At 38.1% G+C, this 115,343-nt stretch carries 97 protein-coding genes and 3 tRNA genes (2 of these 100 running past the window's edge); 24 read left to right on the top strand and 76 right to left on the bottom strand.

All coding sequences use genetic code 11. The features are described 5' to 3' along the window. The 4 genes in view from J1905_RS11710 to J1905_RS11695 are tightly spaced (at most 38 nt apart) and all read right to left on the bottom strand, a layout consistent with a single transcriptional unit that may run on beyond the window. Positions 1–1,310, bottom strand: the 5' end (the start) of a protein-coding gene (locus tag J1905_RS11710; protein ID WP_350027979.1) for a sensor histidine kinase. Its footprint begins 2,410 nt before the window's first position; the window shows 1,310 of its 3,720 coding nt (coding positions 1–1,310); its start codon is at positions 1,308–1,310; its stop codon lies beyond the left edge, outside the window. A gap of 38 nt (positions 1,311–1,348) precedes the next feature. Then, the gene (fabD, locus tag J1905_RS11705) at positions 1,349–2,230 is read right to left on the bottom strand and encodes an ACP S-malonyltransferase (RefSeq protein WP_214227416.1); all 882 of its coding nucleotides are present in this window, start codon (positions 2,228–2,230) and stop codon (positions 1,349–1,351) included. 17 nt (positions 2,231–2,247) lie between these two features. After that, positions 2,248–2,877, bottom strand: coding sequence for a GTP cyclohydrolase I FolE (gene folE / locus J1905_RS11700; RefSeq protein ID WP_214227415.1), 630 nt, complete (start codon positions 2,875–2,877; stop codon positions 2,248–2,250). A gap of 11 nt (positions 2,878–2,888) precedes the next feature. Beyond that, positions 2,889–3,299 (bottom strand): 6-pyruvoyl trahydropterin synthase family protein, encoded by a 411-nt coding sequence (locus J1905_RS11695; protein WP_214227414.1) that lies wholly within the window; start codon positions 3,297–3,299, stop codon positions 2,889–2,891. A gap of 84 nt (positions 3,300–3,383) precedes the next feature. Here J1905_RS11695 and mqnB point away from each other — a divergent pair, with 84 nt between their 5' ends. Together mqnB and J1905_RS11685 are read left to right on the top strand one after the other, a co-directional pair. After that, complete coding sequence (gene mqnB / locus J1905_RS11690) at positions 3,384–4,016, top strand: futalosine hydrolase (protein ID WP_214227413.1); 633 nt, start codon at positions 3,384–3,386, stop codon at positions 4,014–4,016. A 34-nt stretch (positions 4,017–4,050) separates the two neighbouring features. Beyond that, on the top strand, positions 4,051–4,908 hold the full coding sequence (locus J1905_RS11685; RefSeq protein WP_214227412.1) for a menaquinone biosynthesis family protein: 858 nt from the start codon (positions 4,051–4,053) through the stop codon (positions 4,906–4,908). On the opposite strand, the gene J1905_RS11680 is transcribed toward J1905_RS11685, so the two are convergent. The 7 genes from J1905_RS11680 to J1905_RS11650 all read right to left on the bottom strand — a co-directional run bounded on the left by J1905_RS11680 (position 4,905) and on the right by J1905_RS11650 (position 10,805). Continuing rightward, positions 4,905–5,282 carry a hypothetical protein gene (locus J1905_RS11680; RefSeq protein WP_214227411.1) on the bottom strand — a complete coding sequence of 126 codons (378 nt, stop codon included), beginning with the start codon at positions 5,280–5,282 and terminating at the stop codon, positions 4,905–4,907. The two genes, J1905_RS11685 and J1905_RS11680, sit on opposite strands and share 4 nt — an antisense overlap. A gap of 4 nt (positions 5,283–5,286) precedes the next feature. Continuing rightward, positions 5,287–6,519, bottom strand: coding sequence for an ABC transporter permease (locus J1905_RS11675; protein WP_214227410.1), 1,233 nt, complete (start codon positions 6,517–6,519; stop codon positions 5,287–5,289). A gap of 17 nt (positions 6,520–6,536) precedes the next feature. Then, a complete protein-coding gene (locus tag J1905_RS11670; protein ID WP_214227409.1) occupies positions 6,537–7,175 on the bottom strand; it encodes an MBL fold metallo-hydrolase in 639 nt (212 codons plus the stop codon). Positions 7,176–7,196: 21 nt separating this feature from the next. Continuing rightward, positions 7,197–7,781, bottom strand: a complete 585-nt coding sequence (gene gldD, locus J1905_RS11665) for a gliding motility lipoprotein GldD (RefSeq protein WP_214227408.1) — start codon at positions 7,779–7,781, stop codon at positions 7,197–7,199. Further along, positions 7,782–8,525: a shikimate dehydrogenase family protein gene (locus J1905_RS11660; protein ID WP_214227407.1), complete on the bottom strand. Its 744-nt coding sequence runs from the start codon at positions 8,523–8,525 to the stop codon at positions 7,782–7,784. Positions 8,526–8,562: 37 nt separating this feature from the next. Beyond that, the gene (locus J1905_RS11655) at positions 8,563–9,333 is read right to left on the bottom strand and encodes a phosphosulfolactate synthase (protein WP_173093861.1); all 771 of its coding nucleotides are present in this window, start codon (positions 9,331–9,333) and stop codon (positions 8,563–8,565) included. A gap of 68 nt (positions 9,334–9,401) precedes the next feature. Further along, complete coding sequence (locus tag J1905_RS11650) at positions 9,402–10,805, bottom strand: tetratricopeptide repeat protein (protein WP_068889953.1); 1,404 nt, start codon at positions 10,803–10,805, stop codon at positions 9,402–9,404. Positions 10,806–11,105: 300 nt separating this feature from the next. On the opposite strand from J1905_RS11650, the gene amaB reads away from it, so the two are divergent. After that, on the top strand, positions 11,106–12,647 hold the full coding sequence (gene amaB, locus J1905_RS11645) for an L-piperidine-6-carboxylate dehydrogenase (protein ID WP_214227406.1): 1,542 nt from the start codon (positions 11,106–11,108) through the stop codon (positions 12,645–12,647). 65 nt (positions 12,648–12,712) lie between these two features. On the opposite strand, the gene J1905_RS11640 is transcribed toward amaB, so the two are convergent. Beyond that, positions 12,713–13,318: a GIN domain-containing protein gene (locus tag J1905_RS11640; RefSeq protein ID WP_214227405.1), complete on the bottom strand. Its 606-nt coding sequence runs from the start codon at positions 13,316–13,318 to the stop codon at positions 12,713–12,715. A 247-nt stretch (positions 13,319–13,565) separates the two neighbouring features. Between J1905_RS11640 and J1905_RS11635 the strand changes: the two genes are divergently transcribed. Beyond that, positions 13,566–16,460 (top strand): DEAD/DEAH box helicase, encoded by a 2,895-nt coding sequence (locus J1905_RS11635; RefSeq protein WP_214227404.1) that lies wholly within the window; start codon positions 13,566–13,568, stop codon positions 16,458–16,460. Here J1905_RS11635 and aat read toward each other — a convergent pair. Further along, complete coding sequence (gene aat / locus J1905_RS11630; protein WP_214227403.1) at positions 16,457–17,089, bottom strand: leucyl/phenylalanyl-tRNA--protein transferase; 633 nt, start codon at positions 17,087–17,089, stop codon at positions 16,457–16,459. The genes J1905_RS11635 and aat overlap by 4 nt on opposite strands. A 70-nt stretch (positions 17,090–17,159) precedes the next feature. On the opposite strand from aat, the gene J1905_RS11625 reads away from it, so the two are divergent. Continuing rightward, positions 17,160–17,528, top strand: a complete 369-nt coding sequence (locus tag J1905_RS11625; RefSeq protein ID WP_173093849.1) for a YccF domain-containing protein — start codon at positions 17,160–17,162, stop codon at positions 17,526–17,528. On the opposite strand, the gene J1905_RS11620 is transcribed toward J1905_RS11625, so the two are convergent. Continuing rightward, complete coding sequence (locus J1905_RS11620; RefSeq protein WP_214227402.1) at positions 17,525–18,502, bottom strand: App1 family protein phosphatidate phosphatase; 978 nt, start codon at positions 18,500–18,502, stop codon at positions 17,525–17,527. The genes J1905_RS11625 and J1905_RS11620 overlap by 4 nt on opposite strands. Before the next feature lie 54 nt (positions 18,503–18,556). Here J1905_RS11620 and J1905_RS11615 point away from each other — a divergent pair, with 54 nt between their 5' ends. Beyond that, complete coding sequence (locus J1905_RS11615; protein ID WP_214227401.1) at positions 18,557–19,432, top strand: diacylglycerol/lipid kinase family protein; 876 nt, start codon at positions 18,557–18,559, stop codon at positions 19,430–19,432. Here J1905_RS11615 and J1905_RS11610 read toward each other — a convergent pair. The 10 genes from J1905_RS11610 to J1905_RS11565 form a co-directional block, all read right to left on the bottom strand. Then, a complete protein-coding gene (locus J1905_RS11610; RefSeq protein ID WP_214227400.1) occupies positions 19,429–20,079 on the bottom strand; it encodes a TonB family protein in 651 nt (216 codons plus the stop codon). The two genes, J1905_RS11615 and J1905_RS11610, sit on opposite strands and share 4 nt — an antisense overlap. Positions 20,080–20,096: 17 nt before the next feature. Next, positions 20,097–20,804 (bottom strand): peptidoglycan DD-metalloendopeptidase family protein, encoded by a 708-nt coding sequence (locus tag J1905_RS11605; RefSeq protein WP_214227399.1) that lies wholly within the window; start codon positions 20,802–20,804, stop codon positions 20,097–20,099. Further along, a complete protein-coding gene (rbfA, locus tag J1905_RS11600; RefSeq protein WP_173093839.1) occupies positions 20,788–21,165 on the bottom strand; it encodes a 30S ribosome-binding factor RbfA in 378 nt (125 codons plus the stop codon). The genes J1905_RS11605 and rbfA overlap by 17 nt, the downstream gene beginning before the upstream one ends. A 31-nt stretch (positions 21,166–21,196) precedes the next feature. Further along, a complete protein-coding gene (gene hflX, locus J1905_RS11595; RefSeq protein ID WP_214227398.1) occupies positions 21,197–22,387 on the bottom strand; it encodes a GTPase HflX in 1,191 nt (396 codons plus the stop codon). A 22-nt stretch (positions 22,388–22,409) separates the two neighbouring features. Beyond that, a complete protein-coding gene (gene trpC, locus J1905_RS11590; protein WP_214227397.1) occupies positions 22,410–23,201 on the bottom strand; it encodes an indole-3-glycerol phosphate synthase TrpC in 792 nt (263 codons plus the stop codon). A gap of 2 nt (positions 23,202–23,203) precedes the next feature. After that, positions 23,204–23,776, bottom strand: a complete 573-nt coding sequence (locus tag J1905_RS11585; RefSeq protein ID WP_214227442.1) for an anthranilate synthase component II — start codon at positions 23,774–23,776, stop codon at positions 23,204–23,206. A 19-nt stretch (positions 23,777–23,795) separates the two neighbouring features. Further along, on the bottom strand, positions 23,796–25,199 hold the full coding sequence (locus tag J1905_RS11580) for an anthranilate synthase component I family protein (RefSeq protein WP_214227396.1): 1,404 nt from the start codon (positions 25,197–25,199) through the stop codon (positions 23,796–23,798). A gap of 233 nt (positions 25,200–25,432) precedes the next feature. Next, positions 25,433–25,867: a cytochrome B gene (locus J1905_RS11575; protein ID WP_173093831.1), complete on the bottom strand. Its 435-nt coding sequence runs from the start codon at positions 25,865–25,867 to the stop codon at positions 25,433–25,435. Positions 25,868–25,951: 84 nt separating this feature from the next. Continuing rightward, entirely contained in the window at positions 25,952–26,359 is a 408-nt protein-coding gene (locus J1905_RS11570) for a Dabb family protein (RefSeq protein ID WP_214227395.1), read from the bottom strand. Positions 26,360–26,401: 42 nt separating this feature from the next. Next, positions 26,402–27,394, bottom strand: a complete 993-nt coding sequence (locus J1905_RS11565) for a toxin-antitoxin system YwqK family antitoxin (RefSeq protein ID WP_214227394.1) — start codon at positions 27,392–27,394, stop codon at positions 26,402–26,404. Positions 27,395–27,574: 180 nt separating this feature from the next. Between J1905_RS11565 and J1905_RS11560 the strand changes: the two genes are divergently transcribed. Then, the gene (locus tag J1905_RS11560) at positions 27,575–28,639 is read left to right on the top strand and encodes a carboxypeptidase-like regulatory domain-containing protein (RefSeq protein WP_214227393.1); all 1,065 of its coding nucleotides are present in this window, start codon (positions 27,575–27,577) and stop codon (positions 28,637–28,639) included. A gap of 75 nt (positions 28,640–28,714) precedes the next feature. On the opposite strand, the gene J1905_RS11555 is transcribed toward J1905_RS11560, so the two are convergent. The 7 genes from J1905_RS11555 to ppnP form a co-directional block, all read right to left on the bottom strand. Then, on the bottom strand, positions 28,715–30,475 hold the full coding sequence (locus J1905_RS11555; protein WP_214227392.1) for a RagB/SusD family nutrient uptake outer membrane protein: 1,761 nt from the start codon (positions 30,473–30,475) through the stop codon (positions 28,715–28,717). Between the two features lie 2 nt (positions 30,476–30,477). Beyond that, positions 30,478–33,690 (bottom strand): SusC/RagA family TonB-linked outer membrane protein, encoded by a 3,213-nt coding sequence (locus J1905_RS11550; protein WP_250318079.1) that lies wholly within the window; start codon positions 33,688–33,690, stop codon positions 30,478–30,480. A 134-nt stretch (positions 33,691–33,824) separates the two neighbouring features. Beyond that, positions 33,825–34,748, bottom strand: a complete 924-nt coding sequence (locus J1905_RS11545; RefSeq protein WP_214227390.1) for a FecR family protein — start codon at positions 34,746–34,748, stop codon at positions 33,825–33,827. Positions 34,749–34,806: 58 nt separating this feature from the next. Next, on the bottom strand, positions 34,807–35,358 hold the full coding sequence (locus J1905_RS11540) for an RNA polymerase sigma factor (RefSeq protein ID WP_214227389.1): 552 nt from the start codon (positions 35,356–35,358) through the stop codon (positions 34,807–34,809). A 387-nt stretch (positions 35,359–35,745) separates the two neighbouring features. Continuing rightward, entirely contained in the window at positions 35,746–36,495 is a 750-nt protein-coding gene (locus J1905_RS11535) for a DeoR/GlpR family DNA-binding transcription regulator (RefSeq protein WP_214227388.1), read from the bottom strand. A 4-nt stretch (positions 36,496–36,499) separates the two neighbouring features. Then, positions 36,500–37,675, bottom strand: coding sequence for an MFS transporter (locus tag J1905_RS11530; protein WP_214227387.1), 1,176 nt, complete (start codon positions 37,673–37,675; stop codon positions 36,500–36,502). Positions 37,676–37,745: 70 nt separating this feature from the next. After that, positions 37,746–38,060 (bottom strand): pyrimidine/purine nucleoside phosphorylase, encoded by a 315-nt coding sequence (gene ppnP, locus J1905_RS11525; RefSeq protein ID WP_214227386.1) that lies wholly within the window; start codon positions 38,058–38,060, stop codon positions 37,746–37,748. 257 nt (positions 38,061–38,317) lie between these two features. Here ppnP and J1905_RS11520 point away from each other — a divergent pair, with 257 nt between their 5' ends. Continuing rightward, positions 38,318–39,220: a hypothetical protein gene (locus J1905_RS11520; protein ID WP_214227385.1), complete on the top strand. Its 903-nt coding sequence runs from the start codon at positions 38,318–38,320 to the stop codon at positions 39,218–39,220. A gap of 121 nt (positions 39,221–39,341) precedes the next feature. Here the strand turns inward: J1905_RS11520 and J1905_RS11515 are convergent, their stop codons facing one another. From J1905_RS11515 to J1905_RS11505, 3 genes are all read right to left on the bottom strand, one after another. Next, on the bottom strand, positions 39,342–39,953 hold the full coding sequence (locus tag J1905_RS11515; protein ID WP_214227384.1) for a GIN domain-containing protein: 612 nt from the start codon (positions 39,951–39,953) through the stop codon (positions 39,342–39,344). A gap of 162 nt (positions 39,954–40,115) precedes the next feature. After that, positions 40,116–40,739, bottom strand: a complete 624-nt coding sequence (locus tag J1905_RS11510) for an HAD family hydrolase (protein ID WP_214227383.1) — start codon at positions 40,737–40,739, stop codon at positions 40,116–40,118. Positions 40,740–40,750: 11 nt separating this feature from the next. Beyond that, positions 40,751–41,416, bottom strand: a complete 666-nt coding sequence (locus J1905_RS11505) for an O-methyltransferase (protein WP_214227382.1) — start codon at positions 41,414–41,416, stop codon at positions 40,751–40,753. Positions 41,417–41,516: 100 nt separating this feature from the next. Here J1905_RS11505 and J1905_RS11500 point away from each other — a divergent pair, with 100 nt between their 5' ends. The 3 genes from J1905_RS11500 to J1905_RS11490 all read left to right on the top strand — a co-directional run bounded on the left by J1905_RS11500 (position 41,517) and on the right by J1905_RS11490 (position 47,820). Further along, positions 41,517–43,691, top strand: a complete 2,175-nt coding sequence (locus tag J1905_RS11500; protein ID WP_214227381.1) for a GH92 family glycosyl hydrolase — start codon at positions 41,517–41,519, stop codon at positions 43,689–43,691. 96 nt (positions 43,692–43,787) lie between these two features. After that, positions 43,788–46,520: an amidohydrolase family protein gene (locus J1905_RS11495; protein ID WP_214227380.1), complete on the top strand. Its 2,733-nt coding sequence runs from the start codon at positions 43,788–43,790 to the stop codon at positions 46,518–46,520. Next, positions 46,489–47,820, top strand: coding sequence for an amidohydrolase family protein (locus J1905_RS11490; protein ID WP_250318078.1), 1,332 nt, complete (start codon positions 46,489–46,491; stop codon positions 47,818–47,820). Before J1905_RS11495 ends, J1905_RS11490 begins: the two co-directional genes overlap by 32 nt. 148 nt (positions 47,821–47,968) lie before the next feature. Here J1905_RS11490 and J1905_RS11485 read toward each other — a convergent pair. Further along, positions 47,969–48,113: transfer RNA gene (locus tag J1905_RS11485), tRNA-Asp, on the bottom strand. Between the two features lie 56 nt (positions 48,114–48,169). Next, a tRNA-Asp gene (locus J1905_RS11480) sits at positions 48,170–48,277 on the bottom strand. Between the two features lie 152 nt (positions 48,278–48,429). On the opposite strand from J1905_RS11480, the gene J1905_RS11475 reads away from it, so the two are divergent. After that, complete coding sequence (locus J1905_RS11475; protein ID WP_048908245.1) at positions 48,430–48,903, top strand: Lrp/AsnC ligand binding domain-containing protein; 474 nt, start codon at positions 48,430–48,432, stop codon at positions 48,901–48,903. Positions 48,904–48,942: 39 nt separating this feature from the next. On the opposite strand, the gene J1905_RS11470 is transcribed toward J1905_RS11475, so the two are convergent. The 4 genes from J1905_RS11470 to J1905_RS11455 all read right to left on the bottom strand — a co-directional run bounded on the left by J1905_RS11470 (position 48,943) and on the right by J1905_RS11455 (position 58,655). Then, positions 48,943–51,267, bottom strand: a complete 2,325-nt coding sequence (locus J1905_RS11470; protein ID WP_214227379.1) for a Tex family protein — start codon at positions 51,265–51,267, stop codon at positions 48,943–48,945. Between the two features lie 103 nt (positions 51,268–51,370). Then, entirely contained in the window at positions 51,371–52,357 is a 987-nt protein-coding gene (locus J1905_RS11465) for a pyruvate dehydrogenase complex E1 component subunit beta (RefSeq protein WP_214227378.1), read from the bottom strand. Positions 52,358–52,488: 131 nt separating this feature from the next. Further along, on the bottom strand, positions 52,489–55,350 hold the full coding sequence (locus J1905_RS11460; RefSeq protein ID WP_214227377.1) for a PD-(D/E)XK nuclease family protein: 2,862 nt from the start codon (positions 55,348–55,350) through the stop codon (positions 52,489–52,491). Continuing rightward, positions 55,350–58,655: a UvrD-helicase domain-containing protein gene (locus J1905_RS11455; protein ID WP_214227376.1), complete on the bottom strand. Its 3,306-nt coding sequence runs from the start codon at positions 58,653–58,655 to the stop codon at positions 55,350–55,352. Before J1905_RS11455 ends, J1905_RS11460 begins: the two co-directional genes overlap by 1 nt. Positions 58,656–58,784: 129 nt before the next feature. Here J1905_RS11455 and J1905_RS11450 point away from each other — a divergent pair, with 129 nt between their 5' ends. Then, on the top strand, positions 58,785–59,312 hold the full coding sequence (locus tag J1905_RS11450) for a thioredoxin family protein (RefSeq protein WP_214227375.1): 528 nt from the start codon (positions 58,785–58,787) through the stop codon (positions 59,310–59,312). Here J1905_RS11450 and J1905_RS11445 read toward each other — a convergent pair whose 3' ends face one another. The 3 genes from J1905_RS11445 to J1905_RS11435 all read right to left on the bottom strand — a co-directional run bounded on the left by J1905_RS11445 (position 59,313) and on the right by J1905_RS11435 (position 62,871). Beyond that, the gene (locus J1905_RS11445) at positions 59,313–61,019 is read right to left on the bottom strand and encodes a glycoside hydrolase family 3 protein (protein WP_214227374.1); all 1,707 of its coding nucleotides are present in this window, start codon (positions 61,017–61,019) and stop codon (positions 59,313–59,315) included. A gap of 283 nt (positions 61,020–61,302) precedes the next feature. Next, positions 61,303–61,947: a porin family protein gene (locus J1905_RS11440; protein WP_214227373.1), complete on the bottom strand. Its 645-nt coding sequence runs from the start codon at positions 61,945–61,947 to the stop codon at positions 61,303–61,305. 309 nt (positions 61,948–62,256) lie between these two features. After that, positions 62,257–62,871 carry a porin family protein gene (locus J1905_RS11435; protein WP_173093913.1) on the bottom strand — a complete coding sequence of 205 codons (615 nt, stop codon included), beginning with the start codon at positions 62,869–62,871 and terminating at the stop codon, positions 62,257–62,259. Between the two features lie 297 nt (positions 62,872–63,168). Between J1905_RS11435 and glpK the strand changes: the two genes are divergently transcribed. From glpK to J1905_RS11420, 3 genes are all read left to right on the top strand, one after another. Continuing rightward, complete coding sequence (gene glpK / locus J1905_RS11430; RefSeq protein ID WP_214227372.1) at positions 63,169–64,659, top strand: glycerol kinase GlpK; 1,491 nt, start codon at positions 63,169–63,171, stop codon at positions 64,657–64,659. Positions 64,660–64,685: 26 nt separating this feature from the next. Next, on the top strand, positions 64,686–65,417 hold the full coding sequence (locus J1905_RS11425) for an MIP/aquaporin family protein (RefSeq protein ID WP_214227371.1): 732 nt from the start codon (positions 64,686–64,688) through the stop codon (positions 65,415–65,417). Between the two features lie 237 nt (positions 65,418–65,654). Then, positions 65,655–67,463 (top strand): alpha-L-fucosidase, encoded by a 1,809-nt coding sequence (locus tag J1905_RS11420; RefSeq protein ID WP_214227370.1) that lies wholly within the window; start codon positions 65,655–65,657, stop codon positions 67,461–67,463. 94 nt (positions 67,464–67,557) lie between these two features. Here the strand turns inward: J1905_RS11420 and J1905_RS11415 are convergent, their stop codons facing one another. The 14 genes from J1905_RS11415 to J1905_RS11350 all read right to left on the bottom strand — a co-directional run bounded on the left by J1905_RS11415 (position 67,558) and on the right by J1905_RS11350 (position 88,633). Beyond that, the gene (locus J1905_RS11415) at positions 67,558–68,568 is read right to left on the bottom strand and encodes a PKD domain-containing protein (protein ID WP_214227369.1); all 1,011 of its coding nucleotides are present in this window, start codon (positions 68,566–68,568) and stop codon (positions 67,558–67,560) included. 43 nt (positions 68,569–68,611) lie between these two features. Next, positions 68,612–70,003: a hypothetical protein gene (locus J1905_RS11410; protein ID WP_214227368.1), complete on the bottom strand. Its 1,392-nt coding sequence runs from the start codon at positions 70,001–70,003 to the stop codon at positions 68,612–68,614. A gap of 25 nt (positions 70,004–70,028) precedes the next feature. Beyond that, positions 70,029–71,741: an alkaline phosphatase family protein gene (locus J1905_RS11405; protein ID WP_214227367.1), complete on the bottom strand. Its 1,713-nt coding sequence runs from the start codon at positions 71,739–71,741 to the stop codon at positions 70,029–70,031. Between the two features lie 41 nt (positions 71,742–71,782). Next, positions 71,783–73,396 carry a DUF5008 domain-containing protein gene (locus J1905_RS11400; RefSeq protein WP_214227366.1) on the bottom strand — a complete coding sequence of 538 codons (1,614 nt, stop codon included), beginning with the start codon at positions 73,394–73,396 and terminating at the stop codon, positions 71,783–71,785. 63 nt (positions 73,397–73,459) lie between these two features. Further along, entirely contained in the window at positions 73,460–74,173 is a 714-nt protein-coding gene (locus J1905_RS11395) for a hypothetical protein (RefSeq protein ID WP_214227365.1), read from the bottom strand. A gap of 23 nt (positions 74,174–74,196) precedes the next feature. Further along, a complete protein-coding gene (locus J1905_RS11390) occupies positions 74,197–75,717 on the bottom strand; it encodes a RagB/SusD family nutrient uptake outer membrane protein (protein ID WP_214227364.1) in 1,521 nt (506 codons plus the stop codon). Between the two features lie 22 nt (positions 75,718–75,739). Beyond that, positions 75,740–78,883: a SusC/RagA family TonB-linked outer membrane protein gene (locus J1905_RS11385; RefSeq protein ID WP_214227363.1), complete on the bottom strand. Its 3,144-nt coding sequence runs from the start codon at positions 78,881–78,883 to the stop codon at positions 75,740–75,742. Positions 78,884–78,904: 21 nt separating this feature from the next. Further along, positions 78,905–79,990 (bottom strand): DUF5007 domain-containing protein, encoded by a 1,086-nt coding sequence (locus J1905_RS11380; RefSeq protein ID WP_214227362.1) that lies wholly within the window; start codon positions 79,988–79,990, stop codon positions 78,905–78,907. Between the two features lie 39 nt (positions 79,991–80,029). Continuing rightward, a complete protein-coding gene (locus tag J1905_RS11375) occupies positions 80,030–81,178 on the bottom strand; it encodes a carbohydrate-binding protein (protein ID WP_214227361.1) in 1,149 nt (382 codons plus the stop codon). Positions 81,179–81,192: 14 nt separating this feature from the next. Next, positions 81,193–82,704, bottom strand: coding sequence for a RagB/SusD family nutrient uptake outer membrane protein (locus tag J1905_RS11370; protein WP_250318077.1), 1,512 nt, complete (start codon positions 82,702–82,704; stop codon positions 81,193–81,195). Between the two features lie 41 nt (positions 82,705–82,745). Next, the gene (locus J1905_RS11365) at positions 82,746–85,775 is read right to left on the bottom strand and encodes a SusC/RagA family TonB-linked outer membrane protein (RefSeq protein ID WP_214227360.1); all 3,030 of its coding nucleotides are present in this window, start codon (positions 85,773–85,775) and stop codon (positions 82,746–82,748) included. A 729-nt stretch (positions 85,776–86,504) separates the two neighbouring features. Then, positions 86,505–86,595 (bottom strand) — tRNA-Ser (locus tag J1905_RS11360). Positions 86,596–86,643: 48 nt separating this feature from the next. Next, positions 86,644–88,074, bottom strand: coding sequence for a pyruvate kinase (pyk, locus tag J1905_RS11355; protein ID WP_214227359.1), 1,431 nt, complete (start codon positions 88,072–88,074; stop codon positions 86,644–86,646). Between the two features lie 139 nt (positions 88,075–88,213). Next, positions 88,214–88,633: an IPExxxVDY family protein gene (locus J1905_RS11350; protein WP_214227358.1), complete on the bottom strand. Its 420-nt coding sequence runs from the start codon at positions 88,631–88,633 to the stop codon at positions 88,214–88,216. Positions 88,634–88,791: 158 nt separating this feature from the next. On the opposite strand from J1905_RS11350, the gene J1905_RS11345 reads away from it, so the two are divergent. From J1905_RS11345 to rnc, 3 genes are read left to right on the top strand one after another with little or no spacing between them, the layout of a single operon-like run. Beyond that, positions 88,792–89,028: an acyl carrier protein gene (locus J1905_RS11345; RefSeq protein WP_008508386.1), complete on the top strand. Its 237-nt coding sequence runs from the start codon at positions 88,792–88,794 to the stop codon at positions 89,026–89,028. Between the two features lie 27 nt (positions 89,029–89,055). Continuing rightward, on the top strand, positions 89,056–90,309 hold the full coding sequence (gene fabF, locus J1905_RS11340) for a beta-ketoacyl-ACP synthase II (RefSeq protein WP_214227357.1): 1,254 nt from the start codon (positions 89,056–89,058) through the stop codon (positions 90,307–90,309). A 51-nt stretch (positions 90,310–90,360) separates the two neighbouring features. Next, a complete protein-coding gene (rnc, locus tag J1905_RS11335) occupies positions 90,361–91,089 on the top strand; it encodes a ribonuclease III (protein WP_173093945.1) in 729 nt (242 codons plus the stop codon). 3 nt (positions 91,090–91,092) lie between these two features. On the opposite strand, the gene J1905_RS11330 is transcribed toward rnc, so the two are convergent. Next, complete coding sequence (locus J1905_RS11330) at positions 91,093–91,806, bottom strand: hypothetical protein (RefSeq protein ID WP_214227356.1); 714 nt, start codon at positions 91,804–91,806, stop codon at positions 91,093–91,095. A 111-nt stretch (positions 91,807–91,917) separates the two neighbouring features. On the opposite strand from J1905_RS11330, the gene J1905_RS11325 reads away from it, so the two are divergent. Genes J1905_RS11325 through nadD form a run of 3 tightly spaced genes read left to right on the top strand, consistent with a single transcriptional unit; the run spans position 91,918 to position 93,957 of the window. Beyond that, positions 91,918–92,781, top strand: coding sequence for a YicC/YloC family endoribonuclease (locus J1905_RS11325; protein WP_214227439.1), 864 nt, complete (start codon positions 91,918–91,920; stop codon positions 92,779–92,781). A 30-nt stretch (positions 92,782–92,811) separates the two neighbouring features. Then, complete coding sequence (gene gmk / locus J1905_RS11320; RefSeq protein WP_214227355.1) at positions 92,812–93,381, top strand: guanylate kinase; 570 nt, start codon at positions 92,812–92,814, stop codon at positions 93,379–93,381. Between the two features lie 3 nt (positions 93,382–93,384). Next, complete coding sequence (gene nadD, locus J1905_RS11315; protein ID WP_214227354.1) at positions 93,385–93,957, top strand: nicotinate (nicotinamide) nucleotide adenylyltransferase; 573 nt, start codon at positions 93,385–93,387, stop codon at positions 93,955–93,957. Here nadD and J1905_RS11310 read toward each other — a convergent pair. Beyond that, a complete protein-coding gene (locus tag J1905_RS11310; protein WP_214227353.1) occupies positions 93,954–94,667 on the bottom strand; it encodes an SAM-dependent methyltransferase in 714 nt (237 codons plus the stop codon). The genes nadD and J1905_RS11310 overlap by 4 nt on opposite strands. 300 nt (positions 94,668–94,967) lie before the next feature. Here J1905_RS11310 and J1905_RS11305 point away from each other — a divergent pair, with 300 nt between their 5' ends. Beyond that, complete coding sequence (locus J1905_RS11305) at positions 94,968–96,287, top strand: DUF6600 domain-containing protein (protein ID WP_214227352.1); 1,320 nt, start codon at positions 94,968–94,970, stop codon at positions 96,285–96,287. A gap of 117 nt (positions 96,288–96,404) precedes the next feature. After that, entirely contained in the window at positions 96,405–97,985 is a 1,581-nt protein-coding gene (locus J1905_RS11300; protein WP_214227351.1) for a peptide chain release factor 3, read from the top strand. A gap of 3 nt (positions 97,986–97,988) precedes the next feature. On the opposite strand, the gene J1905_RS11295 is transcribed toward J1905_RS11300, so the two are convergent. The 17 genes from J1905_RS11295 to J1905_RS11215 all read right to left on the bottom strand — a co-directional run. After that, positions 97,989–99,242 carry a pyridoxal phosphate-dependent aminotransferase gene (locus J1905_RS11295; protein ID WP_214227350.1) on the bottom strand — a complete coding sequence of 418 codons (1,254 nt, stop codon included), beginning with the start codon at positions 99,240–99,242 and terminating at the stop codon, positions 97,989–97,991. 24 nt (positions 99,243–99,266) lie between these two features. Next, the gene (gene argH, locus J1905_RS11290) at positions 99,267–100,598 is read right to left on the bottom strand and encodes an argininosuccinate lyase (protein WP_214227349.1); all 1,332 of its coding nucleotides are present in this window, start codon (positions 100,596–100,598) and stop codon (positions 99,267–99,269) included. Positions 100,599–100,755: 157 nt separating this feature from the next. After that, positions 100,756–102,084, bottom strand: a complete 1,329-nt coding sequence (locus J1905_RS11285) for an OmpA family protein (RefSeq protein ID WP_214227348.1) — start codon at positions 102,082–102,084, stop codon at positions 100,756–100,758. 56 nt (positions 102,085–102,140) lie between these two features. Next, entirely contained in the window at positions 102,141–102,959 is an 819-nt protein-coding gene (locus J1905_RS11280) for a hypothetical protein (protein WP_214227347.1), read from the bottom strand. Continuing rightward, on the bottom strand, positions 102,953–103,834 hold the full coding sequence (locus J1905_RS11275; RefSeq protein WP_214227346.1) for a helix-turn-helix domain-containing protein: 882 nt from the start codon (positions 103,832–103,834) through the stop codon (positions 102,953–102,955). The genes J1905_RS11280 and J1905_RS11275 overlap by 7 nt, the downstream gene beginning before the upstream one ends. Beyond that, positions 103,821–104,051 (bottom strand): hypothetical protein, encoded by a 231-nt coding sequence (locus J1905_RS11270; protein ID WP_214227345.1) that lies wholly within the window; start codon positions 104,049–104,051, stop codon positions 103,821–103,823. The genes J1905_RS11275 and J1905_RS11270 overlap by 14 nt, the downstream gene beginning before the upstream one ends. Before the next feature lie 94 nt (positions 104,052–104,145). Then, a complete protein-coding gene (locus tag J1905_RS11265) occupies positions 104,146–104,784 on the bottom strand; it encodes a response regulator (protein WP_214227344.1) in 639 nt (212 codons plus the stop codon). After that, positions 104,781–106,775: a tetratricopeptide repeat-containing sensor histidine kinase gene (locus J1905_RS11260; RefSeq protein WP_214227343.1), complete on the bottom strand. Its 1,995-nt coding sequence runs from the start codon at positions 106,773–106,775 to the stop codon at positions 104,781–104,783. Before J1905_RS11260 ends, J1905_RS11265 begins: the two co-directional genes overlap by 4 nt. 355 nt (positions 106,776–107,130) lie before the next feature. Further along, positions 107,131–108,198: a M20 family metallo-hydrolase gene (locus J1905_RS11255; RefSeq protein WP_214227342.1), complete on the bottom strand. Its 1,068-nt coding sequence runs from the start codon at positions 108,196–108,198 to the stop codon at positions 107,131–107,133. Between the two features lie 6 nt (positions 108,199–108,204). Next, positions 108,205–109,023: a pyrroline-5-carboxylate reductase gene (proC, locus tag J1905_RS11250; protein ID WP_214227341.1), complete on the bottom strand. Its 819-nt coding sequence runs from the start codon at positions 109,021–109,023 to the stop codon at positions 108,205–108,207. A 2-nt stretch (positions 109,024–109,025) separates the two neighbouring features. Then, complete coding sequence (argB, locus tag J1905_RS11245) at positions 109,026–109,814, bottom strand: acetylglutamate kinase (protein WP_214227340.1); 789 nt, start codon at positions 109,812–109,814, stop codon at positions 109,026–109,028. Positions 109,815–109,829: 15 nt separating this feature from the next. Then, positions 109,830–110,792, bottom strand: coding sequence for a Rossmann-fold NAD(P)-binding domain-containing protein (locus J1905_RS11240; RefSeq protein ID WP_214227339.1), 963 nt, complete (start codon positions 110,790–110,792; stop codon positions 109,830–109,832). Continuing rightward, complete coding sequence (locus J1905_RS11235; protein ID WP_214227338.1) at positions 110,789–111,922, bottom strand: aspartate aminotransferase family protein; 1,134 nt, start codon at positions 111,920–111,922, stop codon at positions 110,789–110,791. The genes J1905_RS11240 and J1905_RS11235 overlap by 4 nt, the downstream gene beginning before the upstream one ends. A gap of 88 nt (positions 111,923–112,010) precedes the next feature. Then, entirely contained in the window at positions 112,011–112,982 is a 972-nt protein-coding gene (gene argC, locus J1905_RS11230) for an N-acetyl-gamma-glutamyl-phosphate reductase (protein ID WP_214227337.1), read from the bottom strand. Continuing rightward, positions 112,972–114,165: an argininosuccinate synthase gene (gene argG, locus J1905_RS11225; protein ID WP_214227336.1), complete on the bottom strand. Its 1,194-nt coding sequence runs from the start codon at positions 114,163–114,165 to the stop codon at positions 112,972–112,974. The genes argC and argG overlap by 11 nt, the downstream gene beginning before the upstream one ends. A gap of 11 nt (positions 114,166–114,176) precedes the next feature. After that, positions 114,177–114,887 carry an N-acetyltransferase gene (locus J1905_RS11220; protein WP_108204577.1) on the bottom strand — a complete coding sequence of 237 codons (711 nt, stop codon included), beginning with the start codon at positions 114,885–114,887 and terminating at the stop codon, positions 114,177–114,179. A gap of 347 nt (positions 114,888–115,234) precedes the next feature. Beyond that, a protein-coding gene (locus J1905_RS11215) for an NAD(P)/FAD-dependent oxidoreductase (protein ID WP_214227335.1) crosses the window boundary here: on the bottom strand, positions 115,235–115,343 show its end. 1,094 nt of this gene lie beyond the right edge of the window; 109 of the gene's 1,203 nt are visible here — the last part of the coding sequence; the start codon falls outside the window, past its right edge; the stop codon is at positions 115,235–115,237.

Genomic DNA, 115,343 nt, shown 5'->3' with positions numbered 1-115,343 from the left:
GCCATAATAAAAATAAATAGCGCATACGCTATGAAAAAGATACTAAAGCCCGTCCCCAATTTATAAATAAGACAAGCAAAAAAAGCGGCTAAAAACAATATGGCTCTTTCCCGATTGGTAACATTTAACTGCAGTGTTTGCTGCATAAATATATTTGCAACCAGATAAATATTAAACCAGACAAGGCATAATATAATAATACTAACCCAACTTATCCCGTCAAGATTTATGATGTTGGTGATATCAAAATTTATCTTTGAGTTGAGGATAAGACCAAGGAATACCTCATCGAATAAAAACGCTAACGCTCCAAAAATAACAAGTAATATAAAATGGAAAGATAATCCACCTAGTTTACTACGTGTTAGCCATTCAGGAAGTTTATACTTGTCATTATAGGTAAAAACAAATAGTACAACCCATGTTATAGCTATTACGTTAAGCAAAAAATCTCCAAGGGAAGGAAGAAAAAAGCTTTCTGCGTATATTTTAGGGCTAAAAATAGGCAGATTAAACTGTTTGTTAAACCACCCGTACTCTAAGTCAGTAACTCTAATAGTGATAAAGAAAAGCAGGATGAGAACCGTTGCTGGCACTAAATTGCCTCTTTTGGCCAGCCAACCGCAAAACGAATTAAAAAACAAACAGAAGCTAAAAAGTCCTATCAGCCATAGCCAAAGTTCTATTGTGCCATAAACACTTCTTGAATAGGTGGGTTTAAGTTTTACTTCAAAAATAATTGTCCCATCAAGATTTCTTATTCCCTGTACCTCAGGGTCGATAAAAGTGGCCAGAGCAAGGGAATTGTTATTGGACAGGTAGCTTGAAAAATCGTTCTCAAGATATTGATTCTGAATATTGAATTGATTTTTAACCTCTATAAGAAATATAAGGGTATAATTACCAGTGGTTTTCTTTACAACCTCAAACCACCCATTAGCAAATTGAGTAAAAGAAGAACCTTCCCTAACCGTCTCAGGGTCAGCAAGGGTTAACCTGTTGTAACTCCAAAACTTGAGCTTATTATCTTGATAGGTAAGGATGTTGATACCCTTATCACGATATTTATTGATGAAATTTAAGCCATATTGATCATTTAGGTGATACTGCTTGGCCTTTTCAACCTGAGCAGCATCATCTAAAAAATCATTAACAATGCGTTCGTTTACAGTGAGGCTCTTTTGAAGTTTACCTGCCTCGTAGGTTAATAATTCCTTTTTTGTTATTGAATGCTTTAGCGATAGTGCCGTAACAATACAGCAAACGCCCAATATCAATAAAAGAAATCTGATTTTACCTCCGATACTCACACTTAAAAGTTATTTTAATAAAGGTATTATTACCAGGCTTAGACTGTAGTTGCTGAACTTGTTGGTATTGCTCTGTTGACCTTCTTTACCAGTCCTTGTAATACATTTCCCGGGCCAACTTCAACAAATTCAGTTGCTCCATCAGCAATCATACGCTCTATGGTCTGTGTCCACTTCACCGCACCCGTTAATTGGATAATTAAATTTGTTTTAATTTTTTGAGGGTCAGTATTTGGAGAAGGGTCTACATTCTGATAAATAGGACACACCGGAGGTAATATCGTCACATTTTCAATAGCTTCCTGTAGCTCTATTCTTGCTGGCTCCATTAATGGAGAGTGAAATGCACCACCTACATTAAGTTTTAATGCACGTTTTGCACCCGCTTCTGTTAGTTTCTGGCATGCAATATCAACCCCTTCTATACTTCCTGATATAACAATCTGACCAGGGCAGTTATAGTTTGCAGCTACTACTACCTCATCAATACCATTACAAATATTTTCAACTACTTCATCAGCTAAACCAAGTATTGCGGCCATAGTTGATGGCTGAAGTTCACATGCCTTTTGCATTGCATTTGCACGGGCAATAACTAATTTCAAACCATCCTCAAAAGACAATGCTGATGCTGCAACAAGCGCTGAAAACTCTCCCAATGAGTGTCCTGCAACCATATCAGGTCTAAATGCTTCTCCCAAGGTTTTTGCTAGAATAACAGAATGCAAAAATATTGCGGGCTGGGTTACCTTAGTTTCCTTAAGTTCTTCATCTGAACCGGAGAACATGATATCACTGATACGGAATCCTATAATTTCATTTGCTCTTTCGAACAAGGCTTTGGCCTGCTCATTTTCGTATAGTTCTTTTCCCATACCCGAAAATTGGGCACCTTGACCCGGAAATACATATGCTTTCATAAATGTTTTAGTCTTTTTTAATGTAAATTGGCTGTTATTAATCTCAAAAATTCAGCCCTTGTTTTATCTTTTGCGAATTCTCCTGTAAATGCGGATGTTGTAGTAACTGAATTTTGTTTTTGTATCCCTCTCATTGCCATACATAAATGTTTACACTCTATTACAACGGCAACTCCTGCCGGCTGAAGGGTTTCCTGTATGCAATCTCTGATTTCGTTCGTTAAACGTTCCTGAACCTGTAGTCTCCTTGCAAAAGCATCAACAATACGAGGTATTTTACTTAAGCCAACAATATGTCCATTAGGAATGTACGCAACGTGTGCTTTCCCGAAAAACGGAAGCATATGATGCTCGCACATAGAAAAGACCTCTATATCTTTAACCACAACCATTTGGCTATAGTCTTCTTTAAACATAGCTCCTTTTAATATCTCTGCAGGATTAAGGTCGTAGCCATGTGTTAAATATTGTAAAGCTTTAGCCACACGTTCTGGAGTTTTAATCAACCCTTCACGCTCGGGGTTCTCTCCCAATTGACCTAATATATCTCTATAGTGATTAGCTACTGAGGCAATTTTCCCTTCGTTATAACGGTCAATTTTTATGTACCCGTCCTCTGTCTCATCTAAATGATCTGTATGATTCATATCTGTGATTATTAGCCGAAATATTCGACAAAGTTGTTCTCAGTTTCGTAAATTTTTATGCAATGTAGTTGAGCTCCTGATTCAGCTATAAGCGTATATAGTTCATTCCATATTGCTATAGCCAAATTTTCTGTTGAGGCAAGCTTACCTTTCATGAAATCAACATCCAGATTCAAGTTCTTATGGTCAATCTTATCAACTACGTGGATATTTGTAATATCCTTTAACCATTTTAAGTCTACCAAAAATCCAGTTTCAGGATTAATCTCTCCCTTAACAGTTACATACAGCTGATAATTATGTCCATGCCAGTTTGGATTAGCACATTTTCCATAAACTTCCGTATTTTTATCTTCAGTCCAGTCTGGCCTTGAAAGTTTATGAGCTGCGTTAAATGATGCTTTTCTTGTGATATATATCATTATAGAAGGTTATTGTTTGTAATTAACAAACAAATATACGCAGAAAGCTTAAAGTAGAAAGGTTTAACACTAACTTAGATGTTTATGAAGATTCTGCTAGTGGCCGCTACAAGGCCTGAAATCCATTTATTAAGCGAGCATTTTAAGCTCCCTGAAAAAGATTTTATTCAAACTCCTGAATTTGACATTCTAATTACGGGTGTAGGTATGACAGCAACGGCATTTGCTTTAGGTCAACATCTATCAACAAAATATAATCTCGTTTTAAATTTGGGAATCGCCGGCTGCTTTGACCGTTCAATCCCCTTGGGTTCTGTTTTAAATATAACTGAAGATGAGTTTGCAGAGCTTGGCGCTGAAAATAAAGAAGATTTCATCACTATTGATGAACTGGGTTTTGGTAAAAGTAACTACTCTGCCTACAACAACCTACTTAGCGAGTCCGTAACAAAACTAAAAAAGGTTAAGGGAATAACTGTTAATTGTGTACACGGGAATGAAACAAGTATTTCAGCCATTACAGCTCGCCTAAATCCCATTACTGAAAGTATGGAGGGGGCAGCAGTATTATATAGTTGCGAAAAAGCAAGTATCCCATGCCTCCAAATCCGCAGCATCTCCAATTATGTTGAACCTAGAAATAGAGCTGCCTGGGATATAGGTCTCGCCATAAAAAACCTAAATGAATGGACAATTGGATTTTTGACAAACACATAACTATTCAGCTTTTCATACTACTTATCTTTATGCCATGAAACTTAGTCTTGGCTTTTCTCCCTGCCCAAATGATACCTTTATCTTTGACGCACTTATCCACCATAAAATTGATACTGAAGGTTTAGATTTTGAAGTTTTTTTTGATGACGTTGAGACGTTAAATCAAAAGGCATTGAGAAGAGAATTAGACATTACTAAGCTTAGTTTTCACGCCTTTGCTCATGTGCATAAACAATATGCATTATTAGATGCAGGAAGCGCCCTCGGTTTTGGCGTAGGCCCCCTGCTCATCTGCAAAAATGAGCGTCTCATTCATAACCCCAAAGAATTAACTGCAGATCTTAAAGTTGGCATCCCGGGCAAGTACACTACAGCAAATTTTCTATTGGGTATTGCCTTTCCCCAATTAGTAGATAAACAGGAAATGATTTTCTCTGAAATCGAGTCTGCTTTACTAAATGACAAAATCGATGTCGGCCTCATTATTCATGAGAATCGTTTCACTTATTCAGAAAAAGGACTCTATAAAATTGTTGATCTTGGAAGCTACTGGGAACAACTAACAGGTTGTGCTATCCCTTTAGGAGGGATTGTAATCAATAGGAATCTTGATAGAGAAGTTCAGGAAAAAGTGAACAGATTAATTCGAAAATCGGTTGAATTTGCTTTTGCAAACCCAAAATCAGGTATCGACTTCATTAAACAACATGCTCAGGAAATGAGTGAGGAAGTGATGTACAAGCACATTGAGTTATATGTAAATAAGTATTCTATTGACCTAGGTTCTGATGGAAGAAAAGCTATAGATGTATTATTTAAACTCGCTATTGAAAAAAGATTAATTCAGCCAATTGAGCATGATTTGTATTTAATCCCGCATAAAGTCTCCTAATTACAAGGCCCATCAGGAATATCTTTAGTTATTTTAAGGACTTTTGTAACCACCATAGTTGAGTCAAAATCTGCAGAGACAATTAGGCTGTCAGATTTAATTAAATGGCATTCTACTTCGATATAAACCGGTTCATAAGGCTTTTCAAAATTGAAGTTGCTGTAAGCAAGCTCCAATGTTTTTGCACTATCTGCAACCCAATACTCTCTACCCTCATCACAATCGGTAAAAGATTTTATTTCTGGCCCATAGCTATACAATCCCTTTACTACTCTTGTAGTTCCAGCTGTCTCTTCTACATCTTTCCTATTACAGGCCAAAATTACCCCTGTAAACAACACTAATAAAACTACTGAATTCTTGAATAGATTCATATGATTAGAGATCTTGATTTAAATGGTTTATCTTCTTAACACTTAAGTTAGATGACAAAGCTGATGCCACAAAAGAAAACACACTTACAGTTAAAAATACCAACACAAAATCTTTCCATTTAAAGGCTACAGGATAAGCATTGGTAATCACCAAATTATCCTGTGACATTTTAACAAGTCCGACTTTTTGTTGTAATAAACAGAAGAGAAATCCGACAACCAGACCAACAATGCAGCCCGTCATGGTGATCATCATTCCTTCAAATAGAAATATTCGCTTAATTAATTTTTTACCCGCACCTAAGCTACTCAATACTGCTATATCTTTTAACTTATCAATTACCAACATGGTTAAAGAGCCAATTATATTAAAGATAGCGATAATTAAAATAAAAGTAAGAATAATATAAACGGCCCATTTTTCACTACCAAGGATATTATAAAGCACTTTATTTTGCTGTATCCTATCTTTTACTTCAAAGTCTTTTCCAAGACTTTTTTCTACGTCTAGCTTAAATGCATCTGCGTCAATTCCCGGCTTTAAGTTTATCTCAATAGAGGTGATTTTTTTTGGCTCACCTAATAGTTCTCTTGCAAATTTTAAGGGAACGATGGCAACATTATCAAAATCCTGTTGCACCTCAAAAACCCCTGATACAGGAATTGATAATACCGTAAAATCATCAGCCGGATTAATGGAACTAGTTTTATTTCCTTTTTTCGGGGAGAATATTTGAAGTGGATTAAATGGATCTGTGGTATTCACCATCAGGTAAGTTTGAATTGCTGATCCGATTACTGCATAATTACCCCCACTATTTTCAAGTAAAAACTTGCCCTCGATGGTGATACTATCCAAGCTTTTATTTTTCAGGTAGTCTGCACTAACACCCTTTATTAAACCTACAGATTGCTTATCATTATATCTTAGCAAAGCATTTTCTGAAAGCACCTCACTATAAGAATAAATGTTCTTATTCTTCTTTAATTCGTTGAAATAGGCTGTATTTGGTTCAAATGTTTTACCATGGACAGGCGAAATAACCACTTGCGGAGTTATTGTATTAAACATTTTTAATACAACCTCCTCAAAACCATTAAATACCGACAATATGATAATTAACGCAGCACTTCCTACAAAAACGCCAACCACTGAAATTGTGGAAATGATGTTTATAGCATTGGTAGACTTTTTCGCAAAAAGATACCTACGAGCTATGTAGAAGGGTGTATTCAATTATTTATTAATCAGAATTATTGTAAAAAAGGATTGTGTTTTTTCTCGAAACCAATTGTTGTCGGTTGTCCGTGCCCAGGAAAAACTTCGCAATCATCAGGCAATATAAACAAGTTATTTTTGATACTATTAATCAATTGCATATGATTTCCTCCGGGAAGGTCAGTACGGCCTATACTAGAGTAAAACAATACGTCACCTCCAATAAGAAAATTATCAGCTGCAGCATAAAAACATAAATGCGCTGGTGAATGTCCTGGAGCAAAAATCAAATCAAGTTCACTATTACCAAACTTAACCTTACCTGTTTCCGATAAAAAAACCTCTGGCTCAGGAGAAAGTTCATAATGTAATCCCATTTGAGGTACATACCCAGGTATCGCCTGCAATACATATAATTCTCCCTTATGGAATTGCGGTTTTAGGCCCCAGTTGTCATAAACAAACTTATTCCCGAAAACATGGTCATAATGGCAATGTGTATTTAATAAGAGTACTGGCTTAAGGTTCTCTTCTTTAATAAATTTAGCAAGAACATTTTGCTCTTCCCCATCATACATTCCAGGATCTATTATGACACATTCACCTGTTTCATCATATAAAACATAGGTATTTTCCCTTACCGGATTAAAAGTAAATCTTTGTATACTGATCATTTTAAAATTCCTTATGTGGTCTTAATTTATCCACTTAAATGTACTAATCATTCTATCAATATCCTTTTTAATAAAGGAAACGACAGGCTGTATAGAATCGTACTGCGGTCGCTCATTAAAATATAAAGCTCCCCTAAAATAGTGTTTAGTACTATCTGTTAAGAAGAACTGAACGGAAGATGCCGTATTCCCCTCTATTGCATAATAGACACCATAAACCTTCTTGCCAGGGTAATTAATAAGCTTCTGATCTATTGAGTTAGCCTTTACAGTATGCTTAAATGCAAAAGTTCTTGCATCCTCAACCAAGCCCTCATATTCTTTCTTTGAAGATACATCGTAATACGTGAGATGCAACCTGCCATTAAACTGAGTGAAAGCAAGATTGTACCAGCAAGGCCTTGTATCCTTACTATTGTCCTTTACCATCTCTGCATAAACCGGATAATCAAATGAAAAGGCGCATCCGTTATTAAATGTTTTGTACACTTTTTTCGGCATTTCTATATTAAAGAACCCTCTTGGCTTAGGAGAATAATTATTCCCGGTACATGCAGAAAGCAAGATTATTAACATAAAAAGAAAAAAAAAGTTGTGCTTTTTCATCTATGTATTCCAAATATACCAGGATCGCTCTGCTTGAAGGTAAAGCATTTCAAGCCCATTTTTTATACTGGCTCCTTGAGCCTTTGATTTCCCTAGAAATGTTGTCTCTTCAGGATTGTAAACTAAATCATAAGCTAAATGCCCTTCAGTCAGTACTTCGTAAGGAATATCTGGACAAGATTCAATATTAGGAGACATCCCCAACGGTGTAGTATTGATCAAAACTGTATATTCCTGAAGCAGTTCAGGAGTTACAGCCTCATAAAGAATACTATTAGAAGTTGGTGTTCTTGTAACGACAATAAAAGGCATGTTTAGTTTATCTAAAACATACTTCACAGCTTTAGCTGCTCCCCCATCTCCAAAAATAAGCGCCTTTTTATGTTGTTCATTAAGCATCGGCTTTAAAGACTCTTCAAAGCCATAAGCATCAGTATTGTATCCTTTCAGCAATTTCTTTCCATTTTCACTTTGGATAGCAATACAATTCACTGCTCCTATTTGATCTGCTGCTTCATCCACCTCATTTAAAAAAGGAAGTACAGCCAGTTTATAGGGGATAGTTACATTTAGTCCTTCTAACCCTACATTTTGAGAAATAAGCTCGGGTAAAAGATCAATGCTTTCTATTGGAAAAAGATCATACTCGCAATCAGGAATATGTTCATTTAAAAATTTCTCGGTGAAGAATTTTTTTGAAAAGGAATGTGATAACGGAAACCCGATTAACCCAAATTTTCTCATTCTAGCAAGTTATAATTATAGAGTGATACTTATTAAATTACAACTTCGCTAAATCCAAAAAATGATCAAAAGTATCACCCCTTAATCCTAAACGGATAGTTTCCAACGGTATAACTTCCGCTGGCGCTATGTTACCAAGATTTACATTTGAGCCTAGAAGTTTAATAAACCATACCTGCTGTTCCTTTTGAGGAGCTTCCCAAATTATAGTTTCTTCAGGAATCTGCGTAAGGATTTCATCAACTAATCCCTCTCTAACTTCTCCAGACCCTCTGTAAATACCCACATTACCACCCTCTCTGGCTTCAGCTATTACCTTCCATGATCCAGCCTCAATTTCTGCCTGCATTAGCTTGATCCATTTATAAGGCGCAAATATTTTGGCCGCATCTTTAGATCCTACTTCAGAGATTACAGTAACCTGCTTAGATAACTTTTGGATAAACTCACACTTTAAATCATGCTCAATAGTAATTGAACCGTCAGAAACTTCTACATACTCCATATCGAACTTTTCCAAGACACGACAGTAATCATCGAACTGATTTCTAATAATGAATGCTTCGAAAAGAGTACCGCCAAAATAGGTAGGAATACCTGCCGATTTATAAATAGCCAATTTCTCTTTCAGATTTGGAGTTACAAAAGATGTAGCCCAGCCTAACTTTACAATATCAGAATGTATTCCGGCAACGTCTATAAAATCTTCTGTTTGTCTTAAGCTTAGCCCTTTATCCATAACCATCGTAATTCCTTTGTTCCTAGGTTTTACAGGTCGTTCGGGTATATTATTCAATGGGTAATTCATATTGGTCACAAAGGTGAAAAAAAATCGGACAGTTTTCATCAGCATAACTAATAAAAACTGTCCGACCTTTATTTTAAATAACGGTTGATCACTTCAAGTATTGAACCGTTCTCCTGTAATTGGGGTAAATATTCAAATAAAATGTAATGTTTATCTGGGTCTGTGGCCAATGCAGTTTCTAAATATAACAATGCATCGTTCTTTTCTCCAAGGGCAAACAGGTAAGCTACCATCCTGTAATAGAGCTCTGCAGCATCAGGGTTGTTTTTTATAGCATCAGCGATAGTTTCGGATGCTTCAAGCAATTTACCCTGCTCATATAGCACCGTCGAGAAATCTAACCAGGCTTCAACATCCACCGGATTATATTCCAAAACTTTATAATAAGCTTCAACAGATTGTTCAATCTGACCTAGTTTATAATAAGCGTCGGCCATGGCAAACCAGAAGTCAGGATTTTCATCGTCAAGCTCAATTGCTTTTTTGTAAAAATGAAGTGACTCAAAGAAACGCTCTTCAAAATTAAGCGTTACCCCTATTCCAAACCAGGCATCTGCCATCTTTGGATCCATTTTAACAGACTTTTTATAATAAGAACGAGCTTCGTCCATACGCTCCAATTTCTCATAGCATTCACCAATTGCACAATAGGTATCGGCATTAGGTTTTTCGTATTCAAAAGTGTGCTTATAAACTTCTATAGCTTCAGCAAAACGATCAAGCTGAACTAAGGCGTTTCCTTTATTATAATATGCAGAAGCAAAATTATCCTTGATCAAGATGGCATAGTCATATGCATCTATCGCTTTTTCAAAAAGATCCAGCTTGTGATAGGAGTTTGCAAGATTATACCAGGCAGCATACGAATAAGGATCATTATCTATATATTCCTGATAAAACTGGATACTTTCTTCTTGCTTATCTAAAATATCATAACAGAAAGCTAGTTCATACAAACCGTCCTTGTTTTCCATATTCTGTTCCAGACTCTGCTTAATATAAACAATCGCACTCTCATAATCGAGCATGTTTTGATACACATAAGCAATTTGCAATAAGATTTCGTCAGTCGTTTCAGCAAATTCAAGCGCCTTTTGAAAATTATCCAGAGCCTCCGAATAGCGTTCAAGGCTATTATAGATATTTCCTCTCAGAATATAAATCTCAGCCTCAGATGCCTCAAGCATTTCTGCCTTTTGCAATGCCAAAAATGCACGTTCGGTCTGATCCGTAACAAATAACAGCTGAGCTTGCTTAACTAAGAACACAGCAGCATAAGGATGCTGGTTCAAGGCATATTCTATTACCTGCAATGCCTTTACCGGATCGTTCTTTTCAATGTAGTAATCAATAATATTTTCAAAGGCCTGGGCATCAAAAAAGTACTGATCCTGATTACGTATCATCTCTTCGTAACGTTCTACTGAACGTTGCGCATCATCGCTAAAATCAAAATAAAATTCCTCTTCCATGTATCAAATAATTAAAGAACAGATCCCTGTGTTAAAAATACATTATAAGTTTACAACAATTATTAGTAGTACTAACCAATTAATTTTCAACATACACACACCCTTGCCCCTAAACAACTGAAATAATAATAGTTAGCTTAAACACCATGCCCTAAGAATGTTTAGCAAGATAGAAAATGAAACAAGGGTTCTGGTCCTAATTCATTACAAAATAACGTAACTTTATTTTAAGACGAGTAATATTCTCGTCACGAAAACATCAACCCTTTATGCAACAGTTCATAAAAATGGAAAAGAGTTATGCAGAATAATATCAGTCAGGTTTTAAAAAACTTAAACATTCTGGATTTAAATCCGGCCTACAGTACAGGAAATCAATGGGGAGCATCCACAGACGCAAGGATCCTCGATAGTGATTCTCCCGTTGACGCTAAGAAAATAGCAGGTGTAAAAGTTGCTACAACTGAAAATTATGAAATAGTAATAAAAAAAGCAGAGGAAGCTTATTTATTCTGGCGTAGTTTGCCTGCTCCGAAGCGAGGGGAAATTGTTCGACAGTTTGGTGATGCACTACGCAAAAACAAGGAAGACCTGGGCACCTTAGTTTCTTATGAGATGGGAAAAAGCCTTCAGGAGGGCTTTGGTGAAGTACAGGAAATGATAGACATCTGCGATTTTGCTGTTGGCTTATCTCGTCAGCTGTACGGCTTAACCATGCATTCGGAACGTCCCAATCATCGCATGTACGAACAATGGCATCCATTAGGAATCGTCGGAATTATCTCCGCATTCAACTTTCCGGTAGCAGTTTGGAGCTGGAATGCAACCTTAGCCCTAATCTGTGGAAATGTTTGCATCTGGAAACCTTCTGAAAAAACCCCTATTACCGCAATTGCTTGTCAACGTATTATTGCCGCCGTTTTTAAAGCAAACGATATTCCTGAAGGTGTTTGCAACCTAATCATTGGTGATAAGGAAATGGGTGAACTCATGACAAATGATCATCACATTCCATTAATATCTGCAACCGGCTCTACCCGAATGGGAAAAGCAGTTGCTGTAGCTGTTGGTGCGCGATTAGGCAAAAGCCTACTGGAGTTAGGTGGCAACAACGCCATTATAATTTCTGAACATGCAGATTTGGATATGAGTTTAATTGGGGCTGTTTTTGGGGCTGTGGGAACTGCCGGGCAACGATGCACCTCAACCCGCAGACTAATCATCCACGAAAGTGTCTACGAAACATTTAAAGCAAAATTAGTTAAAGCCTATGGCCAATTGCGCATTGGCGACCCTCTTGATCAGCATAACCATGTGGGTCCCTTAATTGATACCGACGCAGTTGCCAGCTACCTTAACTCTATTGAAAAATGTAAAACTGAGGGAGGAAACTTTATTGTGGAGGGCGGTGTGCTGGATGGACCAGCTTACATTAGCGGTTGTTATGTAAAACCATGCATTGCTGAAGTAAAGAATGATTACAAAATTGTACAACACGAAACCTTTGCTCCGATACTTTACCTGATAAAATACAAAACTTTAGATGAAGCCATCGCTTTTCAAAACGGCGTCCCTCAAGGCTTATCATCTGCAATAATGACACTTAATCTAAGAGAAGCAGAGCAGTTTTTAGCTGCTCAAGGATCCGACTGTGGGATTGCCAATGTCAATATAGGCACTTCCGGGGCTGAAATAGGAGGAGCCTTTGGCGGAGAGAAAGAAACTGGGGGAGGAAGAGAAAGCGGATCTGACGCTTGGAAAGCTTACATGCGTAGACAAACAAATACAATAAACTACTCAAACACACTTCCACTTGCGCAAGGAATCAAGTTCGACTTATAAATTATATCTGCATAAAAAAAGCAGCAGATTCCATATCAGCTGCTTTATTAGACAAGTAGAAATACTTATTTAATCTTTTTGTTGGCAGCAACCATTATTTCATTAAATGGTGTTGTAGTTGTTTTCAAAGCTACAAGTTGATCTGTGTCAAGCTTCGAAATATCATCTTTCACCAAAGTGTGGTCTGCAGTTGTTCCACTCAGTTTGAGATCAGCATTATCTTTTATATAAGTATACATGCTTTCAGTATTTGCTTTAACAATGGCTTTTGCATCATCTTTTAAAAAAACCTGAAGATATTTAACATTGAACTTACTATCAGTTTTTACAACTGCACTACCTGATACATCTATTCGCTGTAAATCATTTACCGAAACCAAAACTGTTATCTGGCTGGCTTCAGTAGAACTAATAATCAAGGTATATCCAAATCTCTTAATAGAGGTTTTATCCTGATTATAGTCACCGTTTATTACTTCAATGTTCTCTCTTTTACTTTGAACCAGAAGAACCTTCACATTCCCACTCACTTTCACCTTATTAAAAGTCATAGGGGCTACAGATTCAACTACTTTTTTATCAATATCAGAAGCAAACGTTGTGATAGCTGTTGAAGCTAAAAAGAGAACTGTTAATGCCGAGGCGAAGATTGTTTTTGCTAGAGTTTTCATTTTTTTAAGGTTTAAGGTTTTGTAGGGCTTTTTTGTAATTAAGACCCTCATTTCAAGTAAACGTTTCAGCCAATTTCTCTCTTTTATACCAGCATAAGGTAACACACGACCAACTGTCGGATTCCCTCGACGAACTCATTATAAAATTTTAGACATATTATGCGATTCCATTTGAAAAGAACTGCAATTTGATGTATGTTTAAAGATTTTTAAATGCTTACCCTCCGATTGTTTTAATCTTTAATCAATGTTACGCGTAGATAGTACTAAACCCTGCAAAATTGTATATTCATTATGTAAACACGCGTATTTCGGATATTTAATAGAACCCCATATGGTTCAATTAAATCCTCAGGGTGATTTTTCTCTTACTTATCAACGATTATTCTCTCATACAGCGAAAGAATTTGCAAAGCATTTAACAGATAATGACTTTAAGCTCATCAAAATCCTTGATGAAACTGAGCAAGACTTCTTAATAAAGAAATATTACAAGAAAGCGATAAGACCCGGAGAGTTCTTCAGCAAATTTTTTAATGAAAAATTTTATGAAACTGTCCGTCCAAAGATTGAAAAGAAACTATCTGAGGTTCTGGAAGCACTCAAAGCAGATGGTTCACTGTATTTAATGGACAATGACGGATGGCCGGCAGAACGTAAAATAGATATTGCAACAGAGCCATCAACTGTACTATTTCACTTTAGACGTAGTAATATTGAAACCCGATATTTCCCAACAATAAAATACCAGGGATTACGAATCGATTTTATGTTTAAGGATGCGCAAATTATAAGTAATCAGCCCGCATGGTTATTACTTAATGATATGATTTATTTCTTTGAACAAGATATAGAAGGGAAAAAGCTTCTCCCCTTCTTAAATAAACGATACATTACCATACCAAAGGCAACTGAAGAGACCTATTTTGAAAAATTTGTTTGCCCACTAATAGAAAAATATCACGTTTACGCAGAGGGATTTGATATAAAAACTGAGAAGCATGACCCTATACCAACATTAAAAGTCATCTATGTTGAATCTGGGGTTTCTCAACTTCAGCTATATTTTAAATATGGGGAGTATGCATTTGCAATGGGCAATGAAAAGAAAGTAACGGTTCGTCTTTCCAAAGACGAGGACAATTATATTTTTACCCGTATAAAGAGAGATACTACTTTCGAGAAACAGAAATTTGACACCTTATTGGGCCTTGGCTTAAAAAAGACAAGTACTCTTTTTTACAACCTCGAAGTTTCTGGTAATCATGATGAAGATCAGTCTTATGCAATTATCAACTGGGTAAATGAGCATATAGAGAGTTTAAAAACCGTTGGTTTTGAAATAGAACAGTATAATGGAGCAAAGAAATTTCTTTTTGCTGCGAATAAAATCGACTTTGAGATTAAAGAAGACAATGATTGGTTTGATATAAATGCCATAGTATACTTTGGTATATACCCAGTCCCTTTTCTTTCCCTTAAACAACACATTCTTCATAAAAAGAGGGAATTCATACTTCCTGATGGTACAATAGCCATTATTCCTGAAAAATGGTTTACACAGTACGGCAGTCTTTTTAGTTTATCAGAAGGAGGCAAATCCCTACACCTAAAGAAACATCACATTGGGCTAATTAATGAGCTGGCAGAAGATAGCATTGCTAATGTAACCTTAAGCCGTAAACTTGAAAGGTTAAACGATTTCGAAAACATAGCAGATACCCGAATGCCTGTCCACTTTAAGGGCGATTTACGCAGCTACCAAAAGGCCGGGTACAATTGGTTTAGTTTCTTACGGGAATATAATTTTGGTGGATGTTTGGCGGATGACATGGGTTTAGGTAAAACTATTCAAACCCTGGCGATGTTGCAAAAACTCAAAGAAGAGAATGAACAAAACTCAACTCATGGCACTTCTTTGATTGTTATGCCAACATCTTTAATTTACAACTGGTTAAATGAGGCTAAAAAGTTCACTCCTAAACTTAAAATACACGCCCATACTGGAACAACAAGAGATAAAGATGTAAGTATCTTTGCGAAATATGATATCGTTATCACAACTTATGGAATTACTCGCGTTGATATAGAAATCCTTAAAAACTTTTATTTCAGTTATATCATATTAGATGAAAGTCAGAATATAAAAAACCCTTCATCAAAATCATTTAAGGCGGTTAAAGCGCTAAAATCTAAATACAGATTAATCCTAAGTGGTACACCGGTAGAAAATTCTGTAAGTGACCTTTGGACCCAGCTTACCTTCTTAAATCCTGGACTACTTGGTACACAATCATTCTTTAATGAAGAATACGTTCAAGCTATAGAGAAAAGAAAAGATGAGGAAAAAGCTCGAAAGCTACAAGCTATCATCAAGCCTTTCGTTCTACGCCGTACAAAGGAACAGGTTGCAGCAGAACTTCCTTCTAAAACAGAACAGGTATTTTATTGCGACATGAGTGAAGACCAGGCTGCATACTATGAGAAAACAAAATCAGCTTACCGTAATGACCTACTAAGCAGCATGGATGATGGCACTTATGCCAAGAAACAAGTACAGCTTTTGCAAGGTTTAACAGCATTGCGCCAGTTGGCCAATCATCCTGTAATGATAGATGACACCTACAATTCTGATTCAGGAAAATTCGAAAATGTAATCCATACGCTAGACAATGTACTTAAGGGTGGACATAAGGTTCTTATCTTTTCTCAGTTTGTCAAACATTTAAACATCTTCAAATCCTATTTTGAAAAGGAAGACATAGCCTTTTCTTACCTTGACGGATCAACTAAAAACCGAGGAGAAATAGTTGCTGAATTTCAGAAAAATACTGAGTTAAAAGTCTTCTTGATTTCTATAAAAGCTGGTGGTGTAGGTTTAAACCTAACCCAGGCAGATTATGTATTTATTCTTGATCCGTGGTGGAACCCAGCCGTAGAGCAACAGGCAATCGACCGTACACACAGAATAGGCCAGGAAAAGAAAGTATTTATCTATAAATTCATTGCAAAAGATACAGTAGAGGAAAAGATATTAGCATTACAGAACCGTAAAAAACGACTTGCTAGTTCTTTGATTACAACAGAAGAAAGTTTCTTCAAATCTTTGAGTAAGGAAGATATCAGAGAGATCCTGAATTAATCTTTCAGGAATTCTTCATATTGTTCCCGAGAGATCATTTCTGCCCCCAGACTCATCAGATGATCATTGGGCAGCTGGCAATCTATTAGCTTGAATCTATTTGTCTGACAGAGCCATATTAGGGCTGTTTTCGATGCATTGCTCACTAAACTAAACATGCTTTCTCCGCAAAAAACATCATTAACCTCAACGCCGTATAATCCGCCTACCAATACCCCATCTTGCCATACCTCTACACTTTTAGCGTAACCGTTTTCATGCAAACTAGTGTAAGCATCCTGCATTTCCTGAGTAATCCAGGTACCTGGCTGATCTTTTCTTCCAACCTTTGCACAGTTAACAATCACCTCCCTGAATGCCTTGTTAAAGGTTACTAAAAATATTTCTGACTTAAGAACTTTAGCCATGCTTTTACTAACCTTCACTTCAGAGGGATATATTACACAGCGTTCATGAGGCGAATACCAACAAATAGGGTCATCATCACTAAACCAGGGAAAAATCCCATTCTGATAAGCTAAAAGCAACCTTTCAATACTCAAATCTCCCCCTACAGCTAACAGCCCATCTGGATCCGCCAAAGCAGGGTTAGGAAAAACAATCTCATCTTCTGGTAGTCTAAAAACCATTTACAATAATAAAACATTCGGTTTAATGTAACTAATCTTACTATATTTCATCATAATAAAAAAGCATAACATGAACTTAATAGGCAATATAATCTGGATCATTTTTGGTGGAATATTCATTTTTTTCGAATATATAATCGGAGGTCTTATCCTTTGCCTTACTATTGTTGGTATTCCATTCGGACTACAGTGTTTCAAGTTTGCGTTTGTTGGCCTTGCTCCCTTTGGTGTTAAAATTACCGATACCTCTTCCAATACAGGCTGCTTATCAACCATAATGAATATCATTTGGTTAATATTCGGGGGCTTCTGGATCGCCCTTACACACCTATTCTTTGGGATCTTATTATGTATTACGATTGTGGGTATTCCGTTTGGCAGACAACATTTCAAATTAATGAACCTTGCATTTTCTCCATTTGGAAAATCCATAAGTTAATCTGTAATTAATCCGATTTTTTTAGAATGTTCAATTGCGTCGAGGCTATTTTCAAACAAACAGGTCCTGATATTTTGTGCCTCTATCCTTTTTAAAAATTCTTTAGTGGCCCCTTCCATTTCCTTTCTGATATTCCGGATGTAAACCGCCTCAATATTTCTAGGGTATTTCTCAGCAATGGCAGTATATATTTCTGGATCCTTTTGTGTATTGTCGCCAAAGAAAACGAACCTTTGGTTAGGAAAAGCATCCAGGATTCTCATAACTCTCATTAACTTTCCCTCATGCCCGGTTTTACCCGTCTTGATAAGGTCTTTTAATTGCTTAATCTGATTTAATAAAAAGGCTCCGTCAGGCAATCTATTGTAAGTGAAAATCTCTAACAGATAATCATACAAATTCCACTCACTGCTAGACACATAGAAAAATGGATTAGGCTGATCAGCTGTTGTATGCGACAACGCCAATGCACTGTAGTGAGTGTATGTACCCTTGAAGGTTTTCCGCGTTCTTGGATTTTTAATAAATAGCTCTCTAAGCCTTCTTCTAATAGTTGCTGAATGAGACACCATTACTGTATCATCTATATCAGAAATAAAAGCAAATTGAGTAATATGTGGCACAAAAATCTGTCCTAAACCAATAGCCATCACTTTTCTATCCTTATCTATGGCTTCAATCTTTACACCATGCCACCCCGCACTAACGTCTTTATTTGCTGACCATTCAAATTTGAAAAAACCATCGTATTCTGTTTTGTGATAAACTTCCTGCCCATTAAAAGTTAACCTAACTTCTATGTGAGGGTAAGGTTTCAAAACAAACAATTTCAGCAAATGAATAAAATTAACGAATAGATTGTTACTAAAACCCTGCATTGTTTTAGCCCTAAACTTAAATACATGACCATACACAACAAGATTATGTGTATGACCGTATCCATGATATACTTTAACACTTACAGATTTATTCATTAATAATTAAAACAGAGCAATGTTAAAGTTGTTTGTGATATTAAAGAAAACATAATGGAAGACAAATCCTCTCAATTGAAGTTGCTGTTTATTGTTAATCCGGGATCAGGGAATGGTGAAATTAATTTCGGTGATGTAATAAGCGCTTATTTTGAGGCATTAGAGCATACCGCAGAGATTTATGAGCTGGCTTTAAACTGCTCACTCGACAAACTTAAAGTGATAATAACCAATTCAAATGCAGACCGCGTAATAGCAGTAGGCGGAGATGGCACAATTAAGTTGGTTGCAGAATGTTTATTGCAAACAGAAACACCTATGGGCATTATACCTGCAGGGTCTGCAAATGGTATGGCTAGAGAATTAGGAATCCCGACAACCATTAAAGAGTCGTTGGATGTGGTCGTAAACGGACGTCCTAAAAAGATACACGCCATAACTGTAAACAAAGAGCTATGTATTCACCTTGCTGATATCGGTTTTAACGCTTATATCGTTAAGAAATTTAATGACCTCCCCCAACGCGGAATGTGGGGCTATACAAAGGCCGCCTGGAAGGCGCTATGGAGCCACCATAAAATGGAGGTGATAATCAGGATAAAGGACAAAATAATTCATTCAGAGGCAGCTATGGTAGTAATAGCCAATGCAACCATGTATGGTACGGGAGTGAAAATTAATCCAGATGGAAAACTTGATGACGATGTTTTTGAAGTAATTCTTGTAAAGGAATACGCTGTGATGGAGATTTTAAAACTCCGATTCACTAATATGGCTTTAAATCCTAAAAATATTGAAGCATTTCAAATTACTAGCCTCAATATCAGAACTAAGCATAAAGCTCATTTTCAGGTTGATGGTGAATACATGGGGAAAGTTAACCAAATTGAAGCCAATATAATTCCGGCAGCTATTAATGTTATCGTCTAATTGCAGTACTTGGCAATCTGTTCATCGGCCAAATCGTACCCCATATTTTTTACAAACATAAAATCCTCACAAGCGCCTTGCTTATCTTTTTGTTTCAACTTCTTTAGCCCATCATCTACCCTCATTTTCATATACTCATCATCATATCCAAGACTTGTTTTAAGTGCTATTATCTTACGTTCCTCCTCAATAGTATATTTACCTATTGCTTTATGCTTATAAAAATTAAGCACAGCATCAGTCATACCTACATTAGTTTTGTAAATTTCTATAGCCTGCTTTATCTCTTTCTGACTTTTATTCCCACAGTCCTCCCCTGAAAGTTTAAAATTAATCGGTACTACCACAGATACTATGGTATCATGATCAGCAGGAACTATCCATTTCCCACTGCTTAACCTGATCAGTCGTAAAGCCTCATCATCGAGGTCTGTTCCTATACCTTTTTGAATTTTAGAAAAATAAACCTCACCAGCTTTATTCAATTTGAAACTTATAGTAACAGTCCCGTCAATACAGTTTTGTAAAGAATATGGAGGATAAACTTTATTATTTGCCACAAAAGAATCCAATCCACCCTTTAAAGTAGGCTGAGCCTTAACACCTAACCCAAATAACAGAAATAATGCTAAGAGAATCTTTGACATATACCAATTTACGTATTTTAAACCAAAGCAAATGAAAATGTGTGCTTTAATATTAGTGCAGGATCAGGACAATTATTCAGATAAATATCTCTTTTAGAGTACTGGCAGACACCAGGGTAATCACCTTTTAATGCCTGCATATTGAATATCAATTGAAAGTGTAAATGAGGTGGCCAGAAACCGTTTTCTTCTTTAGCTCCAAATGTTGCGAATTGTTGCCCCAAAGGAATGTACATCCCCTCTTCCAAACCATCTAAAGATGCAATACTTAAATGCCCGTACAGCGCATGAATTACCACATCTCCCAAAACATATTTCAGGATAATAGTTCCTCCATAATCGCCAAAATTATTATTGAATTTAAAACTATGGACTACCGCATCATGAAAGTTATAAATAGGAGTTCCTGCAGGGCCCCAGATATCTACACCTAAATGTAACCTTCTGGGCTCTTCATCTGTATCGAAATGGGCACTCCGGGCATAGATAGACCTATGCTCATTATATCCACCAATGCCATAGCGACAAGCATTTAACTTTAGTTCATTTTCAACCCAATTGGTAAAAAGGTCGGTATCATCTAAAATATGGCTTGTAATTTCTTTGTTCGTAGCAGTAAAATCAAACGGATACAATAAGTCATGAGCAGGGTCAAAATCAACCACCTTACCAATTACGATATCGTCCCGATTTAAGGCATCTAAAAGATTAATCTGCCTCTTCATCCGTCTCCTTACGGTCTCTGGATATTTTATCGAATATTTTATCCATATGCTCAACGTACTCGTTCGTATCATCTAAAAAGAAGGTAAGCGTAGGAATTACACGAGCTTGGTGACGAATACGCGCACCCAGTTTATATCTAATCTCACTTGAGTGAGAGTTTACTTCAGCAACCGACAAAGTAGTGTTGTTTGTATTTAAAAAGCTTAAATAAACCTTTGCCACCGCCAAATCCGGAGAAACGCGCACCTTAGTTATAGTAACCAGTGTATTAGGCAAATATGCAGAACCTTCACGCTGAAAAATAGCAGCTAATTCCTCTTGTATCACCCCGGCAAATTTCTGTTGACGTTTACTTTCCATAATTTTTCTCTTTCTTCTTTAACGGCATTAATTAATACAACAACTTATCATAAGGATAGCGCTCGGTATGTAAAGCCACGACTTTCTCATATAATAATTGCTTAAACTCCTCTAAATTCTCTTTGTGCAGGGCTGATATAAATATAGATGGGGCATTATGATTTGCCATCCAGCTACGTTTAAAATCATCAAGTGTAAGCACCGCTCTCTCCTCTTCTTCATGATCAGGTTCTGGGCTCACGTAAGCATCCATTTTATTGAATACCATGATTGTCTCCTTATCTCTTGCCCCAAGATCTTTTAAGGTTTCATTTACCACATTGATCTGATCCTCAAAATTAGCATGAGAAACGTCTACAACGTGAATCAATACATCGGCTTCACGTACCTCATCTAACGTCGATTTAAAACATTCTACTAAATGGTGAGGCAATTTCCTGATAAACCCTACAGTATCTGACAGTAAAAATGGCAGATTTTCAATAACAACCTTTCTTACCGTGGTATCTAGGGTTGCAAATAGTTTATTCTCCGCAAACACTTCAGATTTAGAAAGCATGTTCATAATCGTAGATTTCCCTACATTGGTATATCCAACAAGAGCAACACGTATCAGCTGTCCGCGATTCTTCCTTTGCGTTTCGTTCTGCTTATCAATCAAACCCAATCTGGTTTTTAAAAGGGAAATCTTTTCAAGAATCATCCTTCTATCACTCTCAATTTGAGTTTCACCCGGCCCCCTCATACCAATACCACCTTTTTGGCGCTCTAAGTGAGTCCATAAACGGGTAAGTCGAGGCAATAAGTATTGTAATTGTGCAAGCTCAACCTGAGTTTTAGCTTGTGCAGTTTGTGCCCTGCTGGCAAAAATATCAAGGATCAGGTTACTGCGGTCTAATATTTTAACCTGTAGTTCCCGTTCTATATTTCTTAGTTGTGATGGTGAAAGTTCATCATCAAAAACAACCATATCAATCTCTTCAGACTTTACATAAGCCTGTATTTCTTCTAATTTCCCTGTCCCTACAAAAGTTCCACGGTCAGGCTTAAGCATCTTCTGTGTAAACTCACGTTCCACAATACCACCCGCCGTATCTACAAGAAAAGCAAGCTCATCCAGGTATTCCCGGGTTTCCTCTGGCTTTTCACCGGGTCTGATTACTCCTACAAGTACCGCCCGTTCCGGCTTAACTGCCGTGTCGTAATATTTCTGTTTTCCCATGTAAAGTACAAAGATACAAAAGTTATACCGAGATCAACTCACTGACAAACTCTCTGATTGCAACTCCAGGATCTTCAGTTTTCATGAAGTTCTCGCCAATCAAAAAGCCATTAAATCCAGCTTGTTTCAATAATTTAATTGTCGAAGTATCGCTAATGGCACTTTCAGAGATCTTCATAAAGTCAGCAGGAATCTGATCTACAAGATCAAAAGAAGTCTGAATGTTTACCGTAAAATCAGCTAGATTTCTATTGTTAACACCTATCGCATCCAAATCCTTACAAATGCTTCTCTCCAACTCTTCTTGATTATGCACTTCCAATAACACATTAAGCCCTAAACCCTTTGCGGTGCTTGCAAGTCCCGAAATCTCTTGAGGGGTAAGAATGGCAGCAATCAATAAAATGATATCAGCACCCCAGGCTTTTGCTTCAAGAATCTGGTATTCATCAATCATAAAGTCCTTTCTCAGAATAGGAACCTTATTCGCAGCTCTTGCTTGCAGTAAGTCTTGCTGATGTCCTCCAAAGAAATCTGTGTCTGTTAGTACAGAAAGCGCCGAAGCTCCTGCCGAAGCATAAGCCTTAGTAACATCAGCAACTGTAACTTTGTCATTAATAATACCTTTAGATGGAGAACGGCGTTTAAACTCAGCAATAATACCAGTACGGTCTTCTGCCAATAAAAACTCTTCAAAAGAATATGGATTGCGGTTAAAATGAAGGGCAGCCTCCAGCTGTTTAACAGAAACATTCTGCTTAGCCAAAGCCACTTCTTCCTTCTTCCTCAGTACAATTTTATCTAAAATATTCATATTTAACTTTCTAACCAGTTTTGCATCATCTGTTTTCCGTATTCGGTAAGCACGCTTTCCGGGTGAAATTGTACCCCACGAACATCAAGTGTCTTATGACTCAATGCCATAATCTCATCCGTATCGTCTGTTGCAGTAACTACAAAGCAATCAGGTAGTCCTTCATTGCTAACCACCCAGGAATGGTAGCGACCGACTTTAATCACCTCCGGACAATCTTTAAACAACACCTCATTCTTATCCAAAACTGTAATTGGTGTAGCAATTCCGTGCATTGGCCTGCCTAAATTTAATAAACTTCCTCCAAATGCCTCAGCAATTGCCTGCTGGCCCAAGCAAACACCAAAAATACTCTTAGTTGATGCATAGGTTCTGATTACATCAAGTAACAATCCAGCCTCTTCAGGTATCCCGGGTCCCGGCGAAAGCAGAATTTTATCATACTGCTCAACATCCGCAAGTTCAAACTTATCATTCCTCCACACTTCAACATCCCTGCCCAATTCATTAACTAAATGCACGAGGTTATAAGTAAACGAATCGTAATTATCTATAACCAAAACTTTCTTTTGCATGATCTTATTATTCTCCATCTTAAATTTGCGTAGCCATTTCAATTGCCCTGCGCAAAGCAGCAATTTTGTTATTTACTTCATTCAGTTCGTTTTCAGGAATAGAATCGGCAACAATACCTGCACCAGCCCTATAATGTAATTGATTATTTTTACTCATAAACGTCCTGATCATAATGCAATGATTAAACTCATCATTAAAGCCCATGTAGCCAAGCGCTCCGGCATAAAAGTTTCTTCCAAGCCCTTCATTCTCATCAATCAACTGCATCGCTCTGTATTTAGGGGCGCCGCTTAATGTTCCTGCCGGATAAGTATCAGCAACAACCTTAAAAGCAGATACATTTTCCTGTAGGTTACCACTAACCTTAGAAACCAGGTGAATCAAGTGAGAATAGTATTGAACCTCCTTAAAAGACTTCACCTCAACACCACTACAATGTCTGCTAAGATCATTCCTTGCTAAATCTACCAACATTACATGCTCGGCACTCTCTTTAGGATCTTCCTCTAATTTTTTTGCTTGCTCTGCATCCTCTATATCATTTCCTGTACGCTTAAAAGTCCCTGCAATAGGAAAAATATTAGCTACATTATTCTTTATGGTAATTTGAGCTTCCGGCGATGAACCAAAAAGCTTAAAACTTCCGTAGTCAAAATAAAACAGATATGGAGAAGGATTTATTGACCTTAAACACCTGTAAACATTAAACTCATCACCCAAAAAAGCCTGATTATATGCCCGTGAAGGAACTATTTGAAAAACATCTCCACGCAATATGTGCTTCTTAAGTTTATCAACCATGTTCATGAAGTCCTCATTTGTCAGGTTTGAGTTCTCTTCACCATTCGTTTTAAAACTATATTCCGGATAATTCTTGTTCTGAATAATGTATTCCATCTTTTCCAGATCCTCACTATCGTCACCATTAAATCTGTTTTTAAACAAAGTGATTTCATTACGGAAATGATCAATAGCAATAATATACCTATAAATATGGTACTGCATTGTAGGAATCTCTTCACCTTTCGGTGTTTCAGAAGAGAATGTGATATCTTCAAAATGCTGTACAGCATTCCATGTAAAATACCCAAACAAACCACTCGAAATATGCCTATTGCCTTCAATTACATCTGGTGTAAATGCGGCTTTAAAAGCATCGATCTCTTCGGTTAATACAAACTCCGTTTTCTCCTCTTTCCTCCCATCAGGAAAATAAGAAGACAAGACACCATTCTGCAGTATAATACCTGCAACAGGTTCAGCACACACATAACTCATTGAGTTCTCACGACTGTGGTAGTCGGAGCTTTCCAATAAAATTGTATTCGGAAATACATCTCTCAATCTCAGGTAAATACTTACCGGAGTAGTGGTATCTGCAAGTCTCTTTTTATATGTTGTGTTAATGGTATAATTATTCATAATAACATTTTTTTCAATTCATTTATTCAAATTGCCGGATCATAAAAAAACCCGGCGTGTGGTTACGTCGGGTTTTACAATGTGGTTTGGTTTAGGTTGATAAACTATAAGGTACACAAGGTTACGACGAAACTCTTTTCAGAATTACCACGCCATTGCCAAGTATGTATATTGTTAATCATGTGCAACAAAAATATAAATAAATCTTACTAAACAAAATTAAATTGTGAAATTTATGAAACTCCAAAAAAACTACGGCTAGGATCTACCATTGTCATCTGAATAATCGATGCAATAATTACAATTAATCCTAATCCAAAATATAATGCTATAGTACGATGCTTAGTCGATGGATCGGCTACTCTTTTTGATCTTGCATTGCCTACAGTAACTAAAATAGCAGCAAAAATCATCATCGCAATATGCTCCATCTTCCAGTATCTTATTCCTGCTTCAACTAGAGGGCTTACAAAATACAGCACCAAACCAAATAAAATTTGGGTATGCACAAAGATTAAAGTAAACACATTCAATTTTCTATTTCCTTCTGTATATGGTTTTTTCCCAAGCCACCCTACAATAGCGCTTACAATTGCCAATACCAATAAAATTAAGACGATATAACGCCATCCTGAGTGTGCACTCTTTAAAATGTGATAAAAATTCATAACGGTTTTTCTTTCAAACTTAAGTAATTACTTTATGCTTTATGTAATAGCCAGTCACTAAATGATATTTAAAATGATTCTATTTTAAGCTTCAACTGCATCATAAACAATTACTTTCTCCCACAAATGGCTATAGTTTTTTATAAACTCCATGTGTATTGGATGTGTCTGATACGTTGCCTGCCCCTCAAGATCACTAAAGAACATTAGTTCTGATACTCCCCAGCTGCTATCAATAACATCTCGTTTCTCTGTACTGGCAACTATACCCACATGCAATTCACGTACTGTCGGGATTTTTGAAAGTGCTTTCACACCTGCAACCAATTTATCACGATCCTCTTTTGAATCTGGGTTTTTCAACCAGAAAAACACATGGTGTACTACCGGGTAATTTTTTTTCATACTTGTTAACGGCATAGCAGTTGCAGCTGTTCCAACTGCCAGAGCAGCAGCTGTTCCAATAAATTTCCTTCTGTTAGATTTATTCATAATGCATAAATCTATGAAAAATAACTTTTTAAATACTAATCCTCATTGCATTGGCTTAAATCTATTTTCATAAATATCCTTTACAATTTCATTAAACCCAACCTCAATACTCCTAGAGGGAAATGAAATAGTTATCGGAAATTCTTGTTCAACTTCTCCTTTATTGTTAAAAGCAGGCTTCCATGTTGGAGCATCCGCAATTGCGTTTAGAACAACAAGCATTGTCTCATTTTTAATTTTAGGATTCGGACCAAAGCTGCTAACAATCAACTTCCCCCCCTTACTAATCTCCACACCCACATGAATCTGAAGATTTGCACCCCCAAAATCAATACTCTTAATTGCTTCAGATAAATACGCTTTAAAATTATAGCCAGCCTTAGCAGAGGTAACTCTCTCTTCAGCCGAAACTTTACAAGGGTAATTATCCGTGGTTAAAAGATGATTTTTTTTATATGTCTCCTTAATTAAAATAACTCCCGAAGAAGCAAAGGTATTCCAAACTCCTTCTCTTGAACCATTGACATAATTCCCTTCAACCAGAACTTTCTGTGAATTATACCCATAACTTCTATACCTACCCGTTAGCTCACCATTCTTCCAGGTACGAACAAATTGAAGCTTTCCTAATACATAATCGCTCCACTCGCCATCTTTTTTACCATCTACAAAATATCCAGTAGCAGAAAGATAATATTTTGCAGGCTCCGTATCCGAAACGATCCTTCGAGCTGCAGCATCATAATACATCCTTGGTAAAGCTTCACTAACATTAAACATGGTAAATTTCCCATGAGGCACTGTAAGCTGCTCATCCTTAAAGCTTCCTATAACCATCAATGTATCCTTCATGGTATATTGATGCATTTTCCACGTAGAATCTGCCTGATCATACCCTGACTTTATGTAATAAACAGCTTTAGTAGGATCAGATACAATTTCATTATTTTCATTAATGTAATACCGTTTTATTTGCGAATGACCAGTTAACGATATCAGAATTAAAACGAGAACTATAAAACAATTCTTCAACATAGAGCGGGTATTTAGAGTTTACTCAATTTACAAATAAATCATTATTCGCAATAAAAATTAATCTAACAGAACCAACAAAGGGAACAGTACAACTATCCCTGAAAATCGGCATATGTTATTACGGCTTTATTTCGTCATTTCTTTTATATTAGCTTAATCGCTATTACTAACCCGTTAACAATGAAACGAATTACACTCTCGATCTTTATTATTTTAATCTGCTCAGGCATATTACAAGCCCAAGAAGCCTTTAACATAACCGGCACAGTACTCAACGGAAAGAATGAAGCCATCGAACGGGCGACAGTTTTTATTGACGGATCACAAAAAGGCACAGTAACCAATGCCCAAGGTGAGTTTAAATTCTCAAATATCAAACCCGGCACCTATCAGGTTATCGTGAGTATGATTGGTTATAGTTCTAAAAAACAAAACGTTATTATTCAGGACCAATCTATCTCATTAAATATCATCATGATAGACAAACCTACAATTTTACGTGAGGTAGTAATCGGAAATAATTCTCAACGAAAGGAGAACATAAAAATATTTCTTAAAAATTTTCTGGGAGAATCTGAAAATGCAAAGCAGTGTAAGATATTAAACCTGGAGATACTTGATTTCTCGACCATAAAAAAGATTCTTGAGGCTACAACTGATGACTTCCTAATTATTGAAAACAAAAGCTTGGGCTATCGCATCAAATACCTACTCAGAAATTTCCGTTACAACAAAGAAACCGGTGTTACAAGTTACGATGGCGAATCTATGTTCGAAAATCTTGAAGGGTCTGATAATGAAAAAAATGATTGGGTTGCCAACAGAAAAGAAGCCTACGAAGGCTCTCTTATGCATTACTTAAGGTCCCTTTACAAAAATACGTTAACACAAGAAGGATTTGTTACTCATGAAGTAATGAATAACATACAACCTCTACAACTAGCCCCTATATCTGTAGACATGGAAAAATACATCAATAGAACAGATAGTAATTTTGTTAAATTAAAATTCAAAACTCGTCTCTATGTTGTTTTAAATAAAGGAAAGGCTTTGAAATCCAACAACCCGGATGATAAAAAAACGATCACTCAGTGGATGGGTAAAAATGGATCAATTGTTAGACTTTTTTTGGATGAAGCTATTGTAGATAGCAAAGGTAGTTATGTGGATTATCGAAGCTTTTTTATCCAAGGTTTTTGGGGAGGTAAAAGAATCGGTGATCAACTGCCTTTTGAATATAACTAATCCATAAAAAAGGGTTGTCGGGGACTAATTTACTCCCTGACAACCCTACTAAATTACCTTAAGTCTGAAACAACCTTAATATCCTTGATTTTGATGAAAGGCCTTGGTTACATCTAACGTTGATTGAGGTATTGGAAATATCCTTCTGGTTGGTTGAGATGTTGGCTTTGCACTAAAAGGAAGCTCATACTTTCCAAAACGGATCATCTGCGGTCTTCTGAACATTTCCCAATAAGTTTCAAAGGCAATTTCTTTATAAAGGGCAGCTTCATCAAGGGACAATATCGCCACACCCGGCGCATTTCCATAAAGCGATTCTCTTTTTCTTGAGGTGCGTAAAATATTAATATCGTTTAATGCTAATGCAGTTTGTCCTTTACGAAAATAAGCTTCTGCCCTCATTGTGTAAATAACTCCTAAACGGAACAACGGAATGTCGACGTTACTAGTTCCATTTCCTTCTTCAGGGTCAAACTCAAACTTAAATACCCGCGCTCCTCTATTGATCTGATTTTGAGCAAATACAGCTTGGGTAGGATTAGTAAAATTAAGCTCTGGAGTAAAATCCATCCGTGTACCTGTACTTTTTTCCATGTAAAGCTCAGAAACTTTAATCCTTCCATTCTCAGTCATTTCAAAACCACCTGTAGAAGTAAGTTTAGGGCCATATTGAGGCCCTACCATGATACCACGATTGAAATGAAACCATGGTAGGTTATTGCTTTTAGGGACGATATCTGTTGCAGGAACACTCCCCACCGCATCGTTCATAAACCACGTTCCATCACTATACTGATATTTTCTGGAGAACCTTGGATCGTCATGGTTTCCGTTCCAGGTAGCATAAAATTCCGGACTGATACATGCCGCATTAGTCCCCCTATTTGCAGGAGATGGTTTTTGGTTACGCTCTACCCCAACATAAGCAAAAGAATTAGAGCCATTTCTGATGTAATCTATTTTTTGCACGACCACAAAGATAAGTTCAGAACCACCTGAATTTTTGATAGCGAAGTTGTCGAAATAATTACTTTCCAGACGGAATTTGCCAGGATTGATCAATAATGAGGTGTAATAGATCACCTTATCCATATCAGAATCATTGCTATTTACCGACTTCTCGTTAAAATTAAAAGAAGCAGCATAGCGATCTTTATATACTGCACGGTTTAGGTACATATTAGCTAATAAGCCGTAAGCCGCTTCTTTAGTAAACCTTCCATTGTGGGTAGATTGCTCTCCGAGAGACGCCAGGCTTGGGATTAAACCTTCTACCTCTGTTATAAGCTCATCTATTGCTGACCCCGCCTGTTTAATTTCGAGCGGAGCCTTTTCATTAGCAGGATCACGGTAAGGGGCTTGCCCAAAGAGGTCAAGGGTAGTATAGGTATAGTAGGCTAATAAGCCTTTAGCTTCAGCAAGAAAAAGATCCTTTTGCGCACCAGTGCCTGTGCTGTTTGCTTTTATAGCCGTTAATGATCTGGTGATCCCGTTGGTAAGCATATTCCAGTTGTCCGTTACAATAGGGTTATCGGCAGCCCAGGTAAACTCATGCATAGATCGCCATTTACCGCCGTCACCCCAGTCGCTCCCCCGTGTAGGCAGAAGGGCCTCATCTGTAGTGTATTCCTGTAATGAAAATACAGCTCCATGATCTACAAAAGTTCCATCACCCAGCCTATCGTACGCGGCTGCTAAAGCACCCGCAGGATTGGAAGCGTCTTCACCTAATACTTCATCAAGCACAACCTCGTTTAATTTTGTACAATTGGTAAGAAACAAGGCACCAAGTAGAAATATGATATTTCTTGCTCTAAATAGTTTGTTTGTTTTCATCTTTATAATTTTATAGTTGCGCCAAAAAGAAACGTTTTTGCAGTTGGATAACTGGAATAATCTATACCCAATGATTGGTTTCCACCACTCGATTTTGGACTGTTAATTAATGGGTCGTAACCACTGTAATTGGTGATTGTAAATAAATTTTGCCCGGTAACATAAATGCCTAAACCATTAAGCCAGGTAAGCTTGCTGAACTTAAAATTATAACCCAGACGTGCAGAATTTAGCCTTAAGAAATCTGATTTCTCTAAGTAGAGCGTAGAAAGTTGAGGGGGATTTGCTGGATTAGCCCCTGATTTAAAATAACGGGTAGAAACGTTTCTGTCTGAAGCCAGGTTATTAATATTCAATGCATTTAAGCCGGTATTATTTACTAAATAACCTCCTGACTGCCCTATGATTGAAAAGGAGAAGTCGAAATTCCTGTAAGTCATCTGACTATTAAAACCATAGGTAAATTTCGGAATTGCCCCTTCGATAATTACACGGTCATTGTTATTGATTACCCCGTCATTGTTAACATCCTTGAAGATATTAGCTCCTTTATCATCATAACCGATATGCTCCAATAAGTAAAATGACCCCGCAGCGTAACCACTTTTATAAATATTAGCTGCTACTCCTGATTGTCCGGGGCCAGATATAGTTCCCGAAAGGATTTCTGAAACCGGTAGATTTTCAATTTTATTTTGGAGCGTAGCACCGTTGGCATCAATTGACCAGGTGAAATTACCATTATCGATCAGCCTTGAGCCAAGCATAAACTCAAGCCCTTTATTTACAATTTTACCATCAATATTTACCCATACCGTATTGGTTGGACTTAAAACTTGTGAGGGAATATTAAGGATAGCGTCGGTTGTGGTTTTTTTGAAGTAATCCAATGTTCCATACAATTTCCCTTTCCATAGCTCAAAATCCAATCCTACATTATATTGAGTTACTACTTCCCACTTTAAATCAGGATTTGGTGTTCGGGTAACAGATATGCCATTTACCAGAGCTAAATCATTATACAAGTAGTATCCATCGCCAGTCGACAATGCATAGCTCGCCTTTGTGATTTTATTTTCAACCTCCTGGTTACCGGTTTGGCCCCAGCTAGCCCTTAATTTTAAGTTGTCAAGGAAAGAAACATCTTTCAGAAAATCTTCCTGCGACATGTTCCAGCCAAGTGCAAAAGAAGGAAAGTAACCATACTTGTTGTTCTTTCCGAAACGGGTAGAACCATCAGCACGTACGGAAGCTGTTAACAGGTATTTATTTGCATACGAATAGTTAACCCTTGAGAAAAACGACTGCAACTCATTTTCCTGTGCAAATCCGAATACCCCTGTTTGTTTCCCAGCAAAGCCTGGGTTATTTTCAGGCAAAACACCTGAATTTTCTGCAGCTATACCATCAATACTAAAGCTATTTCCGCCCCTCTCAAATTTTTGATAGGAGAATCCGCCAAGAACTTCAAGTTTGTGTTTGCCCTCTAACAGATTATAGTTCAGATAGTGCTCCATAAGTGTACTTTTGGAGTTTAAATTGTACTGAACATACTTTCCAGTTGGATTAATATCGGTAAGGTTAGGGAAGATCGTAGTATTCCTTTCTGCTACAGAACGATCTAAACCGAGATTAAATTTGTATTCAAGACCTTTCACTATTCTGAAAGAAAGATCCATATTTCCAAGAACCCTTAATGTACGTGTTCTGTCCCGATAAACGCTCAGCAAATAAGCTGGGTTGTAATGCGCATTCATATTGAAATTGGTGTACTTACCATTTTCATCAAAGACCGGACGGGTTGGATTGGACATTAGTGTTTGTATAATTAGCTGACCATTAGAACCCCCATCATCACTGGTTGGAACGCCATCATCTTTTGTTTCACTTGCGGTAAGGTTTACCCCAATTTTTAAACGTTGGTTATCCAGAAAAGATTCAGAAGCATTAATCCTGCCTGAAGTACGTCTGAAATCACTGTTCTTTACAATACCTTCCTGATCCATTTGCGCCGCAGACACATAATAATTCCCGGAATTGGTTTGTTTTGAAAACGACAACGAATTGTTTCTTGTTTGAGCACGACGGTAAATCACATCCTGCCAATCGGTGTTGCCACCATGATCAAAAGCCTTCTCAGTAATTGCGTTACGATATTCATCTGCAGAAAGCAAATCAAGTTTATGCGCTACAGTAGAAAGGCCGAGATAAGAATCCGCCGTGAAGGAAGCCTCCCCCTTTTTCCCTTTTTTGGTGGTTACAATAACTACACCGTTGGACCCACGGGCACCGTAAATTGCCGCAGCAGAAGCGTCTTTTAAAACAGAGATAGATTCAATATCACTTGTGTTTAAAAAGTTAAGCGGGTTCTTTGCCTTCGATGATCCGAATCCCACATTTTGTCCGGTCGGACTTACATCGTCGTTAGTCAAAGGAACTCCATCTACTACAAAAAGAGGTGTGCTTCCGCTTCTGATTGAGCCTACACCACGGATAGTTACATCAACCCCACCACCAGGCTCACCACTACTGTTCACTACCCTTACACCGGCAACCTTACCCTGTAATAAGTTATCTGCAGATACTACAACTCCTTGCCTGAAGCTCTTTTCATCTAGTTGGGTAACTGAACCTGTTACATCCTTTTTTGTTTGTTTTCCATAACCTACAACTAAAACTTCGCCCAGATTTGATGCATCAGGTTCCAGTTTAATGGTAAGTATATCGGCATCTACGGTAACCAGCTTATTTTTATACCCTATAAAGGATATTTCTAATGTTTTCCCTTTAGCCGTCTTAATTTCAAACTCTCCTTTCGCATTGGTACTTACGCCATTTTTTGTTCCAGGCTCTCTAACTGTTGCTCCGGAAAGCGGCGTATCTTTTTCGTCCAACACCTTACCTCTTATGATTTGCTGAGGCGACACTATGGAGGCAGCTTTATCTTTTTTATTCTTGCTAATTAGCACCAGATTTTCAACAATGCTATAGCTAAAATCAGCTTTTTCCGACAGATCTTTAAGCACCTCTTTAAGCGGTTTAGAGTAGGTAACAGGATATGTTTTCTTATCGGCAATTACCGCCTCACTATAGCTAAACTTATAGTTCGTTTGCTTGCTCAATTGTAAAAAGATGTTTACCAAGGTCTCATTAGGTGCCTTAGCATTTTCACTGAAGTAACTGTTTACCAATGCTTTTGACTGTACCGGCTGCATAAGCAAAAAAATGGCAGGCAGAAAACATATCCTTTTCAGGTTTAAAAAAGTATATTTATAGTGCATATTTAAGTTATTAATTTATTTGATACTTAATAGTTAGCCGTAGTTGTTCTCAGCAACTGCGGCTTTTTTTAATGATTTACGACTACGGTATTTCCATATTGTTTGAATTTTAGGTGTGTAACATAATTGATTTGATCCAGGATATTTTGAAGTGATAAACCGCCCTTGATATATAATGTTATTCTTGTATTTAGTATCTCTTTATCTTCGGGTTTAAAGTTTACACCATACTTGAAATTCAGGAGGGTAAATATTTTGTGGAGGGTTACATCGCTTAAATCTATATCCTTCTTATACCAGCTGTAAAGCCGCATATCACTTACGCTTTGCTTTTTAAGTCCTGATGTAGTGAAAACTGCCCTTTCATTGGGTTCTAAATAAGTAATCTGCTTATCTGAAGATACCTGCACATGCCCTGTAATAACAGTAACGCTTGATCTCCCTTTATCAAGGCTGATATGGAATGACGTTCCCAATACTTTTGTTTTAATATTGGCAGATGTGATGATGAAAGGGTGATGTGGGTCTTTTGAAACTTTAAAAAAGGCATTGCCTTTTAACAGGGTAACAGATCTGGTTTCGCCGTTAAATTGTTCAGGGTATTTAAAGACTGAGTTTGCAGCAAGGTAAACCAACGAACCATCATTAAGCTTTACAGAATCGGTAGCTGACAGAGTTGTTACGGTAATATCTTTAACATCAACCCCAGACTTCAACATGATTCCAAGCCCCAGCATCAAGACAATACATGCTACCGCGGCATACTTATAATAGTTTACGAGCGATTTTTTTACTGGGTTGTTAGTTTTTATCTTCCTAAATATCTCTGCTGAAACCGCTTCCTTAGAACCCATTTTAGCACTATCCCATTCAGCATTCTCAAACTCTTTATCTAGAAAGTCTTCTAACAGATTTTTCTCTGCTTCAGAAATTTCATTTTTCTCCCTTTTCTCTGTCAGATATCTGAGATAGTGTATCTTCTTTTTTGTCATAATACTTATAAATCAACTATAAGTACCATCGATGGCAAAAAAGTACTATCGGAATTTGTTAAATTATTGTTAAGATATCATTAAGATAAGCAGCAAGGTAAATTCCAAGCGCAAAGATTAACAAGAATGTTTCTCCCGCATGGAGTCTTAATTGCTTTAATGCCGAAGAAACCTGATTTTTTACAGTTTGTTTGGAGAGATTTAGCTTAGCTGCAATTTGTGCTATATCCATTTCCTCCAATTTATTCATAATCAGAATTTCTTTCCTCTTTTCGGGAAGATGCTCTAATAAGGAATAAAGTTTAGCCAGTAGTTCAGGCTCCAGTGAAGGAGTATTTTCAACTAGGTAATTCTCAAATTTTTCCTCAAGAACTACCGTATCAAAGCGCTTTTTTCTGTACTCTTTTAATACCTGATTTTTGGCGGCCCTAAACAAATAATTTTCTATGGATAAGATCTGGACTTTATCTCTTCTGCCCCACAGGTCAGTAAAGATATCCTGTACTATATTTTGCGAAACATAATCATCACATGTCATCTTAAAACAGAAGGCATACAATTTTTCCCAATGTTGGATATAAATATATTCAAAGCTTTTAAGATCTTTCATTGGAGCATGTCTCTTTGTATGCTAAGTAACAAAACTTAAATGGCCTCAATTTTATTTAAAGGTTATATTTAAATTAATTTTCAGTATTTGGTTAGCTGAATATACTTATTTTATGCAAAAAAGCTTAATATTAAATTGCCTTGATTTTATTTCAGCAACCAAGCTATACACAGCGGCGCAATTCAGGATATTCTTTCTACATTTTGATGAGTACTATACACTTGTTTATTTAGGGCTACCCTTCTAATTACACCTTAAGGCATCTTTTCTCTCTCGGCCTGGCTTTTGCATTACATTATTTGTCCGGGGAGGACCTTTTTAGAAAAGTGAGGGAGATAAGTACAGGAACCAGGGTGGGTGTTTAGGGTTCATCCACCCTTCTTCTTGTTAAACCAATTTTATTCCCAAATTACGATAGGTATCTAATCTATTATCATCACTTGGGATATCTGTAATTAGCACATCTATTTCTTGTATATCACATACCTTAAAACTATGCACGCTATCAAGCTTCTCAGCATTACTCAATGCAATCTTTTTTATTGAGGAATTCAACATTGCTTGCTTCACTTCTCCATCTTCGTTTACTGCAGCAGTAATACCAAATTTACTTTGAACAGCGCATGTGCCCATAAAATACAAATCTGCTACATACTGCTTAACCTCTTCACAAGTTTTAACTCCAGTATTCGTTTGAGTATTACGGTTATAAACTCCACCAAGTACAATGATTTCAACTCCTTTAAACTTTGAGAGTATTGGAACAAGCGCCTGATTATTAGTAACCACCCTAAAACTGGAATCTAATGGCAAGTGTGCCGCAATTACACATATAGTAGTTCCTCCATCCATAAACACCGTTTGCCCTTTATTGATAAATTGCTGAGTCTTTAGCGCGATTACTTCTTTGCCCTCAGTAAGATATTCAGTACGATTCTGAAAACTTAATGGATTCCTTGAAGGTAAAATAGCACCACCTCTTACTTTGGCTAATAATCCATTACTATGAAGTGTTTCAATATCTCTTCTAATGGTATCTTCGGATACATTTAGTTCAATTGAAAGTAAATCGTAAGCTACTTTGCCATTTCGCTTTAAAAGATTTAGGATATGATCAAAACGCTCTTCTCTTAACATAACACTAATGTTTGGGTTTCATTTTATAAAAAACAGCCACCAGAATAAGCAAAAAGCCACTAAAACCTAAAGCAATTGGTAAGGAATATTGATGAGCGATGAATCCAAGCATTGCTGGCCCCGCTAACTGTCCGGCATAACCAATGGTGGTAATTGCCGGAATGGATACCGAAGCAGAAACATTTTTCAACCGGCCTCCTTCACTAATGAAGACAGGAACAATATTGGCAGCCCCTAACCCCAATAATATGAAACCTAGCAAGGCAGTAACCAACCAGGGTGTAAGTATTACTAAAAAGATTCCTGCTGCACCAATAAGACTTCCCCCAATAACAACTTTAGGACCATCAAGATGAGAAACAAGTTTATCCCCAAGTAAACGCATAGTGGCCATTGCAATTGAAAATGCAGCATAACCAACACCCGCCAGTTCTTCATCTATTTTTCTGTTTTCTGTTAAAAAAACTGCACTCCAATCCAACATCGATCCCTCAGCTAGAAAAACAGCAAAACACATTGCACCTAGAAAAAGAACACTTCCGGTTAGCCAGGAAAACGACCTGGAATTAGTGTTTTGGTCATTTGAAGAAAACTCCTGAATGGCTGCCCTCTCAGTCTCTTCATCAAACAAGGCAGTATATTTCCACGAAACAATAATGATCAGCAAAACAGCAATACTTATCGCGGCTGTTATTGGCTCCAGGCCAAGTTTCATCAGGAAACCCAAACCCAGAGAGCCTAAAAGCCCTCCCACACTAAAAAGTCCATGAAGGGATGACATAATTGGTTTACCAAATCTGTTTTGTACATGCACTCCATGAGAGTTCATTGCCACATCAACAGTTCCAACTGCTGAACCAAATATGAATAGTATTACCCCCATCCAGATAACATTATCCATTATTAAAAGTAATGGAAGTGTTAGTGCCATAAGGATTGCTGAACAAAGCATAACTATGCGACTTCCATAGCGATTTGACAAGATACCACTTACAGGCATCATGCTAATTGCACCGGTGCCTAATAATAAAAGAAGCAAGCCCAAACTCGCATCATTTAACTGAAGCCTTTCTTTAGCATAAGGAACCATTGGCGCCCAACTGGACACGCCAAGTCCACATACTAAGAATACCGCTTTTGTAGCTTTTCTAGCTCCTATTGTCTTTTCAATGATATCCATACAAAGTATTTGAATTGCAAATTAACGCAAATTCGCACAAATTTGCAATTCAGTATAGTATCAAATCATATTATCCGTAATAACAGATATAAGCTACATCATCATCACATATAATATCAAAAGACGTTCCGGCAGCTACATGAAAATTGTCCTGTTCTTTGTATGCTTTAAAATCTGCTCCATTGAGCTTTACCTGCATAATGCCTGATACAATTACCATTTGCTCTGGCGAAGAGGCCGAAAACGTATAAGTTCCTTTTTTCATTACACCAACTGTTGCTTTACCTTTTGTTGTTTCCAGACCAAGGCTTTGTACTTTTCCTTCAAAATATACATTATGGGATACTGATTCGTTAAGTTCAGAAGGGTTTTCAGAATTACTCATGATTTTTGTTTTTTATTGGGTTCAAGGTTGTTATTGAGCGCAAATGTATTAATTAATTTAAATCTCAATACTTAATTTTAACTAAGCTTACCTCCCCCATTAATCCTATTGTCTTTAACAACAGAAATGTTATAATAAAAAAGCTTCCTGTCGTTTTTTTACTATTTCCGACAAATTATACTGATTAATTTTAATAGACACATTAATAACCACTAGCAAAAATTTGATTCGTTTACAACATTCAAAAACCAACTGTTATGAAAAAATTTAATCATTTTTTACTTGCTATTACCACAGCAACGGTACTTTTTACTTCCTGCGGTAAAGATGGACCAATTGGTCCGGCTGGGCCAACCGGCACCACAGGTGCGATTGGTGCCACTGGCGCTGACGGCACTAAAATTTATTCGGGCAACGTTGCCCCTGCTGCTGCGCTTGGTGCTACCGGCGATTTTTATCTTAATACCGTCACCAGTATTCTTTACGGTCCAAAAACAGCTGCAGGCTGGGGTACGTCCAAAAGCCTCATCGGCGCAACAGGTTCCACTGGAGCTACCGGATCCCCAGGTTCCAAAATCATCAGTGGCACCGGCGTTCCAGCAGCATCCGTTGGAAGTAATGGCGATTACTATTTGAACCCGGCCAATTATCTGTTTTACGGGCCAAAGGTTGGTGGAGCATGGCCTGTACCCATTAATCTTAAAGGAGCCAAGGGCGATCCGGGAACAGCAAATGTGATTTACTCAGACTGGGTAACCCCAGGCACTTATACTAAAACTACTATTTTTGGTACCGTCTATTTTACTGCTGACATTGCAGCTTCAAAAGTTACCCAAGCCATATTAGATCAGGGTACAGTAATTGTTTACGGTAAACTGGTTGGTTATAATCCCGTAGTATGGCCAACAGACCAGGTCGCAAACCTGCCCATCTCAATTACCTATTTGAATGGTGGGAACTCCAATATCGACATTTGGTCTGCACTTAGTACAGCAGGAAGCATCCGCATCAGTATGACCAGCTCAAGCAATCTCTATGGCTCAATAGCCAACACCCATAAATTCAGATATATAATTATTCCTGGTGGTGTACAAACACTGTCTCGTGTTAATTCAAAAAACTACGATGAGGTTAAACAAACTCTGCACTTGAGAGACTAGAACATTGCTTTAAAAAGCAACCGAAAGTAAAGTGCCGGAAACCATATTCTCCGGCATTTTATTAAGAAATTTCACAAAAAAAGCCCCGAGTAACCGGGGCTCCATCATGGATTTGAAATTCTTACTTTGCTTTATTTGCCGCTGTTTTATCAGCATTCATAACCATCCCTACACTTAAATTCTCTGTCCTCAAACTAGCAAAATCATCAAACTTAACATTCTCCATATTGCTTGCAATCAAGGTGTGCTCATCCGAACTACCACTCATCTTTAACACCGCATCATCACTGATCACTGTATATAAACTACCTACTGTAGATTTAATTTTAGCTGTTGCACTTTGACTTAAAAACAACTGAAGATATTTCACATCAAAGTTGCCTTTAGTTACAACCACCGAACCACCGGCAGCTTGTATTCTTTGAAGATCTTTTACAGAAACATTAACCGTAACTTGATTACTTTCTGTAGAGTTGATATACAAAGTTTGTCCTTCTCTTAAAACTGATGTTTTATCTGCATTAAAGTTCTCATCAACAAAAACTCCTTCCTTATCACTTTGCGTCAATACGATCTTCACATTTCCTGCAACCCAAACCTTGTTGATTCCAGTTGAACTTGTTTTTACTGAAGTAATTTCAATTTTGTTGGCAGCCAAAGTTGTCATCGCCGAAGAGGTTAATAAAATTGTTGCTAATGTTGTTCCGAATAATACTTTTGTAAGAGTTTTCATGACTTTATGTTTTAGGATTTTTCTTATTGTTTTTATTAATAAGACGTCATTACTCCCCTTTCGTTTCAACCAAATCCGGCGTATTATACCAGCATCGTGTAACTCACGACCAACTCCCTAAAAATTTCGACCAACGGCTGTAAATATTTATTAGATATGAGATCAATCTAAGCTTAACCCAAGATCAGCAAGCTTCTTTTTTGTGTCTCCGTAGTCCGTATGATAGATTCCTGTCAGGCCAAGACCTTCCGCTATCTGTACAAAAAGCATTCTATCATCAATATAAACGCTTGTTTCAACATCGCTCTGAGAAATATCTATCGCTACCTTAAAGATATCTGCATCTGGTTTTCTGAAATGCACAAAACTTGAAGAGATAAAAAAGTCGACAAATTCATTCAACCGAAAAGTACTTATCCTATATTGGTTAAGCTCCCTCCCTTCATTACTGATTACCGCAACTTTTAAGTTATACTTTTTCTTAAGGTCACATATCAGTTTAATCATGTCGTTATACGGAAGCGATTTACTAACCATAAATTCTTTAAAGTTATCTTTAGAATAGCCACGATCTTCATAAAACACCAATCTGTCCAAATACTCATCAAGTGTAATTTTCCCAACCTCGTAAGTATCAAAAGTAAGGTGGTGCCTTTCCTCCAACTCTATAAGTTCAAGATTGAATAGCTGTGCGGCTTCGGCCCTAGCCTTTCTATCCCATCCATTAGTGAGTAACACCCCACCGATATCGGTAAAAAGTGTAGTGATCTTTTTATTCTGACTCATATTAAATTCATCTATTTTACAACTGCAATTGCCATTCCATCATATTCTTTCACACCGACAGTTTGAACTATAGTCGCAGTAACATGCTGATTAGAAGCCAACATTTTATTGAAACGTTGCACGCCAATAACCCTCTCATCTGTACTATTTTCATCCAGCACCTTACCCTCCCGGATTACATTATCACAAATTATTACCGTGCCGGAATGCGATAGGTTTAAGGCCATTTCAAAATACTCGGCATATGGTGGTTTATCTGCATCAATGAATATAAGGTCAAAAGGTTCTTCATTAGCCTTTTTTAGTTCCACCATAACATCCATTGCCTTACCAACTCTTAAATCTACTTTAGCCAAAAGTCCGGCTTTTTCAATATTCTGTTTTGCAACATTTGCATGACGAGGGTCAAACTCAATTGTAACAATCTTGCCATCATTAGGGATCGATCTTGCCAGCCATATCGTACTGTAGCCTCCAAGTGTTCCCAGCTCTAGTACTCTTTTTGCATTACACATAAGCGCAATAACCTGCAAAAACTTGCCTTGATTGGCAGTTACACTAATCTGAGGCATTTCTGCAGCATCTAAAGATGTTATAGTCTCCTTAAGAACTTTGTCTTCCGGCGCCAACAATTCACTAATGTAATGGTCTACTTTACCAAATATTTCCTGATCCATATACAAATATAAAATTCAAGCCGACATGTACAATTACAAACCTCAAGGTAATCGTTTCGAAATTTATATATTTGATAAACAACACAAATGTTAAACTAAAATGAGAATCAGAATTAAGAACCTAAGTTTAATCCTGGTCGTCCTACTTGCATCTTATAATGTTAGTAAAGGCCAGAAAAAGACAAATTACACCAAGTACGTAAACACCTTTATTGGTACAGCACCACTTACCGACTCTGCAATCCTTGGCTACAACTTACCTCAAGGCTGGAGGTCATGGGCAGGGCTTACATTTCCTGGCAGTTCTATGCCAAATGCCATGGTACAACTTAGCCCTATTACAGAATACGGATCAGGGGCTGGTTATGAATACGAAGACAATATGATTTATGGGTTTACCCATACCAACAAAGGCCACTGGAATCTTTGTAACATTCCAATTTTACCCGTTTCAGGAATAGCAACAACTCCGGGTCAGGAAGCCAAATTCGGTTCTCACTTCTCTCATAAAAAAGAAAGTTCAGCCCCAGGATTTTATCAGGTTTACCTCGATGACTATAATGTTAACGTGAGTCTTACTTCTACCTTAAGATGTGGATACCATAAGTATGAGTATAAAAACAAAACAGGTCGAAAAATCCTATTTGATCTTGCCAAAGCAAACAACAGAGTAGGAAACTGGAAAATTGAACAAGTAGGAAACACCGACTTACAAGGTTTTCAAAATGTTGGTGAGGTAATCTACTTTTACGCCAAACTAAACACTAATATTGAGAAATTAGAAAAACAGGAAGAAGGCTCCAAAAAAGGCTTTGCAATGGTTCATCTGTCTGGTGGCGGCAAAGAGCCTGTTGAACTTAAAATAGGATTGTCTTTTGTAAGTGTAGAAAATGCAAAAGAAAACCTTGAAAAGGAAATTGGAACTAAATCGTTTAATCAAATCCGCAACGAAGGAACCCAAACATGGGAAACAATATTATCAGCAATACAGGTAAAAGGTGGTGCAGAAAAGCAAAAACAAATGCTTTACTCTTCACTATACAGATCTCTGCTTTGGCCTGCATTACGTAGCGATGTAAACGGAGAATATACAGACGCGAAAAGAAACGTAACAAAAGCCGATTTCAATTACTATACGGAGCCTTCTCTATGGGATACCTACCGTAATAAAGATGTTCTTTTAGGCTTGATTTCTCCTAAAGTTGCACTCGATGTAATCAAATCAATGAAAGATGTCGGTGATAAAACCGGATTTATCCCTACGTTTTTCCATGGTGATCATGGAGCTTCATCAATTGTTGGAGCATATCTAAGAGGTATTGACAATTTCGATATTGAAGGTACCTACAAGCTGCTTTTAAGGAATGCAAATGTATCTCCAGGCGCAAGACCTCACCTTGAGGAGTATATACAAAAGGGTTATATCTCTGATCCTGATATTGCCAATCCACATGTAGAAACCAAAGCCAATGCAGGCGTTTCTAAAACTTTAGAATACTCATACGACGATTATTCTCTTGCTCAAATGGCTAAAAAACTGGGAGACACTACCAATTATAGAATCTTAATGGCCAGATCAAAAAACTACAAAAACATGTTTGATCCCTCTACAAGATTCATGAGAGGCAGATTGCCAAATGGTGATTGGATTAAGAACTTCAACCCTCAGTACCCTTACTATGAATATATGTATAGAGAAGCAAATGCATGGCAAGTATCTTTCTTTGCACCACATGATATGCCGGGATTAATCGAACTATATGGCGGACCGGCAGGATTTGAATCAAAGCTTGATTCATTATTTACCGTGCCTTGGAATCCAAAATACATAGCCCGAAACGTAGAAACCATGATAGGTCAGTATTGCCATGGCAATCAACCTGACCATGAGGCTCCTTTTGCTTATCACTTTATAGGCAAACCAGAAAAATCACAGAAAATAATCGATAAAATTCTGAATGAACTATACGGAATTGGTAAAGAAGGATTGGCTCTTTCCGGGATGGATGATGCAGGAGAAATGTCGGCATGGTATGTATTAAGCTCATTAGGCCTATACACATTTTCAGCAACAGACCCTGAATACATTGTAACAGCTCCTCTTTTTGATGAAGTGATTTGGAAAACAAACACAAACAAAATACTAACCATCAAAAAACCTGGAAAAGGGAGAGGAATTACAGGTATAAAAGTTAACGGAGTAGAAAACAAAGGCTACTTCGTATCGCACGACCTATTCAAAAACGGCGGTAATGTAGAGATTACCACAAAATAACTGTTACTCTGTTTAGCTTTTGCCAATCAGCCGCAAAAGCTAAACAGATTTTTATTCTGACATTTTTGTAATAGATTTAGGCTCTTAACTAAATTTATGAAGAAAATTCTGCTCAGCCTGGCACTGGTTTTTTCTGCTACGTCTCTGTTTGCCCAGCAAACTTATCCGGTTAATGGCTCATACGATATCAGACAAGGTACTTATGCCTTTACAAATGCTAACATTGTGGTTAGCGCCAATCAAACAATCCCTAATGGCACATTGCTAATTAAGGGGCAAACCATACAGTCTGTTGGCACAGGCACATCCATTCCCAAAGGCTATGTGGTTATCGATTTGAAAGGGAAATTCATCTACCCTTCTCTCATTGATGCCTTTACTTCTTACGGATTACCTGAGGCTACACGCGCATTTAATGGTGGCCGTCAATCCATATTTACCTCTACAAAAAAGGGCGCCTATGGTTGGAATGAGGCAATAAGACCAGAAACACAGGCCAACACACTATTTACTGCCGACAGCAAAAAAGCCGACGATTTACGGAAAGCAGGATTTGGAAGTGTAAATGCAATTAACCGCGATGGTATTTCCCGCGGAACCTCTGTTGCAGTAACACTAAGTGACGAAAAAGAAAACAGCACCATACTTAACCCCCAATCGGCAGCAAACTACTCGTTCAGTAAAGGAACCTCACAAAATGATTACCCAACATCGTTGATGGGTGCAATAGCCTTACTACGCCAAACTTATTATGATGCACAGTGGTATGGCAAACAAAAAGGAGAATATAATATCTCTTTGGAGGAGTTCAACAAACAACAAAGCATCCCTCAACTTTTCGAAGTAGAAGGATGGCAAAACATACTAAGAGCCAGCAAAATCGGCAAGGAATTTGGCAAGCAATACATCATAAAATCCAATGGTGATGAATATCAAAGGATAGATGCGGTTAAAGCAATCGGTGCAAGTCTTATCATCCCTATCAATTTCATCAAAGCCTATGATGTAGAGGATACCATTGAAAACAGGAGCATAACCCTTGCTCAGATGAAAGCATGGGAATTGGCACCTACCAACCCCGCTGCATTAGAAAAAGCAGGCATTAAATTTTCGCTTACCACCCAAGGTCTGGAAAACCCGAAAGACTTATGGACTAACATCCATACTGCTCTTGAAAATGGGCTAACCCAAAAACAAGCACTTTTATCTCTTACCGAAATCCCGGCTGGAATGATTGGAATAGCGGATAAAGTAGGAACGCTTGAAAAAGGAAAACTAGCCAACTTTATCATCACATCTGATAGCCTCTTTAAAAAAGAAAACATCATTGAAGAAAATTGGGTACAAGGCAAACGTTTCATAATCTTTAAAAAAGATGATGCTGCTGCAAAAGACACTACAAACAAAACCATTACTAACACTCCTGAACCACCGAAAAAAGAAGCAATAGGCGCATTAATCTTTCCTTTTACCTCTTTCGGTAATGCTACCCCTTTAAAGCAGGAAAGTGTTTTATTGAAAAACGCTACCGTGTGGACCAATGAAAAAGAAGGCATCCTGCAAAATGCAGATGTGCTTTTAGAAAATGGTAAAATTAAGGCCGTAGGCAAAAACCTAAATGCCGGAAATGCAAAAGTAATTGACGCAACAGGTAAGCACGTAACCCCCGGAATTGTAGATGAGCACTCGCACATTGCAGGCGTTGGAGGCATTAACGAGGGCGCACAATCCGTGTCTTCAGAAGTAAGGATAGCAGATATCATTAACTCCGAAGATGTAAACATCTATCGTCAGCTTGCAGGTGGCGTAACCACTTCACAGATTTTACATGGGTCGGCAAATCCTATCGGAGGGCAGTCGCAACTAATCAAACTAAGATGGGGTAAATTACCCGAAGAACTAAAGTTTGCAGGGGCTGATGGCTTTATAAAATTCGCCCTCGGAGAAAACGTAAAACAAAGCAATTTTGGTACAGGAGCACGATTCCCTGTTACCAGAATGGGCGTTGAACAAACTTTTGTAGATGAATTTACACGTGCAAAAGAATACAAAGCAGAACTAGCCAAAAAAGGAAATACAGTACGCAGAGATCTGGAGTTGGATGCTATAGTCGAAATTCTGGACAACAAGCGTTTTATTACCTGTCACTCCTATGTGCAGTCTGAAATTAACATGCTTATGAATGTTGCGGATAGCCTAGGCTTTAAAATCAACACATTCACCCACATCCTGGAAGGTTATAAAGTGGCAGATAAAATGAAAGCCCGCGGCATCAACGCATCTACATTCTCTGACTGGTGGGCCTATAAAATGGAGGTTGCAGAAGCAATTCCATATAATGGCAAAATCATGCATAATGTTGGCATAACCACTGCTTTCAACTCAGACGATGCAGAAATGGCACGCCGCTTAAATCAAGAGGCAGGGAAAGCCGTTTTATACGGAGGGGTATCAGAGGAAGACGCCTTTAAGTTTGTAACGTTAAACCCCGCTAAAATGCTTCACATAGATGAAAAGATTGGCAGTCTTAAGGTGGGCAAGGACGCAGATGTGGTAGTTTGGTCAGACAATCCCCTATCTATTTACGCAAAAGCAGAGAAGACCTTCGTAGATGGTGTTGCTTATTGGGATATAGATCGCGATAGCCAGATCAGAAAGGCACAGCAAACCGAACGCGCAAGATTAATTCAAAAAATGAAAGACAGTAAAGACAAAGGTGGCAAAACCCAACGTCCTAAAGCAGAGCAAAAGCGCCTGTATCACTGTGAAACACTAGAAGACTACGCTCTTGAACTTAATGAAATGGAAGGAACTCACAACCATGAATAAATACATCTTAACCCTACTTATATCTGCCATTGGGGTTAGTGCGTTCGCACAAGCCAATATTTCGCCTGCAAAACCTCAGGATAAAAAAACCATTGTTATGGGTGGCAAACTACATGTTGGCAATGGAAAGGTAATTGAAACCAGTTATCTCATTTTTGACAAAGGCAAAATCATAGGTGTTGGAGATGCAACAGTGGCACGTATAAACATGAGCGATGCAACAATTATCCAGGCCAACGGAAAGCACATTTATCCTGGATTTATTGCTCCTGTTACTAACCTCGGTCTGGTTGAAATCAGCTCTGTTAAAGCGACGCTTGATTATAATGAGATTGGCGATTTCAACCCGCACATCAGGGCTTTGGTTGCTTACAACACCGATTCAAAGGTACCTGCAACCATAAGAAGCAACGGCGTGCTTATGGCCCAGATAACTCCACAGGGTGGCACAATATCGGGCAGCTCATCAGTTGTACAGTTAGATGCCTGGAACTGGGAAGATGCGACTATAAAAAAAGACGATGCCATGCACCTGAACTGGCCCGTAACCCCGAGATTCAGAAACACGGGCAATAAACCTCTTGTTTCTCCCGAGGCACTTAAAGAACGTACCCAGAACCTTTTAAACGGCCTCGATCAGTTTTTTACTGAAGCCAAAGCCTATGCCGAAACAGACAAACCGGCTGTAATAAATACCAGATTTGCTGCCATGAAACATCTATTTGATGGTACTCAGCGCTTATTTATCTCCGCAGCAGGCGAAAAAGACATCATTGCAGGAGTTAAGTTTGCAAAAAAATATAACATCACTCCCGTTATTGTTGGCGGTGATGATGCTTATTTAATTACCGGTTTCTTAAAGGAAAACCACATTGCAGTTATCGTAAATGAGCCACATGCCTTACCAAATTCTGATGACGACGATGTAAATATGCCTTATAAAAATGCGGGAATATTGGCCAATGCAGGCGTTGATGTGATTATGGGGATGCAAGGTTACTGGCAGCTAAGAAACCTTCCTTTTATGGCCGGCACCATCGCTGCATGGGGTTTAGATAAAGAAAAAGCTTTACAAACCATTACCATAAATGCAGCAAAAGTATTAGGAATTGATAAAACCACCGGAACTCTTGAAATTGGTAAGGATGCAACTTTCTTTATTTCGGCCGGTGATGCGCTGGATATGAAAACCAATAAGGTTGAGCAAGCGTTTATTCAAGGCAGAGACATTAATTTAGATAACCTGCATAAGCAACTAGACAAAAAATTCAGCGATAAATATAATATGGGAGGGAAATAAAAGAGTGTTTGGATGGACTATAGTCTAACCAGACTCTGAGTTGACTCTGACTTGAGTCTGAGTTGAGTCTAAGGTGTTATAAAACAAAAAAGAGTGGCCCTATCCGGGGTCACTCGTTTTTTAACTAACTTATTATTCATAAAAAAACTGGCTGTTGGGGAAGGAGTCGAACCTTCAAGGGGTAGTTAGCTACAGTTCAAAAATTAATTTGTGGTCAACCCATAAACTGCGTTTATCCATTTATCCCCACCACCGAGACAAGAAGGCGTGTCTGCCAATTTCACCACCCAACATTAAACAAAGTACAAATATTAAGTAGTAGGTTTAGGTTGATCTAACTACTTAATTGCTGTAGGGGAAGGAGTCGAACCTTCAAGGAGTGGTTAGCCCTTACGGGTTTTCCAAATTCTCCACCACCGAGACAAGGAGGTGCGTCTGCCAATTTCACCACCCTACAGAGTATAAACAAGTTTTAAAGAACTATTTTTTGCTACTTGCTTGATACAAATGTAACAACAACCTCCATACGTTGCAAATATTTTAAACATTTAATTTTATTATTACGATATTTTTAATTAACTTAGAGTATTGTTACCAAATATTAAAACGATGCTCAAAAAAGAAACCCAAAATTTAGAAATTGATAACCTGGATATTGATATCCTAAAGCAGCTGATGCATGATGCTACTAAGCCTTACACAGAAATCGCTAAAGATCTTATCGTTTCGGGCGGAACAATTCACGTTCGCATGAAAAAACTTCAGGAAATGGGTATTATCAAAGGGTCGCATCTGATCATTGATCCGCAAAAAGCGGGCTATGACATCTGTGCCTTCCTTGGTATCTACCTTGAAAAAGGAATACAGTACAAAGATGCTGTGGAACAATTAAGCAAAATTAAAGAGGTTGTAGAGTTGCATTACACTACCGGAGCCTATAGCATGTTCGCTAAGATCATTTGTCGCGACACAAGTCACCTAAGACATGTATTAAACGAAGAAATCCAGGCTGTATCTGGCATACAACGTACAGAAACACTGATCTCTCTTGAAGAAAGTATCAAAAGGCAGATTGAGTTGTAGCAGTATTAAGTAAAAAAGAGGAGCTATAGCTCCTCTTTTTTACTTAAACATATTCTTCAATGCTTCTAATTTCATTTGTAAATCACCTTCCGGTAGTGGTTTATCCTTTTTCGCTCCGCTATTGTTACCCTGAGGTTTCGAAGGTTTTCTATTCTGATCCGGCTTACCTGTGCTAACTGGTTTTTTAAAATTACCCGGCTTTTGATCTGCCTTTTTAGCCTGAGGCTTAGGAGCAGTCGCTTCTGTTTTCATAGAAAGCGAAATACGCTTCCTTACAACATCAACCTCTACAACCGTAACTTCTACTTTCTGATGCACTTTAACCACATCATTAGCATTGGTTACAAACTTATTGGAAAGCTGACTGGTATGCACCAATCCATCCTGATGAACACCTATATCTACAAATGCACCAAAATTGGTGATATTAGTAACGATACCCGGCAATTTCATACCGATCCTTAAATCAGCAATTGCATTTACACCGTCAGTAAAACTAAATATTTCAAACTGCTCACGCGGATCTCTACCCGGTTTTGCAAGCTCACTCATGATATCATTTAAAGTCGGCAAACCGATCTCTTCACTTACATATTGCTGAAGCTTGATTTGCTTTCTTAACTCAGCATCTTTCATTAACTGAGCAACACTGCAGTTTAAATCTCGTGCCATTTTGTTAACCAAAGCATAACGCTCAGGGTGAACAGCACTGGTATCAAGCACATGCTCTGCATTTCTGATTCTTAAAAATCCAGCAGCCTGTTCAAAAGCCTTATCACCTAAACGAGGCACCTTTTTAAGGCTCTCTCTATTTTTAAATGCACCATGCTCATTGCGATAAGTTACAATGTTTTGCGCCAACTGTGGACCAAGCCCTGATACATAGGCCAAAACTTGTTTCGACGCAGTATTTAACTCAACCCCTACCGCGTTCACACAACTCATTACAGTATCATCCAAAGAAGCCTGTAGTTTATTCTGATCTACATCATGCTGGTATTGCCCAACTCCTATCGACTTAGGATCTATTTTAACAAGCTCTGCCAATGGATCCATCAAACGACGACCAATTGAAACAGCTCCACGAACGGTAATGTCCTGAGTAGGGAATTCCTCTCTGGCAACCTCAGAAGCTGAATAAATAGATGCCCCATTTTCATTAACCATCACCACAATAACATCAGCTAAAGCCAATCCACGGATAAATACTTCCGTTTCTCTTCCTGCCGTTCCGTTACCGATAGCAATGGCTTCAACACTATGCTTAGCACATAACTTTTTAATAGTTTCGGCAGCCTCAAGAACACCTCGCTGACCATTATGCGGATAAATAGCTGTGTTTTCAAGCAATTTACCTTGCATATCCAAACAAACAACCTTACATCCCGTACGGAATCCAGGGTCTATTGCCAGAACATTCTTTTGTCCCATTGGAGCAGCCAATAGCAATTGTCTTGCGTTTTCTGCAAACACACGAATAGCCTCTTCATCAGCCCTTTCTTTTGAAAGGCCACGAACCTCGGTTTCCATTGCTGGTCCCAGCAAACGTTTATAGCTGTCCTGAATAGCCAGTTTAACCTGTGTAGCACTGCTATTATTGCTTTTCACGAATTGCTTTTCCAGAATCTGAATTGCTCCATCTTCTTCCGGCATTGTTTCAAGCTTTAAAATATCTTCATTTTCCCCTCTGCGCATCGCAAGGATCCTGTGAGAAGGCGCCGTTTTAAGTGGCTCACTCCATTCAAAATAATCTTTGTATTTGATGCCTGCTTCTTCCTTACCCTTAACAAGTGTAGATTTAAAAGTGGCCGTATTTTGAAAGTATTTTCTCATTGATGTTCTCGCATCAATGTTCTCATTTATAATCTCAGCAATAATATCGCGGGCACCTGCAAGTGCTTCATCGGTTGATGACACACCAAGTTCATCATTAAGAAACTTGCCAGCTTCCAGTTCAGGATCTTGCTTGCCTTGCTCCAATATGGTAAGGGCAAGAGGCTCCAGGCCTTTTTTACGAGCTTCCGATGCTCTCGTTTTACGCTTTGGCTTATACGGAAGATAAATATCTTCAATAGTAGCAATATTGGTAGCCGCATTTATTTTCGCTTCCAGCTCGGGAGTTAACTTATCAAGTGCAGCAAGTGCTTTTAAAATTGCTTCTCTACGCTTATCAAGCTCACGAAGCTGCTGAAACCTGTCGCGGATGGCTGCAACCTGCACCTCATCCAAACTTCCTGTCATCTCCTTACGGTAACGCGAAATAAAGGGAACAGTGGCTCCTTCATCCAGTAATTCAATAGTAGCGATAACCTGCTTTTCCGCTACTGCGAGTTCAGCAGCGATTATTGTAGAGTGATTACTCATTTTGATCTCTATTTGATGTTATAAAGTACAATGGGGTCAAAAATAAAAAAAATCCCGCATAGGGTTTAACTAGCGGGATTATATTTACTTTAAATTATTAGTCTTATTTTGCTGCGTACATAACTTCTTTTACAGCTTTAATTACCTTTTCTGCATTAGGTAAGCTTGCTGCAATAAGAGTTGGTGCATATGGCAACGGTACGTCAGCGCAAGTGATACGCAATACCGGAGCATCAAGATAATCGAAAGCATTTTTTTGGATATTAAATGCAATTTCAGAAGAGATAGAAGCCAAAGGCCATGCCTCTTCAACAATTACCAAACGATTAGTTTTCTTAACAGATGCAATAATAGTTGCATAATCAATAGGACGTACAGTACGTAAATCGATTACTTCAACATTAATTCCTTCTTTAGTTAATTCTTCAACAGCCGGGTTTACAACACGGGTAAGCATTTTACCAAAAGTTACGATAGTTACATCAGTACCTTCTTTTACAATGTTTGCTTTACCAATTTCGATGTAATATTCACCTTCAGGAACTTCACCTTTATCGCCATACATCACCTCAGACTCCATGAAAATAATTGGATCCGGATCAATGATAGATTGTTTTAGCAATCCTTTAGCTTCGTAAGGAGTAGATGGAATTACAACTTTTAAGCCCGGGCAGTTTGCATACCAGTTCTCAAAGTTTTGAGAGTGCTGAGCACCTAACTGACCTGCGTTTCCAGTTGGCCCACGAAATACGATTGGCACAGAAAACTGACCGCCGCTCATAGATAGCATTTTTGCTGCTCCGTTAATAATCTGATCTATAGCAACCAGAGAGAAGTTAAAAGTCATGAACTCGATGATTGGAATCAATCCGTTCATTGCTGCACCAATACCAATACCGGTAAAGCCCAATTCAGCAATAGGCGTATCGATAATGCGTTTCTCGCCAAATTCATCCAACATTCCCTGACTAACTTTGTATGCACCATTATACTGTGCAACTTCCTCGCCCATCATAAAAATGTTTTCATTTTTGCGCATTTCCTCGCTTAAGGCTTCACGTAAAGCTTCTCTAAATTGAATCTCTCTCATTGTATATTCAAATGTTAATTGCGGCAAACTTAGATAAAATTGTTTTTATATGCAATTTATTCGCACACTGCTCCATCATTGAAAAGAAACTTTTACACTTGAAATATATCGATGTTGCAATCATCTGCTAACTATCTCTGACAAATGTCTTTATAAGGGCAATACCCACAGTTCTCTTTGTTCTCAGTTTGCACAAACGGAATGTTTTCATCAAACAGTTCTTCCAGCTTTTCTTGTAACTTATTAGCGAACATAGATTTAAAACTTTCAAGGCTCTGATCCTGCAAAAACGACCCTCCTTTTTGCTTTTCTTTAAACAACGTGCCTTCCTTAAAATTCCGAACAGTATAAAGATGAGGCTCTACATATTGGCGTTGTTTTACCTGCTCATATACATAAGTATAAAATAATGTTTGGATGAGCGCCTTGTTATGATCCTTTGCCTGATCCTCAAAAAGCGAAGGAAAATCTTTGTACTTAAGCTGATCCTTACCTGTTTTATAATCAACAATTCTGATCTTCCCATCCTTTACATCAACACGATCAATTATACCATACAACCAAATATTACGATTTTTCGCCATTGGATAGAGCATCACATAATCGCTTTTATTTTCTAACTCCTCTATTTTAAAAGGCGTAAGTTTTTCGTCATTTCTTAAAATTTTAAGGGCATATTGCTCCAACACCTGCAATACAATTTGTTGCAATGCCGGAGTTTGAGTGCCAGTTTTGGCTGTATTGAGCTTGAGTTCTTTAGCCAGGGCGAACTCACAAAGGTCTTTTAGCTTCTTTTCCCTTTCCTTAATATAGTCTGCCGTTACCTCCGCACCTACAGCCGGCTCATAGAAAACTTCCATCACGGTATGCAGGGCACTACCAATTAAATTGGCCTCTATCCTATCAGGCAAATCTTTAGGTTCCTTTAAACCTGCAATATTCTTATAAAAAAACCGTAGCGAACAGGTAACATAATCTGTAAATGCAGTTGCAGAGATCTTTTTATCATACTTAGGCGTAGCGTTTCTTTTAAAATACTTCTCCAGGCCCCTTAACACTTCTCCCCTTTTCTCTACAACAATCTTCAGGTTTCTGGGATTTTCAATTGACTGATTCTGCTGCACCCGATGCGAAAACGTACAATTGGTTTCGAACCCCAACTGCTTTACAAAGCGACTTTCCTCACCTGTACTTTTTTCATCTGTAACGCCATTATAAACCAGGGTCACCTTTTTAGCAACATGCAACAACCTGTAAAACAGATATGCCGAAATTGCATTCTGATGCTCCAGAATTGGCAAACCAAAAGCACGCCTGATGTTGTCAGGAATAAATGAGGGATTATTGGTGATTTTAGGAAGAATACCTTCGTTTACCCCCAAAACTATAAGCTCATCAAAGTCCAGATTTCTACTTTCCAAAAGTCCCATCACCTGTAAACCTGCAAGCGGTTCACCTTCAAAAGGCACGGTTAATCCCTGAAGCGCCCTTCTGATCAATTTAAAAACAAACTTCGGGTTTAAATCTTTTGCACCCTCAGCTTTTAACTCTTCAAAACTATCGGTAAGTGCGTTAAGAGCTTTAACTGCTTCTGTAGACAATAGACTGTCCATTCTTTGCAGCTTTCCTTCTTCTGATACATATAATAATACACTTGCCAGATGCCTTATTGTGGTGAAGGAATCGGCAAAAGGGTTAAACGTAATCCTAGCTATCTTGCCGACAGGCAACAACTCAGCTCTACTAAAGGACACCTTTTTCTCATCAACAATCTGATTGTGCAGTTCATTACGCAAATCCGGATCTATAGGAATCAGCGGATTAAACAAAAAAGACAACACGTGTTTATAGTTCACATCAGTATCTGATAACAAGGCCTCCTGGATGCTTAACCACAAATCGCACAAGCCAAATAAAGCCGATTGCTCAAAGGGATAACCCATCGTAACATTCACACTATCGTCGTCTATGGTCTGCAAAGCAGGAATCAACAACTTCTCATCAGCAAGAATAATCGCCTTTCCTCCCTCCCGAACCTCAGTATCTAATAAAAGTTCAGAAAGCAACTTACCCTGAGCAACATTACCCAATGCCTGCACAACCACAAATTCCTTTGCAACATCATTAAGCCTTGCCGGAGCTTTCTCAAATTGATTAACCAACCCTACCGTATGTACATTTCTTCTAATAAAATGACCTGCCTCCTGCAATGGATTAGAATAATAATGAGCATCTACATCAAAATAGAATGAACACCATCCCTTTTCCTGCCATTGTTTAAAAAACCTTTCTTCTGCTTTCGACAAAGCATTAAAACCAACAAACACGGTATGTTTAAATGATTTTAAAAACTCAGGATCAGAGTCTTTTCCTTCCGCAAGGTTACGATACATCTTGGCATTCGTAACCAAATCCTCCTTAGCCAACCTTGCATGGAAATTTACATAAAGCGCAGGCATTCTTTGCCACAGCTCTATAAACCTCTCCTGCATCTGGTTTTGCTTCTTCGCAGAAAACGACCCCCAGAATGTTCGCATAAACTGCAATTGCTCTTCATCAAAGTTCGGGAATTGTAGTTGTAGCTCGGCTATATCTTCAATTAAGCCAAATATCTCTTTGGCATTGGCCAGATAATAATCTACCTGACTAAAATCACCAAGAATAATCTCTGCCAGAGGATAAAACTCATCCGGCGAAATAGCCTCTTTATGTTCTGCTTTTAGCAGTTCATTATAGCAGGTATATAAAACAAAGAATTGCTTAAGCTGACCAGCAGCCACAAGTTCCGTCCCACGCGAAAGGAACTCCTGAATGGTGTACATCTGCGGACTCCAAATTGGCTTACCACTTACCTCTGCCAAGTATTTCTTTAAATACAGCTGAGGCCTTTTGTTATTAAAAACAATCGCGACATCCTGCAATTCATTACCAAAACGTTCTAAAAGATCGGTAGCTACTCTGTTTAAAAACTTTCCTTCGTTCACACTTTTCATTACGATACTTTTAATAATTCTCCAGTTTCGGCATACCAGATATAAGCGTCTATCTGTTTAAACTCATCCATTTTTAACAGGCTATCCCTGTAACGGTTAATGTCGTCTATGTATTTATTATGAGGGGCGCCAAATTTAAAATCTAGCAACACCGCCTTATCCTCCATCACAAAAAGCTTATCAGGACGTTTTACCTCTCCTCCCTCCAAAATCATATCCCTTTCACTAATGATGCTTTTCGAATTTTTAAACCACTGCGCTATTTCCTGTTGATTAATTACATCAATAACCGCCTGCTTTACCTCATCACGCTCACTGCGCCTAATCAGGCCATCCTGCATTTTCACGGCAATCAACTTATCCAGCTCTTTTAAATCTGTGATGGTTTCGAGAATACTGTGCAACACCACACCTTTTCGCTGCCTTGCATTAAACCAGCCATCCTCATTGTTCTTTTGGTAATTAAACTTAGAGGTTAAACGCTCGTTCACATAATAATCAGACACCTTTATGGCGCTTTCATTAATTTCAGAAACTTTCTTAACCACAGGCCTTATCTCCCCAAAAGACATTAACTTTTCATCCAACACAAAGCCGGAATCCTCTTCTGTTTTAAACAGATTCAGTAATATATTTTGAAACTCGTTTCTAACCGAAACTTCCTTTTTCTTCTCTACAATCGTTGTTTTAGGGCATACCATATACAAATACTCCCTTGCTCTGGTAGTGGCTACATACAATGTATTTAGCGTATCCATGTAGTTGAGTAGCATTTCTTCAAAGTACTCTCTCGCAAAAGCTGTCGAAGCAAGCTTACTACTATAATCTACAGGCAAAGTACTAAAGTTCCCGAAGCCTGCCGGAGCAGCATTTACCCATAAAATCTTCTTAATAAATCCGCTAGGCGTATCTAATTTCCAGTTTAAAAACGGAATAATTACCGCTTTAAACTCCAGCCCTTTCGATTTATGAATGGTCATGATCTGCACCGCATCCTGATCATCAGCAGCAGGCAACGCTTTATTTAAACCTTCCTCATCCCACCATTCCAAAAACTTACCTAAGCCCTGATCGCCACCACCTGCAAACACACCAATCTGATCTCTAAGCGCCATAATAAATGGAATATGATGTTCATTCTGACCTGTTCCCAGTCCAAAAAACTGCACCATTCTTTCCATCAAACTAGTCATCGGCAACTGCCTGAAGCTTTCAAAACCACTACAGAACTCCTCCGGAAAATAAGCTGTAAGGCTTTGAATTGGCTGATTGGCAATGTCCATCCAGTCCTGAGCATTTAGCGCAACTTTCATATCTACCCCCTCAGGGTTATTTATCTGACTGAACAACCTTGCACAAGTAGCCCTGTAAATTGCCTGCTCATCCTCTCTGGCCACCAGCATCCTAAATATATTGATGAGCAACTGCACCGCAAGGTTAGATGAAATCTTCAAAGCATCACCCGAAATAACCTGAAACGTTTTGCCCGCAGCTACGGATAAATCATCTTGCCTATCTAACAAAGCCGAAATCATTGTTTCTGCCTCGCGGTTAGCTTTTACCAACACACAAATATCTTTCATGGCAAAGCCATGAACAGATAGCAATTCGATTATTTTATCTACTGCATGCACTGCCGCCACCGGACTCTCATCTTCGGCTTCCGCATCATCTTCTTTATCCAGAAACTGTATTTCTATTTTACCCCCGTCCAAAGTTTGAGATGTAACTTTCTGAGAACTTCCTTCGTAAGCACGATCAATTATCTGGTTATACTCCTGATTCCAGTAACTCAAAAGATCTTCTCTTTCCGTATCTGCAAGAATTCCATTAAGCTGTCTTTGCAAAATAGAGGGCAAATGAGCATATAGAAAATTGTTGAACGCAATCACATTGGTGGTACTTCGTCGGTTAAACTCCAGGTTTTCTTCGGCAACATTATGTGCCTGCACATCGTGCCTTACATTACTGTGCAAAATACGCCAGTCGCCACTGCGCCATCTATAAATAGACTGCTTTACATCGCCGACAATAAGGTGTTCGGTAGTATTCCCTTCAAATTCTGAAAGCGCATTCCTAATCAGCGGCAAAAAGTTAAGCCACTGCATCGTGCTGGTATCCTGAAACTCATCAAACAGGAAATGCTTATATCGGTTTCCAGTTTTTTCCCAAATAAAAGAAGGGTTTTCAGCATCAGCACCCGTAATACCCACCAACAATTGCTGGGCATCACTAATCAAAAGGGCTTTATTTTCTGCTCTGTAATTCTTTAACTGCTGAGCCATTTCCTGCATCAACCGCAAATAAGAACTGTTTTTATGAATCGCCTGCCATGTAAAGTATTGCTCAGCGCCTTCCTCATAAAAGGCAACCATGTTCTTTAATCCCGGGTTCAGGTCTTCATACAACTGCCTCACTCCCGATGTATCCTTTAATGAGCCATGTGGCCACAGGTCAAAATCATCAACCATATTGGCCAAAGCAGGAAATATGCTATAGTCCTCATTCAATATCTTATCCAGCTTTAGCAGCGGATTAAGAGATTTACGGGCCAACTCTTCAGGCAAAACACCCGAAAGATCAAATATGTATTTTAAATCTGTAGCCTGATCAAACAAAGCCTTATTGAAAGCCTTGATACCAGAAGTTACAGTTTGTTTTAAAGCATTAAACTCTGCCGATCTGTCCTCTCCCATCAGCAACATGGCTTCCTGAAAAGGATAGTACCGTTCTTTAAAAATCTCATTAGCCAGATCCTTTAACGCGCGCTGATAATTCCAATCCTTACCATCGCTTATCCTATCTATTGCAAGGGCTGTTACCCATTCCAGCAATTCAGGATCGGCCTCCATCTGTAAATTAAGTGCTTTAACCAACTCTTCCTTTACCTTATCATGGTTCATTTCCAGCTTATAGCCACTATCCAGATTCAATTCAAAAGCAAAACTCCTGATTACCTTTTGCACGAAACCATCAATTGTACTTACAGAGAACCTGCCAAAATCATGTAGAATGTTACTGTAAATTACCTGTGCTTTTGCTTTAATGTCCTGATCCGAAAGTTCCGGATAGCTCTCTTTTAAAAGGGGCTTAAAATCCGAAGGCTCTCCTTTTGCTATAGCCTGTAAGGCACCCAGTATCCGCTCCTTCATCTCGGCCGTTGCCTTATTGGTAAAGGTTACGGCAAGAATTTCTCTGTATTTCCCCGGTCCGCTAAACAAAAGTGTAAGGTAATGTAGGGTTAGGCTAAAAGTCTTACCCGATCCGGCAGATGCTCTAAGCAATTTTAAAGGTTGTTGAGGCATTAGGTAAAGCTATAACTTATTTAGAAAAATATCGCTACAAATAAAATCTACTATTAAACTAGAGAACAGTAAATTGGTATTACAATTGATGTTAACTATTATATAATTTTGCAATTAAATTATTAAACAATGAAAAGAATAGCCTTACTACTACTTATTACCATAGCAACTGTAGGCACAAGCTGTGCCCAAGACAAAAAAGTATACGACCCTAAGGCAAATGCCCGCGCTGATATTGATGGCGCAGTAGCAAAGGCTAGAAAAGAAGGGAAACATGTGCTTGTACAAGTCGGCGGTAACTGGTGCGGTTGGTGCATAGCTTTCCATAAAATGGCAGAAAATACTCCTGCCTTAAAACAATTCATTAACGATAACTATGAGGTTGTGTTGGTAAACTACAGTGCCGAAAACAAAAACGAAGCTGTACTCGCTAGTCTTAACTTCCCTCAGCGCTTCGGATTCCCTGTTTTTGTAATACTTGATGGAAACGGGAAATTATTACACACTCAAAATTCCTCTTACCTAGAAACAGATGAAAAAGATGCAAATGGGAAAAAGAAAACAGGACATAGTGTAAAAGCTGTTACCGATTTCTTGAAAAACTGGACTGCAAAAGCAGTTGATCCTGCAACTTATAAGGAACAAAAAACAAAGTAATTATTCTTTGTCGCCATACTTAAAGAACGAATTCACAGTAACGGGCAGTCTCCCTGTAGGAACCAACTGATTCTTAATTACAGATGCGGCTGCCTTTTGCATGAAATCTTCTTTCTGATAAGCCAAGATTAATCCCTTACTGTTTTCAAGGCCCGGCAATGCCGATAGGTTGTAAGGATTAGCAAACAAAACAAAAACTGCATTACTTAGCGACATATCCTTAATAAACATCTTCAAATCATTACTTAAAATGATGCCATTACCAGGCCTGATGCGGGTATCATGAATACCTATAATTACCTGATCAAAAACATTGATATATCTTAAAACCTTTGCAATAGCCGCAGCATTGGCATTTCTGTCTAAGGTATAGAATACTGAGTTTTTATAATAAGCACCTAAATCTCGTTGAAACTCGGTAACACCCGGAGTTCCCAAACTAATGATCACCGTTCTTCTGTCTTTAGACAAACGACTAATGTTTGCTTTACCTCTTAACAGCGTCATAGAAGCATCCGCTAGCTTCTGCAACAACACCTGACTACCCGGTCTGTTTACATCCGCAAGCACGTTTCTTTCATTTATAGAATCGCGAACACTTAAACCTGCCCAATATTTAGCAGTAAGGATTTTCTTAACGCTTTCGTCAATTCTATCCATGCTGATCCTGTCTTGCCTAACCGCTTTACGAACCAGCTTTATTGCTCTGTCACTATTTTCTGAAAGTTCAAGAATGTCGTTACCTGCAATAACACCCATTACATCAGCCTCTCCATCTTTAAAGTATTTAACCACCCCTTTCATGCCCATGGCATCAGAAATAATTAAACCTTTAAAACCAAGTTCTTGCTTTAAAATACCTGTAACAATAGGCTTAGACAATGTAGAAGGCATATTTGGCGTATTATCCAATGCCGGAATATTCATGTGTGCAATCATTACACCCGCAGCACCCTGACGAATTAATTCTCTAAAAGGATAAATCTCCAAACTATCCAAACGCGCTTTGGTAAACTTAAGCTGAGGGAGATCATAATGAGAATCCACATCAGTATCGCCATGCCCCGGAAAATGTTTAAGACTAACCAGCAAGCCACCATCCTGCATTCCCCTCATATATTCGCCTGCCTTTGTGGCTACGTTGTATTTATTCTCTCCAAAAGAGCGGTAGTTTATCACCGGATTTTTAGGATTATTATTTACATCAACATCAGGCGCCAAATTCATGTGCATTCCGATGCGTTTGTAATCCTTAGCCACTTCCAATCCCATTTTATAAATCAGCTCTTTATCCTGAATCGCTCCTAAAGCCATTTGATAAGGATAAGAAATGGTGCTATCTAAACGCATGCCCAAACCCCACTCTCCGTCAGAAGCAATCAATAAAGGCACTCTTGATATAGACTGATACTGATTCGTTAGAATCGCTTGCCTGCCAGGACCTCCCTGAAAGAACACCAACCCACCAATATGTTCCTTTTTAATCACATTGGCAATCGAGTCTTCGTATGCTTTTCCTAAATTGGTATGCGCCCTTACAAAGAACATCTGCGCAATTTTCTGACGTCTGTTCAGCTTATTGAAAACAGAATCAACCCATTCATTCTTTTCAGTAAGTGTTTGTAGATAAGATTTCTTTTGAGCCTTAATTGAGGATACTGAGACAGATAATAAGGAAGTAGCAATCAAGAGATGTTTAACGTTCATTATGGCAGTAGATTGTTTAAATTTCAAAGTTATAAAAAAAGCATCCTATACAGGATGCTTTTCTAAGGTTAAATAGGAATATTATCCTCACACACAATTCGGGATTCATATTTTTATTGCTTTCGCAATTGTTTATATAGCTTTTACTAATTATCTTTTTTTGAAGTCTAGTAAGAAAACAAATCATCTGTTTTCGTAACTTTTCAAAGTTACATTCAATTTTTCAATTTCTTCACAAATGGCTCAATTAGTTTCACTTACCCTTCAAAAAAGGTAAGTTTATCTAGAAACTATACCCTAATGACAATGCAAATCCTTTATTCTTTATTTTATCCTGATTCACGTCATCCTTAAGAGCCTTCTGAAAGTCCATCATATATCTGGCATTCACATTAATATTCGGTGTGATACTATACCCTAAACCAACCGCAGCACCAGCCAACGACTTACTAAAATTCTCTGTGTCTGTCGATTCTGCCTGAGCATCATCATTAATTAAACCTGTCGATTTTTGAGAAAGCAAAAATGATACCTGAGGCCCTGCAAATACAGTTAACTCTGGCGTTGCCTTATATCCAACTAATATCGGAACATCGATATAAGATACTTTCGTATCAAAATCTACTGTATTTCCGGCAACCGACTCACTTAACTTAGCTCCTTTTTGGATGAACATTACTTCCGGCAAGAAAGCAAATCCACCACCTAAAGGTAAATCGCCATAAACACCCGCCTGAAATCCAACTTTTGAATCTGTTGCATAATCCTTATCGGCAAACTGAAATTTCCCCATGTTCATCAAGTTAGCACCTGCCCTGATACCGAACTTCATTTGATCATTTGCAGCCGACTGTGAAGTCTGTGCTTTTGCCTCAAAAGCGAAGCTAGTTACTGTTAATCCTAGGGCTATAATGAATAATTTTTTCATAATTTTCTATTTAAAATTCATGGAGTCTATTGTAATAACCATGCCAAAGAAACCAAAAACAAGGCTTCAGAGCAAAGCGACAAACACAATAACTCACTTATTTTCTGACAATTAACTACAAACCAACGACAAGAAACAATGCCAAGCAAACCTCTATAAGCGACCCTATTAAGTGTGTCTCCGATTTGAGACACTATCATAAGATCAGCCCAATCAATTTGCTAAAGCAGGCCACAAAAAAAGCCTGTATCATTTAATGATACAGGCCCTCTATAAAACGATACCGTCTCTCTCTAAAAAAGTAAAGTCTTAGAATTTCAATCCCAATCCAACCGAAAACACCTGGTTTTTATATTCAGGAGTTTCTTTCGATCCGTTCTCATTGTTCTTTTGGAAATCCAATGAATAACGGCCATGTAAATCTACTTTATCAGTTACATCAAACCTGAAACCAATTACACCGCCAACCAAACTCTTCTTAAATCTATCTGATTTATCTTCGATGATTGTTTCTTCACCAGATCCAAATCCGTTTTCAAACTTGTTTTTAGTAGAAGTAAGGAAAGATACCTGAGGACCAACAACTAAATTAAGTCCTGAACCACCAACATTAATAGTCGCTAAAATAGGCACATCAATAAAGTGAGTAGTCTGAGTAAAATCACCAAAAGCAGTTTCTGCTTTATACCCTTTTGTCGAATACAATAACTCCGGAGTAAATGCCAATCCTTTTATCAAATTGATATCCAAAGTAATACCGGCATTAAAACCAGGATTAACTTTTGTTTTAAAATCATTATTACCGTCACCTTTAACAATGTTCGATAAGTTTAAACCGCCCTTGACACCCAATCTGATTGGGCTCTGTGCATTTGCTGCACCGGCTACAAATAGGCCTATGGCCAAAACAATTAATTTCTTCATTTTGTGTAGTTTTTTCCTGACCACCTGAAAGAAATGTGCCAACTTTTAGAAAACTACACCTTTACAACCTTTAAACCTTGGCAACCATCCATTTAAAACTTGTTACAACATTCATTTTACCCACAATTATTTTAAGAGAATTAATGAGTAAACCCTATAATTTGTATCAAATTTGATACAAAAACTCCTGCCTTTCCCGGCATAAACAAATCAAAATAATTGCACATCACTTCCTTTTACTTTCGATAATGATTTCTTATACTTACGTTTAATTACATATTATTCCAAATATAACGTATGAGCAAGTATATTCTATCCTTTGATCAGGGGACTACAAGTTCGAGGGCGATTGTCTTTAATAAACAAGGAACCATTGTTTCAATTGCACAAAGAGAATTTCAGCAGATATACCCTCAGCCAGGCTGGGTAGAGCATAATGCGACAGAGATCTGGTCTACCCAAGTTGCAGTAGCTACCGAAGCCATCGTAAAAGCAGGCATCACCCCTAACGATATAGCTGCCATAGGCATTACCAATCAGCGTGAAACCACCGTATTATGGGATAAAACCACAGGAGAGCCCCTTTGTAACGCCATCGTTTGGCAAGACAGACGCACCTCTGCCTACTGCGATGAACTAAAAGCAAAAGGCCTCGCCAAAAGCGTACAAGAAAAAACAGGACTCATTATAGATGCCTATTTCTCGGCCACAAAAATCAGGTGGATACTAGACAACGTTCCCGGCGCCAGAGAAAAAGCCGAAGCCGGAAACCTCGCCTTTGGAACCATAGACTCCTGGTTAATATGGAAACTAACCGATGGCAGAATCCATGTAACTGATGTAACCAATGCATCAAGAACCATGATTTACAACATCCACACCCTAGAGTGGGATCAGGAATTACTTCAATTTTTCAATATTCCCCGCAATATCCTTCCCGAAGTTAAATCGTCAAGCGAAGTTTACGGAGAAACCACAGGCAATGTACTTGCTGCCAAAATACCTATTGCAGGCATAGCCGGCGACCAACAAGCCGCCCTTTTTGGACAAATGTGCACTGAGGTAGGCATGGTAAAAAACACATACGGCACAGGCTGTTTTATGCTCATGAACATTGGCGATAAACCCATCTCCTCGCAAAACAACCTCGTAACGACCATCGCCTGGAAAATAAACGGCAAAGTACAATATGCATTAGAGGGCAGTATTTTTATAGGTGGCGCTGTTGTGCAATGGCTCCGAGACGGACTAGGCTTAATTAAGGCATCGGCCGATGTAGAAAAGCTAGCCTTAAAAGTAGCAGATACTGGCGGAGTGTACCTCGTTCCCGCCTTCGCCGGACTTGGCGCACCTCATTGGAATCAGGATGCCAGAGGCACTATCACCGGTATAACCAGAGGTACAAACGCGGCTCACCTTGCCCGCGCAGCCATCGAAAGCATCGCTTTCCAAACCATGGAAGTTTTAAAAGCCATGGAAGCAGACTCCGGACTAAAAATTAAAGAACTACGAGTAGATGGTGGTGCAACTGCCAACGATATACTAATGCAATTTCAGGCCGACGTGCTAGATACGACAGTAATCAGGCCTCAGGTTACCGAAGTTACCGCCTTAGGCGCCGCATATCTGGCAGGTTTGGCAGTAGACTATTGGAGCAGCATGGACGACATTAGCGGCCAGTGGAAAATAGACAAAAGCTTTAACGCCGGAGAAGCTAAAAATATCGAAGAGCGTATAAAAGGGTGGAATAGAGCTGTAAAAGCAGCAAAAGCATACGCAGAAAATTAACTAAATAATAACTTAATCCTATCCTCATGTCTCCATTTATAGCCGAAGTCCTTGGCACTATGTTTTTGATTTTATTAGGCAATAGCGTTGTTGCCAATGTGGTTTTAACCGGAACTAAAGGAAACAATAGCGGCTGGATGGTAATTACTACAGCATGGGGTTTGGCCGTTTTTGTAGGCGTTGTTGTTGCCGGCCCATATAGTGGCGCGCACCTCAACCCTGCCGTAACCATCGGATTAGCCATTGCAGGAAAGTTTAGCTGGGCTGATGCACCAACCTATATTGCCGCTCAGTTTATCGGGGCAATGATTGGCTCTACCCTCGTGTGGCTTCTATTTAAAGACTTTTATAAAGGCACTGAAGACAAAGGGTTAAAACATGCTACCTTTTGCACAGCTCCTGCCATCCCAAATACGATTTCGAACCTGATTAGTGAGATAATAGGCACTTTCGTATTGATTTTTGTGATATTTCATTTCACCGATGCTTCATTAGGCTCGGATAAATCCCCAATTGGATTAGGCTCTCTTGGCGCTTTGCCAGTAGCCTTCCTTGTTTGGGTAATCGGACTGTCGCTTGGCGGCACCACAGGCTATGCCATTAATCCGGCAAGAGACCTTGGCCCACGAATTATGCACGCCATACTACCCGTAGCCGGCAAAGGCGGAAACAATTGGGGTTATGCATGGATACCTGTAATTGGACCTATTATCGGCTGTACACTCGCGGCCATACTATATTTATACATTAGAGTATAGCTCTTATTTTCTTAGTTAAATTAAAGATTTAACAGGTAGATAATTTCAGCGTTATACTGCTATAAAAATCTAAAAGTTTACACCTATTTATTGAGGCATCAACCTCTTTAACGGGAAAAAACATGTCTTGTAGGGTCAACTATTTTATGGGATGACTTAAATGATTTCTTTATCTTAATCCCTTCAAAATGCACCGCATTTTGGTAACCTAAAAACCTAACAAAACCAACCAAAACAATGAAGAAAACTTTCTTAAAGTTAAGTATGCTCGTCGGCCTGATTTTGCCGTACACAGCAAGCAATGCACAGGTTAAAGAAGGCCTTACCGCCAATGCCGAAGAACCGGAAGCCATAAGAGACGCAAGAATGCGATGGTTCAGAGATGCCCACTTTGGCATGTTCGTACACTGGGGACTGTACAGTGGTGCAGCCGGAGAGTGGGATGGCAAAGATTACGAAGGCTGTGTTGAGTGGATCCAAAGCATGGCAAACGTACCAGCTGATATCTACGAAGCTCGACTAAAACCTCTTTTTAAACCAAAAAAAGACTTTGCCAGAGAATGGGCAAAAACAGCTAAAGACGCTGGTTGCAGATACGTTATTTTCACCAGCAGACACCACGAAGGTTTCGCCCTGCATGATAGCAAAACCACCACTTTTGATGGAATGGATGTAACTGGCAGAGATTTGTTTCGTGAAATTGTAAACGCTTTACATGAACAAGGGCTTCGTGTTGGGGTTTATTTTTCATTGATAGACTGGCACCATCCTGATGCTTACGTAGAGCATGGTTTACCCTCACCTGCAGGTGTAAAAAACGACACTCGCGATAACGCAAAATATGTTGAGTACATGCACAAACAAGCCGAAGAGATGTTCTCAAACTATGGCCCTATTGATGTGGTATGGTGGGATTACAGCTCTAAAGAGATTCAGGGCGAAAAGTGGGGCGCTAAAGATTTAGTAGCCATGGTGAAAAAGCACCATCCAAACATCATTATGAACAACCGCTTGTATGCTTTTGAGCACAATAGTGAATACACTCGTGCAAACGGAGACCTGGTAACGCCTGAACAGTTTATCCCGGAATCGGGTTTCAAGGGTATGGACTGGGAATCGTGCATGACTATGAATGGTACCTGGGGATATAGCAAAAACAACCAGCGCTGGCATACAGAAACGGAATTGGTTCATAATATGATAGACATTGTTTCTAAAGGCGGCAACTATTTGCTAAATGTTGGGCCGATGGCAGATGGTACTATTCCGGCGAAAAGCATCGACTTAATGCATGGCATCGGCAACTGGATGAACGTAAATGGAGAGGCTATTTATGGTTCAAGAGCCAATACCATTGGCAAGGTTAATTGGGGTCGCATTACTACCAAACCGGGTAAGTTCTTTTTGCACGTATTTAACTGGCCGGAAAATAACAAATTACACGTTCCATTTGCTCCGGATAAAGGGGTGATACCTCAGGCATATTTCCTTGCAGATGGCTCTAAGACTCCATTAAAGGTAGAGGCTAACGAACGTGGTTTGTTTATAGATGTAAGCAATAAGGCGTTTAAAAATGACGCTGCAACAGTTATAGCGTTAGATGTAACAGGAACTTCTCTTGTTGCTCAGGGTATATTTCCTGAGGAAGATGGTTCGTTTAAATTATTGGCCGGTGATGCAATATTGACAGGAGGCATCGCACTGTCGGTTGGCGAACAAGCAATATTACACAGCTGGACTGCTCAGGATGCTACCGTAACATGGAATGTGAATGTTACGCAGCCGGGCAAATACAAAGTGATTCTGAGCACTGCTTGTACGGATGCTTCCGCAGGATCTAAGATTGCGGTTAGCCTGGGTAAAACCACCCTTCCGGGTGTTGTTAAAGGCACTGAAAACAGTTGGAGCGCTTATAAGGAATGGGATATGGGAACGGCAGTGATTTCTAAAAAAGGAACAAATACGATATTGGTGAAGGCGCTTTCTAAACCGGGTTTAGGGGTTATGAATTTGAAAAACATAAGGCTTGTTCCGCTAAGTAAGTAGAACTATCACTGAAAAGAATAGCCTGCATCATGATTAGTGAGCAGGCTATTTTATTTATTAATAGTGATGATTTGTATTTAATAGACTCGGGTACTTAATCGACTCTGAACAAACGCCATTCAGATGCCTGGAATATGGAGATGTTACCCCAGTTTGAAGTAACATACCAACGGTAGTAGGGATACGCTTTAGTATTTTCGAAAGCAAAAGCTCTTACTTCATTCCTGCTATCGCTGAATTCTACTGTTCTGGAATCTAAAACATCCCAGACTTCGCCATCCATTGATCCTTGCAGGGTCCAGTCTTTTGGATCTCTAACCTTTTCATCATTACCAGTGGTTATTGAATATACCCGAACAACCTGTGGAGCGGCAAGCGTTTGTTTCATCCAGAAATTGGCATTAAAGCCTCCGGAAAAGAATTTGGTACCATTGTCACCGTCAATAAGTTTCAGCGACCCCTCTCCTCCAAATGGTCCATTGCCATTTTCATTAGATACAGCTAAAGTAGCACCACCAGTTACATCGCTGATTCCACCAAACGACCCTATCATCTTTTTCATTTCAATTGTAGAGCCTTGTTCAGTAGTTACATTGAGTGTAACTGTTTCTATCTTTCCCTCGGATATTTTCTTTACTGGAGAGGCCTCTGTTGAAGTAGTTTTATCGGCAAAAGTCCATTTGAAATCTTTAAAAGCAGTTGCTGATACAGCATCGAATTTAACATCCCCATCGACAGTTGGTTTTGCCTGAATGGTCAATATTTTCTCGGGGCTGATATTTATGGTCATCTCCTGTTGGGCAACATAACCTTGTTCATTCTCTACCCTTAACAATACCTTAAATATACCGGCGTATAGGTAGGTATGTTTGGCGGTAGGCACTATTGCAACACTATCGTCGCCAAATGTCCACCTGGTACTTTTTGCATTTAGAGATGTACTCTTAAATTCGAAGGTGAAGGCATTATTTGGATCGCGGATAATTTCGGCCATTGCCCTTGGTTTTGGCTCTTCCGGCACAACTTTAGCTACTTCTTTATCTTTACTACAGGAGAAGGTAAGCAGCATTAAGCTTAACACTCCTATTCTATATATATGTTTCATATCAATTACGGATTAAATCACTTTTAAGCTTTATCTAAAACAACTATGGTTTTTTAAATACGCGGAACTCTGCCATCTGGAAATAATAATCGCCTTGGTTTTTAAGAACGTTTAATCTGTAATAGGTAAACGCCTTGGTATTAACAAAATCAAATGTTTTGGTTTCATTATAATTTTCAAATACTTCAGTATTGCGTTCATCCAGTATTACCCAGGATATCCCGTCATTGGAGGCAGAAAGGTTCCATATTTTCGCATCTCTAGAATGCATATCTTCTGCACATGTGATACTATAGCTATTTATTACTATTGGCTGATCATATTTCAATTGAGCCCATAACCGTGAACCCATTTCTGCTAAGAATTTATTAAAGTAATTACCATCTACCAACTTTGGAGATCCTTGCGAAGCACCCGGACCATTCGGATTGTCCATAGAAACTGATAACTGACCTGCGTTTGTTACGTCAGCAGAAAGCAGAGCTACAGGATCAAGAACAACAGTGATTGTTTTATTTTCCGGATTAATCAGGTTTTTGGTTACGTTGGTTAAGGTTAGCGTTAATGCCAGTTTTTTTGTCACGTTATCTCGTATTACCGGCATATAAACGGTAATCGCAAATTTCGCTGTATTTTGACCAGGAAGAAACTTAGCAACCTTATCTAATCGATAGTTTTCAGGGGCTAAAGCAATGGTGTTTGCAGGTAATTTACCACTTGCTACCATTGCAGGTATATTGCTTCCGCTTCCTTCTATAGTTGCATCAAAGCCAACACTCTCACCCAAACCATTAAGTTGTAAAGTAAGTGGAATAGCTAAACCTTCGGCATTTTGACCGAACTCTCCTCCGCCTGGAATATTAACTATTCCAGCAGTACCACCCTTAAAGGTAACGTAGTGAATATCCTCTAGTGTTAGTATTTTTTTAGTATCCAATACTACTACAAAGCTCTCTTTTGATTGTTGTACAGAATTACCCTTACTTGGTGATGATAATTTAACCGCAAAGGCAACTTGCTTTCCAAAGTTCTTTTCTAGAACACCGGTTGCAATGGCCACCTTAAAAGTGGTTTTCTTCTCGCCATAAGCAACATTAACTACCGCAGGAGCATCATAAGTCCCTACCGGTAAGGCTATGGTATTTTGAAGTGTGCCATTCTCTATTAAGGTAGTAATGGTATCCTGATTTTCCTTTAAATCTATCTCGAAAGCATTACTTGCCGGTATAGAAAGTAAAACATCCAGCGAAACAAATACTTTAGATTTGTCTTTAACTACCTCTCCAACTTCTGGTGATGCAGATACCTTTACACTTCCTGTTGATTGAATCCCAAAATCGTCGAGTTGATTGTTCTTGCAGGCACCACCTAACAAAATTAAGGTGGCTAGCGTGCAGAAAAGGGATTTGCTATTAATCATTTTAATTTTTTTCATCAGTATATAATTTCTTTATACAACCTTATTGATCTAACCAAACTCTACCGTCTAATTTCCAGCTCTCTTGAACAGGTATCCTTAGCCAGCTTAACAACTGTGTAGTCATGTCCATATTTCTGGGTACAGTAGCTCCAAAGTCTGAAGCACTTGGCGCACACATCAGGTCGCTGAATTTAGCCCACTCATAATTACCTTGTATTTTGAAATCGCTTCCGGCAGCACCTTTATCTTTAAAGACATTACCTGAGCCATCGGTACACGGCCAATAGCCAAGCAAATAGTCAAAAAACGGATGGTTTTCGTCGATCTCGGTATCGCAAGAAAATTGGCTGATTACTGATGCAGGCAGCGCTACTTTCCAAATCCTTACATCGCTTACAGTACCGTCCATTATACCATGGCCATCACCGGCCAAAACACCTAATGTAAGTGGCTCGTTGCTATCAAAATCTCCCCAATCAGTCACATCTCTTTTATTGTTCTCTTTCCCATCTGTATAAGTTGTGATAATCATACGACCACCCTCATTAGAACGCACAAAAGCAAGCGTATTCCAATTACCATCACTTATTGATCCGCCAAGAACCTGATCTGCTACTTTATCAGTTCTAATATTTAAGTGCCAGTTGTTGTTCTCGAGGTAAATTACCCAACCTTTTGTAGGCCAACCTCCAGCCCATTGAGGTCTTTTACCGATAACTGAGGGCCAGGAATAACGGTAATTTCCACTTGGGCCCGGATTCTTTTTAAGTTTTAATTCAACAGAAAAAGGTGTTTTATCTCCGAAATTAAATAACTCCGAATTTAAAGCTGTTGCTCTAACACCTTCATTTACATTACCATGAAGCCTAACACCCACTCCATTATACTTATTGCCTAGAAATGGCTTATTTAATATCCTTACTGAATATTTAGGATTATAGATAATGGTAAACGTATTTACTTTTGGGTTACTGAAAACAGTTTTATCATCTTGCTCAACAGGGATTTGATAGCTGCCGCCATTATTTGACACGACAACAACCAGCCAACTTTCGTTTGCATAGTTTGGTCTGCTTTTTAATGCCTCAAGCATTTCTCCTACTTCAGTATCAAAGCGTTGTATTGCGGCCTTGTATTGAGGTTTACTTACATCATAGCCATGCTCTGCTCCAGCCTCTCCTATTTCTTTAAACTGACCTACAATAAAAGAAGCCGTATCTGTTTTTAAGGAGTTTACAATTCCAGCTTTTACTCCTTCATCGTTACCAGGTGTTTCACTTACATCTACCCCTGCGTTTAGTTTTTCGCTAAACATTGGTGTAGCAGCAAACGACACAATTTTAGCATTTGGCTTGGCAGCTTTAATGCGGCTAAAAATTAAGGGATAGTCCTGAAATTGACTTTTACTAAAGTCATCCCCTATCACTCCGTGTTTACTTGCTTTAACTCCTGTAAGTAAATCTGTCCAATTTGTTCCGCTTTCCGGATTTTCATCATCAGCCAATGAATTCCATGAATAAATGGAGTTACGCAATAGCGAACTTATTACGGGTGTTCTGGCATCTCTTACAGAAATACCTCTCGCACCGTCCGCAATTAGCAACAGTACTTTAGGATTTCCGAATGCTATAGAAACACTGTCGGTATAAGTTTTATTAGGTATTTCTCTTTCAAAGTCTTTATTGCAGCCCGTCATTACCATAAACAAGGCAATGAGTAAAGCCGGATATAATTTGAATTGATTTTGTTTCATCTTTAAATAGTTAATGGGTTATATAAATTCCAATTCAATGATTATTCTAATGTTACGCGGATTATATTCTGAACAGGTGCATTATCGAATCTGTTAAACTGGCCTATCAGCAATAAGGCGCGTTTACTATCGGCAGACACTGTTTCTATGACATCATTTAATGATCCGTTAAAGAGTCCGGTAGCATTGTACCCTTCAGCTAATTCTCCATTTGGATTTAAAATCATAAATCCGTTACGCGTAACATTACCGTATTTTTTAAAGTCGCCAAATACTACAATCAGACCATCATTGAGTTGTTTGGTGCCATATACATACCCTTCAGTAATTGTTTTAGCTACAAAGCTTTTGTCTTCTGTACCATCGGCATTTAACATTACGATTCCGTTTGAAGGGGAACCATTAAATGTTTTGAAAGTACCTGTGATTAAATATTTACCTGTGGTTTCGTTGTAGGTTACTGAGCTTATTGTTGAGCTTGCTCCTGAGCCAACATTAAAACCGGCATCTTTTGTGCCATCGGCATTAAGCCTGATGATATAAGGAGCCGGAGCATCATCAAATGTGGTAAAAGAACCAACAAGTACCATTTTACCTGCATTTGTACCTGCTTTGGTATGCATATAACTTATTACATAACCATTTGCCCCGCTTAAACCTTTACCTGTACCTGCGTTAAACCTATAGGTTTTATCCAAAGATCCGTCGGGATTAAGACGAACAATCTGTCTGATTTCTGTACTATCCAAAATGACTGAATCTTTTGTTTGGTAAAGATTCGGCTTATCGTATCTGCGGGAGATGTAGTACCTAAAATCGCCGGTTGCTGTGATTTTATCCTGGTAATTGTAAATTTTGGAGATGAAACCGTTGGTTCCGCCATTGAACCTCGGAAAGAATTTAATGGTTTCTGGCTTGGTTGGTGGATTAAACACCTTAATCCCTACGGTATCAATAGTACCATTGGTGTTTAATCTTGTAATGTTACTGATGTTTTCCTTTCTTTGATTGTATCCGGAAAACCCACCTGCTATGATAAACTGGTTACCGACAGCAAGCATATTTGACAAATAACCATTTGAAGCAGTTCCAACACGTAGGGTTCTGTCTATGTCTCCGTCTAAGGATGTCCTTACCAATCTGTTGATAGGCACAGCAGTTCCTTTATTGTCGTAGTTTGTAAAACCACCAACAAAGTAATACTTTCCTTCATCAAGTTTCAGTGCCGCAGCTACAGCCCCATTTGTGCCATTAACGACTCTAAAAGTAGGATCGAAGTTAATCAATCCCTTCACTTTAAAATCAGGACCAAATACAATGTTCCCACCGACTAGTATTGAAGTAACCCCTGAACTTGCAGTTTTGGGTACTTTTACTGAAATACTGGTTTCTGTAATCTCCGTTACATCGGCCTTTTCGCCATTAAACATAAAAACAAGTTTGTCCTTATATTGCTCAAGACCAGTGGCAAGAATGGTTACAACGGTACCCGGCTCTCCTTCTTCAGGAACAGGCTTTTGTGTTTCATTAATTTTAATTCCAAGAGCTGGTTTCCCGTGTTGATAAGGAGGATCAAACACCTCCTTAGATTTTTTACAGCCACCTATAATAAAGATAGTTAGCGCAAAAATTAATATTTTAAGATTTGACTTCATATGAATTAGTTTAAATCTGTATTTTTTATCTCGATAAACATTGTTGATTTCATTCCTGATTGATTATTTAGACCGGACTACATCATTTATAAAGCCCATATCGTCTATTCCGAACCAAGTTCCATTGTAAATAAGGGTATGAACCACACCGTTATTGGGCTGAATATCTGATGAGGACATATAGTTGATAACCCAATTGTCTTTAGGCTTGGAAACATCAGGAACGTAACTTAAAATCAGCTGTCGGTAGCCCATATACTTAACCCCATTGGCCTCATTATAGATTACCCCCATATTGTAAACAGCACCCTCATAAGAGAGGTAATTTTGCCCCGGATAAATTGGCAGTACCGCTAAGTCAATCTGTGGAACATCTGCCAGTTTAATTTCACCTTTAAATACATAGCGCAACATAAATTTTCTCCAGATCTCTGGATTTATGTCGTTGAAGTTCTTAATGGTATCTTTGTAAAGTGCATATAGATAAGGGTTCAAAGTTTTTATGGTTTCTTTGATAACCCTATCATTAGGTGCAAAAAAGGTTATATTTTCCTTTTTAAACACATCCTCAAGACCTGCGATTTTAATGATCTGTGCGACTGAATCAAATTCTCTGGGTTTTGACTCGAGGAATTGAAGAATATCTCCATTAAATTTTGCCTGTGCTTTGCCACCATCTCTATAATAATCATCCTTTGAACATGAGGCTAAGCCCAATACAAAGCATACCACTATAAAAAGGGGTCCTTTAAGATATTTTAGCATGTAATTTTTCATATCGTTTTCTTTTAAACCAGCCATTATTTGCCTCCGGTTAACCAGTATGTATTTAAAGTCATGTATGGATTGTTATTCCGCGCTGCCTCATTTATGGGCCATGTCCATCCTCCTCGATTAAACTGATCGAGGGTTAAAGGATTTGACGTCCATGATCTGCTAAGGATTCTCTTTGTACGGATCAGATCGAAATAATGATGTCCTTCACCAATTAACTCTCTTGAGCGCTCAAGGAATACGAAATCTTTTACAGATCCGGATCCATCGTAAGGGGCTGCATCAGCTCGTTCTCGCACCATATTTATCAATGTTGTTGCTTCCGCATTATGGCCAAGGTTTGCTTGTGCCTCTGCACACAATAAGATGGATTCTGCATAGCGAAAAACCAGAAAAGTATTATCGGGGTTTACGTCCTGATTGCCGGAAGCATAAACGTTTTGACCATACTTTTGCATGATGAAGTCACCATCGTTTGCATACATGTTTTCGAACCAGGCTTCTTTACGCTTATCGGATTCTATTTCCGGATAAATCTGCTTCATGTATTCTGCTTTGAAATAAGCAAAACTAACTTGGAAGGATGTTTGAGGACGTTTATAGGGATAGTGTAAAAACATATCACCAATGGATGCAAAGTTATTTACCGCATCGTTGTAGTTGATACTTCTGTAAAACTCAAACAAACTCTCATCAGATCTGCCTTTCATTACTAAATTCCAGTCTTTTAAGTCCAGCAATTTATAGGCTCCACTTTTTATCAGCTCGTCGCCAAGGCGTGCAGTTTCTTCCCAATATTTTGAGGCGTTTGCACCATCAAATCCTGCATTCCACATGTTCATATTCATCAACAAGGCAATAACACTTCCTTTACTGGCTCTAACACCTTTAAGGGCAGGATCTGAGAATGTCCATTGCATATCATTTACACTGCTTTTTAAATCAACAATGCATTTATTGAACACAGACACCATGTTTTCTCTTGGAGGTGCATCTGAATAAAAGGCCTTAGTATAATAAGGTACATCTCCATATAAACGAACCAAATAAAAGTAAGCCAGACATCTTATAAACTTAGCTTCGCCTATGTACTGTTTGGTCTGTTTATCACTTAATGTTGGGATACCTTGTTCCAGATTAAAGAGAAGGATATTTGCAGATTGTATTACCCGATAATAGGTTGTCCAATCTGTTAATGTGCCAAAATTGTAAAAATCCCATGGCATTGGATTGCCATACAACAACTGTAAAAGATCATTTTTCCCTAGTACCTCAACAAAGCGTCGTGCTGGGGCCATACTCGTATTTAACTGATGCTTTACTTCGCCGGCTCTGTACTCTCCCACTGCACCGGCATAATGTGTTGCATTAATTTTGGTGAAGAAATTTCTGGACATGTCATATATCACGGTCTCTACATCTTCCTTGTTTTTGTAAAAGTTATTGCCCGTGAGCTTATCCAGTGGTGTAACATCCAGAAACTTTTTACAGCTAAACTGGCCAAAACCACATAATAAAAGCAGGGAACAAATTATATATTTTTTCATATCAATTTTATTATGTCAATAATTAGAATTCCACGTTCATACCAAAGTTGTAGGTGCGAGGCACCGGATAACCACCGGAAGCATCCCTTCCTAAAGCAGTTACGTTTTCCGGATTCGGTCCGGAATAAGGAGAAAATGTGATTAAGTTATTTCCGGATATATACGCTCGGAAATTATTAAGACCGATCCTTTTAGCTAATTTTTTAGTGAACATATAAGAAAGCGTAACGCTATTAAACTTAAGATACGAACCCTGTTCAGCCCATAGCGTTTGATCTAACCTGAATGGTTGGACAGCGCCATAACGTGCATAATCATAAGCATATGGATATTTGGCTACATCACCAGGCTTTTTCCAGGTATCCAGATCATCTAGAGGGACAACTGCTTTTAGATCGAATGGATTGCTCATGATTCTGAAACGATCGGCTAGTGCATTATTTAGAATGGTGCGCAGTAAGGTAAATGAACCATAAATATTTAGCCCCCAACCTTTATAGCTTAAATTGGTTGACAATCCACCTGTTACAACAGGCTGAGAATTTCCTGATATTTCATAATCTCGATTGTCAAGAACATAATCGCCATTTACATCTTTAAAGATTGGATCTCCTCCCTGGAAAAATCTTCCGCCAGTACTATAAGTTAGCCCTGTAGCCGGATCAACCGGAACGTTTTCAGTGGTACCGTATACGCCTTGGTTTACACGCAGATAGTTAGACAAAGTATTCTTACCTACCCTGTAGACAAGATGCTGCAAAGTTTTATCATCACCATCAAATCTGATGTATTGTCCGTTATACTCTGCTGGAAGCTTGGTTAAAATATCACGATTAATGGCTCCGTTGACAGATATAGACCAGTTAAAAGGGCTACTTGTAGGAAGCGGCCTAACCGTTACTGCCAATTCATAACCATAGTTTGCAATACCGGCATCGTTACTCAAAACTTTATCAAAAGCTACTGCATTGCTTAAGTTACTTTCAAACAAAAGATTGTCAACTTTCTTATAATAAGCATCAAAGTTTAATTCGACTTTACTTTCAAATAGACCTGCATCAAATCCGAAATTGTATTGAGAAGTTGTGGTTGGTTTAAGCTTTGGATTTGGCACTTGCCTATAGTCAATTCCCATAGTAGGGTTGTTATTATATGTGCCGGTATTTTGGTATAAACCATAAATGTTTGAAAGATTTGCTGTTGGTGACACGTTACGTCCCCAGCTTAAACGAAATGCACCGTAGCTAAGCCACTCAATATCTTTAAGCCATTCTTCTTTGTTAAAGTTCCACCTTAATCCAATAGCTGGATTTTTAGCATAAGGATTTTCTAAGCCACTACCTGATGAACCATCTAAACGGTAAGAAAGGTCGATTACATATTTTTTCATATAATCATATGAAAATGCAGCTGCAAAAGATGCCAAACGAGCATTTTTAAAGTTGGTTAGGATACCTCCACCTGTTGAATAATAACCATCAAAACCCAAAGGCCCTTGTAATTGATCATTTGCGGTTTTATTCTGAACAATAATGCCTGATTGTCCGGTTACCTTATATAGCTCGTTAAAAACATTGGCAAAAATATTGTGCTTCCCATTAAATGTTTTAGCATAAGAAATATTACTTCTGCTATACAAATTAGAACTGCGCCCATTAAATGAGTATACTCTTGCAAATTGCCTATTAGCCGCAGCTGGTGTAAAAGTATCCTCATTATCGGATGTAAAATCATAACTTAAAGTACTTGCTGCCCATAATCCCGGTAACAGTTGATATTTGACATCAATATTAGCCCTGATATTTCTGGAATCGTTATTATTCAACGTCTTTAAAGCAGATACTGCCCCCAGTGTAGATTGAAAGAATGATGGGCCCGGCAATAAAGAAGAAGCCTGACCATTCTCGGCAACACCACTTTGAAGTAATCCAACTCCATCTCCTTTATTTTGTTTACCAATTGAACCAAATACAGATGCAAAAAACTTCAATTTTGGAGTTGGATTGTACTCCATGTTCATGTTCATATTGTACCTGTCGAAACCGGTATTTTTAACTACCCCTGTTTCAGAGAAATAACCAACATTGGTTTTATAGTTAAACTTTTCATCACCACCATCGAATGCGAGATTATGACTTTGGTTGAAGGTGTTCTGATAAAACACACCTTGCCAGTTAGTAGAATTATTATAATAATCGTTTAAACTGTCTGTAAGGAAATATGTTTTTGATAGCCTGTCAAAATCCTCCTGAGTTAATGCATTAGAAAGAATGTGGTTTATTTTTGAGTTTCGTTCCGCATTACCGCCTAATGTTTCTCTAAGCTTTGGTGGCGTATTCATAAAAAAGTTTGAGGTGTAACGCACACGTGGGATCTTCGAGTTTCCTCTCTTGGTAGTAATAATAATTACCCCATAGGCACCTCTGGAACCATAAAGTGAGGTTGCCTGTGCATCTTTAAGTACCTCCAGACTTGCGATGTCTTCCTGAGGGATCAAAGAGAGAGGGCTCACACCTGGTCCTTGTTGGTTATAACCGTATTCAGCAGCTTTATCTGCATCAATAGGCACTCCATCAATTACATATAGCGGAGAGGTTGGCTGTAAAAAGGATTCGCTTCCGTTACCGGTTACTGCAAGCGTATTCAATCCACGAATAGTAGATGTTCCTCTAAATCCAGGAGCCCCTGTGTTTACCTGTATGTTTAAACCGGCTACCTTTCCTTGAAGTAGCTGCTCAACATTTGAAACAGGCACGTCCATAATATCCTTACTGGTGATGGTTGTAGATGATCCGGTACTGGTCTCTTTAGACCTGACCTGGTAACCACGCACTACCACCTCATCCAATTGGCTGTTACTTTCGTGAAGAATTACGTTTACAGAAGTTTGCCCTGGTTTTAATTTAACTCGGGCATCATTAAATCCTACAAAGTGAAACACCAAGGTACTACCTTCTTCTGCACTTACAGAGAACATCCCTTTGTTATCTGTAGAACCAATTACCTTAGTGGGAGTTCCTGACAGTATGGTAGCACCCGGTATACCAAGGTTGGTTGCTTTTTCAATAACCACACCTTTAACTAATACTTTTTTAATTTGAGCCTGAAGATCACTGAACATCAGGCAACCAAATAAGATCGATAAAAAGAGTATTTTCTTTCTCATAATATTAAATCCTAGCATAATTTATTCGTCTTGAAATTTTGGATTTTCCCTGCGGAAGTGAAAAACTATCTCCCAGTCGCCTGCTTTAAATATGTTGTACGTTAGTCCGAGATAGGCTGTTGTTTTTATTCCTCCAAATCCTCTTCTTGAATATTTAATGTATGAGGATGCCTGTGAACCATTTGGTGCATATGGAGTACTTATATTTACCAATGGAATAGGATATGCAACATCATATTGTACATAGGTTGTTGTTTGTTGCATGTTAAAACCATGTACCAGTTGCTCCCATTTGGTTTCATTAAACTTTGCCGGATCAATAACCTGTTCATCTTTATCTAAGAATTTGAATCGTAATGAATGTCCGTTTCCTCCGGTGAATGGCCTGATGTAAACAACCACATCTTTCTGATCTGCGTTACTTATCAGTGGTAAGTCTGAAGATGTTCCTATTATATTTCCAATATCGGCAAGGATGTAATCTCTCTTGTTTGGATTGTTCGGGTCTTTTGGATCTCTGGCTACTGCACCTGTATATGGGTTAATATCTGTTGATGGTTCATAAGATCGTTCTCTCCATGGTCTTATCTGGAAATCTCTTAGCAATACTTCTCCCCCTGAATTTTTAACTTTCAAATCAAAAAGGCGCATATCCTGAACGCGATTTGAGCTATCTGCTGGTCTTGGATCAATTAGCTCATCAGTTGATGATTGCCACATGATGAACTGACCTGAAGACCTGATCTCAAACATGGGATGATCTTCCAGTTTCCTTTTTGCATTGATTTGTTCAAGTGAGGTTTCTTTACCTGTGTAAGCTGAAGTCCATACCCATGTCTTGTGAACTTTAAACATATCATCATATGGTCTTCCATCACCATACCTTGCATTCACAATTTCAAATTGCATTGGCAATGTTGAATTATCTGCATTGAGGGTGCCCATTACTGTTGTTCTGCCTAAAACCGGTTCAAAGACCTTATTACTATAATTTAGCTTGCCACTCAGATAATCTTTTTCTTCAGGCAAATCAAGTAGCTTCCTACAACCAGACACCAGTATTAGTGCGGTAAGTAAGAGCAGGTTATATTTTAATATTTTCATCATTTCTATAAAGAATTAAAATTTTATAACTGTAATATTTGATTAGGGCAGCTTAGTGAAGATGAACTCATAGAAATTCATCGGCCCATTCGTGATTTTAAACTTAAACACGTGCTTCCCTTTGGTTAACTGAACCGTTCTTTTTACTGGAGTGAAATTTTGATATCCATTAGTATTAGGAACTTCAACCCTTCCACCGGTAATGTTAACATCATCCATTTCAGCGCTCACGGTTTTGTTACTCACCGGAGTAGAAAGTAACATTGAAAGCTCATAGTCTCCGGTTTCGGCTACATCTACTGAATAGGCAAGCCACTCACCGGTAAGGCCCTCCCTTATCGCAAAAGTGTCTCCATAGCCTTCAATATCAACTGACTCAAATGGACGATAGCCTCCTCCCTGATTAGCCAATGTAGCATCGGAATAAGCAACGCCTTCGCCTCCTAAGTCAAAATCAATAGCTTTAAATTTGCCGGGAATTGCAAACGGAACACCATAGAAGGGAGTCCTTACTTTAGGAATAAAAGTGATTCTCTTTACAAACTCATCAAATCCAAATACATGATTAGGTTCTACTATATGTACAATACCATTAGTGGTTTTTATATTTACTGAACCTGTTGTAGTATTTACCCAATTCTTTACAAAAATACTTTGTTTGGTGTCATCGAATTTGATGTAAGCAGGCCCGCCGCCATTGTATCCCGATGCGGTTGAAGATTCTAATTTACCATGCATCATGCGGTTATATTTAACCCCATAAAATGTTAATCCATCCTGTTCTGTCAACAACTCTGTTGGGTATAAACCTCTGATTACATATTTGGTCATCAAAGTATCCAGATGTTTAATGTCGACATTTGATAGAAACAAAGGATCTTTACCGGTAGTTCTACGTAGGTTATTTAAATTGGTCATGGCCAGTTTAAAACTGGAATTGCTAAGTGCAAACAGCGTAACCGGATTCTTTCTCAATGTATCCGCCAATCCTACTCTATCGATAACAAGCAATAATGAATCGTAGATACCTCTTTTACTTTTTAAATAATCATAAGTATTTAAGGGTACATTTTTTTCATCTACAGCTGCTTCATAAAAGCCTTTGTCTTTACCGCATCCGCTGAAGAAAATGACTATACAACAGCATAAGCCAGCGGCCATATTACCCAATAATATTTTAAGGTTTTTCATATCTAATCTGTTATTTATTTCCAATAAGAATTTTGAGTTAATAAAGCATTCTGCTTGATCAGGATACGAGATACCGGCCAGTAAATACCGCCAGTTTCAATAAGCTTGGTAAAGGCTGGGTTTTTGTGTCTGATCTTATTGTACCTAATCAGATCGTACCACCTGTGACCCTCGCCCATTAATTCTCTTTGGCGCTCTTTAAAGATCGCGTCAATCAGGTTTCCATTTACCTCTTCCTTGTACGCAGGTAAACCTCTGTTTGCTCTGATGCTGTTGTTTAAAATATCGATAGCCTGAGGACGTTCTCCTAATACGGCTAGTGCTTCTGCCCTAAGCAAAGCGATGTCTTCCAACCTTGTGAATACAATTGTACTGGCAAACATTTTGAATGTCGGATCAGAAACTCCGCCCAGAATTACTTTTATTTTACTGAAAATCGGATACTTCCCATTAAAATTGCTGAAGTACTTATCATCAACCGGCTGACCTAGTGTATCTAAACTAAAGCGCTGATCTTTGGGTTCATTAAAAATAGACAGGATTGAATCTTTACTTAGATAAATATCCGGAATAGGTTTATTTACTACAGGAGCAGCAAGTGTTAGCTCTTCAATACGCCCTGTAGGTGAAGCTTCAGCATGGCTATAGTTAAAGTTAAAGCCAAGAATGTGACTATTCTTTTTCCCATAAAAAAATCCGCGGGGCTCTGTAAGGTCATTAGTGCTTTGGAATCCCGTGGCAGCTTTACCATAGTTGTCCATTACAAATTTGGTATAGACAGCAACTTTAGGGTAATTTCCCTGCCATGCTGCTATGTGCGATAACATCGCATAAGCTGTTAACTTACGTGCTAGTGTACCTTCCCATCTTACGGAAGTTTCATTATAATAAGCACCAGGTTGCTGAGGATCATCGGCACTATATCTATAAGGCAAAACATCTGCAGCGGCCAATATTTCGGCTTCGGCAAAGGCTAATACTTTTGATTGATCCTCTCTCTTTTTAGCTTCAAATTTACCGTCGTGAGAACTGATAATCAAAGGCACATCACCCCATATTCTGACCATATAAAAATAAGCAAAGGCTCTTAAAAATCTGGCCTGTGCAATATCAACCGTCATATTATTTTCAGTGTACCTTGGATCTGCGGCTTTAACATCTCCTACTTTTTCCAGAAAAAGATTAGCTGAGTTGACCACAGAATACCACCTTCTCCAATTAGAAAGGGCTTCCAATGATTCGTAATCTGCATTTAAATTATTCTTTACAATTGCTTTTAAATCCTGACGGTTGGTTACAGTAAACTCGGCTGGTCTAACATCACCATATAACCAATGTGCATTATTATCGGCCATAGCAGATCTGGCAAGTCCATAGATACCCATTAAGCCAGCCCTTGTATCCTCAAGAGAATTCCACATGTTTTTTTCTCCAACCACTCTTGTCGAATCTGTATCCAGGATTTTTTTACAACCTGCCGATAAAAGGGATAAAAAAATCAAACTATTTAATATTATTTTTTTCATGATATCATTTTATATGATTCTATATTTCAATATCTTAAGATTTACAAATCCATCTTAACACCCAGCGTAAATGTGGTTGCGTATGGCATTCCAAAGCCTCTATCGTATCCCGTGTAATTGACCAATTCCGGATCCTGTCCTGTGTAAGGCGTTATGGTAAACAGGTTATTTGCTGTACCGTAGATGTATAATCTGGATAGTTTTAATCGTTTCTTATTGATTACATCGGTAAGTTCATACCCTAAAGACACTGTCCTTAATTTTAGGAAAGAAGCATTTTCGAGAAACAAATCCTGATCTACACGATATGGGATAACCGGACTCCATGGATTGTACAATGGGTATTTGCTGAAATCGCCTCTTTTCTCCCAGAAAGTGATCTCTTTAACAGAGTTGATAGTATTACCACTTTCCTGATTGATGAAATTGAAGTGATTTGACATCTCCTGATTTATGACTTCCCTTCCCAGGTTAAAATAAAGCTGCATGCCTAAAATCCATTTCCCGTATTTAAAATCGTTGTTAAAACTACCGGCAACAACTGGAAGCGCATGTCCTCTTAATGCTTTATCATTATCATCAATTGCATTATCATTATTAAGATCTCTCCAATTCGGATCACCTGCTCCTAGTGTGATGCCATTAAACTTTTTAGCAACACCTCCTACAACAGGAACTTCTTCATTGGTATTATACATTCCATCGTTGGTGTATAACCAGTATTGATCAATAGCGTGTCCAACCTTAAATAATCTGTCGCCAATTGCAATTTCTTTTAATCCGCGTGGTAAGGCGACCAACTTGTTTACGTTATAATTTAAGTTTAGGGACGGCGACCACTTAAAACGATCATTAGAAATTACATCGCCTGACAAGGTTAAATCAATACCTTTATTGTTTACAGAAAGTCCACTTTCATAAGATTGGGTATAACCATATTCAGCATAATCCGGAATTGCCAGCAATTGATTTTTATCTGTTTTAGTATAAAAATCAAGAGACATACGTAATCGGTTGTTTAATACGGCAACATCAGCACCTACATTTAGCTGATCGGTATAAGACCATGGAATACCATATCCTACCCATCCGTAATTGTAAGGTCTGGTAAGTACGGCAAATGCATTATAACCAGGACTTAATAAGTTCCCAGTATAACCAAGCTCTGTAGTATATTGAGGCCCTTGAGCAAAATTATCATAGTATTCCGCTCTACCCAACCTACCTGCACTTACACGTAAACTCAGTTCATTGATACTTGAATTGGTTGTAAGCAAATCATTTTTAATATTCCATGATGCGGACGCAGCAGGAGAAACAAACCATCGACTAGTCGGCTGTGCATTTGTAGAAGCATCTGCACGCAATAAGAATGAAAGTGTATACTTATTATCGAAGTTATAAGCCGTTTTTCCAAAGAATGAAAGCATGTTATTCTTTGTCTTATCTAAATATTTAAATGTTAAGGATTTAGGGAAGGATAACGGGTGCAGATAATCCTCAGGTTCTGAACCATCCCCTCCCATGGCGGGATCAGAATTCAGTAAGTTTAATTTTATATAATCGTTGGTTCCTTTATAAGCAAATGCATAATTATACTTATAGGTATCATAATGAACAGACTGCCCTATTTCGAAACGGAAGTTATGAACTTCATTTAACTTCAAATCATAACTAGCAGTGTTGTTAAACATTAACCGCTGGTTGAAACCATAGTAGTTAGATGCGTAGCTGTTTCCTTCAAGCAATACCTTGGAATAATAAATATCCCGATACCCTTCATTATAATCCATACCAAAATGCGAGGTAAACAAAAAGTTCCCGAGATTTATGGATAGGACAGCCGCACCTTCAACGATGTTTGACTTATTGTCATCATAACCATTTTTAAGATCTTTTAAGAAACCGGCATAGATGTCCTTATTAGGACTAAAAGGTGAACTCAAATCAGGGATATAATTCATCTGACTAAATCGATCTCTCAAGGAATTATTTCTATCTCTTTCGACACGATTTGCATTTACTGAAGCCGAAAACGTTAGCCACTCTAATGGTTTCATATTGACATTCAACATCGTACTGTATCTGTTCAATGCAGTTTGATCTGCAATTCCCTCGTTACGTACATTGCCTAATGAAAACCGGAAATTAGCTCTTTCCGCTCCACCTGAAATGGCCGCATTAATGGTATGTGAAACTGGATTACGGTAGTATAGATCGCTCCAGTTTGATGGCCCATAGTAAGAACGACTTAATGAATCACTCAAATACAGAGGATATACTTCGTCATCAGAAAAACGTCCGTTAGGCGTGTATTTATAATAAAACTGTTTTCTGAAATTGTTTTCATACCTTCCATTCAGCGTTGTAACCTGAGGTCTCAAACCGACAGAAACAAAGGAATTGAAAGATATTTGCTTTTGAGTTATAGGCGTTTTAGAGGTAAGAACAATGACTCCATTTACACCCTTTGGCCCATAAGCGGCAATACTTGCTATATCTGTTAACACCTGTACAGAAGCGATATTCTCCATATCTATATTCGTTAATAGATTGGTAGCCGGCCCTATCCTGTTAAATTTATATTGCTGGATATCAAAGGCAAATGGGTGTTCTCCAATTAAGGGAATCCCGTCAAGAACGACCAAGGGCTGGGTTTGAAATTGCTCACGTGCCGATAAAAGAGGTTGTGAGGCTCCATGAATAAACATACTTTGAATAGTTCCAGGTTCACCGGAAGGTTCCTGAATGTAAAGTCCTGCAGCTTGTCCCTTTAAATACTGCTGTAAAGAAACAGCTGGAGACGTGACAAGCTTTTGTGGATCAACACTATTTGCTTTTAAATTAAGTTCTGAAAAAACAGGGTTCTTATCAGATCGTAATTTAAGTAGAGTACCATCCGTACTCCCGACAGTATCAATTTTCTTCTTTTTTGAGGTGTCTGACTGTATTTTAACACCACTATAAAAAGAGGTGTTTCTTAAAATACGCGCAGACCCGGGTGTTCTCCCGAAAGAAATTGTTGTTACGCACAACAATCCCGTTAACGAAATAATTGCAATAAAGCGCATAGCAGATAATTAAGTATTAACTGATTTAAAACCTTTAATTAATTAATTGCTTAAAAACTACCCTGATTTTAAAGTATATGCAATACGAAGCCTCTCCCGAAAATGCGGGAAATAGAATACCTTAAACTCAGAGTAAGTTAAATTAGCCTGGCTACCAAAGCAAAGTAGCCCAATAAGAATTAGTTTCTTCTAATCTTGCGAAAAGAATACATCTTGGGGGGAAATAATCCCGTGGGGGGAATTGTAGAGCATGAATACATAATTTGGTTTGTTAGGTTATTATTAGGTTATATTTATTTGGTACTTGTGACGATTTAATTCTGCTAAATCGTTTGTTTGGTTAAAACAATATTACAAACAAAAACTTGTATTCCAAATAGATAGAGCGTCTGAAAAACTAAAATCACTCGATAAACACCTCCTAATATTTTACGCAAACGGTTGTTTTCTGACCTAAACCGCGATATTTTTTTTCGTTTTTTTTTCATTTTTTTTTGCAAACCACTGTTTTTATCTCTAAAAAATTTAAAACCCAATACAGAGCAGATACTATTTACTCATTTTCAGACGAATAGGTCAAGGTGTTTTATCATGCAGTGGACAATTTTATGTGAGATCGTTGTAAATATCAAACATAAACAACTTCTAATTCCAGTCATTTTAGGTACAAAAAGAGCCCGCATCATGATTAATGATACGGGCTCTTTTATACTTTTATAATACCGAGAATGGCGGAGAGTGAGAGATTCGAACTCTCGATACCCTTTTGAGGTATACACACTTTCCAGGCGTGCTCCTTCAACCACTCGGACAACTCTCCCTTTTTTCAGGATTGCAAAAGTAGTTTTTTTCTTATAGTTATTGAATATTAATCAATAACAGTGATTTTCACCATGTTGGTTTTACCTTTATGCTCCATTGGAATAGCAGCCGTGTTAATAATCACGTCTCCTTTTTTTATCATTTTGTATTCCTTAAGCAAGTTGTTTACATCTTGAATAGTCTCATCAGTACTTTCAAATTTGTCGTAGTAAAAACCTTGAACACCCCATAGAAGGCTTAAAGTATTTAATAGAGATTTGTTACTGGTGAAGATATAAGTTAAAGCCTTAGGTCTGTGACTTGAGATTTCAAAAGCAGTGTATCCACTCACGGTCATAGAAACGATACCTACTGCGTTTGTTTGCTTAGATAAGAAACAAGCTGTATCACAAATTGCATCACTTAAGAAGCTCTCAGATTTCGGTTTAAGGAACTTCTCCGGGTGGAATGGATAGTTGTTAGTTTCGATGTTCTGAATGATCTTCTGCATAGTCTCGATAACGATAAGTGGAAACTCACCTACTGAGGTTTCGCCGCTTAGCATTACTGCATCAGCACCATCAAGAACAGAGTTTGCAACGTCGTTAACCTCAGCACGTGTTGGCCTTGGTGTAGTAATCATACTTTCCAACATTTGGGTAGCAATAATTACTGGTTTAGAAGCAGCTCTACATTTTTGTACAATCATTTTTTGTAACAAAGGAACTTCTTCCATTGGCATTTCAACTCCAAGGTCACCACGGGCAACCATGATACCGTCAGAAACAGCAATGATTTCATCAATGTTAGCAATAGCCTCAGGTTTCTCGATTTTAGCGATTACACGAGCTGTTTTACCTCTTTGTTTGATGATATCTTTTAATTCAATAATGTCTTCAGCATTACGAACAAATGAAAGTCCAATCCATTCTACGTCGTTTTCAAGAACAAACTCAAGGTTTTTTCTATCTTCAATTGTAAGTGAAGGGATAGAAACTTTTGTATTAGGTAAGTTCACACCTTTTCTTGAGGTAAGGATACCACCGTGTACGATTTCGCAAACAACCTCGTCTTTAAGGTTGGTTTCGATAACGCGCATTTGTAGTTTACCATCATCTAAAAGGATGATTTCGCCTGCTTTTACGTCTTTTGGGAAAGTATCATAAGTGATGTAAATACGTTCTTCACTTCCTATGCACTCTTGCGTAGTGATGATGGTACGATTTCCATTAACTAAGTTAATACCACCATCCTGAACCATACCAATTCTAATTTTAGGGCCTTGTAAATCGGCAAGGATACCCACATTATAATTGTATTTTTGATTGATATCGCGAATGGTATCCAATACTTCCTGATGATCTGCCTGAGAACCGTGTGAAAAATTTAAACGGCAAACGTCTAATCCGGCGTTAAACATACTGTATAAAACTTCCGGTTTAGCTGAAGCAGGGCCCAGGGTGGCCACAATTTTTGTTCTGGAATGAAATGGTTTCATTTAGTTACTTAAATTTATTATTGACGGGCAAAACGCCGATTTTCCACATAAAAAACCGATGTCCGTCTGATTATTAATGTTATTTGTCTGATAATGTAAGTTCAAATATAGTGTATTTAATACACCTACAATATAAAAATTACATTATCAAATTTTCTCTCGACTTCAATTTACGTGGGTCTATCTGTGCAGCCACCTGAATATCAGGTAGTTTATTCAATCCGTTAAGTATAAAATTAAGATCTTCTTTATCAATGTACTGATGAATAATCATAAAAAAATCTACTTTATTCATTTCTGGAATTAAAAACCCTTCTGCATTTCGATTGTTAAGGATGTAATATTCAATCTCTCCCTGTTCAACATAAAAATAATATTTCGAAAATGGCAGTGGATCTTCATCAATATTAAAGTAAACCTCATGATCCTCAACCTTTTCAAAGTTAAAATTAAGGTTTGTATTTATTTTATGACAGAGCATATAATCTTTCAAGGAAGCAGTGATAGCAATTAGTACAAAATCGAGGTCTAATGATAGTTTTAAGTAAGTTTTGTTCAAAACGCAGTATATTTACGGGATTACGAAATTATAAAACTAATTTTACTTTAATGTTCGAAATAAAAACATTAAAATTGATAGAGAAATAAAAACATTTGAAATGTGTAAGAATTTATTTTTCTTTGCACTGAATTATTTAACCATTAAATTATAACATTATGTCTGATATTGCTTCAAGAGTTAAGGCTATTATCGTTGAAAAATTAGGTGTGGATGAAAGCGAAGTTACCCCAGAGGCTTCTTTCACTAACGATTTAGGTGCGGATTCTTTAGATACAGTAGAACTTATTATGGAGTTTGAAAAAGAATTCAATGTAGCAATCCCTGATGATCAGGCTGAGACCATTGGTACAGTTGGTCAAGCAATTGCTTACTTAGAAAAAAACGTTAAGTAAAATACGGTCTCCGTATAATCCGTATAAATGGAAGTAAAAAGAGTAGTAGTTACAGGGTTGGGTGCGCTCACTCCTATTGGCAGTACAATCCCGGAGTTCTGGGAAGGCCTGTTAAATGGGGTGAGTGGCGCTGGCCCCATTACAGGTTTTGATACATCAAAATTCAAAACCAAGTTTGCATGTGAGCTTAAAAACTTCAATCCAGAAGATTTTTTGGACAAAAAGGAAGCGCGCAAGCTAGATCCATTTGTTCAATATGCTTTAGTATCCACAGATGAAGCTGTAAAAGATGGTAATTTTGATTTTTCAAAAATCGATACTAACCGTGTTGGTGTAATCTGGGGTTCTGGCATTGGCGGCTTTAAGACATTTCAGGATGAAATGAAGAACTTCTTTTTAGGCGATGGTACTCCACGCATGAATCCGTTCTTTATTCCTAAAGTAATAATTGACATTGTTCCGGGCCATATTTCTATAAAATATGGACTTAGAGGCCCCAATTTTGCAACAGTTTCTGCATGTGCTTCGTCTACAAATGCAATGATCGATGCGTACAACTATATTCGTTTGAATATGTGCGATGTTGTGATTAGCGGTGGATCTGAAGCCATTATTAACGAAGCAGGTATTGGTGGTTTTAATGCAATGCATGCCTTATCGACCAGAAATGATGATCCTCAAACAGCTTCAAGACCGTTTGATAAAGACCGAGATGGTTTTGTTGCCGGTGAAGGTGCAGGAACCATTATTTTGGAAGAACTGGAACATGCTAAGAAAAGAGGTGCTAAGATCTATGCCGAATTAGTTGGCGGTGGAATGAGCGCAGATGCTAACCATATTACAGCTCCACATCCGCAAGGATTAGGTGCAAAAATGGTGATGACAAATGCCCTTAGAGATGCTGGTTTAACTACTGCGGATATTGATTACATCAATGTTCATGGAACCTCAACTCCTTTGGGAGACATTTCTGAAACAAAAGCTATTGTGGATTTATTTGGAGAAGATGCTTATAAATTAAACATCAGTTCTACAAAATCTATGACAGGGCATTTATTAGGTGCTGCAGGTGCTATTGAAGCAATTGCATCTATCCTTGCAGTGAAAAATGATATAGTACCTCCTACTATTAATCACTTTACTGATGATCCTGCGTTTGATCCGAAATTAAATTTCACATTTAATGTGGCTCAAAAGAGACCAATTCGTGCCGCTTTGAGTAATACTTTTGGCTTCGGAGGTCACAATGCTTCGGTGATTTTCAAAAAATACGAAGAATAAAAAGCACTTTGTGGAGGCTATTTTAGCCTCCTTTAATTTTGCAATAATTTAATGCCATTATTTGACCTGTATAAGCTTTATCTGTCATCCGATAAAGACTTTATAAAAAAGTTGAACAACATTTTAGGCTTTGTGCCTGGAAATACTGTTTTATATAAAATGGCGTTCAGGCACAGGTCTGTGGCAAAAATCCTAAAAAATGGCAGCCGGAGTAGTAACGAACGTTTAGAATTTCTGGGCGATGCTATTTTGGGAGCCGTAATTGCAGAATTACTGTTTAAAAGTTATCCATACAAAGAGGAAGGTTTTTTAACAGAAATGCGCTCAAAAATTGTAAATCGCGCCAATCTTAATCAACTTGCAAGAAAAATGGGCTTTGATCAGCTGATTGTTTTTGATCAAAAAGCTGTAAATATCCAGACAAAACATCATTCTATGCTAGGTGATGCATTTGAAGCTCTTGTAGGAGCTGTGTATCTTGATAAAGGATATAATTTCACTAAAGATTTTCTGCTTAAAAGGATTGTAAAGCCGTATATCGACATCCACACATTAGAGCTTACTGAAACTAACTTTAAGAGCAAATTGATTGAATGGTGCCAACGCCATGGTAAAGATATCTCTTTTGATATGATTCAGAATGGTGAGGGTGAAAGTGCAAAGCTATTCACAATACAAGCTGTTATCGAAGGTGAAAGCTTTGGTACAGGCAGGGATTACAATAAAAAGAATGCTGAAAAGCTTGCTGCTGAAAAAGCTTGCGAAGCCCTTTCTATTTAACTTTTACTTTTTTAGGGTATCAGTATATTTTTTATACGACTCCCTTATGTATTTGATGGCATCATATTCTGTCCAGCTTTTAGCCTTCTCATACTCCGGTCTGTAATCAATCATATACTTTTCGAGAATATCTCCTTTTAAATCAGTATTGTTTTGAATAATAGATTCATTAAAAAAACCATCTATTAAGGTCTGCTGCATTTCGGTTTCATAATAACGACCAAATCTTCTTGCATTTTTTGGTGTTCGGCCTAGCAACTCATAAACTGCTGTAAGTGGTTTAAAAAGGAATGATAAGAATGGTGGTTTCCCTTGGTAAAATGAACCTTTGTTTCTAAAATCTCTTTTTATATCATTTAGTTCCTGCCTTTTTGTTTGCCCGGTAATATTAACTTCTTTTAATGTTGTGCCTCTATCTAAATAAACGATAAGGTCTTTCCCCGGTTGGGCAACAGCTATCCCATCAGAATATTCCATTTTAATTACCAAAAGGCTATCGCCGGGCACGGCCCTTATTTGGAACAGGCCAAAATCGCTACTTAATACAGACAGACCGGTTCTTTTATTTACGATTTGAGCTGCAGCAACACGCGTCTTTGTCCCCTTTTCTAATATTGCCCCTTTCAAAATAAACTCTTGCTGGGCTGAAACAGAAGCTAGGGATGCCGCAAAAAACAGTAGAAATACTAAAATATTTAAGTAACCTGGCCTCTTCATCTAACGAATATTTTTTGTAAACTTAACTATTGTTTGCCAATGCTCTAAGTTAAAAAAAGTTAAATGAGTTTGAAAAGGCAATAAATTATATCTTTGCACATGATAAAATCAATGACAGGGTATGGCCTGGCTTCTACTGATCACGAAAACATAAAGTTTGCGGTAGAGATAAAATCTTTAAACAGTAAGTTCCTGGAACTTAATTTAAAACTACCAAGAGCATTCTCGGATAAAGAATTATTGCTGCGTAATATCTGCAGTAAGGAAATTGAGCGCGGTAAAGTAAGTGTTTCTATAAACATAGAACGCAGCGAAGAAAACTTAAAAGGGGCAACTATTAATGCTGCCTTGTTAAGCAAATATTACAAGCAACTTGAAGAAATCAATATCCAATTAGGAGCCAATTCTAATAACCTTTTACAAGCTGTTCTTAATTTCCCTGAGGTAATTAGCTATTCTGATGAGGAGGTTAATGAAAATGATTGGGATATTTTAAATAGTACATTTGCTAAAGCCCTGGAGAGTTTTAACCAATTCAGGATTGCAGAAGGTGTTGTTTTAAAAACAGACCTTGAGTTGAGAATTAAAAATATTCTACAGTTCTTCTCTGAAATTGAAGTTTTGGAACCTCTTAGAATTCCTCAGATCAGAAGCAGATTAAATCAGTTTCTGGAAGATAATGTAGGAAAGATAAACGTGGATCAGAACCGTCTGGAGCAAGAGTTAATCTATTACATTGACAAGCTTGACATTACTGAGGAAAAGATTCGTTTAAGGAGTCATTGTGATTACTTTATTGAAACATTAAAAAGCAAAGATGCAAATGGGAAAAAGCTTGGTTTTATTTCTCAGGAAATAGGCAGAGAGATTAATACCATGGGTGCAAAAGCTAACGATGCGCAAATACAGCAGTTGGTTGTGGGAATGAAGGAAGAGCTAGAGAAAATTAAAGAACAACTATTAAATGTTTTGTAAGCCCTTGGCTGAAAGACGACAACACAAAAAATGAAACAAGGTAAACTTATCATATTTTCTGCACCTTCTGGGGCAGGAAAAACAACAATAGTAAAGCACCTACTTACGAAATTCCCCTCGTTAAGTTTTTCTATCTCTGCAACAACTCGTCAGTTACGTGGAGATGAAAAAAATGACAAGGATTATTACTTTATCACTAAAGAAGATTTTTTGCACAAAGTTGCTCATCAGGAGTTTGTAGAGTTTGAGGAAGTTTATAATGGTACTTTTTATGGTACTTTAAGATCTGAAATTGACCGCATCTGGAATGATGGCAAACATGTGATATTTGACATTGATGTAGAAGGCGGATTACGCTTAAAACGCAAGTATGAAGATGACGCACTGGCTATTTTTGTTCAACCACCATCTTTAGAGGTGCTGAAAGAACGTTTAAGTGGTCGTGGCACTGATAGTGCCGAAAAACTACAGGAGCGCTTTATAAAGGCTGAAAAAGAGCTTAGCTATGCCGACAAATTTGATGTTATCCTAAAAAACTATGATTTAGATACAGCATGTGCTGAAGCTGAAAAATTAGTGGGAGATTTTATCAATAGCTAAATAATGAAAACAGGGTTATTCTTCGGGTCCTTTAACCCCATACATATCGGACATCTGGTAATTGCTAATTACATGGCTAGTTTTACCGGATTAAAGGAAGTTTGGCTGGTAGTTTCGCCTCATAACCCACTGAAGAATAAAAACGGTTTGACAAATATGTACGACCGATTGGAGATGGCCAAATTAGCCACCGAGAACTCTGAGAAAATCAGGGTTAGCGATATCGAATTTGGCCTGCCTCAACCCTCTTATACCATTGATACACTCACTCATTTACAAGAAAAGTACCCAGGAAAAGAGTTTGTGCTAATAATGGGGGCTGATAATCTGGCTTCCATTAAAAAATGGAAAAATTATGATGTTCTTTTAAAGAATTATCAGATTTATGTGTACCCCAGACCTGGAATAGATATCAGTGAATGGAAAGATCACCCTTCAATTGTAATTACCGAAACACCTCAAATGGATATTTCATCTACTTTTATTCGAAAGGGAATTAAGGAGGGGAAAAATGTTCAGTATTTTGCCCCTGATAATGTGCTTACTTTCATAGAAAGTAAAAATATGTACCGTTAAAACTGACGGTACAATGAAAAGATTGTAGGTTTTTTATGTAAATCTATTCTTTCCTTTCTCCACAAAGCAATTGGCAATGTTTTAATATACTCATCTTCTGAAGTAATGTTACTAGCAATACTCAATAGTGTTTGAGGTTGACAGCTCTTTAATACATCTTCAAATAAATGATTGTTCCTAAAAGGCGTTTCTATAAAAATTTGAGTCTGCTTGTTTTTATCTGCTAATTGTTCAAGTTCTTTAATTTTTTTAGCTCGTTCTACTTTATCAATAGGCAAATAACCATGAAAAGTAAAACTTTGGCCGTTAAAACCTGAAGCCATTAATGCCAGCAAAATAGAACTTGGTCCTACAAGTGGAACTACTTTAATACCTCTTTTATGTGCTTCGGCAACGATATCCGCTCCTGGATCTGCAATACCCGGACAGCCTGCTTCGCTCATTAAACCAACATCCTTACCCGTCATTAGTTCCTTAAAATAGGGAACAAAAGAGTCGTTGCGCTTATGTTTACCATAATCATGGATTACAAGATCGCTCTGAGGTACTTTTATTCCTGCTTCCTTCAAAAACTTACGCGCTGTTTTCTCATTTTCAACAATGTAGGTATTTATGGAATTGATGGTATCTCCAAGATAACTTGTAAAAGATTTATGAGCTGCGTTTTCTGCCAGAGGTACTGGAATAAGAAATAAGGTGCCTTTTGTCATAGATTTTGTTTTGGTTACAAAAGAAGAAAATAATTCGCTGGAAAGCGCATTTGATGGAGTAAATATTATAAGCAGATCGTAATCTTCTATCTAAATGTAGTCTATTAAAAAATATTTTCCATAAATTGTTTAAACCAAAAAACCGATTAAATATTGGCCTAAACTACACTTAAGCCAATAATATTACGCCCCACCCTATAATCATAATGTAATATTTTTTAAATAGATTAAACTTTTTAGATTATTTGGAACTCAAATTGATATATAAATATCGTTAGGTAAATTTAAAACACACACGCAATGAAAAACATCATCAAATTACCGGCTATTGTGCTGGGGCTCATGCTCCTCTTAACCGGAACCGCTCAGCGGGTTATGGCACAAGACGAGGATATTTCCTTACAGTCTTTTTACGATGAGTTATCTCCCTATGGCACCTGGATTCAGGATTCGCAATACGGTTACGTTTGGCGACCAGATGTGGAACAGGCAGATTTCAGACCTTATTATTCAAATGGCCGATGGGCTATGACTGAATATGGTAACACATGGATTTCAAATTACGACTGGGGATGGGCTCCTTTTCATTATGGAAGATGGGTTTATAATCGTTATAGTCAATGGGTATGGATTCCTGACACCGTTTGGGGTCCGGCATGGGTAAGCTGGAGAAGTGGTGGCGGATATTATGGATGGGCACCTATGGGCCCTGGGATGAATATCAATATTAACTTCAATATCCCTGATCTTTGGTGGGTATTTGTTCCTCAAAGAAATATCTATTACAACGATTTTCCTCGTTACTATTCGCGCAGAAACGTAACTATTATTCATAATACAACTATTATCAATAATGTTTATTCAAGAAACAACCGTAATTACTACAGTGGTCCAAGGGCCGACGATATCAGACGCTCAACCAGACAAGCAGTTCCCGTATACAACATAGATAGAAGTAGCAGACCGGGCAGAAGTAGCATTAGCGGAAACAAAGTTGAAATATATAGGCCAAATGGCAGAAGCAGCAGGGAAACCAATGCAGGAAATGTAGCTCCAAGAAATCCAGTTCGTGGTGAAGGGTATGCAAGTCCTAGAACCGACCGTAATAGCGTTGACAGGGGCAACACTGAAGGAAGAGTATCAAATGGCCGAGTATCAAGAGATGGCAGTCAGCCAACTGACAACAGAACAACTGATGGTACCAGGGTAAATAGTCGTCCAGAAAGAGTACCGCAAGGAAACACTTCTCCATCTCAAAGACCAGATCGTCCAACAAGACAAGATCAAAGTCAGCCAAGACAGGAAGTTCAACCGAGACAACAGCCTTCTCAACCAAGACAGGAAAGAATTGAGCCACAGCCAAGACAAGAGAGACAAACTAGGCAGGAAGTTCAGCCTAGACCTCAACCTCAACAAAGGCAAGAGCCGGTTCAGCAACCTAGACAGGAAAGAGCTCCGCAACAGCCAAGACACGAAGCACAACCTAGGCAAGAACAAGCAAGGCCACAGCCTCAAAGATCTGAACGCGTAGAGCAAAGCAGACCATCAAGAGGTTCTGAAAGTCGTGGAAATAACGGTGGCGGAAGAGAAAGTAGGCCATCCAGAAACGGAAGAGACTAGATAAATCTTATATAGAAAAGGCGGCACAAATGTGTCGCCTTTTCCTTTTACACATTCCAAGCTTTTTTTTCCTTATCTTTGCAGCCTTTTATCAAGCACAACACGCTTAAACTCTTTATGATTAACCCGGAAATAGAAAAACGAAAAACATTTGCCATTATCAGTCACCCCGATGCAGGTAAAACTACATTAACCGAGAAGTTCTTACTTTTTGGAGGGGCTATTAATACTGCCGGGGCAGTTAAACGGAATAAAGCAAACCAAAGTAATACCTCCGATTTCATGGAAATTGAGAAGCAACGCGGAATCTCCGTGGCTACCTCTGTTATGGGATTTGAGTATAGCAACAAACGCATTAACATACTGGATACCCCAGGTCACAAAGACTTTGCTGAAGATACTTATCGTACCTTATCGGCAGTTGACAGCGTTATTTTGGTGGTTGACTGTGTAAAGGGTGTTGAAGAGCAAACTGAAAAGTTAATGGCCGTGTGCCGTATGCGTAATACTCCTGTAATCATCTTTATTAACAAGATGGATCGTGAGGGTAAGGATGCTTTTGATTTACTTGATGAAATTGAGAACAAACTTAATATCAGCTTATGCCCACTTTCCTGGCCTATTGGACAGGGACACACTTTTAAAGGGGTTTACAGCATATACAATAATCACCTGAATTTATTTGAGCCAGACAAGACTAAGATTAGCGAACCTGTTATTGAAGTAAGCGATCTGAATGATGAAAACCTGGGCAAATTTTTAAAGCCAAAAGAACTTGATGGCTTAAAAGGCGATTTAGAACTAGTGGATGGCGTTTACGGCAAGCTTGACAAGAGCATGTACACTGAAGGTTTACTTGCTCCTGTATTTTTTGGAAGTGCTATTAACAATTTTGGGATAAAAGAGCTTTTGGACACCTTTGTTCAGATTGCCCCAAGCCCTAGAAGCCGTGAGGCTGAACAACGTGAAGTTCTTGTGAATGAGAAGAACTTTTCAGGTTTTGTCTTTAAGATCCATGCGAACTTAGATCCTAAACACCGTGACCGTATTGCTTTCTTAAGAATATGTTCAGGGAAGTTTGAGCGTAATAAATTCTATTTCCATACCAGACAAGGTAAAAAACTAAAATTCTCTAATCCAATGGACTTTATGGCCAATGAAAAGAGCATTGTAGAAGAAGCGTGGCCAGGTGATGTGGTAGGTTTATACGATAGCGGTAACTTTAAAATCGGCGACACCCTTACAGAGGGAGAGCAATTGCAATTTAAGGGCATTCCTAGCTTCTCTCCTGAAATATTCAAGGAAGTTGAGAACAGAGACCCGCTACGCACTAAACAGCTTGAAAAAGGCATACAGCAGCTTACAGAGGAAGGCGTTGCACAGCTATTTACACAACAACCTGGAAACAGGAAAATAATAGGTGCTGTTGGAGAGCTTCAATTTGAGGTTATCGCCTTCAGACTTGAACATGAATACGGCGCTAAAGCGTACTTCAGAACCTTAAGTTATGGTAGATCAAACTGGGTAACATCTAAAGACAAGAAGAAATTAGAAGAATTCCTAAAACGTAAGCAACAGCATATCGGTCAGGATAAAGACGGCAACCCTGTTTTCCTTGCAGATAATGAATTCATGATCAATATGACCATGAGAGATTATCCGGATATTGAATTCCACAAAACTTCAGAATTTAAATAGCTTTTATTTAAGCTTGCTTAGTGCTGCTTTAATTCTTGGCAACATGTCTTTAATATCCTGCAAAGAGCATCCACCAACGGAAGCTCTAAACCAGGCCATTGATTCGTCGTTTCCAAAAGCAGAGAATGGAACCAACGCAGCCTGAGCTTCTTTAATCAAGTAGAAATTTACATCTGCACTATTTTTAAGCAATCCTCCTGATGGTGTGGTTTTACCTATGTAATCGATTTTAAGCGTCAGATAAATAGCCCCCATAGGGATCACTGAATCTACATTAAAGCCTTCGGATTTTAATTGCTGAAATCCGTTATGTAATTCATCAAGACTAATTTGAACTTGCTTTTTAAATGAGTTCAGGAAATTATCAACAAGACTATTGTTTTTAAAGTATTTAGCTACTGCTACCTGCTCAGCTTTAGGCGCCCATGCTCCGATATGACCAAGCAAAGCTTTCATTTTACTAATGATAACTTCCGGACCAAAAGCCCATCCTACCCTAACGCCTGTAGCAGAAAGACATTTAGAAATTCCATCTATATAGATTACGTATTCCTTCAGTTCAGGACGTAAACTTACCGGATTAACATGTGTACGCCCAAAAGTTAGTAAAGAATAGATTTGATCGTACAGGATATACAAAGGCTTCTCATCGGCACCTCTGGTTTTGTTTTCTTCAATAACCACCTCACAGATCTCTTCCAATTGCTCCTGAGTAAACATGGTACCAGTTGGATTTAACGGAGAACAAAGCGCAAGTAGAGTTGCTCCCTTTAAGTGTGGCTTTAACTGAGCAGCAGTAGGCATAAAGTTATTCTCTACTATAGTTACTACAGCTACGCCTTTTGCCGATGAAAGGTGGCAATAATGGTTGTTGTTCCATGATGGGGCAGGATAAATCACCTTATCACCCGGATCAATTAATGCAAGATAAGTTGCGTAAATCAAAGGTCTTGAACCTCCTGCTATCAAAATATCCGACACAGCATAGTTCAATGAATATCTGTCCTTTAAAATCTCAACTACTGTTTCACGAAGGGGTAAAATACCCTCAGCAGGCGGATAGTTGGTCTGATTATGATGGTAAGCATCAATAATCTCCTCTTTAAGTTCAGCAGGGATCGGAAAAATCGACGGATCAAAGTCCCCAATTGTCAGATTTGCAATCTGCGCCCCCTTTCGTTTCATATCATTAACCTCGTTACCTATTTTAATGATTTCAGAGCCGATAAGGGTGTTTGCTAATACTGATACATTCATTTCTTATGCTTTATATTGTAAAGATTAGGACAGCAATTGCTGAATCGCTTCTTTCGTTTTTTCAAATTTAAACTGAGACAGGATTTCATCCATCATGTCCTCAATATCACTATTACATAAGTTGCCAATGCTTCCTTCGTGAGTATGGTGTATTTCTGTACCCGGTGTAAATGTTCCGTTTTCGATTGACTCACCTACAATTTTATATGCTTCTCTGAAAGGAGTACCTTTTAATGCAAGTTCATTTACCACCTCTACACTGAACAAGTACGCATACTTTTTATCAGCAAGAATATTGTCTTTAATGCTTATGTTTTGCAACATAAAGGTAGTCATTTCCAAACATTCATTTAAAGAAGTTATTGCAGGAAACAAGTTCTCCTTTAATAATTGAAGGTCTCTATGATATCCTGAAGGAAGATTGGTGATCATCATCGCAATCTCGTTTGGTAAAGCCTGTATCTTATTACAGCGAGAACGAATCAACTCAAATACGTCTGGATTTTTCTTGTGAGGCATGATGCTTGACCCGGTAGTTAGTTCATCAGGGAAGCTAATGAAACCAAAGTTCTGATTGATAAACAAGCAAACATCCATTGCCATTTTAGCTAATGAGGCAGCAACGGACGACATAGCTTGTGCTAAGATGCGCTCTGTTTTACCTCTACCCATCTGAGCATATACCACATTATAATTTAGTCTTTCAAAGCCTAATAACTCAGTAGTCATTGTTCTGTTTAATGGAAAAGAAGAACCATATCCTGCTGCAGACCCCAAAGGGTTTTTATTGCAGATCTTCCACGCAGCAAGCATTAATTCCATGTCATCAACCAAACTTTCAGCATATGCGCCAAACCACAATCCGAAAGAAGATGGCATGGCTATCTGCAAGTGTGTATAGCCTGGTAAAAGTTTATCTTTATGCGTATTGCTTAATTCCAATAACTGACCAAATAAAACGGTAGTATTGCCTACCATTTCCTCAATGCAGTTTCTAAAGAAAAGTTTAAGATCTACTAAAACCTGATCATTGCGTGATCTTCCACTATGGATCTTTTTACCTGCATCTCCAATTCGTTGGGTAAGTAGCCATTCTACCTGAGAATGTACATCTTCTACTGTATCTTCAATCGTAAAATTACCGGCTTCAATATCGGCATAGATATTTTTAAGTTCTTTTTGAATTTCCTTAAGTTCATCTGCGGTAAGTAGGCCTATGCTTTCAAGCATTTCAACATGTGCAAGGGAACCAAGCACATCAAAAGCAGCCATTTGCAAATCCAGTTCCCTGTCTTTACCTACAGTAAAAGTTTCAATATCTTTATTTACGTTTACGTTTTTTTGCCAGATCTTCATTATAATCTATTATAGACACCTGCATTGTTCAGGTAGGTTTTGCGCAAAAATACACTTTTTTTGCTGGTAGTTTTAAGAGATTAAAACAAAGGTACCTACCATAATCAGTATAGCGCCTATAGCAGTGTATTTTTACGCCCCTATATAATTATATCTACTACAACTTAACAAACTCAACCCTTCTATTTGAAGCTTTTCCTGCAGGGGTTTTGTTATCAGCAACAGGTATTGTTAGTCCTTTCCCATCGGTCTCCATTCTTTCATCCTTTATGGAAAAAGTAGTATTAAGGAACTTTTTAACGGACTCAGCGCGCTTCTTAGATAAGGCAAGATTGGACGCTGCACTTCCATCTGAATCCGTATGGCCAATTATTTTGATTTTTACATCGGGATTTGTCGTTAAAGCATCTCCAATTTCTTTAAGAACAGCATATGACTGCGGTTTTATCTGATCTGAATTTACATCAAACAAAATTCCTGAAGTCACAAACTTCCCTTCTGTTATCAACTTTGACCGAGTATCTGGTTTACCTGAAGCCACCTTAATATTTGAGATCAGATAACTATAATTTTCATCATCGTATCCACCTGTCGTCTCACTTGCGAAAAACAACTGGTTAATTGTAGCCCCAGGATTTACTGCTTTTGGAACATCAAACACCTTAGTTTCATCAATCCATAACCTTAGTCTGCTTCCCTGTATAGAAAGGGCATAATGAGCCACTTTTCTTATCGTTTTTCCAAATCCACTCAAAGTCTTTCGATCGCTTCGAAAGGTCTCCTTATGTGCATTATGGCTAGCCATTGCAATGGCTGTATTTAGTTTTTCATTAGGATCTATTTTGAACTCAAATGAGTGAACCTGGCGGTGGTCACTTAGAAATTTATTGTCATCATTACTATCTGCACCACTACTAAAAGCTCCAAATGATACGGGAGGAAGATAATACCCTGATTTAGATACTACATTTAAAATCATATCCCATTCGATTGTATAATCATTCCCAAATGTTTTTAGTTTACTGCCAGATAAGTATTTCCCCTTGCTTAATTTTAGCCAGTTTCCTTTTGGGGATTCAATGCCAACTAAAGTACCATTTGCATTAGAATTCCAGTTTAATGGCAGTTCTCCGATATTATCTTGTACAAAATCCTCTGCATACAGCACCTGCTCTCCAGGTATGAAATCGAATTTCGAATAGCTGGCAATCTGCTCCTGCTTCTCTTCGGGAGCTTCGGTTGTTCCGCTTTTTTCTTTTTCAGCTTTTTCCTTTTCTTCAAATGCTTTATCAATTTGCTTATCAACTACCTTGTCAGCAGCCTTATTTGCTCCACGCTCTACAGCTCTTTCGGCAACATTCTTGCCTAACCTTTTAAGGAATTGTGCATTCCCAGCAAAGCTACAAAGCGACACAACAAGTAATGTCATTATACTTTTCTTGTATCCACTACTTTGTTTTCTCTCATTTGATCTAATAGTTTTCATTAGAAAATTTATATAAATTGTGAATAATATTTTATTAAAAAATGTTCTTAGCTCTCTCATTTACCTTTTGCATAAAACTCATCAAACCTTATTGTTTTAAACATCTGCTCAACCGCATAAATTAATCGCAAATGTTCATCGTCATGCCCATGCTGAACTTCAATATTTACATACGGAATTCTGTTTATTTGAGCATACACAGACAGGGAGCCGTCCAACGCACTTACACTTTGCAAAACCGCATTGATATTCTGCTGTTTCAGATAATTGAAAAAGGCAGGTTCCGTAACAAAAATCAGATCATCAGTATCCATTTCAGGATTAACATAAATGCTGTCAGCTACTCCAAATAAATACCCTCCGGGCTGATAGGATTGGATACCAAAGTTTTCGTCGGTATTGTTATGAAGGGTTATTATATACCCTAAACTATCTGGCTTATAAAGCTCAAATAATGATAGTGCAAGTCCTCTAGCGTGCTTTACAGTTCCTTCAACAGTTTTACCAATGCTGTATTTCTTTAAGCTTTTCTCTAGCCCCATGTTATTAAATATCTGATTAGGGTCAAAAGCGTATCTCGGTGGTTGTCCTCCAAAAGAAATATTTCTAACGTTTCCGTATTGGAGTTCCGTCAATGATCCACCATTACTTCTGCAGAAGGCTTTAGCCGCATTTAGACCAGTATTTTCATCATCGTGCAATACTAAAAAACTTAAGTTCGGCTTTTCATATATAGACTTAAGAATTCCTATTCTTTTATCAGGTAAATCAAAATAGGCATATTCAGTGGCAACAACTGTCGAATCTGATTGCCCACTACATATGAAAGGACTAAAACAGGCTAGTGCCAATAAAGCAATCAAAAACCTTAACATGGCTTATTTATTGAAAATGAGCTCTTATATCTACGCGGAGTGATATTAAATGTGCTTTTAAACACACGGATAAAAGAGCTTACTGATTCAAATCCTACCATCATTGAAGTGTAAGCAATCTGGTAATCTGCATGCTCTAAAAAGTACTTAGCCCTTTCTAGCCTAACTTGTGTCAGAAACTGATAAGGCGATACCCCATAAGCCTCCTTAAACGTCCTTAATAAGTGATTAACAGACAAACAAGAAAAGCGAGCAACATCGTTCAGATTAAACTTTTTATTATAATTGTTACTAATAAACTCCTTTGCCAATATCAATCGTTTAAATAACTCTTGTCTGGTACTTGCCTTTAATGCCCCCAGCCTTTCCATTCGGCTGTTAACCTCTCTTCCTCTTATTCTGTAAAAGTTTAGCAAACAATGGTGCAGATACTCATTGATCAGTAACTCATCCGCTTCTCCTTCAATTAACTGTTGATATAAATGCATTACAGTAAATCGCATATCACCACTAAAAGGATAAAATGACTCCAACACTTCAGGAATCTCATTGTTGGATTCTGCAACACCCGACAACAAGTCCGTACGGCTATAATAAGAGCTGTGAAAATCTGACAGAAAATTAGCACTTACCGAAACCGAAAGAATATCTACAGGGTCATAAGAATCAATAACACTTGTATAATTGGTTCCTGGAGGAAGGAAAAGAAAGCTATCCGGAAAGATGCTAACCTTACGTTTTGCCATTAGGTAATCCTGTTGGCCCCTCAAAACAAACTTAAATGTGTAATGATTCTCCTGCATCTCAGTAGTAGCATTCCGAACAGTATCGCAGGATATCGTATTGCGGTTGCTTAACTCTCTAGCGTATCTCATCACAGAAAGCGTATGAAGATTGATAATTCCGCTCTTCAAGTATTGAACACTCGTTACCGAAAGCATCAATAAAATCTGCTGATAAACCACGATGGGAATATGCCGGAGCTTTAATAAAGTTAACTCCCAACGATTTCATCTCGCAGTATTTCTTAATACAGTCGGATGTTGGGATAGTAATTTTGGCAGTTATGCCAGGGATGTAAGTCTTTTCCATTGCCTTTAATTTTGTTTAGGTAAAATTAAAAGCGTGGGATACGTGCCACATCCGCAGCCTGCGGTAGTTTTATAAATACGTAATTTACTTAGTTTTAAATAAGGCCTCTCTTATATGCTTCTTTAACAAGGCTAACCATATTCTTAGCATTTAGCTTGTGGCTGATGTTTAAACGATGAGTTTGAACGGTCCTTAAACTAATGAAAAGACTTTCTGCAATCTCATGATTGGTAAATTCCTTTGCAATTAGTCCAAGTATTTCTAATTCTCTCTTTGTTAGCATCACCTGTTGAGCAGACCTTTTTTTACCTAGGAGCATTTCTTCCATCAGATTTTTTTGAATCTGTTTATCAAGATATTGATTGCCCATCATAACCTCCTCAATTGCCTCTATCATGGTAAATTGATCCGTATTTTTAAGCAAATAGCCTGCTGCCCCATTTCGGATCATTTGTTTCACATAAAACGATTCGTCCATATTCGTTAATGCCACTATTTTTACGGAAGGATAATCTTTTGCGACTTGTTGACACAGATCGATCCCACTCACATCGGGCATCTGGATATCTAATAGGAGTACGTCTGGCTGTGCGATTTTTAAATTATCAAATAATGATTTCCCATTCTCCGCTGCGAACACAATACTCAAATGACTCTTTTTGGCTAGCATTGCTTTTATGCCCTGAATGACCAACAGATGGTCATCGGCTATTCCAATTGTAATAGGTATCATAAACCTGTATTTTGTATAATCAATCCCTTTTCTTGTTTAATATACTTCTTAACGTCAAACTCCACAAAAACAGTTGTTCCATTGCCTGGTGATGAATCAACTTCTATGTAACCATTTACAGCATCAACCCTTGATTTTAGGTTATTAAAACCAAGGCCTTCACTTTCGCCCATTTTTACACCTACTCCATTATCCTCAACTGTTATTGACAGTGCATTTTCATGATAGCTCATTTGCACCAATACATAATTTGAATGCGCATGTTTGATCACATTATTTATTAGCTCCTGTATAACACGGTAAACCAGTAACTCAAAATTGCTTTCTAATCTTGGAACTTCACCGACTTTTAGGTAATTAATCTTAAATTTTGGTGACTGTAGTCTTGAAAAATAGGCTGCCAACGCTTTATTTAAACCAAATTTCACTAATAATTCAGGGGCAAGATTGTGTGCAATCATCCTAATTTCCTGAGAGGCGCTATCCAGCATCGACACTGTATGATTAAAATGATTGTGGATGTCTGGATAATTCTGATCATTTTGCAAGATACTCAAGTGCATTTTTGTTGCGGATAGTAGCCCACCGACACCATCATGTAAGTCCTTGGCTAATCGTGATCGCTCAGTTTCTTCTCCATCAATCATAGCCCGAAGTACCTGCATCTCTTTCTCCTTTTGAAGCAAAACAAGGTTTTTATTTGCAATTCTTTGCTTATTTCTATACCAAAAATAGATCAGGAGTGTAAATGCAGCTAGAGTAACAATAACAAAGATTGAGATTACTATATAATTGTCTTTTTGAGATATTTTCAATTGATTTTTAGCATTAAGTAGCTTTTGCTGAGCAATCTCTCTTTCTTTCACCGAGTTTTGAAATTCGGCTTCCAATCGCTGTATACTCTGCTGAAGATCCAAGCCTAATAGCCTGGCATTTAACTGTTCATACTCTTTTCTATAATGCAGCGCATCTCGTAATTCATTTTGTTTTTCTTTAAGCTCAGAACCTAATAACAAAAGCTCTCTAAGCATATTCTCTGACTCCACTTTACGGGCATAACTTATCCCCTGAAGCAAATGATATTCTGATTTCTGGTAATCGTTTAACTCATAATAGACCCTAGCCAAACCTCCATTGGTGTAGATTAAACAGTCTGGAATTTTTAATTGGACGGCCAATTTATAAGCAATCTGGTAAAGATCTAGTGCCTTTTTATATTTGCGCTCCTGAACAGCCAGTTCAGCCATATACACATAAGTATAAGTTAGTGTCCCTATATCCTCCTTTTTTTTGACCAATGGCAGTAACTTATCAAAAAGTGAATTGGATATTTCAAATTGATTATTCAGCGCTCTTGCTCTTGCCAACTGCATTAGTGTCATTATATCAGCAGAGAGATCCTTATTGCTCCTTCCCAGACTTTCGGCACTTAGCGCATACTCCAATGATTTCTTTTTATCCTTCAGTTCAGTAAAAACAATTGATAAAATATTGAATGATTTCTGTATCTCTAACTTGCTGCCAATCCTTTCCAAAATTATCGCTGCATCAAGCAAATTATTAGCAGCCATTTGAAAATGCCCTAAAAAAATACCAGCCAATCCCCTTCGTGAATAAGACTGAGCCAAATGTGCATCGCTTTTGACTTGTTTACTCAAAGCTACCGACTTTGATGCCACATCGAGTGCACCACGATATTTTCCTTGAATAAGAAGTACTATGACATAAGTATTGTTTGCAGCAATAACTCCTTTTAGATTTCCTGTATTATTGGCAATCTCTAATGCCTTTTTGCAATAATTTTCAGCTTTATCAGGCTGGGCATCTACAACTTTAAATCCTGAATCTAATAATTGTTTAATTCGTATGCTATCTGCCTTATATTTATCGCTTTCGTACACAGGTTTTATTTGCCCCTTTGATTCGCCAAGTATTAAGCATAAGAAAACCATGAGCTTTAACCGAAAAGAATATGATGAGAGATTTGACATTAACGTAAATGTAAATATTTTTATGGTTTTGGTTAACAAGAACAATCAAAAATAAGAACAGAATCTACTGACAAACAAACAGATGTCTTTCGAACCGACAGGACGAGATGACCATTTCCATGAGTAATCTTTGTTTCATAGTTTAGTTTTTTGAATGAATAATATAGTTAATAGCCCCTTAAAGACTACAAGACGCAAATTAAGCTGAACACCAAACTAAAAATATCCGAGAAACACCAATTTGAATAAAACGAAAGCCCTGCAACCTTTAGAGAAGCTATAAGCTAGTATCAACTATGGGATGATTATTAAAAAAAGGCCTGCCTCAGAATGAAGACAGGCCGCAAGAAGTATTTTATTTGCCTTTTATAACCGGCTTAAGCATTTTAATATAAAGCTCAATACCTTCGGCAACCTCATTAACAAAAACGTATTCATCAGCCATGTGAGAACGGGCTGAATCACCAGGACCAACCTTTACAGAAGGAATACTCAACAAAGCTTGATCAGAAGTTGTTGGAGAGCCATAAGTAGTTCTTCCAAGTGCGATCCCCGATTGAACAAGTGGGTGCTCTTTATCAATTGAAGACGGCTTTAATCTTATGGACCTAGGCTTTACCTCACAATCAACATTAGTGCGGATAATCTTTAGCACCTCTTCATTGGTATATGCATCAGTTACACGCACATCCACAGTAAAAGTACAAGTAGCTGGAACTACATTATGCTGAGAACCGGCATTGATAATAGTAACCGACATTTTTAATGGACCAAACACCTCTGAAACTTTAGAGAAGCGATAATTTCTGAACCATTCAATATCTGCAAGTGCTTTGTAAATTGCATTATCTCCCTCTTCACGTGCCGCATGGCCTGCTTTTCCAGTTGAAGTACAATCTAAAACCAACAATCCGCGTTCGGCAATTGCAAGATTCATTTGAGTAGGTTCTCCTACGATCGCAAATTCCAGCTCTCCCAAATCGGGAAGCACACATTCAAGACCATTATTTCCCGAAATTTCTTCTTCAGCAGTTGTAGCCAAGCAAATGTTGTAGCTCAATTCTTCCTGTTCATTGTAATACAGAAATGTCGCTATAAGCGATACCAGACATCCTCCTGCATCATTGCTACCCAGCCCGTATAATTTACCATCTTCTACTTCCGCGTCGTAAGGATTGCGCGTATAGCCTGAATTCGGCTTTACGGTATCATGATGAGAGTTTAAAAGCAATGTAGGCTTACTCGCATCAAAGTGCTTATTGTAAGCCCAGATGTTATTAAGCTTTCGGTATGTTTTTATATCGCGTTGCTGCAAAAACTGTTCAATCGCATCAGCCGTCTTATCTTCCTCTTTACTAAAAGACTGAATGCCTATTAGTTTTTTCAACAATCCTAAACTATCTTTTTGCAGTTGTTCTATCATAAATAATTATTCTTTAGTGTATAAAGCCCCGGCCTTAATTGCCGATAACTTGATACCCTTAATTAAAGATGAGCTGAAGCCATTATGCTCCATCTCGTTTAATCCAGCTATTGTACATCCCTTAGGCGAAGTAACTTTATCAATCTCCTGTTCAGGGTGTGATTGCATTTGCAATAGCAAATCTGCTGCACCTTTTGCTGTTTGTACAGCCATTTTTAATGCTTCATCTGCATGGAAGCCGATTTCAACACCACCTTGCGATGCTGCTCTTATCGCACGTAAGAAAAATGCAATTCCACAAGCACACAATGCAGTTGCAGAAGTCATTAAATCCTCGTTAATTTTAACAACAGACCCAACAGTTTCAAACATCCTGATCACCTCATCAACATTTTCTTTTGAGGCATTATCAGTGGCTACACAAGTCATAGATTGACCTATAGCTATTGCCGTATTAGGCATCGCTCTTACAACCTGTACTCCCTCTCCCAGTTTATTTCTGATATCAATACAACTTACACCAGATGCAACAGAGATGAAGACTTGTTTCTTCGGATCAACTGCAGGGCGTATTTGTTCCAGTAACTGATTAAGTTGTTGTGGCAAAACAGCCAAAACCACAATATCAGCCGCAGCAACAACTGCAGCATTTTCTCCGCTAACCATAAATCCCTGATCAGAAAATGCAGTTAAATTAGAAATGTTACGTCTTGTAAGCGTAATCTGACCGGGTTGTGCATAACTTGCCTTAACTAGCCCTTTGGCTAATGAGACACCAATATTTCCGCTTCCTAAAATGGCAATACTGCCTTTAAACTGGTTCATAATTATCTGATTAATCTGGTTCCGAAATTCTGTTGATCTATTTGTGGCAATTCATCTGCCTTGCCAATATATACTGCATTAACTCCACTCTTTATAGCCTCAAATGCATTGTGCAATTTAGGAATCATTCCTCCCGAAACTACACCTTCATTTTTCAATGTCTCGAACTCTCCCATTTTAATCACAGGTACTAATGATTGATCATCATCAATATCTCTCATTACACCTCGTTTTTCGAAACAGTAAATCAAAGAAGTATCATAAAGAGAAGACATGGCAACAGCAACAGCAGAGGCAATAGTATCTGCATTGGTATTAAGCAATTGCGATTCTCCATCATGGGTTATAGCACACAACACAGGAACAAGACCGGCTTTTAGCAAACTATCTAAAGTAGCTGAAGATACCGAAGACTCATCAAGATCACCTACAAAACCATAGTCAATATCCTTTACGGGTCTTTTAGCCGCCTTGATAATATTCCCATCTGCTCCAGTTAAACCAATAGCATTACTGCCTTTAGCCTGCAATTGAGCAACCATATTCTTGTTAATCAATCCGGCGTAAACCATGGTAACTACCCGCAGTGTCTCTATATCAGTGATACGTCGTCCTTCTACCATTTTGGCTTCTACGCCTAATGATACACCCAGTTCGGTTGCAATTTTACCGCCACCGTGAATTAAAATCTTATCTCCTGGAAGTGCTGTAAAATCAAGTAAAAACTGATTTAGTTTCTCTGAATTATCTATAACATTCCCGCCAATCTTAATTACACTGAGCTTCTTCATACGTACAGTCTTCTATTATAATTTTTCTAACATTTGTTTTAGCACTGCCTGCGCTGCCCATAAGCGGTTTCCAGCTTCATGGATCACTAATGAGTTAGGCCCATCCAATATTTCGGAGGATAGCTCAAGGTCGCGGCGAACAGGTAAGCAATGCATAACTTTAGCATCGTTTGTTCCTACTAATTTTTCATTATTCAGCATCCACCCTTCAGGATAGGTAAGTACTTTTCCATACTCTTTAAAGCTAGACCAGTTTTTAACATAAACATAATCTGCCCCTTTTAATGCCTCATCTAAGTTATGTGTAATGGTTGCACCAGGAGTAAAATCTTCACTTAACTCATATCCTTTAGGCTGAGCGATGGTAAAATCAAGCATTCCATCTGCCTGGGCCTTACACATCCATTCTGCGAATGAATTTGGAACAGCCTGAGGTAATGCCTTAATGTGAGGCGCCCATGCCAATACCACTTTTGGTTTAGCTGCTCCACTCCAGGTTTCTTTAATAGTAACAAGATCTGCTAAACTTTGTAAAGGATGACGAGTAGCACTTTCTAAGCTTACGACAGGAACTTTACAATATTTAATAAACTTATTGAAAAAGTCTTCGTTATAATCCTCATCTCTGTTTATCAACTTAGGAAAAGAGCGTAAGCCTAAAATGTCGCAATACTGACCCATTACGGCAGCTGCTTCACGAATATGCTCAACAGTAGTTCCGTTCATTACCACACCATCTTGTGTTTCTAATGCCCAGCCTTCTTTATCCATATTCATTACCATCACATTCATCCCTAAGTTTAATGCTGCTTTTTGAGTACTTAAGCGTGTGCGTAAACTTGGGTTTAGAAAAACGAGACCAAGAGTCTTATTTTTTCCTAAATGCTGATGTGAATAAGGGCTTTCCTTTAGCGCCAATGCGTCTTTAACCAATTGGCCGATGTCTTGTACATCATTTACTGAGGTGAATTGGTTCATCCTTTTAAAGCAATTTTAAATTCTTTCAAAAATTGATCTGCCTGATCTTTAGTTAAATTTAATGCAGGTAAAAGTCTAATTACATTAGGCTTAGCTTCACCTGTAAATATTTTATGTTTAAATAAAAGGTCTTTTTTAACGTTCGAAAGACTTTCAGGAAGGTCAATACCTATCATCAAGCCACGTCCACGTACTTCTTTTACCTCTTCAATTTTCTTTAATTCTTCTATCAGGTAGCTACCTACTGCTTCGGCATTTTTCAATAAATTATCTTGTTCAATAACCTCAAGAACAGCCAAAGCTGCTGCACAAGCAAGATGATTACCACCAAAAGTAGTACCTAACATACCATGCCAAGGCTTAAACTTTGGAGCAATAGAAATTCCGGCAACAGGGAAACCGTTACCCATTCCTTTAGCCATGGTATAAACGTCGGCATTAACACCAGCATAATCATGAGAATAAAAAAGTCCTGTTCTACCGTATCCACACTGAACACTGTCTGCTATGTAAACTGCATTGTATTGATCGCAAAGTGAACGGATCTTTTGTAAAAAGTTTACTGAAGCTTCTTTTATTCCTCCAACACCCTGAATTCCTTCAATAATTACTGCCGCCACATCATTTCCATACTCAGCAAATGCCTGCTCTAAAGCAGTTTCATCATTATGAGGTAGAAAAACGATGTTATCAGTTTCATTTACAGGAGCAATAATTTTAGGGTTATCAGTAGCAGAAACAGCTAAAGATGTTCTGCCATGAAAAGCGCCCTTAAATGCAATAACTTTCTTTCTGCCATTGTAAAAAGAGGCCAGTTTTAAAGCATTCTCATTAGCCTCAGCACCAGAGTTACACAAGAAAAGCTGATAATCTGCCTTTCCAGAAACCTCCCCTAACTTCTCCGCTAATTGCACTTGCAAAGGGATTTTAACTGAATTAGAGTAAAAACCAACCTTATTAAGCTGATCAGTTAAGCGTTGCACATAGTGAGGGTGAGTGTGCCCGATTGAAATAACAGCATGACCTCCATAAAGGTCCAGATATTCTTGTCCTTCAGCGTCCCAAACGGTACTGCCTGATGCTTTAACTATTTCTATATTATTTAATGGATATACGTCGAATAAGTTCATTTTTTATTTTTTTTTGCTTTACGTCATCCTGAATTTAGTTCAGGATCTCACAATAGCATGGGTTAAATGGAAAAGGGTTAAATACAAATTAAAATCCAGCTGCTTTAAGCCGGAGTCCTGTACCCTCTTCTAACCCAAATATCAAATTCATATTTTGTACCGCCTGCCCGCTTGCTCCTTTTAGCAAATTATCGATGATGCTTACAATAAAAAGTTTACTGCCATGTTTCTCTACATGTACTAAACCCTTGTTGGTATTTACGACCTGCTTTAAGTCGATGTTTCTTTTGCTTACATGAGTAAAAGGATGCGTCGCATAAAAATCCTCATATATGCGCTGCGCCTCTTCAGCAGTTAAATCGCTCTCTAGATACATTGCTGCCAAAATACCTCTGGTAAAATCACCACGCTGAGGAATAAAGTTTAAAACTTCATTAAACCCTGGCTCTAGTTGTTTTAAACTCTCACCTATCTCATTAAGATGCTGATGTTCAAAAGCTTTATACACCGACAGGTTGTTGTTACGCCAGCTAAAATGAGAGGTTGAAGCCAGGCTTTGTCCAGCTCCGGTTGATCCGGTTGTTGCATTGATATGCACTTCACTACTCAACAAACCTTTTGATGCCAAAGGCAATAATCCCAATTGAATACAGGTAGCAAAACAACCTGGATTAGCAATATAACTTGCCTTTTGTATTGCTTCACGGTTTAATTCCGGCAAACCATACACCCATTTGCTTCCTGCATTAACTTTCAATCTGAAATCCTGACTCAAGTCAATTATTTTAATGCGACTATCAATGGTATTCGCATCTAAAAACTTCTTGGCATCACCATGACCTACACAAAGAAACAAGACATCAATTTCTGATGATAATTCACCTGTAAAACGCAAGTCTGTATCACCAAACAAATCTGTATGTACATCAGAAATAAGGTTTCCCGCATTACTGTTACTATGTACAAATACAATATCAACAGTTGGATGGTTCACAAGAATACGAAGCATTTCGCCTCCAGTGTATCCTGCACCCCCAACTATACCTGCTTTAATCTTCATGATTATTTACTTTATGCCAGATCATTACCTGGTTACCAAAAATCTTTGAAAAACCTTTAACATCTTCGCCGCTCCATGCGTTGTTCATTTCACCGTAGCTACCGAATTTATTGCTCATCAAATCATGTTCTGATTCAATCCCAATAATATTGAAACGATAAGGTAATAATTCAACAAATACATCTCCACTTACAGTTTTCTGAGTATCTGCTAAAAATGCCTCAATGTTACGCATAATAGGATCATGGAATTGACCTTCGTGCAACCAGTTACCATAGAAAGAAGACAATTGCTCTTTCCAAGAAAGTTGCCATTTCGTTAAAGTATGTTTTTCAAGCGTGTGGTGAGCTTTAATAATCACCATTGGAGCCGCAGCTTCAAAACCCACACGCCCTTTAATTCCTATAATAGTATCGCCAACATGGATATCTCTTCCAATACCATAAGGCTGTGCAATTGCCTGTAATTTTTGAATTGCTCTAACCGACTCAAAAGTTTCACCATCAATACCTACCAATTCACCTTTTGCAAAAGTCAAGGTAAGCTTGCGTGGCTCAGTTACAGAAATCTGAGTTGGCCATGCTTCTTCTGGTAATGTCTCGTTAGAAGTTAAAGTTTCTTTTCCACCAACAGATGTTCCCCATAAGCCTTTGTTGATAGAATATCTAGCTTTTTCTGCACTATAATGAACACCATGATTGCTCAAATATTCTATTTCCGCTTCGCGGGATAACTTCAAATCTCTAATAGGAGTGATGATTTCTACATTCGGGATGATGATATTAAAAATCATATCAAAACGAACCTGATCGTTACCTGCTCCTGTACTTCCATGAGCGACGTAATCAGCACCTATTTTCTTAACGTAGTTTGCAATTGCAGTTGCCTGACTTACACGTTCAGCACTTACCGATAATGGATAAGTTGCATTTTTCAATACATTGCCGAAAACCAAATATTTAATACAGCTGTCATAATAGTTTGTGGTCTCATCAACCACAGCATGAGAAACAACACCTAAAGCATAAGCACGTTTTTCTATTTCCTCTAATTCTTCATCAGAAAAACCACCAGTATTTATAATAACAGAATGCACTTCTAATCCACGATCCTGTGCTAAATAAATACAGCAAAATGAGGTATCCAAACCTCCGCTAAATGCTAAAACAACTTTCTTCTTCATCTTTATAACAGCTATTTAAATAAAACGGTAAACATTAAAAATAGGGATTTCAACCCTCCCTTATTATGAGGTCTTGATGTTGAGCTAAGCACCAAACGCTGCTTAATACGCATAAAACGCTCATAAAGTTTAGGTTTTTTGTGTAATTCTTCTGCAAATTTCTTAGCAACATCATGTTTTTGTTCCACTGGATCATATAACATTGCAGTACACATACAATTCTTACGTTCCTTCATCTTTAAAATTTCGAAGTTCACGCAGCTTTGACAACCTTTCCAAAATTCTTCATCCTGGGTAAGCTCTGAATAAGTTACAGGTTCATACCCCAAATCCGAATTGATTTTCATTACAGCTAGTCCTGTAGTTAAACCAAATATTTTTGCTTTAGGATATTTTTGTCTTGAGAGATCAAAAATCTTTTCTTTAATAGCATGAGCAAGTCCTGCTTTTCTATACTTAGGACTAACTATTAAGCCTGAATTGGCTACAAATTGTCCATGTGTCCAGGTTTCTATATAGCAAAATCCTGCCCACGAGCCATCCTTATGAAAAGCTATTACGGCCTTCCCATCTGACATTTTATTTGCTACATACTCCGGAGAGCGTTTAGCGATACCTGTACCTCGAGCTTTTGCCGATTCTGCCATTTCTTCGCAAATTTCTTCTGCAAAGGCACGATGTTCAGGAAGTGCAACTTGCACTATAAAATCGTTGATATTCATTAATATGTTAACGAAAAAAAATAAATGTTCTGATTAATTGTTTTTTGAGAGGCAATCCTCTGTGGAAATGCGTAGAGACTTTACGCAGAGATTTACTCAAATCCTCGGCGTATAATTTTGCCGATTAGTGGTTACAAAAAAAACGGGTCGCAAACGCTTAATAAACAAACTTCTAGAGGCAATATTTTTTGCTTCTACAATAGAAAGTTTATGGGTCGCGTGCTTAATCATTTTCTGTGTATAATAATTCTTTAAATGAGTTGAGGCGCAAAGGTTTAAATAAATATCGAGTTGTGCAATACGTTTTTAATTTTTTTACATTTTTATAATGATTTTCTGCACTTAATTTAACGTCCAAATCTGAAGAAATGAGACAGAATATTGGGCCTCCCCTCCATCATCTCAATAATCATATCCATACCTATTACTGAAAAAGTGATCCCATTGCCCCCAAAA

This window comes from Pedobacter sp. B4-66 (assembly GCF_018492665.1).
GTDB lineage: Bacteria > Bacteroidota > Bacteroidia > Sphingobacteriales > Sphingobacteriaceae > Pedobacter.
Note: the sequence above shows the minus strand (reverse complement) of the source record. Positions and strands in the feature narration are given on the sequence as shown.

Coding starts and splice junctions, on each gene's coding strand:
- J1905_RS11400 (WP_214227366.1), bottom strand. CDS start 73,396: ATGAAGTCAAATCTTAAAATATTAATTTTTGCGCTAACTATCTTTATT.
- argH (WP_214227349.1), bottom strand. CDS start 100,598: ATGAAGATCTGGCAAAAAAACGTAAACGTAAATAAAGATATTGAAACT.
- J1905_RS11260 (WP_214227343.1), bottom strand. CDS start 106,775: ATGTCAAATCTCTCATCATATTCTTTTCGGTTAAAGCTCATGGTTTTC.
- J1905_RS11395 (WP_214227365.1), bottom strand. CDS start 74,173: ATGAAAAATTACATGCTAAAATATCTTAAAGGACCCCTTTTTATAGTG.
- J1905_RS11520 (WP_214227385.1), top strand. CDS start 38,318: ATGAAAAAATTTAATCATTTTTTACTTGCTATTACCACAGCAACGGTA.
- J1905_RS11685 (WP_214227412.1), top strand. CDS start 4,051: ATGAAACTTAGTCTTGGCTTTTCTCCCTGCCCAAATGATACCTTTATC.
- gldD (WP_214227408.1), bottom strand. CDS start 7,781: ATGAAAAAGCACAACTTTTTTTTTCTTTTTATGTTAATAATCTTGCTT.
- J1905_RS11275 (WP_214227346.1), bottom strand. CDS start 103,834: ATGAGATACGCTAGAGAGTTAAGCAACCGCAATACGATATCCTGCGAT.
- argG (WP_214227336.1), bottom strand. CDS start 114,165: ATGAAGAAGAAAGTTGTTTTAGCATTTAGCGGAGGTTTGGATACCTCA.
- J1905_RS11460 (WP_214227377.1), bottom strand. CDS start 55,350: ATGAAAAGTGTGAACGAAGGAAAGTTTTTAAACAGAGTAGCTACCGAT.
- trpC (WP_214227397.1), bottom strand. CDS start 23,201: ATGAATATTTTAGATAAAATTGTACTGAGGAAGAAGGAAGAAGTGGCT.
- J1905_RS11310 (WP_214227353.1), bottom strand. CDS start 94,667: ATGACAAAAGGCACCTTATTTCTTATTCCAGTACCTCTGGCAGAAAAC.
- J1905_RS11510 (WP_214227383.1), bottom strand. CDS start 40,739: ATGAGTCAGAATAAAAAGATCACTACACTTTTTACCGATATCGGTGGG.
- J1905_RS11365 (WP_214227360.1), bottom strand. CDS start 85,775: ATGCGCTTTATTGCAATTATTTCGTTAACGGGATTGTTGTGCGTAACA.
- J1905_RS11375 (WP_214227361.1), bottom strand. CDS start 81,178: ATGAAAAACCTTAAAATATTATTGGGTAATATGGCCGCTGGCTTATGC.
- J1905_RS11305 (WP_214227352.1), top strand. CDS start 94,968: ATGAAAAACATCATCAAATTACCGGCTATTGTGCTGGGGCTCATGCTC.
- J1905_RS11650 (WP_068889953.1), bottom strand. CDS start 10,805: ATGGAAGAGGAATTTTATTTTGATTTTAGCGATGATGCGCAACGTTCA.
- J1905_RS11285 (WP_214227348.1), bottom strand. CDS start 102,084: ATGAAAACTATTAGATCAAATGAGAGAAAACAAAGTAGTGGATACAAG.
- J1905_RS11500 (WP_214227381.1), top strand. CDS start 41,517: ATGAGAATCAGAATTAAGAACCTAAGTTTAATCCTGGTCGTCCTACTT.
- J1905_RS11280 (WP_214227347.1), bottom strand. CDS start 102,959: ATGTTAAGGTTTTTGATTGCTTTATTGGCACTAGCCTGTTTTAGTCCT.
- hflX (WP_214227398.1), bottom strand. CDS start 22,387: ATGGGAAAACAGAAATATTACGACACGGCAGTTAAGCCGGAACGGGCG.
- J1905_RS11450 (WP_214227375.1), top strand. CDS start 58,785: ATGAAAAGAATAGCCTTACTACTACTTATTACCATAGCAACTGTAGGC.
- J1905_RS11660 (WP_214227407.1), bottom strand. CDS start 8,525: ATGAGAAAATTTGGGTTAATCGGGTTTCCGTTATCACATTCCTTTTCA.
- rbfA (WP_173093839.1), bottom strand. CDS start 21,165: ATGGAAAGTAAACGTCAACAGAAATTTGCCGGGGTGATACAAGAGGAA.
- J1905_RS11380 (WP_214227362.1), bottom strand. CDS start 79,990: ATGATGAAAATATTAAAATATAACCTGCTCTTACTTACCGCACTAATA.
- J1905_RS11440 (WP_214227373.1), bottom strand. CDS start 61,947: ATGAAAAAATTATTCATTATAGCCCTAGGATTAACAGTAACTAGCTTC.
- J1905_RS11530 (WP_214227387.1), bottom strand. CDS start 37,675: ATGGATATCATTGAAAAGACAATAGGAGCTAGAAAAGCTACAAAAGCG.
- J1905_RS11655 (WP_173093861.1), bottom strand. CDS start 9,333: ATGAATTACCCATTGAATAATATACCCGAACGACCTGTAAAACCTAGG.
- J1905_RS11570 (WP_214227395.1), bottom strand. CDS start 26,359: ATGAATAAATCTAACAGAAGGAAATTTATTGGAACAGCTGCTGCTCTG.
- J1905_RS11540 (WP_214227389.1), bottom strand. CDS start 35,358: ATGAAAGATCTTAAAAGCTTTGAATATATTTATATCCAACATTGGGAA.
- J1905_RS11345 (WP_008508386.1), top strand. CDS start 88,792: ATGTCTGATATTGCTTCAAGAGTTAAGGCTATTATCGTTGAAAAATTA.
- argC (WP_214227337.1), bottom strand. CDS start 112,982: ATGAAGATTAAAGCAGGTATAGTTGGGGGTGCAGGATACACTGGAGGC.
- J1905_RS11585 (WP_214227442.1), bottom strand. CDS start 23,776: ATGCAAAAGAAAGTTTTGGTTATAGATAATTACGATTCGTTTACTTAT.
- J1905_RS11370 (WP_250318077.1), bottom strand. CDS start 82,704: ATGAAAAAAATAATATTAAATAGTTTGATTTTTTTATCCCTTTTATCG.
- J1905_RS11550 (WP_250318079.1), bottom strand. CDS start 33,690: ATGCAGCCGGTACAGTCAAAAGCATTGGTAAACAGTTACTTCAGTGAA.
- J1905_RS11545 (WP_214227390.1), bottom strand. CDS start 34,748: ATGACAAAAAAGAAGATACACTATCTCAGATATCTGACAGAGAAAAGG.
- J1905_RS11610 (WP_214227400.1), bottom strand. CDS start 20,079: ATGTCAAAGATTCTCTTAGCATTATTTCTGTTATTTGGGTTAGGTGTT.
- J1905_RS11575 (WP_173093831.1), bottom strand. CDS start 25,867: ATGAATTTTTATCACATTTTAAAGAGTGCACACTCAGGATGGCGTTAT.
- J1905_RS11390 (WP_214227364.1), bottom strand. CDS start 75,717: ATGAAAAAATATATAATTTGTTCCCTGCTTTTATTATGTGGTTTTGGC.
- J1905_RS11420 (WP_214227370.1), top strand. CDS start 65,655: ATGAAGAAAACTTTCTTAAAGTTAAGTATGCTCGTCGGCCTGATTTTG.
- J1905_RS11580 (WP_214227396.1), bottom strand. CDS start 25,199: ATGAATAATTATACCATTAACACAACATATAAAAAGAGACTTGCAGAT.
- J1905_RS11235 (WP_214227338.1), bottom strand. CDS start 111,922: ATGAACTTATTCGACGTATATCCATTAAATAATATAGAAATAGTTAAA.
- J1905_RS11220 (WP_108204577.1), bottom strand. CDS start 114,887: ATGAATATCAACGATTTTATAGTGCAAGTTGCACTTCCTGAACATCGT.
- fabF (WP_214227357.1), top strand. CDS start 89,056: ATGGAAGTAAAAAGAGTAGTAGTTACAGGGTTGGGTGCGCTCACTCCT.
- argB (WP_214227340.1), bottom strand. CDS start 109,814: ATGAAGAAGCTCAGTGTAATTAAGATTGGCGGGAATGTTATAGATAAT.
- J1905_RS11325 (WP_214227439.1), top strand. CDS start 91,918: ATGACAGGGTATGGCCTGGCTTCTACTGATCACGAAAACATAAAGTTT.
- J1905_RS11495 (WP_214227380.1), top strand. CDS start 43,788: ATGAAGAAAATTCTGCTCAGCCTGGCACTGGTTTTTTCTGCTACGTCT.
- J1905_RS11465 (WP_214227378.1), bottom strand. CDS start 52,357: ATGAGAGAGATTCAATTTAGAGAAGCTTTACGTGAAGCCTTAAGCGAG.
- J1905_RS11560 (WP_214227393.1), top strand. CDS start 27,575: ATGAAACGAATTACACTCTCGATCTTTATTATTTTAATCTGCTCAGGC.
- J1905_RS11410 (WP_214227368.1), bottom strand. CDS start 70,003: ATGAAAAAAATTAAAATGATTAATAGCAAATCCCTTTTCTGCACGCTA.
- J1905_RS11425 (WP_214227371.1), top strand. CDS start 64,686: ATGTCTCCATTTATAGCCGAAGTCCTTGGCACTATGTTTTTGATTTTA.
- J1905_RS11330 (WP_214227356.1), bottom strand. CDS start 91,806: ATGAAGAGGCCAGGTTACTTAAATATTTTAGTATTTCTACTGTTTTTT.
- J1905_RS11470 (WP_214227379.1), bottom strand. CDS start 51,267: ATGAGTAATCACTCTACAATAATCGCTGCTGAACTCGCAGTAGCGGAA.
- proC (WP_214227341.1), bottom strand. CDS start 109,023: ATGAACCAGTTTAAAGGCAGTATTGCCATTTTAGGAAGCGGAAATATT.
- aat (WP_214227403.1), bottom strand. CDS start 17,089: ATGGTTTTTAGACTACCAGAAGATGAGATTGTTTTTCCTAACCCTGCT.
- J1905_RS11515 (WP_214227384.1), bottom strand. CDS start 39,953: ATGAAAACTCTTACAAAAGTATTATTCGGAACAACATTAGCAACAATT.
- J1905_RS11680 (WP_214227411.1), bottom strand. CDS start 5,282: ATGAATCTATTCAAGAATTCAGTAGTTTTATTAGTGTTGTTTACAGGG.
- J1905_RS11620 (WP_214227402.1), bottom strand. CDS start 18,502: ATGAATAAATCTGTAAGTGTTAAAGTATATCATGGATACGGTCATACA.
- nadD (WP_214227354.1), top strand. CDS start 93,385: ATGAAAACAGGGTTATTCTTCGGGTCCTTTAACCCCATACATATCGGA.
- mqnB (WP_214227413.1), top strand. CDS start 3,384: ATGAAGATTCTGCTAGTGGCCGCTACAAGGCCTGAAATCCATTTATTA.
- J1905_RS11535 (WP_214227388.1), bottom strand. CDS start 36,495: ATGTTAAGAGAAGAGCGTTTTGATCATATCCTAAATCTTTTAAAGCGA.
- glpK (WP_214227372.1), top strand. CDS start 63,169: ATGAGCAAGTATATTCTATCCTTTGATCAGGGGACTACAAGTTCGAGG.
- J1905_RS11445 (WP_214227374.1), bottom strand. CDS start 61,019: ATGAACGTTAAACATCTCTTGATTGCTACTTCCTTATTATCTGTCTCA.
- J1905_RS11240 (WP_214227339.1), bottom strand. CDS start 110,792: ATGAACCAATTCACCTCAGTAAATGATGTACAAGACATCGGCCAATTG.
- J1905_RS11475 (WP_048908245.1), top strand. CDS start 48,430: ATGCTCAAAAAAGAAACCCAAAATTTAGAAATTGATAACCTGGATATT.
- J1905_RS11670 (WP_214227409.1), bottom strand. CDS start 7,175: ATGATCAGTATACAAAGATTTACTTTTAATCCGGTAAGGGAAAATACC.
- J1905_RS11505 (WP_214227382.1), bottom strand. CDS start 41,416: ATGGATCAGGAAATATTTGGTAAAGTAGACCATTACATTAGTGAATTG.
- J1905_RS11565 (WP_214227394.1), bottom strand. CDS start 27,394: ATGTTGAAGAATTGTTTTATAGTTCTCGTTTTAATTCTGATATCGTTA.
- gmk (WP_214227355.1), top strand. CDS start 92,812: ATGAAACAAGGTAAACTTATCATATTTTCTGCACCTTCTGGGGCAGGA.
- J1905_RS11615 (WP_214227401.1), top strand. CDS start 18,557: ATGGAAGACAAATCCTCTCAATTGAAGTTGCTGTTTATTGTTAATCCG.
- J1905_RS11635 (WP_214227404.1), top strand. CDS start 13,566: ATGTTACGCGTAGATAGTACTAAACCCTGCAAAATTGTATATTCATTA.
- amaB (WP_214227406.1), top strand. CDS start 11,106: ATGCAGAATAATATCAGTCAGGTTTTAAAAAACTTAAACATTCTGGAT.
- J1905_RS11695 (WP_214227414.1), bottom strand. CDS start 3,299: ATGATATATATCACAAGAAAAGCATCATTTAACGCAGCTCATAAACTT.
- ppnP (WP_214227386.1), bottom strand. CDS start 38,060: ATGAGTAATTCTGAAAACCCTTCTGAACTTAACGAATCAGTATCCCAT.
- J1905_RS11265 (WP_214227344.1), bottom strand. CDS start 104,784: ATGATACCTATTACAATTGGAATAGCCGATGACCATCTGTTGGTCATT.
- J1905_RS11295 (WP_214227350.1), bottom strand. CDS start 99,242: ATGAATGTATCAGTATTAGCAAACACCCTTATCGGCTCTGAAATCATT.
- folE (WP_214227415.1), bottom strand. CDS start 2,877: ATGAATCATACAGATCATTTAGATGAGACAGAGGACGGGTACATAAAA.
- J1905_RS11255 (WP_214227342.1), bottom strand. CDS start 108,198: ATGATAGAACAACTGCAAAAAGATAGTTTAGGATTGTTGAAAAAACTA.
- J1905_RS11385 (WP_214227363.1), bottom strand. CDS start 78,883: ATGAGAAAGAAAATACTCTTTTTATCGATCTTATTTGGTTGCCTGATG.
- J1905_RS11625 (WP_173093849.1), top strand. CDS start 17,160: ATGAACTTAATAGGCAATATAATCTGGATCATTTTTGGTGGAATATTC.
- fabD (WP_214227416.1), bottom strand. CDS start 2,230: ATGAAAGCATATGTATTTCCGGGTCAAGGTGCCCAATTTTCGGGTATG.
- rnc (WP_173093945.1), top strand. CDS start 90,361: ATGCCATTATTTGACCTGTATAAGCTTTATCTGTCATCCGATAAAGAC.
- J1905_RS11640 (WP_214227405.1), bottom strand. CDS start 13,318: ATGAAAACTCTAGCAAAAACAATCTTCGCCTCGGCATTAACAGTTCTC.
- J1905_RS11455 (WP_214227376.1), bottom strand. CDS start 58,655: ATGCCTCAACAACCTTTAAAATTGCTTAGAGCATCTGCCGGATCGGGT.
- J1905_RS11605 (WP_214227399.1), bottom strand. CDS start 20,804: ATGAAGAGGCAGATTAATCTTTTAGATGCCTTAAATCGGGACGATATC.
- J1905_RS11405 (WP_214227367.1), bottom strand. CDS start 71,741: ATGAAACAAAATCAATTCAAATTATATCCGGCTTTACTCATTGCCTTG.
- J1905_RS11490 (WP_250318078.1), top strand. CDS start 46,489: ATGAAATGGAAGGAACTCACAACCATGAATAAATACATCTTAACCCTA.
- pyk (WP_214227359.1), bottom strand. CDS start 88,074: ATGAAACCATTTCATTCCAGAACAAAAATTGTGGCCACCCTGGGCCCT.
- J1905_RS11435 (WP_173093913.1), bottom strand. CDS start 62,871: ATGAAGAAATTAATTGTTTTGGCCATAGGCCTATTTGTAGCCGGTGCA.
- J1905_RS11415 (WP_214227369.1), bottom strand. CDS start 68,568: ATGAAACATATATATAGAATAGGAGTGTTAAGCTTAATGCTGCTTACC.
- J1905_RS11270 (WP_214227345.1), bottom strand. CDS start 104,051: ATGGAAAAGACTTACATCCCTGGCATAACTGCCAAAATTACTATCCCA.
- J1905_RS11555 (WP_214227392.1), bottom strand. CDS start 30,475: ATGAAAACAAACAAACTATTTAGAGCAAGAAATATCATATTTCTACTT.
- J1905_RS11300 (WP_214227351.1), top strand. CDS start 96,405: ATGATTAACCCGGAAATAGAAAAACGAAAAACATTTGCCATTATCAGT.